Consider the following 115,343-nt stretch of genomic DNA (forward strand, 5'->3'; position numbering starts at 1 on the left):
GGGCGCCGAGCGCCTGGAGGTAGTTCGAGTAGTCCGCCTCCAGCTCGTAGATGATCATGTTGCGCATGCCGATCGCCCAGCCGCCCAGCGCCACCACGAACATGGACAGGAACGGCAGGAACCAGTGGCTGACCAGGTTCGTGAAGAAGCCCCACGTCCATGAGGGGGTGAGGGCGAAGCTGTAGCCGCCCGCCGTCGGGAAGAACCCGCCGACCACGCCCAGGGCCCAGGCCAGGAGCAGCGCGAGCCACATGTACGGGGTGGCGGTCAGGATGTAGCCGATCGGCAGGACGGTGTTGTCCAGGACCTTGCTGCGGGCGGCGAAGGCCCCCAGCCGATTGCCGATGATCCAGCTGAGGATGATGGCGGGCAGCAGCAGCCCGAGGGTGAAGGGGACGTGCCGCAGGATGATGTCGACGACGGGCTCGGGGTAGAGCCAGACGCTGACTCCCAGGTCACCGCGGAAGAGTCCGGCCCAGAAGGCGAAGTACTGCTGGTGCAGAGGGGTGTCGAGGCCGAAGACCTCGTTGTAGTAGGCGGTCATCCGTTCCAGGGCCTCCGGGTCGGAGACCGAGGCCCTGCTGAGCATGCTGCGGACGGGATCGCCGGGCATGAAGCGCGGGATCATCCAGTTGATGGTGACCGCCACGACGAAGGTGATGCCGTAGATCCCGAGTTTGCGGCCTATGTAGCGCCACACGTGTGTCCTCCGGGTGTGGGGGCGCGTGTGGGGCGCGTCCGTGGAGGGAGACGCCCCACGTGCGCGCTATTCGACCGGTTCGATCTCGGCGAGGGTGTAGATCGCACCCAGCTGGTACAGGTTGTTCCACATGGTGGCGTAGGAGTCGGGGGTGTCGGGGTCCTCGCTCGGCCAGTTGGTCCACACCCGGTTGCTGGACTGCGACCACAGGCCGTTGTACCAGAGCGGGATGACCGGCAGATCGGCCAGGAAGATCTCCTGGATCTGCGAGGTGATCTCGGCCGCGCCCTCGATGTCGTCGGTCGGGGTGGCCGCGAGCCTCTCGGTCAGCTCCCAGGCCTCCTCGTTCTCGTAACGGGCGTAGTTGGCGGTGATCTGCTCATCGCGGATCGGCAGCTGGAAAATGAAGTCGTAGTAGGTCCAGGGCGTGTTGCTCAGACCCCGGTCGTTGTTGATCATCAGGTCGAACTCGGCCCTGCGGAAGTTCTCGATCAGCAGGTCCTGCTCGGGGAAGGCGGGCGTGACGTCGATGCCCACCTCCTCGGCGTTGCCCGCGATGATGTTGGCCGCCTCCATCCAGTCGGTCCAACCGGAGGGGACCGCCAGTTCGAGGGAGAGGGGTTCGCCGTCGGGGGTCTCGACGTAGCCGTCGCCGTCCTCGTCGACGTAACCGGCGTCCTCCAGGATCCTCACGGCCTCGTCCGCGTCGTAGGAGAAGCCCTCCTCCGCCACCAGCTCGTGGTCGATGTAGTCGTCCCAGGGCTGGAGCAGGCCGGTGGGGTCGGCCGCCTCGACCAGGTTCGTGTAGGGGCCCGAGATGATCTGGTCGATGTCGATCGCGTGGGCCAGCGCCCTGCGGAACTCGGGATCGCCCAGCGCCTCGTGTTCGTGGTTGGGGATGAGCCAGGCGGTGTTGGCCGACCGCATGTAGGGCGGCTCTTCGTAGTAGCTCGTGATGGTCTCGTCGCGCTCGATGACCTGGTCGATCCCGGGGAGGAAGTTGTTCGACATGTCGACCTCGTGGTTGCCGAGCATGTTCATCGTGACCTCGTTGGAGGCGTTGACGATGTCCACGATGTAGGTGGCGCTCATCTCCAGCCCCAGCGCCTCGGTGCCCCACCAGTCGTCGTTGCGGCGCCAGACCATGCGGTCGTCGGCGTGGTTCTCGTAGACGTAGGGGCCGGTACCGACCGGATCGGCGTTGGGGTCGTCGTTGACCTGCGCCTGGTCCTTGTCGGCCCAGAGGTGCTCGGGGACGATCGCGCGGTTGGCGACCCAGTTCATCCACTCCTGGGGGCGAGGCTCGGAGAAGGTGACGGTGACCTCGCGTTCACCGGTGGCCTCGGCGCTCTCGACGAAGTCCCAGATGTTGCTGTAGTGGATGTCGAAGTGGCCCAGCTCCAGGGTGGTGACCACGTCCTCGGCGACCAGCGGTTCGCCGTCGGTCCACTCGATCCCCTCGCGGAGGGTGATGACGTGGGTGTTCTCGTCCGGCCATTCGTCGCTCTCGGCGAGCCAGGGCGTGTAGTCGTTCTCCTCCGGGTCGAACAGGAAGAGGGGCTCGTAGACCAGCCCCACCGTGCCGACCGCGTAGTTGCCCTCCATGATGGGGTTCCAGTTGGTCGGGGGTCCCCACGCGGTGCCCGTGGTGTACAGGGTCTCGTTCCGGGGGTAGCCGCCGGAACCGCCCGCTCCGCTCTCTCCCGTGCAGGCGGTGGCGACCAGCACCACCGCCGTCAGGACGGCGGGAAGCCTCAGAGATCTCATCTCGACTCCTTCTTCCACCCGGTCGGCCCTCTCGGGGGGAGGCCGAGTGCCGTGCAGAGGTCCGGGAGCGCTCCCACACAGGGGCGCGGAGGGCCGTTGCTGAACCGGGTAAGTGACGTCAACAACAACATGACCGACAGAAGCCCGTCAATCCCCCGGAACTTCCCTGTTACGCGCTTGTGACAGCCTCACCGGGCACGACGTCACCGAGAACCCGCCCGGCGCACGCGGGCCGACGGGGCGGTCGAGGCCGGTGGGGCGGCCGGGGTTCAGTGGGACAGCGGTCCGGTGCTCCCCCGTGGCCGCAGCTCTCCCGGCGGGGTCTCCACGTCATCGACCCGCTCCTCCGCCAGAAGACCGCCGAGCATCCGCGCCGCCTCGCGTCCGTTTCCGACCACGTCCCGGGCGATCGCGGTCAACGAGGGCCGCACCAGACGGCACAGCGCCGAGTCGTCCCAGGCCACGATCGACAACCGACCCGGAACGTCCACCCCCATCTCGGAGGCCACCCCCAGGGCCGCCACCGCCATGAGGTCGTTGTCGTAGACCAGGGCCGTGGGCGGATCGGCCGTGGCCAACAGGCGCCGCGTGACCCGGGCGCCCTCCTCGCCGGTGTAGTCGGCGTGCACCGTGCGCGCCTCCGCCACCCCGGCGAGGCGGGCCGCCTCGCGGAAGGCCTCGGTCCGGCTGCGCGTGTGCGCGAAGAACTCCGGGCCCGCCACCCGGACGATCCGCCGATGCCCCAGGGCGGCGAGGTAGTGCACCACCTCGCGCACGGAGACGGCGTCGTCGGTGTACAGGCACGGGACCCCGCCGGTGCCCTCCGGCCCGCCCAGGATCACCGCGGGCAGCGGCAGATCTCGGGCCAGGGCCGGGCGGGGGTCCTCGACCCGCAGGTCCACCATGATCACCCCGTCCACCCGGCGTTCGGTGGCCCAGCGGCGGTAGACCGCGAGTTCGGCCGCCACGTCCTCGGTGACCTGGAGCATCAGGTCGATCCCGGAGGAGGTCAGTTCGGTCTCGATCCCCGAGACCAGGCGCATGAAGAACGGTTCGATGCCGAGCGATCGGGCCGGACGGTCCACGACCATGCCGATCGCGCCGACCCGGCCGCCGGGGGCCAGGGCCCGCGCCGGGTTGCTGGGCGCCCAGCCGAGTTCGCGGGCGACCGCGAGGATCCTCGCGCGTGTGGCCTCGGAGACCCCGGGACGACCGTTGAGGGCGTAGGAGACCGCCCCTTTGGACACCCCCGCCGCCCTGGCGACGTCCATGATCGTGGGACGCCGCATCACAGAGCCCACACCGCCTCCCCACTCTGCTTCGCTGAACCGGTTAAGCCATCGGGAGGGGATTGTAACCCACGCCTCTCGGGCGGCCGAGGCCTTTTTCCGCGGCCCGGCGGCCCGAGAAGGGGACGATCCGAGAGGGTCAGGCCTGACAGCCGGGACACCAGTACAGGGTGCGACCGGCCAGTTCGGTGGCGGAGATCGGCGAGGAGCACACCCGGCAGGGCTCTCCCGTGCGGTAACAGACGTAGAGGGTGTCCGGCCGGGGCACCGGGTGGGCATCGGGGTCGGGCCGGTCCTCGGGGCGGGTCGTGATGATGTAGCCGTCACGGACCCCGTCCCGCAGGAGGGCCGACAGGTCCTCCCACAGGGCGTCCCAGCGTTCCCTGCCCAGCTCGCGGCCGGGGGTCATCGGGTCGATCCCGGCCCGGAACAGGGACTCGGCCCGGTAGATGTTGCCGATCCCGGCGATCACGTCCTGGCGCATCAGCAGCGCGGCGATGGTCGTCCGCGAGCGGTCGACGACGCGCCAGGCCCGCTCGGGGTCGGCGTCCGGGCGCAACGGATCCGGCCCCAGGCGGTCCTGGACGGCGCGCTTGTCCTCGACGGTGATGACCTCACAGGCGGAGGCGCCGCGCAGATCGGCCCAGCCGGTGGAGTTGACCAGCCGGACCCGGACGGCCCCGACCGGCTCGGGCGGGACCACGAACCCGTCGACGTCGCGCTCCAGTTCGATCCGCTCCGCTCCGGGGGTACGGGGGGCGCCCAGGTGGCGTTCCCCGTCGGCGTCGCCGAAGGTCCAGGCACCGTAGAGACCGAGGTGGACGCGGAGCCACTCGCCGGAGTCGAAACCCAGGAAGAGGTGCTTGCCGTGGGCCTCCCCCTCGGTGAGGACCCGGCCGTCGATACGGGCGGCCCCGTCGGCGAAGCGCCCCTGGGGACTGCCCGCGCGCACGGCGGTGCCCCCGAAGGTCTTGTCGAAGTGCGCCGCCAACCGGTGCAGTGTGTGGCCCTCCGGCACTCGTGCCTCCCCTTTCCCGGCCCCTCGCGGGGCGAACCGGCGCGTTCCGGACATGCCGCGCCACCTCAAGGTTAGGTCGTGTGCTCAGCAGGCGGAGAGGATCTCCTCGGCCAGGGTCCGGGGGTCGGCCAGACAACGCCAGGCCGGGACGATCACGACCAGGTCCTCGACCCCCCGGTCCAGCGCCTCGCCCCGGGCCAGCAGCCGGCGCAGGGCCGGACCGTCGGGTTCGCGGTCGAGCAGCACCACCACCCGACGCGCCCCGTAACGGACCACGAGGTCGGTCGCCCAGCCGCGGACGCGCGGCCGCACCACCACCTCGGTCCCGGCGGCCCGCAGGGCCTCGACCAGGGCGACGGTGGCCGGATCGTCCCGAGGTTCCTCCGCGAGCCCGAGCCCGCCCTCCCCGCCCCGGGCGAGCAGGGCGGTGAGCGGACCACGACCGGCGGCCCAATGGGCGCGATCCCCCACGACCACCAGTCGACGTCGGGTCCGGGTGAGCACCGAGGACCACAGGTGTCCCATCCCCATCACCCGGCGCTCGGCGATCGCGGGGGCGTCGGCCGTGAGCATCGGGGACAGCACGGTGACGTCGGTCGTACCGTCGACCGGCAGCTCCGGGCCGCCGACCCGGACCCGACGCCGCAGGACGCACTGACGCAACAGACGACGGAGCAGCGCCACCTGGGGCTGTAAGGGCGCGACCACCGTGAGGGTCCACTCCTCGGGAAGGGTCCGGTCGAGTTCGTCCACCACCACCGCGACCCGATAGGCCTCGTCACGGTTGACGTAGGAGGAACCCGGCGCCGCCTCGCAGTCACCGGCCACGTCACGCCAGTCGACGACCGGCTCGTCACCGGGGTGCGGCTCGGTCCTGACCGCGATCCGCCCTCCGTAGCAGTACTCGGAGGCCACCGAGGCCAAGGGCTCGGGCGCCCCGTCGTGCTCGTCCAGCCAGAGCGTGGCGCTCGCGCCCCGGGCGGCGGCCCGCAGCGCCGACCCCGTACCGTGGCGCAGCCCCCGCTCGTCCAGTTCCTCGGCGTCCAGCCCGGCGGTGGCCAGGGCGCGACGTTCCTCCTCCGGTTCCAGGGCGGTGGCCGGTCCGGGGTGCGCCGGGTCGCCGATCACCAGGGCGCGCACCGAACGGTAGAGCACGGGGAGCAGTTCACCGACCCTGGTCCGTTCGGCCCCCACCACGATCACCAGATCGAACGATCCGGGACCGGAGGGCAGGGCACGGGCCTGGTCGGTGCGGCAGATCCACGCGGGCAGGATGTCGAGCAGGTCCCCCATGGCCGGACGGCCTCCGCCGTCGTTCCAGTTGAGGCTCTCCAGACGGTTCACGACCGCGGCCCGCCCGCGCCGCAACCGTGGCCCGGTGACCGAGCTCAGCCGCAACGCCCCGGCCCGGCGGTGCTCCTCCATCGCCTCGTCGAGGATCGCGGTGAGCTCGTTCAGGGGCGCGCGGCGGGTCCGTCGTTCCACGGCCTCGCGCCACTCGCTCTCCATCCGGGCCACCGAGCACAGTCGCGCCAGACTCTCGGGATCGGTCGTCACACCGAGTTCACGGCGTACGGCCGAGCGGTGCGAGAGCCCGCCCAGGCCACCGGCGATGGCACGCTCGGCCCGATGCAGCCAGTACTCGGGGCCACCGCGCTCGGGCGTGAAGAGGCTCTCCGGGTTCCAGCCCCGGACGATGTCGCGGCCGCGTTCGGAGGCCAGGTCGGCCAGGACGTGCCCGCCGGAGGCCACGTCGTCCATGGCCTCCCACACCTCGCGGATCCGGTTCCAAGAGCCGACGAGGTCGTCCTCGCGCTCCACGGGCTCCCCCGGGTCGGTGATCCACGCCGGCGGCAGTCCCGTGTCGCGCACCAGGATCCGGGTGAGTCGACGCGCCTCGGCCACCCCGCCCGCCCGGACCACCGGATGTTCGGGCGAGGTATCCGCGCGGGCCAGGACCTCGTCGATGTCGCTCTCGCCATGGCAACAGATCAGGACCCGTTGCCCCTCGGCGACGGCGGTGCGCACCACCGTGTCGACCAGATCGTGCACGCCGCCGCCGGGCGGGGCGGCGGCCACGGTGAGCTGCTCGCCCATGGCCGCCCGCAGGACCTCGTACTGGGCCTGGCCCAGGGGCGAGGCGGCGATCGGCACGATCTCGGGGGCGGCCGGTTCGCTCACCGCCTCCTCCCGCGCCCTGCTTCGGGAACGGCGTCGTTCGCGCTGAGGGCGTTCCCGAGGTGCTCGGGCCTCGGGGCGGCTCCCGAGCAAGGGCTCCAGGGCGGTGCCGGGCACCGCGTCGGGGTCCAGCCCCTCCGGGTCGGTGGGATCGAGGTCGGCCAGGAGACCTTCGGGCAGGCCCGGCTCGAACGGCTCTCCCTCGGGGCGTCCGCCGGGGCCGGCCCGGTAGAGCACGGCGGTGTTGTGGGCGCCCCGGACCGGACGAAGGGGGCGGCCGCGGGTGCCCAGCGGATCGATGTCGTCCACGCGCTCGATCTCCAGCCGGGAGAGCAGGATCCGGGTCTTGGCCGCCAGTTCGGCGACGGCGGCGGGGCGGTGGATCGGGTCGGGGGCTCCGGAGCGCAGTCGGGTCCGCAGTTCGAAGAGGTCCTCGGGGTCGGTGACGCCGATCCGCGCGAGCAGGGCGACGTTGACGTCGGGTGTGCCGACGGCGCGGAGCGAGGGCGTTCCGGGGCGGTCGCGCTCTCCGGGCTCCTCCACCGGGCGCACGTCGACGACGAACAGCGGCAGCGCGATCCGATCGTCCCCCGTACCCTCCCCCAGGACGACGAGCGGGTATCCGTAGCGCAGCGCCTGGCCGTGGCGCCCGGCCAGCCGCGCGACGCGCGCGCCCTCCTCGTGGAGCGGCAGGGCCTCCCTGGCCCCGCTGAGGAGGAGTTCGGGGCCGGCGGGCATGCAGGCGTGGACGTCGGAGTCCAACCGTCCGACGGTCGCCTCGTGCCGGTGCACGGCCTCACGGTGCAGGCAGGAGCGGGTGTAGGCCAGGAACGAGTGCGTCCTGGACACGTCGACCGACCGTTTCCAGCGCAGCGAGGCCGCGCCGACCCCGGAACCCACCTCCGGCCCGTCTCCGATGGTCCCGCCCACCGGCGTGTACGAACCCGCGTGACCGATCTGCTCGTCGTCCTGGAGTGACCTCACTACGCCCCTCGACCATCCCGTGACCAGACGATTACCCTCCGCCATGAAGGCCCATTGTGGTGCATTCCGCGCGGGCTCGCCCGGGGAATGGGCGAACCCGTGGCCCTTCTCCCCTGATCGGCGAGGTGAAGGGGGTCGGGGAAGGTTCAGGAACGACCCTCGCGCAGCCGCAGGGCCACCCACAGCTCCGTCCGATGATCGGGGTCGTCGAGGTCGCCCGGGAGCAGCTCGCGAATGCGCCTCATCCGGTAACGCAGGGTGTGCCGATGCACCCCCAGCCGTTCGGCCGCCGCGTCCCAACGCCCGGAGGCCGCCAGGTAGGCGCGCAACGACGCCAACAGTTCGGCCGCGTTGCGCTGCCGATCGATCGGGGCGAGCAGGTCCTCCGCCAGGCGCAGCCCCGCCGGGCTGTCCAACAGCCCGAACAGTCCACCGGGCAGTTCGTCCGAGCGCAGCAGCGCGCGCCCCTCCTCCTCCGCCGCGGCCAGGGCCCGTTCGGCCTGGGAACGGGCGACCGCCAGGTCGGCGTACCCGACCGGCTCGCTCAACCCGACCGGTCCGTCGAAGAGTTCCCCGAGCGCCTCGGCCAGATGTCCCGACCCCGCCGCGGAGGAGAGCGCCAACGCGCCCCCGGTCCCGGCCACCGTGGTGACCAGGACCCCGTCCGGCGGCGGCCCGTCGGGCACGGGCCCTCGGGCCGCGGCCACCAGCACCGGCTCGGCGGGCAGCCCGGCCATCAACTCCTCCGCCCCCGGATGACGGGGGTCCAGAGCCCCGGCGAACAGCGCCGACAGCACGCCCGGACCGAGGCCGGGGCCCCGGGCCAGGGCCGGCCGTTCCAGTTCCAGGGAGAGCAGCGACACCGCCGCGTTGACCAGGGTGCGGTCGTCGGAACCGAACCCCTCCCTGGTGGCGACCGCGAGGAAGCCCCGTACCCGGCGGCCCGTGGCCAGGGGTTGCAGCGAGATCCGCGCGCCCCCCGAGACCAATGAGGCTCCGATCTTGGGGCCGGCGCCGCGCAGGCGGGGCAGCTCTCCGACCAGATCCGGGGCGAGGTCGACGGCCGAGGCGGGCGAGGCGTGCCGGACCACGCCGTCCGGTTCGAGGAGCAGGACTCGGGCGTCGAGTTCACGGGCCAGCCGGTCCACCACGGCGGCGGACCCGTCCAGCGCGGCCCGGGTGAGATCGCGCTGGGCGGCGAAGGCGCGGCTCAGCCCCTCGTACTCCTCCTGGGCCAGCAGTCGCGAGACCTCCTTGCCGATCGAGATGAAGGGGGTCTCCCGTGCCACCTCGATCAGGGCCAGGCCGAACTCCTCGGCGGCCTCGCGCAGTTCCTCGGGGGTCCGGTCGAAGTTGACCTCGACGCCGAAGCCGAGGCCCGCGACGTTCTTCTGTGCCAGTCTCCGCACGTAGGAGCGCAGGTCGGGAGGGTTGTCGGCCCAGCGCACCCCGGTGGTGAGCACCAGTTCGCCGCCGGCCAGGTAGGGGGTGGGGTCGGTGAGCTCACTGACCGCGACCCACTCCACCTCGCGTCGCAGCAGGTCGGATCCGGCGAGCAGCCGCAGTCGCAGTCGCGGCGTCCGCAGCAGGGAACCCAAAGTCGGCGGCATCGTCGCCCCTCTCCCCGCGTGCTCGTGGCGCGTTCGCGCCCCTCCCCCTCTGTGGCCGCACCGCACCTGACGCAATGGCGTACGGCCTCCCTTCGATTATCCACTGTGTCCATGTGTGCGGGGTTCCACACGGCCTAGTGTTCTGCTCGCACGCCCGGAATCGCCCCCGGGAGACAGCCCGCAAGACCACGCCCAGAAGGAGGCAGCCGCATGGCCACGACCGAGGTCGTCCAGTCCCGCCGGATCGTCACCGAGATCCCCGGCCCGAAGTCCCGCGCCATCCAGGAGCGCCGCAGCGCCGCCGTCGCCCAGGGCGTGGGCAGCACCCTGCCGGTCTACGTGGAGCGCGCCGGCGGCGGGATCGTCGAGGACGTCGACGGTAACGCCCTGATCGACTTCGGTTCGGGCATCGCCGTGACCAACGTCGGCAACGCCGACCCGCGCGTGGTCGAGCGCGCCGCCGAGCAGATGGGGCGCTTCACGCACACCTGTTTCATGGTGAACCCCTACGAGAGCTACGTGGAGGTGTGCGAGGCCCTCAACCGGATCACCCCCGGTGACCACGAGAAGCGCTCGATCCTCCTGAACTCCGGCGCCGAGGCGGTGGAGAACGCCGTCAAGATCGCGCGCAACGCCACCGGCCGCCAGGCGGTCGTGGTGTTCGACCACGCCTACCACGGTCGCACCAACCTCACCATGGCCCTGACCGCCAAGAACATGCCCTACAAGCAGGGCTTCGGGCCGTTCGCGGGCGAGGTGCACCGCATGCCCATGGCCTACGCCTACCGCTGGCCCACCGGACCGGAGAACTGCGGCCCCGAGGCCGCCGCCGCGGCGATCGAGCAGATCACCAAGCAGATCGGCGCCGAGAACGTGGCCGCGATGGTCATCGAGCCCATCCAGGGCGAGGGCGGCTTCATCGAGCCCGCCCCCGGCTTCCTGCCGGCCCTGGTCGAGTTCTGCCGTGCCAAGGGCATCGTGTTCGTCGCCGACGAGGTCCAGACCGGCTTCGCCCGCACCGGCGACATGTTCGCCTGTGAGCACGAGGGCGTGGTGCCCGACCTGATCACCACCGCCAAGGGCATCGCGGGCGGTCTGCCCCTGGCCGCCGTGACCGGCCGCGCCGAGCTGATGGACGCCGTCCACGGCGGCGGCCTCGGCGGCACCTACGGTGGCAACCCGGCCGCCTGCGCCGCCGCGCTGGCCTCGCTGGAGGCCATCGAATCCGACGACCTGGTCGGCCGCGCCCGCGAGATCGGCGCGCTCATGCTGGACCGGCTGCGTACCCTAGCCGACAAGTACGAGGTCATCGGCGACGTGCGCGGACGCGGCGCGATGGTCGCGATCGAGCTGGTCAAGGACGGCAAGGAGCCCGCGACCGAGGCCCTGGCCCAGGTCGTGGCGCACTGCCACTCCCGCGGCCTGATCCTGCTGAGCGCGGGCACCTACGGCAACGTGATCCGGATGCTGCCGCCGCTGGCCATCAGCGACGACCTCCTGCGCGAGGGCCTGGACATCCTGGAGGAGGGCCTGGCCGGCCTGTAGTCCGCCGTCTCGGGGCGGGGAGGTCCGTCCCCCGCCCCGCCGGCTCATTCCGGCTGGGGGACCCGGGCCGGGTCGCGTTCGTTCGAGCGCGGCCCGGCCCTCTCCGTGTCCGGAGGGGCGGGGCGTCGGCCGCGGGTACTGCCCCACAGCACCCCGCCCACGACCAGAGCGCCGCCGACCAGCTCCCCCGGGCTCGCTGTCTCGCCGAGGACCACCCACGCCGCGGTCATCCCCACGACCGGCACCAGCATCGAGAACGGCGCCACCACCCCCGCGGGGTGACGGGTCATCAGCCAGGTCCACACGCCGGAGCCGACCACGGTGCCGATCACCACCGTGTAGGCCAGACCGGCCACGGCCGCCGCCGCCCCGGGTTCGCCGAACGAGGTGAGGGAGTCCAGGATCCGGTCGGGGCCCTCGACCGCCAGCGACAGCGCCAGCATCGGCAGGGGCGGGACCACCGACATCCACAGCGTCAGCCGCAGCGGATCGGTCGGCCGGGCCAGCCGGTTGCAGGTGTTGCCGATCGCCCACCCGAACGCGCCCGCCAGGGTCAGCAGGAACGGGACGATGGCGGCGTTCTCCGCGCGCTGCCAGCCCACCAGGGCCATGCCGCACACGGCGATCAGGACGCCGACCAGCTGCCGGCCGCTCACCCGCTCCCGCAGGAACGTCGCCCCCAGGAGCACGGTGAAGGGCGCGGACGCCTGGAGGACCAGCGACGCCAGGCCCGTGGGCATGCCGGAGGCCATCCCCCAGTAGAGGAACAGGAACTGGAGGACACCGAAGCCGAACCCGTAGCCCACCAGCCAGCGCACCGGCACCCCCGGCCAGGGGACCAGCAGCATCGTCGGCAGGGCGATCAACGCGAAGCGCAGGGCCACGAGGAAGAACGGTGGGAAGTGGACGAGCGAGGCGTCGATGGCGATGAAGTTGAGGCCCCACATCAGAGCGACGGAGAGGGCCAGCAGGCGATGACGAAACGGCATGCGTCCAGGTCACCAGGTTTCTCTTTTAAGCACAATCAATAATTCGGACACTCACGATGTAGCCTTGCTACATGGAGATCCGACATCTGGCTCTGCTGCGCGAACTCGCCGAACGCGGCAGCGTCACCGCGGTCGCCGAGGCGACCCACCGAACCCCCTCCGCCGTGTCACAACAGCTCAAGGCGGCCCAACGGGAGTTCGGAACGCCCCTGGTGGAGCCGTCCGGCCGCGGCCTGCGCCTGAACGAGGCCGGGCTGCTGCTCGCGGAGGGCGGGGTGAGCGTCGCCGCCGCCCTCGAAAGGGTCCAGGCCCGCTGGGACTCCTTCCGCGGCGAGCCCTCCGGCACGGTCACCGTGGCCGCCCTCCCCAGCGCCGCGACGTTCCTGCTGAGCGACGCGATGCACGACCTGGCCGACACCTCCATCACCCTGCGTTGCAGCGACTACGACCTCGCCGAGGTGGAGTTCGCCGGGCTGACCGCCGACAACGACGTCGTCATCGCGCACAGCCTCACCAGCGTCCGGCCCGCCGGAGCCGAGGGGTTGACCGTCCGCCCCCTGGCCCGAGAGCCGCTGGACATCGCGATGGCCGCCGACCATCCCCTGGCCGACCGGACCGACGTCAGCCCCGACGACCTGGTCGACCTCGAATGGATCGGGGTCCCCGAGGGCTACCCCTTCGACACCGTTCCGAAGGCGATCGAGCAGGTGACCGGGAAGGAGCTGCGGGTGACCCAACGGCTCTGGGACAACCGGTTGATCGAGTCGCTGGTGGCCGGGAGCGAGCTGGTGGCGGTCCTGCCCCGCTTCACCACACCACCGGACTCGGGCGTGGTGCTGCGCCCTCTCACCGGGGTCCCCTCCGCCCGGCACGTCTCCGCCGTCCTGCGCCCCGACAAGGCCGAACGGCTGGCCGTCCAACGGGTACTGCGCGCCTTCGAGAAGGTCGGTGCCGAGGTGGAGCGACGTCACCGGCGCGATTGAGCGCGAACGCCCCACGACGGATCAGGGCTGTTCTCGGACCGAGTCCAGGGACAACAGGGCCACGTGCAGCGACAGGCAGTCCTCCACCGACTCCAGGTCGGCGTCCAGCACGTTGGCGATCCGCCGCAGCCGCTCGTAGAACGCGGGCCTGGACAGATGCGCCCTGCTCGCGGCCAGGGCCTTGTTGCGGCCCGCGCCCAGGTAGTGGCGGAGCATGTCGGTGAGATCGCCGTTGTGGCGCGCATCGTGGTCCAGCAACGGCCCCAGTTCGCGTTCCACGAAGGTCTGGAGGCGCTCGTCATCGCGGAACAGGTGCAGCAGACCGCGCAGATGCAGGTCGGGCAGCCGATAGAAGGGGCGGTGGTCGCTCTGCCGGACGGCCACGTCGCCGACCTGGCGGGCCTCCAGGAAGGAGCGGCGGACCTCGCGGATGTCGTCGGCGGTCGAGCCCACCGCCAGCACCGCCGCGTCGCCCACCGTGGCGCGCACCCGCTCGGCCAGCAGGTACAGGATGGGGTCCAGGCGCGGGCGTGAGGGCAGGGCCAGCAGGATGCCGACGCGCAGGTCGTCCAGGGAACCCACCAGCGCGGGCAGTCGCAGTTCCCGGCAGGCCTTGGCCGCGCCCTCGGCGGTGTCGGACAGACGCGCCTGGGCGGCCAGGCCGGTGCCGCTCTCGCGCAGACGCAGGACCAGACCGACCAGCTCGCGTCCGTTGAGCGGTACGCCGACCGCGCGGGCGCGGACCAGCGCCTCCTCCGGTTCGGAGTAGGCCCGGTCGATGATGCCGGTGATGATCGTCCGGTGGGTCTGACGTTCCAGACTCTCCTGGTGGCGTTCGAGCAACCGTCCCAGGGCCAGGGTCGTCGCGGCGCGTTCGATGAGCATGGTCTGGCGCGCGGTGGGGGTGGCGCCGGTGATGAGGATCAGGCGCCCCCAGTCCTGACCGCGGGCGCCGACGGTGGTGACCAACCAGCCGGTGGAGGGCACGTGCACGGTCCGGCTACCGGATCGGACCGCCCGCGATCGACTCTCCCAGGAGGTCAGCAGGGTGCCGGGATCCTCTCCGTTGAGGTCGCAGGCCAGCACCTGGTGGGTGAGGTTCTCCAGGACCACGGGGCAGCCGGAGAGCTGGGCGACCTCACGCAGGATCTGGGCGGCGTCGGCGCCCTCCACGGACAGTTGGGTGAAGACCGAGTGGAGCTTCTCCGACTCGCGCAGCTCCTCCAACTGTTCATTGACCACCCGGATGTGCACGGCCTCGGTGATCTCGACGAAGCGGGCCTCGCGGTCGAGCAGGACGACCGGGAGCCGGGCGTCGCGGGCGGCCTCCAGGAAGGGGGCGGGCAGTTCGGCGTGGTACTTACGGCCGAGTTCGACCGCGATACCGCTCACCCCCGCGTCGGCGATGTCCTCGATATAGCGGCGCAACGCCTCGGGGTCGTCGGGCATGGCGATGCCGGTGCTGAGCACCAGTTCGCCGCCGCGCAACAGGTGGGCCAGGTCCGTGACCTCGGCGATGTGCACCCAGCGCACCGCCACGTCGAGGTACTCGGAACCGGTGACCACCCGGGGGCGGGCGCGTTGGAGGGCCGGGAGCCTGAGAACTTCGGCGAGTGTGGGGAGCACGGTCTCACTCTAGTCGTTCTGTCACGGCGAAGGCGGTTTCTCTTTACAAAGTGCTCGCTTTTCCTCGTTCATGAGCACGAAGGGGAACGCCTTGAAGGAGGCTTTACATTCTGTAAAGGCCGCCAGCATGTTGTCAACATTGTGATCCTGGTCAAGTACGCCGAGCCGGGCGAGACTGGGGGCATGTCGGAACTCCTCTCGCGCCACCGCGCGGTCATGCCCTCCTGGTCGCCCCTCTACTACGAGTCCCCGCTGGAGATCGTCAGCGGCAAGGGAAGCCGCGTCACCGACGCCGAAGGCCGCACCTACCTGGACTTCTTCACCGGAATCGTGACCAACATGCTCGGCTACGACGTGGCCGAGGTCCGTGAGGCGGTCGAACGCCAGATCGCCAAGGGGGTCGTGCACACCTCCGCCCTGTACCTCATCCGCTCCCAGGTCGAACTGGCCGAGAAGATCGCCCGGCTGTCCGGGATCCCCGACGCCAAGGTCTTCTTCACCAACTCCGGCACCGAGGCCAACGAGACCGCCCTGCTGCTGGCCACCCACGCCCGAGGCAGCGACGAGGTGCTGGCCATGCGCGGCAGCTACCACGGACGCTCCTTCGGCACCGTGGCGGTCACCGGGAACCGGGCGTGGAAGAACTCCGCGCTCTCCCCGCTGAACGTGCACTACCTGCACGGCACCGACCACGCCTCGCCCCTGTTCCGCGACCTGTCGGAGCGCGAGTACATCGACCGGTGCGTGGCCGACCTGCGCGCCGTCCTGGACACCACCGCGCCGAACGTGGCCTGCCTGATCGCCGAGCCGATCCAGGGCGTGGGCGGGTTCGCGATGCCCCCCGAGGGTCTGTACGGCGCCTACAAGGAGGTCCTCGACGAACACGGCATCCTGTTCGTCTCCGACGAGGTGCAGACCGGTTGGGGCCGCACCGGCACGGACTTCTTCGGCATCGGCGCCCACGGCGTCACCCCGGACGCCATGACCTTCGCCAAGGGGCTCGGCAACGGCTTCGCCGTCGGCGGCGTCGTGGCCCGGGGCGACCTCATGGACGGCCTCGGGGCGCTCGGCGTGGCCACCTTCGGCGGCAACCCTGTGTCCATGGCCGCCGCCGGCGCCACCCTCGACTACGTCCTGGACCACGACCTCCAGGACAACGCGCTGCGCCAAGGGCGGACCATCCTGGAGGGCCTGCGCGCGCTCAGGGAACTGCCCTGCGTGCTCGACGTTCGGGGCAAAGGGCTGATGTTCGCCGTCGAGATGGTCGACTTCGAGAGCGGGGCCCCCTCCCCGGCCCTGGCCGCCGGGGTCCTGGAGGCCACCCGCGAACGCGGCCTGCTGGTCGGCAAGGGCGGCGTGCACGGCAACGTGCTGCGCATGGCCCCGCCGCTGACCCTGTCCACCGAGGAGGCCGCCGAGGGGCGCGACATCCTCCTGGACGCCGTCCATGCCGTGGCCGAGCAGGCCTGAGGAACACCCGAGACGAGGAGGAGAGCATGAGCGAACACGTCACCCACTGGATCGGCGGCTCCCGCCACGAGGGCCCCACCGAGCGGAGCGGGGACATCCACAACCCCGCCTCCGGTCAGATCACCGGGACGGTCGACCTCGCAGGGCCCGCCGAGGTCGACGCGGCGGTCGCCGCCGCGCGGGCGGCCTTCCCCGCCTGGCGGGACACCCCCCTGTCCAAGCGCGTCCGGACCCTGTTCCGCTTCCGCGAGCTCCTGGACTCCCGGAGCGACCGTCTGGCCGAGATCGTCAGCGCCGAACACGGCAAGGTCCTCTCCGACGCGAAGGGCGAGGTCGCCCGCGGCCTGGAGGTCGTCGACTTCGCCTGCGGCGTCCCCCAACTGCTCAAGGGCGATTTCTCCGAGAACGTGTCCACGGGCGTGGACTCGTACTCGATCCGCCAGCCGGTCGGCGTGGTCGCGGGCATCACCCCGTTCAACTTCCCGGCGATGGTCCCGATGTGGATGTTCCCCCTGGCGATCGCCTGCGGTAACACCTTCGTGCTCAAGCCCAGCGAGAAGGACCCCTCGGCCTCGCTCATGATCGCCGAACTGTGGGCCGAGGCCGGCCTGCCCGACGGCGTGTTCAACGTGGTGCAGGGCGACAAGGTCGCGGTGGACGCCCTCCTCGAACACCCGGACGTCGCCGCGGTCGGTTTCGTCGGGTCCACGCCCATCGCCCGGTACGTCTACCGGGTCGCCGCCGAGCACGGCAAGCGCGTCCAGGCTCTCGGCGGGGCCAAGAACCACATGGTGGTCCTGCCCGACGCCGACCTGGACCTGGCCGCGGACGCCGCGGTCTCCGCCGGGTTCGGCTCGGCCGGCGAACGCTGTATGGCCATCTCGGCGGTCGCGGTCGTGGACTCGGTCGCCGACGACCTGATGGAGCGGATCCGGGAGCGGGTGGCCCGGCTCCGGGTCGGCCCCGGAGACGACGACCGCAGCGAGATGGGACCGCTCGTCACCCGCGAGCACCGGGACAAGGTCGCCTCGTACCTGGAGTCGGGGGTCCGCGAGGGCGCGACCCTGGCGATCGACGGCAGGGTGCACCCCGTGCTGGGCGGTGGCGGCGACGGTTTCTGGCTCGGCCCCTCGGTCCTGGACCACGTCGAGCCGACGATGTCCTGCTACCGGGAGGAGATCTTCGGTCCGGTGCTGAGCGTGCTGAGGGTGCGCGACTACGACGAGGCGGTCGGGCTGATCAACGCCAACCCCTACGGCAACGGAACCGCGATCTTCACCAACGACGGGGGCGCCGCACGGCGCTTCCAGAACGAGATCGAGGTCGGCATGGTGGGTATCAACGTGCCCATCCCGGTCCCCATGGCCTACTACTCGTTCGGCGGTTGGAAGGAGTCGCTCTTCGGCGACTCCCACGTACACGGTACGGAGGGTGTTCACTTCTACACCCGCACCAAGACCGTGACCGCCCGTTGGAGCGACCCCGGACAGCGCCCCGAAGGCGGTGTCGACCTGGGCTTTCCCACCAACGGGTAGGCCCGATCCGACGAAATACCCGATGGATGTCTCTTACTGACCGTCGGTGACGGGCGACACGGAGTATCGTGTCCATCGACGCCGACCGGGACGTTCTCCGTCCTCACGGGCGTCACGACGACCATCCCGAGAAGACGCGCTCAATTCCCCTCCTCCCCACGGAAGCGGGCGCGTCGACGGAAGCGCTCCGGGTCCTAGACTCCCCCTGGACCCGGAGCGCGACCGTCTTCACGGAACCGCCGCGTCAGCGCGCGACGATCAGCGACCTACGCGCGGGCACCGGTCGGTACCCCATGAGCCCCGCGCACTCGTCGCATCCATAGACATGGGCCCCGTCCGGCAGTTCCCCCAGGATCCTGCGTGGCCTGGGCCACTTGGTGTGGCAGACGACGCAGGCATCCCCCATGCACTGCGCCGGACTCAGCCGACTCGGATCGTAGACACAGGTCCCGGATACGACGTCGGTCGGCATGTCTGGTTCGCACATCGTGCTCGTTCCGCGCAATGTCCTTGCTCCCCCCGTGGTTTAGGACAGTCTGGCGGGCCGATAGTTACCGGCTCTTAATTGAATCAGAAGCTCTCGGCGCCTGGAAGGGCCCGGACCGATCTAAATCACTCCGTGCAGGGGAATCATAACCCTAAGTGACGAACCCTGGGAAGACCCAGGTCACCGACTGATCATTCATACGCTCTGCCCGATATGTACACACGATCCTGGGCAAGGACCTCAGTCCTCTTGCAGCGGGGTCACACCGAAACGGCGCATGGCGAGGGCCGGATTCGTGACCCGAACCGCCTCCACACGCTCGGCCGAAACCCGGGCCGATGCGACATCGAAGGTCTGCTCCCCCAGGGAGGCCACCACCGTGCCCATCGGGTCGATCACCATACTGTTGCCCGCCCCCACCGGGGCCGACTGGCCGGAAGCGGCCACGTAGACCGTGTTCTCGATGGCGCGCGCACGGAGCAGCGTGCGCCAATGATCCTCCTTGAGCGGCCCCGGCACCCACTGGGCGGCCAACAGGACCACCTGGGCCCCGGCGTCGACGATCCTCCGGGTCACCTCGGGAAAACGCAGGTCGTAACAGGTCTGGAGGCCGAAGACCACACCGTCGACCTCGAAGGTGCGGGGCTCCTCGATCGGCCCCGGCGCCACCACGTCCGACTCCTTGACCCCGAAGGCGTCGTAGAGATGCGTCTTGCGGTAGAGCGCCACCGACTCCCCCTGCGGCGAGAGCGCCACCAGGGTGTTGGTGAAGTGCGCGGCGTCCTCTCCCCGGGACTCGTTGACCCCCAGGACCAGGTGCACGCCCTCTCTGCGGGCGGTGTCCGCCGCGTCGGACAGGAAGGGCCCGTCCAGCGGCTCGGCCGACTCCACGTAGCGGTGGTCGGTACGCGAGGCGGTGAACATCGTGTACTCGGGGAACAGGACGACCCGGGCGCCGTCCGCCGCGGCCCGGGCGGTCAACTCCGCCACCGAACGCAGGTTCTCCGCCTTGTCCCGCCCCGGGGAGAACTGCGCGACCGCGACCCGCACCATAGGACCCTCACCTCCGCGACCAGGGGGTCCGCCCCGTCGGCGGCCCCGAACGTGCCACGAGTGTACGCCCCGCCCCTCGAAGGGGTCAGGGCAGGTGGGACAGGGCCCAGGCCGGGGCCAGGACCAGGATGAGGAAGCGCGCGGCCCGGGTGGCGAAGGTGACCGCGCAGAAGAGGAGGAGGTTCATGCGCACGACCCCGGCGAGGACCGAGACCACCATGAACGGCGGGACGCTGGCGAAGGAGCTCAACGCCAACAGCCCCACACCCCAGATCGGGCGTTCCTCCGCCTTGGTCCGCCACTCCGCCATCCGCTTCGCCCACTTGCCCGGCGTCCGGGCGCGACGGCGCAGCCAGGGCGCGGAGAGCGTGCCCCGACCCACGTAGTAGTAGGGGATCTTGCCGAGGGTCTGTCCCAGGGCCGCGGCCAGGGCCACCGCGACGAGGGCGCCGTCGTCCATGAGGGCGACGACGCCCAACAGGTAGACCTCGACGTTGAGGATCGGGACCAGCCCGGCCGCGGCGGCGAACGCGAAGGCCAGGAGGGTCTCGACCACGTCGGTCCTACTTCTCGGCGGCGGCGAGCTGGCCGCAGGCGCCGTCGATCTCCTGGCCGCGGGTGTCACGGACGGTGACCGACACCCCGTGGGACTGGAGGCGCCGGACGAACTCGCGCTCGTCCTCGGGGCGCGAGGCCGTCCACTTGGAGCCCGGGGTCGGGTTGAGCGGGATGAGGTTGACGTGCACCAGGTGGCCCTTGAGGAGCTTGCCGAGCAGGTCGGCCCGCCAGGCCTGGTCGTTGATGTCCTTGATCAGCGCGTACTCGATGGAGACCCGACGTCCGGTGGTCCCGGCGTAGCGCCAGGCGGCGTCCAGGACCTCCTCGACCTTCCAGCGGGTGTTGATCGGCACCAGCTCGTCGCGCAGCTCGTCGTCGGGGGCGTGCAGGGAGATCGCCAGGCGGACCTGCATCCTCTCGTCGATGAGCTTGTTGATCGCGGGGACCAGACCCACCGTGGAGACGGTCACGCCGCGCTGGGAGATGCCCAGGCCGCCCGGGACCGGGTCGGTGATGCGACGGACGGTCTGGAGGACCCGCTTGTAGTTGGCCATGGGCTCGCCCATGCCCATGAACACGATGTTGCTGATCCGCCCGGGGCCGCCGGCGACCTCGCCGCGGGCCAGGTCGCGGGCGCTGGCGACCACCTGGTCGACGATCTCCCCGGTGGACAGGTTGCGGGTCAGCCCCGCCTGTCCGGTGGCGCAGAACGGGCAGTTCATGCCGCAGCCGGCCTGAGAGGAGATGCACAGGGTGACGCGGTCGGGGTAACGCATGAGCACCGACTCGAACATCACCCCGTCGAAGGCCTTCCACAGGGTCTTGCGGGTCATCCCGTTGTCACAGGTGATGTGCCGGACCGGGGTGAGCAGGGTCGGCAGCAGCGCCTCGCCGAGCCGCTCCCGGGAGGCCTCGGGAAGGTCGGTCATCTTCGAGGTGTCCGACTCCAGGGCACCGTAGTAGTGCTTGGCGATCTGCTTGGCGCGGAAGGGCTTCTCCCCCAGCTCCCGGACGACCTCCTGGCACTCCTCGGGGCTGAGATCGGCCAGGTGCCGGGGCGGCTTGGCGCGGCGGGGTGCGACGAAAGTGAGCTCGGCGGGCATAAGTATCCGTAACGAATGGAGTCGGTGGACTGCGCCCGGCGCGGAAGGTAAGGGGCGACGCGGGTCGTTATACGACCTATACGCGTCCGCGGTGCTGCTCCGCCTCTCAGGGCACTACCGTCGATTCTACGCGCAGTGTGGACGGCCCGGACGGGTCCCCGCCCCCGGCCACCACGACGACAAGACGACACCGAGACGGCGGCACGCGGGAGGGCCGGTGACCGAGATCGACGTCCTGCTCGACGAGATCAGCCCTTACCAGAGCCGTCGCGTCGTCGTCGAATGCGACTCCCACACGACCGCCGCCTACCTGTTGGACGCCAGAGAGCGCATCCGCGTCCCGGTGTGGCTGGCCAACCACGAGAGCGCGCCCGCCGAGAGCGACCCCGACGACCTCTATCGGGGTCGGGCCCCGCTCATGCCCGAGGCCTATACCAAGCATCCGCAGGGACGCCCCCGGTTCGATCCGGCCACCCTGCGCGCGGTGTGGTTCGAGGAGGGCGACGGGGTCGCCCTGCTGGACGAGGAGGGGCTGCTCGCCGTGATCCCCGGCTGGGCGGAGGCCGACAGCGGTCTGCCCGGTTACGCGCGCGAGGCCATCGGACGCAGCCCCTACGCCTGGGAGCTGGACTCGGTGAAACGCCGGCTGTGGCCGCGGGTCGTGCACGCGGAGGCCTATTGGGACTGGCGACGGGCCTCGGGCGCCTGGCGCGGTGTGCAGCGGACGGTCCTCGGTCATCTGAACCGCCGGGTGGGCGAGGCCGGGCATTACTGGGACGTCTCCGACGGGCACCCGCCGCTGTTGCGGGTCTCGGAGCGGCCGCCCACCGAGGAACGGCCCTACACGGTCCTGTCCACCGTGGGCATGTGCGGGCAGCGGATGCCCACCCTGGACCGCTACATGGCCGATACCTCGGGGCACGCCCGGGTGGAGCTGGCCCTGGCCACGACGCTGCCCGCGCACCACGCGGCGCGGATCTTCCGGTGGATCGGGGCCTTCCCCTGGCGCGCGGTCACCTGGTTCGGCACCGGCCACACGGTCAAGTGGTTGGACAACCCGGAGGATCGGGCGATGCGCCGTGACGCGGGCGCGGTCCTGTTGCTGGAGGATCCGAGCCCCCTGATCACCGACCCCGCCCTGGTCCCGCCGGACACCTCCGGGCTGACCTTCCAGGGCGACCCGGTGCGCTGGCTGTGGATCGTCCCGATCACCCGCCCCGAGCACCTGTTCGCCAAGGAGCACGACAGCGCCACCCTGGTGGAGAAGCTGGCGGCCGAAGGGCGCGGCTGGATCCTGGACTGACCCGGGAAAACCCGTTGCGTCGGCCGTCCGACGTCCACGAACATGCCCGATCGGGGGCCGGCCCCGTGAGGACGAGGAGGGGCATGGACGCGAGCGCCGACACGGGCGGGGGCATCCTCGCCCCGTTGCGTTACGGGAACTTCCGGGCCCTGGCGTCGGGCCGGGTCCTGATGATGTTCGGCAACGGCATGGCCACGGTCGCGCTCGCCTTCGCCGTCCTGGACGTGACGGGTTCCCTGACCCAGGTCGGCCTGGTGGTGGGTGCCCGATCCATCGCGAACGTGGCGCTCCTCCTGCTCGGCGGGGTGATCGCGGACCGGCTGCCGCGCTCGATGGTGCTCGTCGGCGGGTGCGCGCTCGCGGCGCTCTCCCAGGGGACCCTGGCGCTGACACTGCTCACCGGGACGGCCTCGCTGCCGCTCATGATCGCGCTGAGCGTGGTGAACGGGGCCGCGGCCGCCGCCAACCTGCCCGCCTCCGCGGCCCTGACCCCCCAGACCGTTCCGCGCGCTCTGCTGAGGCAGGCCAACGCCTCGGTGGGGATCGCCAAGCAGCTCGGGATGTTCGCCGGGATGTCGGCCGGCGGCGTGACCGTGGGGTTGTGGGGGCCGGGTTGGGCGATCGGCGTGGACGCCCTGATGTTCGCCGCGGCGGGGGTGGCCTTCTCCCTCCTGCGGGTCCCCTCGACCGGGGCGACCGACGGTGGCCGGAACGTCCTACGCGACCTGGTGGAGGGCTGGCGGGAGTTCGTCGCCCGCCCCTGGGTCTGGATCATCGTGTTGCAGTTCATGGTGGTCAACGCCGGCTGGTCCGCGGCCACCGGGGTGCTGGGGCCGGGGATCGCCGACGCGACGTTCGGGCGGACCACCTGGGGGCTGCTGATGGCGGCCAACAGCGTGGGTCTGCTGGTCGGCGGCGTCCTGGCGGCCCGCTGGCAACCGCGTCGCGCGCTGTTCTACGGCACGGCCCTGGTCCTGCTCCAGACGTTGCCGTTCTTCGTCCTGGCGGGCCCGTCGCCGATGGTGCCGTTGCTGTTCGCCGCGATGTTCGTGGGCGGAATGGCGGTGGAGCAGTTCAGTGTGGCCTGGGAGGTCTCGCTCCAGGAGAACGTCCCCACCGAACGGCTCTCACGGGTCTACTCCTATGACGCCCTGGGCTCGTTCGTGGCGATGCCGGTGGGGCAGATCGCGATCGGTCCGACGGCCGAGGCGATCGGGGTCGACCGGTCCCTGCTGCTGGTGGCCTCGCTGACGATCATCGCGACGCTGGCGGCCCTGTGCGCTCCGAGCGTGCGCTCACTGCGTCGTCGCTGAGTCCTGGGAGCGGTATCGCTCGCGCCGGTCGCCGACCTGGTGGAGGAGGTGGTGCAGTCGGGCCACGTCCTCGTCGCCGAAGCGCTCGACGAAGCAGCGCAGGGTGCTCCCGGGGTCGGGGCCGCTCTCCAGCACCTCGCCCATCACGCGGGCGGTGTACTCGGCGTGGGTCTCCCGGGCCCGGTAGGCCCAGGCCCTCCCGACCTTCTCCCGTTCCAGCAGCCCCTTCCGGTGCAGGATGCCGGTGACCGTCATGACCGTCGTGTAGGCGAGTTCCCGGTCGTAGACCATGGTCTCCAGGATCCCTCGGACCTGGAGCGGCCCGTCCGCGCGCCACAGCGCGGTCATGATGGCCGCCTCCAGTTCTCCCAGCCCCCTCATGGGTCTCCCCCGCCCGTGTGATCCGGCTGTTCGTAGGCGCATCGTAGGCGGGGCCGGAATCCGATGGGGAGGAACGGGGAAGACGGCACAGATCCGCACATCCTCGGCGTCGTTCACCGGCGTTTCACCGCCGCGCGGACCCGATTCGCCGTCGGTCGCCCTCCGTTCCGGGTACGGCCGGCTTCGGTCATCCGGGAAGGGACGCGAATCACTCACCGGGAAAGGTGTGACCCAGCGCACCGGAAGCCGTCACAGCCCCGCTCACGAAAAAACCCGACAAACAGGAGGAAATGAGCCTCCGTCACCACGCAACGCAAAGTGACCGGCACGTAGCGAGAAGACTCGTGTGAAAGATTGTTAGGTATCTCCCAGTTTCAACAACCCTCGCGTTCCCCCGAAGGATGCCGTTACAAGTAGCCTGGTACCCGACGAGTGCCGGCCAGGTCAGACACTCCCCCGACGGGGAGCGCTTTCATGCTTGTTCAGAGCCCGCCTTGCCGACAGCCACCCGTCTTTCCTTAACATTCACAAGCGAGCTGCGGAAGTGGGCGATCTCCGCCGTGTCGTCTGAGGCGTCTCAACCCCTGACAGATTTCGGCCCGAACGAGTGGCTGGTCGAGGAGCTTTACCAGAAGTACCTCACCGACCCGAATTCGGTTGACAAGGCTTGGTGGAACTTCTTCGCGGACTACAAGCCCGCGGATACGGCCGGCGGGAAGGGTGGAGGCACTGCGGCCGCTAAGGCGCAGACCGAGAAGGCCCCGACCCCCGCGCCCAAGAAGAAGGCCACCACGGCCCCAGCACCCAAGAGCACCGACGATGCACTCCAGGTCAAGGAGGAGCGGCTGCGTGGCGCACCCGCCCGTACCGCGACCAACATGGAGTCGAGCCTGACCATGCCCACCGCGACGAGCGTGCGCGCGGTGCCGGTCAAGCTGCTGTTCGACAACCGCATCGTCATCAACAACCATCTCCGGCGCAGCCGCGGTGGGAAGGTCTCCTTCACCCACCTCATCGGCTACGCCATGGTCAAGGCCCTCAAGGCCATGCCCGAGATGAACCACGCCTACGTGGAGGTCGACGGCAAGCCCGGCGTCGCCAAGCCCGAACACGTGAACTTCGGTCTGGCGATCGACCTCCCCAAGCCCGACGGCTCCCGTCAGCTGGTCGTGCCCTCCATCAAGAAGTCCGACGAGATGGACTTCAACGAGTTCTGGAGCGGCTACGAGGACCTGGTCCGCAAGGCCCGCAACAACAAGCTGGGCGTGACGGACTTCCAGGGCACCACGATCAGCCTGACCAACCCGGGCGGCATCGGCACCGTGCACTCCGTGCCGCGCCTGATGCCCGGCCAGGGCACCATCCTCGGCGTCGGGGCCATGGAGTACCCGGCCGAGTTCCAGGGCGCCTCTCAGGACACCCTGAGCGACCTGGGCATCAGCAAGGTCATGACCCTGACCTCGACCTACGACCACCGGATCATCCAGGGCGCCCAGTCGGGCGAGTTCCTGCGTCGGATCCACCAGCTCCTGCTGGGCGAGGACGGCTTCTACGACGAGATCTTCAACTCGTTGCGGATCCCCTACGAGCCGGTCCGCTGGGTCCAGGACATCAAGGTCAACAAGGCCACCCAGCTCGACAAGACCACCCGGGTCCAGGAGCTGATCCACGCCTACCGCGTGCGCGGCCACCTCATGGCCGACACCAACCCGCTCGACCACGAGCAGCGCAAGCACCCGGACCTGGACGTGCTGGAGCACGGCCTGACCCTCTGGGACCTGGACCGCGAGTTCCCGACCGGGGGCTTCGGCGGCAAGCAGGTCATGAAGCTGCGCGACATCCTGGGCGTGCTGCGCGACACCTACTGCCGCACGGTGGGTATCGAGTACATGCACATCCAGAGCCCGGAGGAGCGGGAGTGGATCCAGTCGCACGTCGAGCGTGAGCACGAGAAGCTCGACCGCGACGAGCAGCTCCACATCCTGCACCGGCTCAACAGCGCCGAGGCCTTCGAGACCTTCCTCCAGACCAAGTACGTCGGTCAGAAGCGCTTCTCGCTCGAAGGCGGCGAGTCCCTCATCCCGCTGCTGGACGGCGTGATCTCCAAGGCCGCCAAGGCCGAGCTGGACGAGGCCGTCATCGGTATGGCCCACCGCGGTCGCCTGAACGTGCTCGCCAACATCTGTGGCAAGTCGTACGGGCAGATCTTCGGTGAGTTCGAGGGCAACCTCGACCCGCGTAGCGCCCACGGCTCCGGCGACGTCAAGTACCACCTGGGCACCGAGGGCGTCTTCGAGACCCCGGACGGCGACAAGATCCAGATCTCGCTGGCCGCGAACCCCTCCCACCTGGAGACGGTCGACCCGGTCGCCGAGGGCATCGTCCGCGCCAAGCAGGACGTGCTGGACAAGGGCCCGCACGGCTTCACCGTGCTGCCCATCCTCATCCACGGTGACGCGGCGTTCGCCGGACAGGGCGTGGTCGCCGAGACCCTGAACCTGTCCCAGCTGCGCGGCTACCGGACCGGCGGCACGGTGCACGTCATCGTGAACAACCAGGTGGGCTTCACCACCTCGCCGACCGACAGCCGTTCCAGCGTGTACGCCACCGACGTCGCGCGGATGGTCCAGGCCCCGATCTTCCACGTCAACGGGGACGACCCCGAGGCCGTGGTCCGGGTCGCGCACCTGGCCTTCGCCTACCGTCAGGCGTTCAACAAGGACGTCGTGATCGACCTGGTCTGCTACCGGCGTCGTGGGCACAACGAGGGCGACAACCCCGCGTTCACCCAGCCGCTCATGTACGACGTCATCGACGCCAAGCGCTCCACCCGCAAGCTGTTCACCGAGGCCCTCATCGGCCGCGGCGACATCACGGTGGAGGAGGCCGAGCAGGCCCTGCGCGACTACCACAGCGAGCTCGAGCGTGCCTTCACCGAGACCCGCGAGGTCGAGAAGAGGCCGATCGAGCCGGGTTCCGTGGTCAAGCCCGAGGTGTTCACCGAGGCCCGCCTGGACCACTCCAAGGTCGAGACGGCGATCAGCACCGAGACCGTCAAGCGTGTCATCGACACCCAGGTCTCCCTGCCCGAGGGCTTCACCGCGCACCCGCGCCTGGCCCCGCAGCTGACCCGTCGCGCCACGATGGTCGAGAACGACGCGATCGACTGGGCCACCGGTGAACTGCTGGCCTTCGGCTCCCTGCTGATGGACGACCACCCGGTCCGTCTGATCGGTCAGGACAGCCGTCGCGGCACCTTCGGTCAGCGTCACGCCTCGCTCGTCGACCGCGACACCGGCGAGGTCCACACGCCGCTGAAGCAGTTCGACGAGGGCACCACGAAGTTCCACGTCCACGACTCGCTGCTCAGCGAGTACGCGGCGCTGGGCTTCGAGTACGGCTACTCGCTGACCCGTCCGGACGCCCTCGTCATGTGGGAGGCGCAGTTCGGCGACTTCGTCAACGGCGCCCAGACCGTCATCGACGAGTACATCAGCTCGGGCGAGCAGAAGTGGGGCCAGCGCTCCAGCGTCACCCTGCTGCTGCCGCACGGCTACGAGGGCCAGGGGCCGGACCACTCGTCCGCCCGCATCGAGCGGTTCCTCCAGGCGTGCGCGCAGGAGAACATGACCGTCGCGATGCCGAGCACCCCGGCGAGCTACTTCCACCTGCTGCGCTGGCAGGCGAAGTCGCCGTTCGAGCGTCCGCTCGTGGTGTTCACGCCCAAGTCGCTGCTGCGTCTGAAGGCCGCCACCTCGGCCGCCGACGACTTCACCTCGGGCCACTTCCGCCCGCTGATCGGGGACGACTCCATCGCCCCCGAGAAGGTGCGTCGCGTGGTGATCTGCTCCGGCAAGATCTACTACGACCTGGACGCCGCCCGTCGCAAGAGCGGCGACAAGCACACGGCGATCATCCGCGCGGAGCGGCTCTACCCGCTGCCGATCGAGGAAATCCGCGAGCAGCTCAAGGCCTACCCGAACGCGGGCGAGGTCCTGTGGGTCCAGGAGGAGCCGGCGAACATGGGTCCGTGGCCCTTCGTCGCCCTGGTCTTCTCCGAGCAGCTCGACCGTCCCTTCACCCGGATCTCGCGTCCGGCCTCCTCCGCCCCGGCCGCCGGTTCGGCCAAGAGGCACGAGGCCGAGCAGCGCGCTCTGGTGGACACGGTCTTCCCGCCCGCCGAGTAGCCACGCGGACCCGGGGCGTGTCAGGGTGCTGGACGTCCCGGGTCCGGTCCGAGCGGTGAGGGAAGGTATGTACTACACCGATCGCGGAATCGAGGAGTTGGAGAACCGCCGCGGCGAGGAGGAGGTCAGTTTCGCCTGGCTCGCCGAGCAGCTGCGGGTGTTCACCGACGTCCACCCCGAGTTCGAGACCCCCGTCGAGCGCCTGGCCACCTGGTTGGCCAGGTTGGACGACGAGGACGAAGAGTAGTGGTGCCGCGCCGCTCCGGCGGCGCACGGTCCGAGGGGCCCGGGTCATGACGACCCGGGCCCCTCGCGTGTGTCCGGGACACCCCTGACCCGACCCTGATATCCGCGACATATCTTGAGTTCGCCGGGGACGCGACATATCGTGAAGTCATCGAGAACGAGTGGAAAGGGTTCACGATGGCACGTTGGACCATCGACAGTCCGATGACCCACACCCTGGACGGCATCGTCGCCCTCAAGGTGCGGATCGTCGGAGGACAGGTCAACATCATCCCCACCGACGACCCCGTCACCTTCGAGATCGGCGACATCGTCGGAGAGCCCCTGGAGGTCACCCAGGAGGCCGGCATCCTCACCATCCATTACCAGGACCTCACCGGTCAGGGGCTGTTGGACCGGCTCAAGCCGCTCCAGCTCTCCGGTTACCGCAACGTCGGCACCCGACGGGCCACCGTGAACCTGCGGGTCCCGCGCGACTGCCCCGTCGAGGTCACCACGGCCACCGCCCCGGTGGTGGCGACCGGGCTGACCGCCCGCACCCGGATCAAGACGGCGACCGGCGAGATCACCCTGGACGACGTCTCCGGCGAGACCGAGCTCAACACCGCCGACGGCAACGCCTCCGTGCGCACCCCGACCGGCGTGCTGAACTTCGGCACCGCCACCGGACAGCTCGCCGTGGCCGGCGGACGCCTGTCCGAGCTGCGGGCCAAGACCGTCTCCGGGCAGGTGCTGGTCGACACCGACCTGGCGCCCTCGTCCCGGGTCCGGGTGAACACCGTCTCCGGCGAGGTGGCCCTGCGGGTGCCCGCCGAGAGCTCGGCCTCCGTCGAGCTGCGTTCGGTCACCGGCGCGCTGGACAGCGACTTCGGTCTGGAGCGCAACAGCGCCCCGGCCCGCAACTCCATGACCGGCAAGGTCGGCGTGGGCGTCGACCCCGCCTCCATCAGTGTCAACACCGTGTCCGGTCGGGCCGCGCTGCTGCGACGCGCCCCCGAGGCTCCGGCCGCGATCCCAGAGGGGGCCTGAATGAGCACCGTCTTCGGCCACGGCAGGCTCCGTCTGTACCTGCTCAAGATGCTCGACGAGAGCCCGCGCCACGGCTACGAGATCATCAGTCTGCTGCGCGACCGCTTCCTGGGCGTGTACTCGCCCTCGCCCGGCACCATCTACCCCCGGCTCGCGAGACTGGAGGAGGAGGGGCTGGTCACCCACACCGAGGAGGGCGGCCGCAAGGTCTACAGCCTCACCGACAAGGGGCGCGAGGAGCTGCGGGCCCGCGAGAGCGACCTGGACGACCTGGAGCGGGAGATCACCGACTCCGTGCGCGACATCGCCCGCGCGGTCAAGCAGGACGTGCGCGCCACCATCGGTTCCCTGCGCGACGAGCTGAAGTTCGCGAGCTCGGAGTCCCGCAGGGAGAGCTCCGAGGAGGAGCGGGGCTCCGGGGGGAGTTCCTCCTCCGACGCCGAGGGGGAACGCGAACGCGAGCCTCGCGGCGACGGGGGCATGTGGGCTCGCGAGTGGGAACGGTTCGCCCAGGGCTTCGGCGTCTTCGGGGCCGCCTGGGGCCGCCCCTCCTCCGAACGTGAGGACTCCGCCTCCTCGGGGGAGAAGGCCCGGGAGTCCGAGGAGCGGGGCGCCGGCGAGGAGGAGAAGGAGCGGGAGTGCCGGAACCCGGAGTTCGAGCACGCCCTGCGCGACTTCTCCACCCGGGTCCGCGACCTGGTCCGCGGCGCCGGTGAGGTCGGCGGTTCCGCCGCCCACGACCTGCGTCGCATCCTCGACGAGACCGTCGAGGTGATCCGCCGGGACATGCGGACCTGGGGGCCGGCCGACGAGAAGACCGAGCGGCCCTCCGAGGGCGAGGGTTCCACCACCGCCGAGGAGCGGCCGGAGGAGAAGAAGGAGGAGGAGCAGCGGCCCGAGGAGCCTTCTCGGGAGGAGCCCCGGAGCGCGCGCCCGATGCCCTCCGCCGAGCGGGACCCCTGGTCGACCGCCACCGGCGAGGACCGCGGGAACGACTGACCATCGATACCGGTAGGGCCCGGGAGACCACACGGGGGCGTGGTCTCCCGGGCCCTTCCACGCCCGCTCACAGGACCGCCAGGAGTCCCATCGATGCCAGGGCGAGCGCGCTCGCAGCCGCGACGCGGACCCCTCTGATCCACGGTCGACGACCGCGGGCCACCGGCAGGTCCGGCCACCTCAGGGCGCCGACGACGGCCGCGGCCAGGGCCGCGTACACGCCGAGCACCCACGCCCACGGCGAGACCAGGTGCCAGAAGCCCGCGAGGTGCGCGTACCAGAGCAGCGCGGCCGACCCGAGACCGTAGGAGACCAGGCCGAGACGGTCCGTGGGGCGGCGGAGCAGGCGTCCGGGCCGACGCCGCGCGGCGAAACCGAGCGCCATCGCGCCGGGCGTCAGTGCGAGGAGCAGCGTCGCGACGCCGTACACCCGCTCCCCCATGACGTTGTCGGGGCTGGGCTCGTCGACGCCGAGCAGCCGCAGCCCGATGTCCTCGCTGTAACGGTGGGTGTTCGACAGCACCACGGCGCCCCGGTCGCCCGAGTACCCGATCCAGGCCGTGTGCCCGTTGGTCGTGGCGTTGCCTCCGTGCGAGGTGATCGGCCGCTCCCTCAACGTCTCCACGTACCAGCCGAGCCCCTGCTCACGACGTTCGACGTCGCCCGGCCCCACCGGCTCGGCGGCGCCGGCTCCGGGCGCCGAACCGTCCATCATCGCGGCCAGGAGCCGCCCCAGGTCGGCCGCGGTCGTCGTCAGCCCGCCTTGAGGGGCCCGCGCCACGTCGTGGTCCAGCGGGAGCGGCCCACCCCGGTCCGCGTCGTGCACCACGGGCCGGGCCTCGTCGTCCTCGGACCACACTCGGCTGTCGTCCATGCCCAGGGGCTCCAGGATCCTCTCCCGTGCCAGTTCGGCGTAGTCGGTGCCGGCACGTACGGCCAGAGCGTGCCCGAGCAGGGAGAACCCGGTGTTGGAGTAGACGTTGACCCCTCGTGTCCCCGGGTCGACACGGGCGTCGAGGGCCACGGACTCCAGGAAGGCGTCCACCGAGTCGTAGGGGCGCGGATGGCGTTTGGCGGCGAACTGCCAGAGGGTCTCGGGCAGGGTGGTCTCCTCCCGGGAGAGCCCCGAGGTGTGGGTCGCCAGTTCCTCGACCGTGATCCGGGCGACCGCCGGGTCCGCGAAGTTCAGGTCCGGAAGCAGGGCACCGACGGTGGTGTCGAGGTCGACCTCGTCCCGGTCCACCATGTCGGCCAGGATCATCCCGGGGAGGACCTTGGCGACCGAGGCCGAGGCGAAGGGCGTGTCCTCGGTGACCGGCGTCCCGTCGTCGCCGACCTCGCCCAGACCGGCCGTGCGGACACGGAACCCGCCGTCCGGCCCGGGTTCGACGACCGCCACGGACAGCCCGTGGTAGCCGGTGGGGTCGTCGATACCCTCCCGGACCGACGCGGCCAGATCCGCGTCACCGGTCGTGGCCGTCCCGAGCTCGTAGGGGGCGGGGGCCACGACGACCGTGAGGATCGCGGCCACCCCGGCCAAGAGCGCCGTCGCGGCCACCGTCACGGTTCTCGCGAGGGGGCCTTCTCGGGTGGGGGGCGGTATGCCCATGAGGTCTGGTTCTCCCTGTCGCGGGGGGACGGCCCGGACGCCGTACCCGACAGGCAGAAAACTACGGTTCCGACCCGTTCCGGGGCACTACGTCCCGCACACCTCTTCGGGTCGCCCTTCCCCCACCCTCCTCACGTGCGCCACCCCCACCACGACGAGGGGCCCGGCCCGTGGACGTACCACGGGCCGGGCCCCGATCGTTCGGGAACGGACGTCAGATACGGGCGACGCCGTCCTTGCGCGCCTGCTCGGCGACGGCGGCCGAGACCGCCGGGACCACGCGCTCGTCGAAGGTGCTCGGGATGACGTAGTCGGCGCTCAGGTCGTCGCCGACCAGGTCGGCGATGGCCCGCGCGGCGGCCAGCTTCATGTTCTCGGTGATGTCCGAGGCGCGGACGTCGAAGGCGCCGCGGAACACGCCGGGGAAGGCGAGGACGTTGTTGATCTGGTTCGGGAAGTCGCTGCGCCCGGTGGCGACGACGCTCGCGTACTTGTGGGCGACGTCCGGGTGGACCTCGGGGTTGGGGTTGGCCATCGCGAAGATGATGGCGTCCTTGGCCATGGTCGCCACGACGGACTCGGGCACCTCGCCGGCGGACAGGCCGATGAACACGTCGGCGCCTTCGAGGGCGCTCTCGATGGAGCCCTGGAGACCGGCCTTGTTGCTGATGGCGGCCAGGTCGCGCTTGATCGGGGTCAGGCCGTCGCGGCCCTCGTAGATCATGCCCTTGGAGTCGGCGACCGCGATGTCGCCGATCCCGCCGTCGATGAGCATCTTGGTGACGGCGACGCCGGCGGCACCCGCGCCGGAGACGACCGCGCGCAGGTCGCCCAGGGTGCGACCGGTCAGGCGGGCGGCGTTGTGCAGGGCGGCCACCGTCACGATGGCGGTGCCGTGCTGGTCGTCGTGGAAGACCGGGATGTCCAGACGCTCACGCAGCTTCGCCTCGATCTCGAAGCAGCGCGGGGCGGAGATGTCCTCCAGGTTGATACCGCCGAAGGAGGGCGCCATCCGAGCGACGGTCTCGACGATCTCGTCGGCGTCGGTGCAGTTCAGAGCGATCGGCACGGAGTCGACGTCGGCGAACTGCTTGAACAGCAGCGCCTTGCCCTCCATGACGGGGAGGGAGGCCTCGGGGCCGATGTTGCCCAGCCCCAGGACGGCGGTACCGTCGGTGACGACGGCGACCAGGTTGCTCTTCCAGGTGTAGGTCTCGACCAGGTCGACGTTCTCGGCGATCGCGTCGCAGACACGGGCGACGCCGGGGGTGTAGGCCAGGGAGAGGCCCTCGTGGTCGCTGACGTCCACGGAACCGGTGACGTGCAGCTTGCCGCCACGGTGCATGGCGAAGGCCGGGTCGCGGTCCAGTTCGGACGTGTCCTCGTTGCGCGAAGTAGTGGTCACTGCTCAAACCCCTCGGTCTGCTATGCGTCCCGCGTCGGCCATGACGGGGACGATGGGCCGCGGGACGCGCGCGAAGACATGGGTGCTAGGGGAGCTCTCCACGGCGCCGGTCGGCCATGACCGGTGGTGTCGCCGGGAGAGTCGGTCTTCGCCGGACTCCTATACGAGTACTGCGCGTCCGCATCTCACGGGGATAACCCGTTACGCAATCCTCTCACAACGGTGACCGGAGGAAAATCGCGGGTCGGCACGATGGAGCGTCACCGATATGTGACACCATGCCCTCCGACCTCGCGGTCCCCCCGCCCCACAAGGGTCTCGGCCCCGCGAACCCCCTTCCCCATCAGGTCGTTCCCATGCCCCCAAGGAGATCCCCATGCCCCCGCGCAAGCCCCTCACCGTCGCCACCGCCCTCGCCGCGGCGGGGGTCCTGACCCTGGCCGGTTGTGGCGCCGAAGACGACGGGACCGTCACCATCGGTGTCGAGGCCACCTATCCTCCCGGCGAGTACCTCGACGAGGACGGTCAGACCGTCCTCGGCTTCAACGTCGACCTGGTGACCGCCGCCCTGGCCGAGATGGGCGTCGAGCCGGTCTGGGAGCCCACCACCTTCGACTCCATCATCATCGGCGTCGACACCGGCACCTACGACATGGGCGCCTCCTCCTTCACCGTCACCGAGGAGCGGATGGAGCAGGTCAACATGGTCAGCTACTTCTCCTCGGGCACCCAGTGGTTCGCCCCGGCGGGCAACCCCGACGACGTCGACCCGGACAACGCCTGTGGTCTGCGCATCGCGGTGCAGACCGGCACCACCCACGACACCGACATCGAGGCCCGCAGTCAGGAGTGCGTCGACGCCGGCGAGGACCCCATCACCATCGAGAAGTTCCAGAGCCAGCCCCAGGCCACCGAGACCGTGGTGTCCGGCCTCAACGACGCCTCCCTCGCGGACCTGCCGACCTCCCTGTACGCCATCCAGGAGACCGGCGACAAGCTGGAGTTCATCGGCGAGCAGTATGACGCCGCCCCCTACGGCGTGGTCCTCCACAAGGACGACACCGAGCTGAGCGAGGAGCTCGCGGCGGCGTTCAACACCATCATCGAGAACGGCACCTACGCCGAGATCCTGGAGGATTGGGGCATCGAGGTCGGCGCGCTGGAGGCCGCCGAGGTCAACCCCTCCGTCTCCGAGTAACCGCCACGGCCCCCCACGTCGTACAGGGCCGTCCCTCCCCCCATCGCCCTCCACCCTCTTCACGAAAGTCTGATCCGTGACCTCACCGAGCTCATCGGTGGACGGGCCGGGGTCCCGGGAACCCGCCCCGGACCGTTCGTCCGCTCCGATCACCGCCGTCCCCGTCAGGTATCCCGAACGCTGGGTCGCCGCCGGTGTCGTGCTGGTCCTGGCCGCGATGTTCGTGAACATGCTCCTCACGAACCCGGCCTTCGACTGGCCCTTCATGTTCGAGCACATGTTCTCGGACCCGGTGGTCCGCGGTGTCTGGGTGACCCTCAGCGCCACCGTGCTGGCCATGCTCATCGGTGTCCTGCTGGGCATCCTCCTCGCGGTGATGCGTCTCTCCGGTAACCCCGTCCTGGTGGGGGTCTCCTGGACCTACACCTGGTTCTTCCGAGGCGTGCCCCGACTGGTGCTCGCGGTGCTCTTCGGCAACATCGCCATCCTGTACTCGACGATCCACATCGGACTCCCGTTCGACAACTACTGGATGCCGCTGCTGGGTCTGGAGGGCGACGCCCGCTTCTTCGAGATCAACACGCGCACCCTCCTGACCGGTTACACGGCGGGCCTGCTCGCCCTGGCGCTGTCCGAGGGCGCCTACATGGCCGAGATCATCCGCGCGGGCCTGCAATCCGTGGACAAGGGGCAGACCGAGGCCGCCCAGGCGCTCGGTATGAGCCGGAGCAGGATCATGCGCCGGATCACCCTCCCGCAGGCCATGCGGGTCGTCATACCTCCCACCGGGAACGAGACCATCGCCATGCTCAAGGACACGGCGCTCCTGGCGTACGTGCCCGTGACCATCGAGCTCTTCTACCAGCTCCAGGCCATCGGAACCCGGACCTACCAGATCTTCCCGATGCTGGTGGCGGCCTGCCTCTGGTACCTGGCGATCACCAGTGTGCTGATGGTCGGCCAGTACTTCCTCGAGCGCAGGTTCGACCGCGGCGAGCGCGGAGTCCGTGACCGGATCGTGGGAGGGGCGCACTGATGGCCGAGGAGAACAGGGAGCACGAGGACGTGAACGCGAACGACGGGACGGACGGGGCTCTCGTCGTCGCCGAGAACGTGCACAAGAGCTTCGGCCGGCTGGAGGTCCTCAAGGGCATCGACCTGGAGGTCCGGCGCGGTGAGGTCATGTGCATCATCGGCCCCTCCGGTTCGGGCAAGTCGACGTTCCTGCGCTGCGTCAACCACCTGGAGAAGCTCTCCGCCGGCCGGTTGTGGGTCAACGGCGAGCTGATGGGATATCGGCAGAAGCGCGGGAAGCTGTACGAGCTGCGCGACTCGGAGATCTCGGCCCAGCGCAGCGACATCGGCATGGTCTTCCAGCGTTTCAACCTGTTCCCGCACCTGACCGTGCTGGGCAACGTCATCGAGGCCCCCACGCAGGTCAAGCGGGTGCCCAAGGCCGAGGCCACGGAGCTGGCGATGTCCCTCCTGGAGCGGGTCGGACTGCCGGACAAGGCGAACGCCTACCCCGAGCAGCTCTCGGGCGGCCAGCAGCAGCGGGTGGCCATCGCCCGCGCCCTGGCCATGGAGCCGTCCCTGATGTTGTTCGACGAGCCCACCAGCGCCCTGGACCCCGAACTGGTCGGCGAGGTCTTGGACGTCATGCGCGACCTGGCCCGGGCCGGTATGACCATGATGGTCGTCACCCACGAGATGGGCTTCGCCCGTGAGGTGGGCGATTCCCTGGTCTTCATGGACGACGGCGTCGTGGTCGAGTCCGGTGTGCCCTCCGAGGTGCTGTCCGATCCACGGCACGAGCGGACGCGGGCGTTCCTGTCCAAGGTGCTCTGACCCGATCCCCCCTCATCGAAGGCCCCCGTTCCTCGGAGCGCGGGGCCTTCGATGTGCCCCGGATCACATACCCGGGCCGAAACCCCATAGCCTCGGACGGCGTCGACCAGTGACGAGGAGACTCCGAAGCGTTCGGAGTCGCGTCACCATCCCCCAAGGAGAAGCGTGGGTCCGCTCTACGTCCTCTTGGGCGTCATCGCCCTCTGGTACGTCATCGTGCTCATCGAGCCCCGGGTCGTCTGGTACGTACAGTCCTGGAAGTACCGGGACCCGGAGCAGAACGAGCCCAGCGACACCTACTTCGCCATGCATCGCCTGGGCGCGGTCGTGATGCTCATCCTCATCCCGGTCGGATGCGGCATGCTCACCTAGGCGGCGTGCTCCGGCATCCCTTCGCGTCCGCCGCCGGCGGGCGCCCTCGTGCCCGTCCGCGGGGCCGGAGCCCGGATCCTCGGACAACACTCGAACCCGCCCCCGATGACCTTGACCCGGGGGCCCCACGCCCCCCAGAGTCATTGCTCGGGGGCACGTCTACCGGTCCCGGGGAGAGACATGGACGCGCGTACGGAAAAGGCACGGCGGATCTGGGAGCACCGGGCCGGCCGCTACGACCTCGGTCGCCACTGCGAGCACGTGGCGATCAGGAACACCAGGGAGATCCTGTGCGGCGGGGCCCGCGGACACACCCTGGAGGTCGCCGTGGGGACCGGGCGGAACCTGGACTTCTACCCGCCCCAGGTCAGACTGGTCGGACTCGACCTGAGCCCGGCCATGCTCGCCAGGGCTCGGAACCGGGCCGAACGGCTGGAACGCCCGATCGCCCTCGTCGAGGCCGACGCCCGACGGCTCCCCTTCGCCGACCGCTCCTTCGAGACCGTGGTGTGCACGCTCTCCCTGTGCACGATCCCCGACCAGGAGGGCTCCCTGAGGGAGATGCGCCGCGTCCTGGTCCCGGGGGGCCGTCTGCTTCTGGTGGACCACATCGAGTACACCCGGATGCCGTTGCTGCTGCGCGAACGCAGGAGCGAACACCCCCGCAGGCTGCCGCGCGAGGTCGCCGAGGAGGTCGGCTTCCAGGTGGGCCACCACGACCGGGTCTTCTTCGGCCTGGTGGAACGGGTGGTGGCGCACCGCCCGCACTGAGCCCGTGAGGGCGCGGCCCGTGGATCCCCATGCTCCACGGGCCCTCCGGGCGGCGCATACCCTGGAAAGGTCCACCCGACCCCGACCCGTCTCCGAGGTGGTCCGATGATCCGCCCCGCCCGTCCCGACGACGTTCCCGACATCCACCGGATGATCGGCGAGCTCGCCGAGTACGAGAAGGAACCCGACGCGGTCGTGGCCACGGAGGAGGATCTGCGCACCGCCCTGTTCGGTCCGGAGCCCGCGGTGTTCGCCCACGTGGCCGAGCACACCGGGGAGGACGGCGTCACGGTCACGGCCGGGTTCGCCCTGTGGTTCCTCACCTACTCCACCTGGACCGGCAGGCACGGGATCCACCTGGAGGACCTGTACGTGCGGCCCGAACTACGGGGCCACGGACACGGCGGGGACCTGCTCCGGAACCTGGCCCGCATCTGTGTGGAGCGCGGCCTCACCCGGCTGGAGTGGTCGGTGCTCGACTGGAACACACCCGCCATCCGCTTCTACGAGTCGTTGGGCTCCATCCCGATGGACGAGTGGACGGTCCGTCGCCTGGACGGCGACGCGCTGGTCTCCCTGGGCTCGGTTCGGGCCTGAGGCCGGCCATTCGTCTCGTGTTCGGGCGTTCTCGGACGGACACGATCTTCGTTCCCTGCGGCGGTGGCAGGGTGAAACGAGATACATTGCTCTCAAGCGGCAACCTCGCCCCCCGAAGGAGGGACGTGACCGAAGAAACCGCTGTGCCCATGGCCGACGCCACCGGAGTACGCGACGCCGTCACCGTCAACATGCCCGCCGACAGCGCCTACCTGTCGGTGTTGCGGACGGCGACGGCGGGTCTGGCCGCCCGGCTCGACTTCACCCTCGACGAGATCGAGGATCTGAGGATCGGTGTCGACGAGGCCTGCGCGATGCTCCTCTCCCAGGCTCTGCCCGGCACAGAACTGACCACGGAGTTCGAACTCACCCCCGACGGGATGCGCATCTCCGTCTCGGTGCTGACCGCCGACGGGCGTCTTCCGGCCCGCGACACCTTCGCCTGGACCGTCCTGTCGGCCCTGGCCGGGGACGTCGACTCGGGGGTCGCCTCGGACGATCGCGTCTACATCGTCCTGTACAAACGCCGCGGCACGCTGGAGCCGGCGTGAGCGAAAGGGGGCCCGCTCTGACAGCGAAGACCGAGCACGCGGTGCCCGATCGGGCACGCGCGAGAGAGTTGTTCGAGCGCCTTAACGAGCTCGACGCGGACTCGGCCGAACGCCGCAGGATCCGCGACGAGCTGGTGGAGCTCCATCTGCCCTTGGTGGAGTACCTGGCCCGACGGTTCCGCAACCGAGGCGAGTGGCTGGACGATCTCACCCAGGTGGCCACGATCGGACTGATCAAGTCCATCGACCGGTTCGACCTGGAGCGAGGGGTGGAGTTCTCCACCTACGCGACCCCGACGATCGTCGGCGAGATCAAACGCCACTTCCGTGACAAGGGATGGGCGGTACGGGTTCCCCGCCGCCTCCAAGAGCTGAAGCTGTCGCTGACCAAGGCCGTCAGCGATCTGTCTCAGCGGGAGGGGCGCTCCCCCACCGTCGCCGAGCTGGCCCAGCACCTTCAGATGACCGAGGAGGAGGTGCTGGAGGGCCTGGAGTCCGCCAACGCCTACTCGACGGTCTCGTTGGACGCTCCCGACAGCGGTGACGAGGACGCCCCCGCGGTGGCCGACTCGCTGGGGATCGTCGACGAGTCCTTGGAGGGGGTGGAGTACCGGGAGTCCCTCAAGCCCCTGCTGGAGCAGTTGCCGCCGAGGGAGAAGCGGATCCTGCTACTGCGCTTCTTCGGCAACATGACCCAGTCCCAGATCGCGCAGGAGCTCGGCATCTCCCAGATGCACGTCTCGCGCCTGCTGGCACGGACCCTGGCACAACTGCGACAGGCGCTGACCACCGACGACTAGGAAGTGTGCTCTCCGGGCCGCGCGGGGCCCGTGGGAGAACCCGCTAGGAGCTACGACCGCGGTGCTGCCGACGTCCGGACGACTCGTCGGGGAACAGCGCCGCGGTCGTGGACGGAGCGAGGACGGCGGCCGCGGCCACGATGGCCGTGCCGAGCATGACCGCTCCGATCACGTACTGATCGCTCGTGAACATGTAGTAGGACACCACGGCCATGAACAGCTGGGTGACCACGACCGGTGTCCTGGCCCATTCGCGCAATTGCAGCAGGCCGCGCGCGACGTGGATCAGCAGAACGCCCACGCCCACACCGATCACGGTCAGCGGAAGGGCCGAGGAGGCCACGTCCGAGGCCTGCCCGGTGAAGGCGGTGTACAGGCTGTAGAGTCCGGCGAGCGCCGCGACCAGCCCGATCAGGGCCTCCAGCGCGGCGGCGACGATGATGGTGATGGGACGCGAAGACACCTGACGAGCCTATACGCGCTCCGTCCCCTCCTCTCCCGGGCCCCGGCCCACCCCGCCCTCGATGCGCGAATGTGTCCCATATCACCCCGAAGCGCGAGGACGTTCCCACCTACCTCTAGACTGGCCGGGTGCGCGCCCTCTTCATCGTGAACCCCAAAGCGACCACGACCACCGACCGCACCCGCGAGGTGATCCTGGACGCGCTGGCGTCGGAGCTGGACGTCACCACCGTCGAGACCGCCTACCGCGACCATGCTCGCGAACTGGCGCGCGAGGCCTCGTCCCGCGGCTACGAGCTCGTCCTGAGCCTGGGCGGCGACGGCACCGTCAACGAGGTCGTCAACGGCCTCCTGAGCGCCCCGAAGGACCTGCCCCGCCCCCGCTACGCGGTCATCCCCGGGGGCAGCGCCAACGTGTTCATCCGCTCGTTGGGCGTCTCCGGAGACCCGGTCGAGGCCACCGGCCAGATCCTGGGAGCGATCCGCGCCGGCCGTGAACGCGAGGTCAATCTGGGCCGGATCACCGGCGACCAGGACGACCGCTACTTCACGTTCTGTGCCGGATTCGGCTGGGACGCCGACGTCGTGCAGCAGGTGGAGCATGAGCGGGAGAACGGCCGGAAGGCCACACCCGCCCTGTACGCGGAGGTCGCGGTAAAGCTGTTCTTCGGCGGGGATATCCGCGATCCGTCACTTACCGTGTCCACCGGCGGAAGGTCCCTGGACGAGGTCTATTTCGCTCTGGTCACCAACACCACGCCGTGGACCTACGCCGGGGCACTCCCTCTTCAGCCGACCCCGTCCTCCCGTTTCGAGCTGGGCCTGGACGCTTTCGCGCTGACCCGCTCCTCCTACTGGCTGACCGGCTGGGTCCTTTCCCAAATGTTCCTGCCCAAAGGGCTTCCCGCACGTGGCGACGGCTACGTGACCTGGCACGATCGTGACTCTCTGCGGGTCACCTCGAACCACCCGAGGGCCTTCCAAATCGATGGTGAATACCTGGGAGAGCGTGAAGAGGTCAACTTCCACTCGGTACCGAAGGCATTACGAATCTTCTGTTAATTACCGAGAAAAGAGCCATTCACGGCGACTGTGACACACCCGACACGTCGAACAGGACCTTCGGCCTCGGGAACTCTTGCGTGCCCTCCGTGATGCTGTCACGCTCAAGATATCGCCGCGAGTTACGGGCGAGTTAATTTGGGCGCTTCCCGCATGGCCGCGGGGTGAAACCTCGACCCCCGACGTGCGGACCCCTCCGGTGGGGCCCTTCCACCGGGTGCCCTTGCACAGCGATCGTGAAAAGCTTCACAACCTGTGAGGAGTGGACCGCATGGACTGGCGCCATGACGCAGCCTGCCGTGACGAAGACCCCGAACTCTTCTTCCCCATCGGCGCCCACGGACCCGCACTGATCCAGATCGAAGAGGCCAAGGCCGTCTGCGGGCGCTGTCCGGTCAGCTCCGCGTGTCTGCGCTGGGCCCTGGAGAGCGGTCAGGACGGTGGCGTCTGGGGCGGCACCTCCGAGGAGGAGCGGCGTCGCATGAAGCGTCGCGGCGGCCTCACCACGCGACCGATGGTCCGCACTTCCTAGAACCGTCCCACTCGGGACACACGAAGCCGACGTTCCCCCCGGCGCGAGGGGGAACGGCTCCACTCCCTCGGACGACCCCCTACCCGTAGGGGACCTCGCCCTCCTCGTGCTCCAGCGGCAGGCTGATCGCGACCTCCGTGCCGCCGCCCTCCTTCGGTTCGATCGCCAGGGTGCCGCCCAGCTCCCCCACGATCAGGGTCCGCACGATCTGCAACCCCAGACTCGTGGTCCCCTCCAGATCGAAGTCCTCCGGAAGCCCCCCGCCGTCATCGGAGACGGCCAGTTCCAAGGTGCTCGGCACCTCGGACCCCGGCTCGGAGTCGAAGCGCCGCACCCGCACCTCGATCTCCCCCGGCCCCTGGCCCAGACCGTGCTCGACCGCGTTCTGCACCAGCTCCGCCAGGACCATCGACAACGGCGTCGCCACCAGGGCGTTCAGCAGGCCGAAACCACCGTTCCGGCGCGGGATCGCCGCCTTCCCCGTGGAAGAGACCTCCGCGGCCATCTGCATGACCCGGTCCGCGATGTCGTCGAAGTCGACGACCTCGTCCGGTGTGTGCGAGAGCATCTCGTGCACGATCGCGATCGACCCCACACGGCCCACCGCCTCGTCCAGGGCGGCGCGCGCCTCCGGCACGTCCAGACGACGGGACTGAAGCCTCAGGAGCGCCGCCACGGTCTGGAGGTTGTTCTTCACCCGGTGGTGGATCTCCCGGATGGTGGCGTCCTTGGTCATCAGCTCGCGCTCACGCCGCCGTAGTTCGGTGACGTCCCGGACCATCACCAGGGCCCCGATCCGCACCCCGTCGATGACCAGGGGGATCGCTCGCAACTGGACCGTGACCCCGCGCGCCTCGACCTCGGCCTCCTGAGGGGCCCGGCCGCTGGCCGTGTAGGTCAGGTTCTCGTCACGGGCCTCGCCCGGCGCCGCGAGCTCCAGGGTGGTCCGGTCCAGGCGCGCCCCGACCAGATCGGCGGCCAGACCCAGACGTCGGTACGCCGACAGCGCGTTGGGGCTGGCGTAGACCACCTCGCCGTTCTGGTCCAGCCGCAGCAGACCGTCGCCCACCCTCGGGGAGCGCACCATGAGCGGTCCCTGGTCGCTGAAGGGGAAGGCGCCCTCCGCGATCATCTGCGCCAGGTCGCCCGCGCTCTGGAGATAGGTGAGTTCCAGGCGGCTGGGGGTGCGGGCCGAACTCAGGTTGGTGCTGCGCTGGATGACCGCGATGAGGTTGCCCTGGCGGCGGACCGGAATGGTCTCCTCCCGCACGGGTACCCCGCCCGACCAGTCCGGGTCTCCGTCCCGGCAGATCCGCCCCTCGCTCCAGGCCCGGTCGATCAGGGCGCGACGGCCGACCACCCTGGCCCCCGAGCGGGAGGTGACATCGGCCATGTCGTCCCGTAGGACGGTCTCGACCAGGTCGTCCTGAAAGGCGGTCGGACCGGTGGTGGGCCGCATCTGCGCGGTGGCGACCCAGCCGTCGTCGTCACGGAGACGCACCCACAACACCAGGTCGGCGAAGGAGAGGTCGGCCAGAAGCTGCCAATCGGAGACAAGGGAGTGGATCCACTCCAGGTCCGCCTGTTTGAGTGACGTATGACGGCGAATGAGGTCGCTGAGGTGAGGCACTCACAAATCATCCCACGAAGCGGTGCATACTCAAGGGATACGCACTCGACCAGTGGTCCACACCAATCGGGGGCCGAAGGGCCGACCGCCGGCCGCTGACGGGCCGGGTGTGTGAGAGCGTGACGCCGCGAAGGAGACTGATGACTGGTCAGCGCACAACACTGGACGGCAACCCTCGTGTGCCCAAGTACTACCAGGTCAAGAAGCAGCTGCTGGAGCTGATCGACGCCATGCCCGCGGGCAACCCGGTTCCGCCGGAGCGCGCCCTGGCCACCCAGTTCGGCACCTCGCGCACCACCGTGCGCCAGGCCCTGACCGAGATGGTCGTCGAGGGGCGCCTGCTGCGTATCCAGGGCAAGGGCACGTTCGTCGCCAAGCCGAAGGTCGCGCAGATCCTCCAGCTGACCAGCTACACGCAGGAGATGCGCGCCCACGGCCTGCACCCCGCCACCCGCATCCTGGACGTCAGCTACATCAACGCCGACGACCAGCTGGCCGAGCTGCTCGCGATCCGTTCGGGCGGCCGTGTGCTGCGGATCGAACGTCTCCGTCTGGCCAACGGCGAGCCGATGGCCGTGGAGACCGCCCACCTGGCCGCCCGACGCTTCCCGGGCCTACGGCGCCAGCTCGACCGCTACGCCTCGCTCTACGAGGCGTTGGCGAGCGCCTACGACGTCTCCCTCGCCGAGGCCGAGGCCTCCATCGAGACGGTCCTGGCGACGCCGAACGAGGCACGTCTGCTCGGTGTCGACGTGGGTCTGCCACTGGTGCTGCACTGCCAGCACAGCTTCGACGGCGACGGACATCCCGTGGAATGGGTCCGCTCGCTCTACCGGGGCGACCGGTACAAGTTCGTCACCCGCCTGCGTCCCCCCACGGACTGACCCCGTTCCCCGACCGCCCGGGCCCTTCCCCGGGCCGCGGGGCGGTCTCAGGAGCGGTTCAGGATGCCGGCCAGGGCCTCCACCACACGCGGGTCGTACTCGCTGTCGGTGTCCATGCGCAACCGTTCCAGGACGGCGGTGCGGCGCTCGGCGTCGCCGCTGTCCCCCACCAGGTCGTCGAAGGCGTTGGCGACCTTGATGATGCGACTGCCCAGGGGCGGCACCCCCTCGTCGCCGTCGCCGGCCAGCGGCTCGCACTGACGTCGGACCAGTTCGGCGACGTTGTCCAGCACCCCGGTCTCCCGAATGATCGCCGACCCCAGCTCGGCGATCCGACGCTGTTCGCGCGGGGAGGCCAGCACGGTCGCCCCGCCCGCGATGGGCTCGCGCAGGGAGAGCTGACCGATGTCGTGCATGAGCGTCGCGTACTCCAGCTCCAGCAGTTCGCGCTCGGACAGCCCCAGTTCACAGGCGATCCCGTGGGCGAGCCGGCTCACTCTCCGGGAATGGCCGTTCTCGACGTAGCCGCCGACCTCGGTGACCCGGGACAGCGCCCGCACCGTCTCCAGGTAGGTGCGGCGCACCTCGGCGTGCCGACGGAAGGCGACCTGGGACACCAGGAGCGGGGCGCTGAACACCAGCAGACCGACCAGGCCGGTGACGGTGCAGGCCAGAGCGATGAGCACGCCGCTGGAGGAGATCGCGACACCGGTGGCGAACTGTGCCCGGGCCTCGTCCCGGCCGGCCACCCACAGGCGGGTGCGCAGGCGTTCGGCCCGCAGCACCGCGGAGACGGCCACGTCCACCAGCCAGGCCAGCGCCACCAGCACCGTCATGAGCAGGGTGACGAGGATCGAGGGCTCGGTGAGGGACAGGTACTCGGCCAGAGGCCGGAAGGAGGCCGCGAGCAGCAGGGCGACGAGCACCCTCCGAGCGGCGTCCTCCACCCTGGGCGTGCGCCCCACGGCCACGTGCGGCAGTTCGCCCAGAGCCACTCCCAGGGCGACCACGGCCACGACCTGGCCTACGCCGTGCTCGACCGGATCGCCGCCCACGCTGAGCAGGAACGCGTAGGCGATCGCCCCGGCCAGGGCGATCGGGGCCGATTCGCGGTTGCCGGGCAGGGTGATCCTGACCAGCTCGCCGCAGGCGATGACCAGGCAGAAGGCCAGCGCGACCGAGGGGTCGACGACCCCGTCGGAGGCCGTGCCCACCAACCCCACCAGCCCGGCGAAGCCCACACCGGACACCAGCATCGCCCGCAGGGGGCGGGAGGTCTGCCAGAACGGAACGTTCCTCCGGTGGTTCAGGACCCCGCCCTCGGGGCCCTCGCTCTGCACGTCCGAAGGCGCGCGTTCGTCCGACCGCCGCGTCATCACCGGTCCTGACCGCCCGTTCCCGCTCCGGCCGAGGTGGACTCGGCGACCGTCACCGCTCCGCCGGAGCCCTTCGCGGGCACGGCGTCCGCGCCCTGTTCGGGAGAGCCGTAACAGCCGCCCGGCGGTTCGGCGATGTCCGGGGTCTGCCATCCCTCGCGGGAGACGGCCCGGACCAACGCCTCCACCATCCTCGGGTCGAACTGGGTCCCGGCGCAACGTCGGAGTTCGGCGATCGCCTCCTCCACCGACCAGGCCTTGCGGTAGGACCGCGTGGAGGTCAGACAGTCGAAGACGTCGGCGACGCTGATGATGCGGGCGGACTCGGGGATCTCCATCCCCACCAGCCCCATCGGGTATCCACGTCCGTCCAGACGCTCGTGGTGGTGGCGGATGCCGGCGAGGGCCTCGTCGAGGAAACGGATCTCGCGGACGATCTCGTAGCCACGGGTCGGGTGGAGCTTGATCGCCGCGTACTCGTCCTCGGTGAGCTTCCCGGTCTTCTGGATCACCTTGGTGGGCACACCGAGCTTGCCGATGTCGTGGAGCATGCCGGCGTAGCGGATCTTCTGCACGCGTTCGGCGGACATGCCCAGTTCCGCGGCGATCATGGCCGAACCCTCGGCCACGCGCATGCAGTGCCCGCGCGTGTAGTAGTCCTTGGTCTCCACCGCCTGGCACAGGGTGGCCAGGGTGGCCTCGTGCGCCCGCACCTCGGCGGTCTGTTGGCCGAAGGTCCAGCGTGCGATGAACAGCGGCAGCAGCACCAGGAGCGGCGCGACGACCCCGACCGCGCCCCAGACCGCGGCGATCGCCAGGCCCAGCATCTGGTAGCCGATGGAGGTGACCTCCAGCGCGATCAGCGGACGCCAGCGTCGCGGCCGTGAACCGGCCGTACGGGCCACTCCGAGGCACCACATGAGGATGCCGATGAGCACCGAGTTGAACAGCGTGTGCGCGAGGACCGCGGCGACGTAGGGCGTGACGATGCCGGGGAAGTCCGACTGTCCCGGTACGCCGACGGTGCCGCCGAGGGCGAGATAGACGTGTCCGGCCGCGTACGCCGCGAGCGCGAACTGGGCTCCGTTGAAGGCCCGTTTGACCAGGCCCTGCCTGCGCAGCACCAGACAGGAGGAGAACCCGACCACCGCCGCCCCGACCGGGCCGACCAGAACGATCGCGGCCAGCGAGACCGCCGAGCTCGGCGATATCCCGGCCTCCTCCACGTCGACGAGGACGTGTGTGCTTATCGACTCCGCGACGACGAAGAGAACCGCGATGAGCACCAGGGTCCCCAGGTCGATACCCGTGTAAGGCCCCACGAGCACGATGGTGACGGCACTGACAACGATGATTCCGACGTAGACACGCGCGCCCCCTGGAAGAGCCCGCACCCCCGTTCACCCCCCACCGACGACGACCGGACTGTCATGATTTCACCGGTTCTGTTCTACCACCAGGACCACCCGGCAAAAGTGGAAGTCGAAAAATCCCCGTACGACTTCGGCACGCTCCCGTCGAGGAACACGGCCGCCCCCTCCCCATGGCGACGCCCCGCTCATCCCCCGAGTACGCCGCGCAAATTACCCCATTCGTTGGATAAGGCGTCCAGTTTAACGGGCCACAACACCACCATGATTACTCACAACCCGAACCGGGCTCATGATCGCGCCCCACTGAGGTGTGCATTTCCGGACTACGGAATTACTAATTCAATTAACAAACCTAAGTAACTACCGAGAGTAACTGTGAACCTTTTTCACACTATAGGGGACACGCCTGCCCACCGGCGTTCTCAACCCCGACCGAAGCGGATCCGACCAGGCATGATCACACATCGTGATGACATGAAACAAGTCGAACGACCTTCAAGGAAATTCATTCCGACTAGGTCACGACACGAAAGAGAGGAGCACCATCGGGCGTGTCGAGCACCACAGGAAGGACCGCGAAGAGGCCGCGTGACCAAAACCCTGAAACCCAAGGGAAACACCATGACACGGAACCACACAAGCCCACAAAAGTGACACATGCCAGCAGAACCCCACAATTGGCTTCAGGGAACAAAAAAGGCGAAGGCTGGAATTCCAGCCTTCGCCCCGGCGTGGGACCCTAGACGGATGTTTCCGGGGTGTCCTCCCGGGCCTCACGGGCCAAGTGCTCCTCACGTGCCGCCGCCAGCCGACCGAGGATCCTGGTCCTCAGCTCCGGCGGGGCCGTGTCACAGCCACAGTGCTTGGCGACGAGCTTCTTCACGGCCTCCTCCAGGCCGTACTCGTCCAGGCACGGACCGCACCCGTCCAGGTGTCTGCGCACCTCATCGCAGTTGGACTCCTCGAGCTCACCATCGATATAGGTGTAGAGCTTGTCGAGCACCTCACTGCACGGGGTGTCCGATTCCGCTTTGTCGTGGCCGCCGCTCATCGCAGATCTCCTCGATCCGATCCGGTCGCCTGTCCCCGCCCAGCGGCGGAAGTTCCCGTGGCGACCGCCCCGGCGGCCTCGGCCGCACGCGTCGCCGGGAGGAAACCGCGGTCCACCGCGTACTCCTCCAAATGGGAACGGAGCTGCCGCCGTCCTCTGTGCAGACGCGACATGACCGTCCCGATGGGGGTCCCCATGATCTCGGCGACCTCCTTGTACGCGAACCCCTCGACGTCGGCGAGGTAGACCGCGATCCGGAAGTCCTCCGGCAACTCCTGTAGGGCGCGCTTGACGTCGCTGTCGGGGAGGTGTTCGAGCGCCTCGGCCTCGGCCGACTTCAGCCCGGCGGCCGTGTGCGACGCGGCCTGGGCGAGCTGCCAGTCCTCGACGTCCTCGGTACCCGCCTGCTTCGGTTCCCGCTGCTTCTTGCGGTAGGAGTTGATGAAGGTGTTGGTGAGGATGCGGTACAACCACGCCTTGAGGTTGGTCCCCGCCTTGAACTGGTGGAAGGAACCGAACGCCTTGGCGAAGGTCTCCTGAACGAGATCCTCCGCGTCCGCGGGGTTGCGGGTCATGCGCAGTGCCGCCGAGTAGAGCTGGTCGAGGTAGGGGAGCACATCCCTCTCGAACCGCTCGTCCCGTTCCTCGGCTGTCTCCTGGCTCTGTTCCAAGCCCTTCGGCCTCCTTGCGCTGGTCCCGGCTTGGGCTTCCATATCCCAACGATACGGTCCCACGACCTGGACCCGCGCGTCGACGCGGCCCCGCGTCGACACCGCTTCCTCACGCTCAAGGCACGCGCCGGCTGTCGGCATGATCTCGTGACCCTCCACTTCCGTCAGCGGACGCCTCCGGGTTCCGCTCCCCGGACGGTGTCGTTGTCAACAACGATCCCTCCGCGCTGATTCCGGATCCGGCGGGGACCAAGGGCCCGAAGTTCGTCGATCGGCCGATTGGCCTCGTCGTCGAAGGTGAGGCATGGCAGAGTGCGGGTAGGACCCTTTGAAGGATTGGGAGAGGAGTGCACGTGCGATCGTCCTCGACTCCGGCCTCCGATCACCCTCGATCACCCGCCGCCCAGTTCGCCACCACCGACCGTCTGTCGGATTACTGGCGCTTCTACTGGGCGGTGGCCGAGGCTCAGATCGGTCGTTGGCTGCCGACCACCCCGTCCCGGCTGCTCGACCTGTCCGGTCCGGACTTCCAGGGGACCCCACGCGCCGTTGCCGCCGGGCACGACGTGGTCACCCTGCTGCCCTCCGTGGACGCCGCCGTGCGACGCCCCCTCACCCTGGTGAACGGCCGGGCCGTGGTGCCCCCGCGCCCCTCCCGCCGAGGCCGCCTGCGTCACGTGGTCGGCGACTCGGCCCTCCTTCGTTCCTTCGCCGACGCCTCCTTCGACGGGGTGATCGCCGACAACCGGGTGCTCTCGCGCCACCTGGCCACGGAGGCCTCCATGGCCGAGGTCGCCCGTGTCCTGCGGCCGGGCGGTCGCGCCCTGTTCTGCGTCGACTCGGTGGTGCTGGGCATGGCCCTGCTGGCCGAACAGGACTACTGGCCCGAGCTCAGCCACGCCCCCAGCGCCGACGTACTCCTGGTCCCCTGGCCGGACGGCTCCATCACCCGCTGTTTCACCGCCGAGCAGCTCACCGAGATGGTCGCCGAGGCCGGACTGGAGCTGGAGTGGGTCAAGCCGCGGACGGTGCTGTCGGCCTCGACCGTGGAGATGATGCTGGACCGCGATCCGCGTTCGATGAGCCGGCTGGTCGAGATGGAACTGCACGCGGCCGAGTCCGACGACTACGTCGGCGTCCACCTGATCGCCAGCGTGGTCAAACGCGGCTGAGACGCTCGAGCATCCGCACGCGCACACGCCCTCTCGTCGAAGCCGTCGGGCCCGCCGCTCCTGCTGAGAACGGCGGGCCCGAGGGCGTGCTCTCCTAGTCGGCCAGCGGCAGGTAGACGCGGTTGCCCTGTTCGGCGAACTCCGCGGACTTGTCGGCCATGCCCTTCTCGATGGCCTCGACCGTGTCCAGACCGTTCTCCTCGGCGTACCTGCGCACGTCCTGGGAGATCTTCATCGAGCAGAACTTGGGACCGCACATGGAGCAGAAGTGCGCGGTCTTGGCGGGTTCGGCGGGCAGGGTCTCGTCATGGAAGGCCTGGGCCGTCTCGGGGTCCAGCGACAGGTGGAACTGGTCCTTCCAGCGGAACTCGAAGCGCGCCTTGGACAGCTCGTCGTCCCACTCCTGCGCCTTGGGGTGCCCCTTGGCGACGTCGGCGGCGTGGGCGGCCAGCTTGTAGGTGATCACACCGGTCTTGACGTCGTCGCGGTCGGGCAGACCGAGGTGCTCCTTGGGGGTGACGTAGCAGAGCATCGCGGTGCCGTGCCAACCGATCTGGGCGGCGCCGATCGCGGAGGTGATGTGGTCGTAGCCGGGGGCGACGTCGGTGGCCAGGGGGCCGAGCGTGTAGAACGGCGCCTCGCCGCACAGCTCCTCCTCCAGGCGCACGTTCTCCTCGATCTTGTCCATCGGCACGTGGCCGGGGCCCTCGATCATCACCTGCACGTCGTGGGCGCGGGCGATGTGGGTGAGCTCGCCGAGGGTCCGCAGCTCGGCGAACTGGGCCTCGTCGTTGGCGTCGGCGATGGATCCGGGGCGCAGACCGTCACCGAGCGAGAAGGTGATGTCGTACCGCCGGAAGATCTCGCAGAGCTCCTCGTAATGGGTGTAGAGGAAGCTCTCCTTGTGGTGGGCCAGGCACCAGGCGGCCATGATCGAGCCGCCGCGCGAGACGATGCCGGTGACGCGACGGGCGGCCAGCGGCACGTAGCGCAGCAGGACGCCGGCGTGGACGGTCATGTAGTCCACTCCCTGCTCGGCCTGTTCGATGACCGTGTCCCGGTAGATCTCCCAGCTCAGCCGGGTGGGGTCGCCGTCGACCTTCTCCAGCGCCTGGTAGATGGGGACGGTGCCGATCGGCACCGGGGAGTTGCGGATGATGCGTTCGCGGGTCTCGTGGATACGCTTTCCGGTGGACAGGTCCATCACGGTGTCGGCGCCCCAGCGGGTGGCCCAGACCATCTTCTCCACCTCCTCCGGCACCGAGGAGGTGACGGCGGAGTTGCCGATGTTGGCGTTGATCTTGACCAGGAACCGCTTGCCGATGATGGTCGGCTCGGACTCGGGGTGGTTGCGGTTGACCGGGATGACCGCCCGGCCGATCGCGATCTCCTCCCGGACGAACTCGGGGTCGACGCCCTCGCGGGCGGCCACGAAGCGCATCTCGGGGGTGATGATCCCGGCCTTGGCGTAGGCGGCCTGGGTGACCGCGCCGCCGACGGGTTCCAGGGCCCAGTCCTCACGGGTGCGGGGAAGGCCCCGGTGGACGTCGATGTCGGCGTTGTCGTCGGTGTACGGGCCTGAGGTGTCGTACAGGTCGAAGTGGCTGCCGTTGGTGAGTTCCACCCGCCGCGCGGGGACGCGGAGCGTGCGACCGGAGGGGTCTTCGAGCTCGCTGTACACCTTGTGAGATCCCATGATGGGACCAGTCGTTACCTGGTGCACGTCGGCGGTGGGGGTTACGCGGCCGTCGATAGCCGTCATGGCATGCCTTCCTACGTCGGAATTACCCGAACAGGTTCTGCGGTCGGCGACACCGTCGAGTCGCCCTCTCAGCCCGCCATGGCGCGAGCTCCCGCGTGTGCGTATTCAGATGTGCGCACGTCGAACGTGCGTGGGGACACCACGATCGGGGTGTCCGGGCCGGGAACTCCGTCCTCGGCCTCGCACACCATACACAGGCCATGCCCCGACCTGTCCAGGGTTCACCGGGTCAGAAAAGTGTCTCCGGTTCGTCACCCTCGGTGTCGGAGACGGGTTCCAACAGGTCGGGGCGGTTGTTCTTGATGCTGTTGACGTCGGTGGAGACCTCGTCGACGTCGAAGCGGTCCACCGGCGTCCGGTCCATCAGATGGGTCAGCTCGTCGAGACCGGTGGAGGGATCGAGCCAGGAGGCCCACCCGTCGGAGGGGACGATGATCGGCATGCGCTCGTGGATGTGGGCCAGCTCGGGCGCGGCCTCTGTGGTGATCACCGCGCACGACCAGACCCAGGCCCCGGGGTCGTTCTCGTCGACCTCGGGGTCGCGCCAGCGTTCGAAGATCCCGGCCAGGGCGAGCGGTTCCTCCTGGTGGTAGTGGATCGAGAAGGGTTTCTTGGCCGCCTTGGCCTTGCGCTTACGGTGCTGGGGATCGGTCGCGGGCGAGGTGCTCGCCTCGGCGGTGCCGTCCTTGTTGAGCAACTGCCACTCGTAGTAGGCGTCGGCCGGAAGCAGACAGCGGCGGTGCCGGAACGCGGAGCGGAAGGCCGGCTTCTCGGCGACGGTCTCGCTGCGGGCGTTGATCATCCGGTAGCCGATGTTGCGGTCCTTGGCCCAGGAGGGGATCAGTCCCCAGCGCAGGGTGTGCAGGGAGCGCGGGCCCGGCTCCGCCTCTCCCGACCCCTGCGGAGGCGGGCCGAAGACGGCCTGGACCGGGCGTCCCGGGGAGATGTTGTAGTCCGGGTCGAGCTCCTCCAGTGGTGGCCAGGCGCGCGGGTCGGCCTCCTCCCCCACCGCCTGTTCGGGCAGGCCGAAGGCGAGTTGGAGCTGGTGCACGTTCCTGGACTGGGCATAGCGACCGCACATGTGTCCGATTCTACGCCCCTGCCCCACACCGGTCCCGGGAGCACCACCGGCCCCGAGACGGTACCCGCCTCCCGCTCCGCGCGGGTTCAGCCGGCCTCGACCGGGGTCGGTACGGTCGCCTCCTCCTCGTCCCGTCCCGTTCCGGGGTCGTCCTCGCCCCGGGCCCGCCAGGCCTGGACCAGGCCGAGCAGGATCGCGAGGGCGCCGAGCGGACCGGCGGCCCAGGGAACCCACAGGTCCACCGCCCTGAGCAGCAGGGACCGGACCCGGGCCCCTTCGACCAGGGAGGCGACCTGCCCCTCGGCCAGGGAGAGCTCGGCCTCCAGCAGGGAGACCTTTCCGGAACCGTTCAGGGGACGCAGGGTCTCGGAGCGCTCCTCGGTCATGTTCACGACCGCCCCGGTGGTCGGTTCCACCCAGAAGGTCCGTTCCAGCTCCAGCCAACGGGTGGCCTCGACCGTGCCCCGGGCCCCGCCGTCGAACAGGAACGCGGGCACCTCCCGTGCCGATTCGGGGACCTGGGTGGGCGGCACCGTCTGCGTGTAGCGGCGGACCGCCAGCCCTCCGACCTCGTCCTCCTCGTCGAACCCGACGGAGGGGGCCGAGCGCATCTCGGCGTCGTAGAAGGAGTGGCCGTCCTCGGGGGCCCCGGCGGGCCAGTTCAGGACCAGACCGGCCTGACGGACCGCGCGGTCGCCGTCGACGTGTTCACCGCAGCAGTTGACCGCGCGTCCGGTCTCCCGGTCCACGATGACGCGCCGGCTCCAGTGGTCGATGATCCGGTCGGAGACCGAGGTGTCGACCGTCATCTCCCAGGCGGACCAGTCCGCCCCGTGGAGCGAGGCGTCCACCCGGGTGGCCCGTTCCACCTCGACGTTCTCGTGGTTCTGCCATGTGGCGGTGTCCAGGTAGGCGGCGTCCGAGGCGGTCATCCTCAGGGTCTGTGAGAACTCGCCGGGGATCAGCGCGACCCGGTCGTGCACGTACAGCGGCAGGAGGAGCGCCAGGGTCATCAGGAACGCCCCGGCGGCCACCAGGAGTGTCCCCTTGGGCGGTGACGCGGAGAGTCCTCCGGGCGCCCGCCCCATCTGGGAGAACGTGCTCACCCGCGAACCTCCTCGACCTCGTGCGCGCCCTCGGGCCCCGGTTCCCCACCGTCGTGGTCGGGCCCGATCCCGTCACGGCCGCCCTCGTCCGAGGGCGGCCCGTCACCGGGTCCACCGTCCTCGTCGACGTCGGGAAGGCGCGACGGTCCCTCGACCGTCGTCTCGTCCACCTCGGATCCGGATCCCGTCTCCTGTTCGATGCCGGGCTGCCCCAACGCCAGGACCAGCCGGGCCATCGCGGGCAGACAGAGCACCTGGGGCACCCAACCGCGCAGAGCCGTGCCGAGCGTCTCGGTGACGTCGTGGAAGGGCATGTTCAGGGCCAGGTGGGTACCCGCGGCCGTGGCCAGCCCGGCCAGGGTCAACGACACCGTCACGACCCAGGGGCCGGCCAGGTGCGGCAGCATCCGTCCGCCCAGGGAGGGACGGCCCGGTTTGGCGTGGCGCAGTCGCCCCGGAGCACGGCGCGACAACCACCAGATCGCCGCCAGGATGGTGCCGACCAGGGCGGCTCCGGCCCAGCCGGCCACCCACACCCCGTAGGCCAGGCCCAGGGGCAGGACCACCCGACGCGGCAGCCGGCCGGTGCCGGCGGTCGGCAGGCTCCGGGCACCGCGCGACGGCTCCTCCGCCGTGCGCCGACCGCCGGGCAGCAGGCGGCGCGGCCAGGCGACCAGGATCACCAGCAGGGCGGCGAGCCCGCCGCCCACGGCGAGGACGCGCTGGTAGAGGGTGTCCGGGGTGTAGGTGAGGGTGACGGTGCCCGCTGTGCCCCCGGGCAGCTCCCAGGCCTGTTTCCACCCCTCCAGACGGACCGGTTCCAAGGGGCCGTCGATTCCGTCGACCCGGGCCTCCCAGCCCTCGTTGAAGTTCTCGTTGACCACGAGCAGGCTGTCCTCGTCGACGTCCACGTCGAAGCGGCGCTCTCCCGGGCCCCACGAACGCAGGGTGTCGACCTCGGCCATCCGGACCTCGGGGCGTTCGGCCACGGAGTCCCCGACGGTCTCCACCAGGGCCGAGCGGACCTGGTACCGGTTGCCCGGGTCCACGACCACGCGGTTCTCCCCTTCGGAGAGGTCGAGTTCGGTGCAGGCCTCATAGCTCAGCGGACGCCCGTTGAGCTGGTCGGCGAGGGTGCCCTCGCTGATCCGGGTCTCCACCCTCTGGTCGTTGACCCGCAGGGTCGGGCCCAGCCCGCAGGCGGTGGAGACGTCGGCCTTCGGCGCCGGGTCGACCGGTTCCACCCCGGGCAGTTCGATGGTGCCGATCTCCAGGGCCTGCCCCTCGGGGCGTTCGAAGGTCAGACGCAGGGAGGAGGTGGTGAGCGGGGCGAATTCGACGCGCTCGCTCCCGTCCAGCCAACCCTCGCGGACGGTGTCGTCGCCCTCGATGGTGACCTTGATCGGACGCATCACGCTGTCCGCCCGGGGGAACTCCACGTCCAGACGGTCCAGGGTGGTGGCCTCGCCCAGCTCGATGTCCAGCCAGGGGTTCTTCTCCTCCGGGTCCGGATACCAGACCGTGGCGGGGTCGTCGTCGAGCGCCCCGCGCCCCATGGCGGCGGGGTGTCGGACCGCGGTGGAGGATCCGGTCACGTAGGGGGGTCCACTCGCCCGGTTTGCAGCGTTCTCCGCCTCGCGCGGGTCGGTCAGGACCACCTGTCCGGAGATCCGGTGCGGGACGGCGGCGGACTCGGCGGACAGTTCGAAGGTGCGGTCCAGGCGGCCGGAGTCCTCACCGCCGACCTCCAGGTCCTGGTTGCACACCCACACGTTCGAGCCCTCCATGCAGCCGGGGGCCGTGCCGGTGGAACCGGTGAAGAGCAGCGTTCCGGCGTCGGCGGGGCCGGGGACGTCGAGGGTGCGGGCGGCCTCCAGTCCCGGGATCTCGATGGTGGAGATCCCCACCCGGGTACCGAACCGGTACTCCGGTTCCCAGGCGAGTTCGTCGACCCTGATGCGCAGGCTGGACGTCATTCCGGGCGGGGCGTTGAGCCGTTGCGGCTCGTCGGTCTCGGCGACGGCCGCCTCGGTCCTGCCCTCGTCGGTGATGAGGGTGACGCGCGAGGGCGGCGGCTCTCCCGGAAGCTGTTCGAAGGCCACGTTCAGCCCGTCGAGGTCGCGGGGTTCGGTGAACTCGACCTCGATCCACTGGCCGAGGGCGCCCTCGAAGGCGCTGGAGCGCCAGGCCGTGCCCGGGTCGTCGTCGAGCGCGGCGTAGGGCGCGTGGCCCGGGTCCCGGTCGCCCGGCCGGACCTCGACCCCCGCCTCCGATGTGGAGGCGGTGACGCCGGCGATACCGATGTCGCGCGCGTGGGCGACGTACTCCTCCCAGGCCGGGTCGAGGACGTCCGGGGCGGGGACGTCGCGTTCGTACTCCTGCTCCTCGGTCATGGTGCCCGAGACGTTGCGGCGCACGTCGGAGTAGACCACCTCGCGTCGGCGCGCTGTGTCGGTGACGATCGTGTCCTCGGCCGCGACGGCGTCGGCTCCGGGGTCGTCTCCCAGCAGGATGGGGCGGTCGTCGTCGACCAGCCCCTGTTCGGCCAGGTGCAGGACGGACTCGGGGCCTCCGGTGACCCGGAGCGTCTCGTCGGCGGGCACGGTGCCGACCGTGGGAGCGGCGTCCTCCACCTCGTAGACGGTCAGGGACGGGTAGGCCTGGTCGAACCATTGGGAGGCGGAACGGTGGTCGAGGGAACCCACGACCGGCCCGAACTCGGCCGCCTCGGAGATGCCGGGCGAGTTCCGCAGGGTCTGGTGGACCCGGGAGGGCCAGCCGCCGTTGTTGCCCACACGCTGGAGGTCGTTGCGGACGACGAGGTGGGTGACGCCCAGGCGGGCCAGGGTGGCGGCCAACCCCTCGGATCCGCGCCCGGAGGAGACCCGTTGGTCGATCTCGTGGTTGATGCGGGAGATCCCGGAGGAGCCCCAGGGGATGATCTGGTGGTTGGTCCAGGCCCCGGAATAGAGGGGCTGGAGGGGCTCGTCGAGGGGGCGACCCCATTCGTACTCGCCCCGGGCCGAACCCGGCAGGGCCATGGTCATACCCGGGTCCCCGGCGTTCTCCTCCAGCCAGTCGACCGCCTCGTACCAGTACTCGGGGATCTCCTCGAAGCCTCCCCTGGGTGCGACGCCGACCGTGGCGAGGGGGGTGAGCGTGATCAGGAAGACCGCGGCCCCGGCACCGGCGACCACGCGGCGTACCCGACCGGAGACGGCCTCGCCCCGGCGGTCGGCCAGGTCGCGGGCCACCACGACGGGCAGGTGCGCCAGGCCCAGGACGATGGGCAGCCGGATGAGCGCGTCGAACTTGTGCACGTTGCGGAAGGGGGAGAGCGCCCCGTCGAACAGCTCCCGCATCCAGGGCGCGAAGGGCCCGGTGAGCGCTCCGGTGTAGCCCGCGACCACGATGGCGGTGCCCACGAGGACGCTGGTGATGAGGAAGAGGCGTTCGGGGGTGCGCCGGTTGATCAGCCCGGCCAGGCCGAGCCCGGCGACCAGCGCGGTGACCGCCACCAGCCACGGGGTCAGCGAGAGCTCCGCGCCCGCGGGCAGGGCGGTGTTGCCCATGTCGGGCAGGAAGCCCATCCAGTTGGAGGTGCCTCGCAGGGCGTTGAACAGCGAGGTGATGCCGGTGGTGACGGCCGCGTCCTCGGTGTAGGGCATGAACGAGTACACGTACCGCGCCATGATGAACAGCGGCGCGATGTACCAGAACGAGGCCAGGACCAGGGCCACCGACCACCAGGCGATGAGCCGTCGTTTGCGCGGGCCCCGGGCCCGGGTGATCAGGTACAGGCCGGGGACGACCAGCACGGCCAGTTCCGAGGCGGCGTTGGTGCCGCCGCACATGAGGAAGGCCAGGCCCGACAGCAGGGCCATGCGCGCCGGCGGGTATCCGTGCCGGGCGCCCAGGATCAACGGCAACAGGATCCACGGCATGAGCAGCATGGGCTGGAGCTCGGCCGAGTTGTAGGACAGCAGGGTGAGGACGCGCGGGGCCAGGGCGTAGGCGACCCCGGCCACGATGCGGGTGTTGACGGTCCCCAGGCCCAGCGCCTCGGCGACCTTGTAGACGCCGAGGAAGGCCGCGATGAGCAGGACCGCCATCCACAGCCGCTGGACGAGCCACTCGGGCATGCCCAGGGTCTCGAACAGCAGGTGGAAGGGGCCGTTCGGGAAGAAGTACCCGTAGGCCTGGTTCTGGAGCTGCCCGAAGTAGGAGGCGTCCCACAGGTGGAACGCGCGCTCCATGAACCCCAGCGGGTTGATCGTCAGGTCGAGCTTGGTGTCGCCGACGATCCGGCCGGGGTCGATGCTGGCCGCCAGCACTCCCAGAAGCAGACACACCGCGAGGACCTTGAGCCGCGACCGCAGCCCCTCGTCCGGTCCGCCGGGGGCGGACGGTGTTCTGGAATCCTCCGGTTCGCGCCTGGCGGTGGATTCCGCCGAAGTCACATCTTCGCTTTCTTGCCTGCTGCCGGGTCGGAGGTGTCCATGGTGGGGTCGATGCCGAGTTCCGTGGCGACGAGGCGGGTCATCCGAGCGCCGCCGGCCTCCCAGGTGAACCGGGACGCCCAGGCGCGGCAGGCGCGACGGACCTCCTCGGCCCGTCGGGGATCGGACAGTTCCCGCAGCGCCCTGGAGACGGTCTCGGCGAGGGTCTCGCCTTCGCGGACGAGCCAGCCGGTCTCACCGTCACGGACCGAATCGCGCAGTCCGTCCACATCGTAGGCCACGGTGGGCACGCCGAGCCGCGCGGCCTCGATGACCGTCAGCCCCCATCCCTCGAACTCGGAGGCGGTGACGTGGAGGTGGCAGGAGGACAGGACGGCGTTCTTGTCCTCCTCGGAGAGGAAGCCGTGGAGGTCGACGCGGTCGTGGAGTCCGTCCCGCTCGACCTGTTCGGCGAGGTGGGCGCCTTCGGGGCCGCGTCCGATGATGTGCACGCGCAGGCCCGGATGGGTCTCGGAGAGGGAGCGGGCCAGGTCGACCACGCGGGAGACGCGCTTCTGCACCACCAGCCGTCCCAGGCTGACGACGGTGGGGGCGGCGTCCGGCGCGGGCCCGGGCGGCAGGGGTTCCAGGGCGGGGCCGCCGTTGTGGACGATCTCGATGGGGGCGCGCCAACCGAGCTTGTCGCGCATGGCGGCGCGGGAGGACTCCGAGACGGTGACGGTGGTGCAGTTCCGGTAGACCCGGGAGGCCACGGTCGACTCCATGAACCGGCCGAACCAGGCCAGCGGCGGCGAGAAGTAGGCGTCGAACTGGAGGTCGTGGACGTGGTGCACGATGCTGACGACCCGGGTCTCCCGGCGCAGGACCAGACGGGAGAGGAAGGGGATGCCGTTCATGCAGTCGAAGGCCAGGTGGTACTCGCGTCTCCACAGGGCGAGCCAGGCCATGACCCGCGGGTAGACGGTGAACTTTCCGCCCATGCGACGGATGACGATGCCGTCCTTGGTCTCGACCCTGGCCTGGTGGGGTTCGCGTGCGGTGAGGAAGGTGACGATGGCCCCGCGTTCGGCGAGGTGCCGGCTGATCCGCCAGGCGTACTCCTCGGCCCCGCCCGCGGTCGACTGCCAGGGGTCGCGCCAGTTGATCATGACGATGCGGACACCGTCGAGACGCGGTCCGAGGTCGACGGGCGGCTCCTGTTCTCCGGTCTTTCCGGGGATCGCCGTCTCGTCGGCCTCCGCCGGGGCGGGGGCGGGGATGGCGGCCGGGGCCGTGGGGGCCGTGGCGTGTCCGGGCTCCGCCCGGTGGGGGACCTTCTGGAAGACCACACGCTCTCCTTCCGCGCGGTGTCCGGTTCCCGGGAGGGGATCGCCACGCTCCGCGTGCGGTCGATCTCGGTGAGCGAGCGCTTCGGGGAGGGGTCGAGCGCACGCCGAACGGGCCCGGGGGCCGGACGTCAGTGGGGTGGGCGGTCGTCCCGGGGAACGAACGCGAGGGGTGTCGGCGGGTTCGGGTTCCCTCCGTCGGGCCGGTGGACGAGGTCCGGACGCGTGGGGCGCCCCACCGGCGGCGGGGCGCCCGCCGGACCTCGGGAACCCGACGTCCAGGTCGCCCTTTCCGGTGGGTTCCGCGCCCGTCAGGGACCGGTCGAACCGGTACCGACGGTCACGGCCGGAGAGGGCTTCCTAGCGATCGCCGTAGTTGTAGAGGGTTTCGTTCACCGGTTCCGCGGTGGCGGTCGACTCGGTGGCGAGGTTGGTGACCATCACGGTGGTACCTCCCGCCAGAGCCGCACCGATCACGCAGGCGGCGATTACCTTGATCACTTGGGGATCTCCTTCCGCGCGCCCCGGTCCGTTCTGGGTTGGGGACGCTGGAAACCGAGACTAGAACCTGATCTAGCCATAGACCAGATGATTGCCCCAACTGTAACTAACCCCCCGGTAACTTCCAACCCCGAGATGCCCTCTTTATCCACGTTCATGTGCTGGTCTCGTACTTCCAGAAGGGTCATATCGTCCCCCTGGACCACCATCTCCAAGCCTGGGTAATCAGATGAGAACCGGTTATCGACAGGGGCCGAGACCGCCACATGGCTCACCCCGAGCGAGGACAGGATCTCCGCCCACTCCCCCGGATCGGCCGTGGGCATCCCCGTACGCGGATCGGGTTCGAGCAGGCGGGCCGCCTCCCGGGCGCGGGCGTCCTCCCCGGCCACCACCACGGTCCCGCCGTCGGGGGTACCGACCCGCAGATCGTCGTTCCAGACGGTGCGCCGGTCGAAGAGCCGGGTGGCCGGATCGAGCACCACCACCGGCCTTCCCGACCACTCCACCCCCCGGTAGGCGCTCCAGGGCAGGACCAGCACGGCCCCGGAACCCGGATCGGCGGCCACCGCCTCCTGTGCCCTCGTCCACTCCCGGGGATAGTCGACCGGGACCAACCCGCCGCCGGCACCCCACGCCAGCCCGGGCAGGACCACCACCGGCCCCAAGGCCACGAACACGGCGACCATCGTGCGCACGAGCCCGACCTCGGAGACGTTCCGGGACGGCCCGCTCCCCCGTCGCGCGTCCTCCGAGAACCCGCGCAGCAGCCACACCAGGACGGCGCCCGACCCGAGCGCCTGAAGCAGGGCGAGCGGGGCCACGTACAGTTGTCCGTCGCGCAGAAGACCGAACCCCGGCCACCAGCCGATCAGGGCGGTCAGCACCTCGTGCCCCGGGCCGGTCGCCCCGGCCAGGGCGATCGTCGTCCCCGCCACCGCGGCCACCGACAGCCCCGCGGCCATCGCCGGACGGTGGCGACGCGCCCACCACACCCAGCCGGCCAGGGACACCGCCACCAGCAGCGCCCGGGCCGCCGCGGCCACCGGCTCCCCGTACCCGGGCGGCACGGCGCCCGCGTTCCACACACCGCCCGACAGCAGCAACGAACCGAGCACGCCGAAGGGTGTGTCCGCCCGGGCCGCGAAGGCCTCCACCCCCGCCGGATCCGTCGTCGCCCCACTGGTCAACGAGGGCACCAGCCAGGGCAGGGACACCAGGACCAACGCCGCGACCAGCAGCCCCGCGGTCCGCCACCGGCGAGGACCGAGCAGCGCCTGCGGACCCGCGGTCAACGCGCTGAGCGCCACCGACGAGAAGCCGCCCACCGCGGCGGGGATCAGCGCGCGGATCATCCCTGCCAGACCCCGTGAGGCCGGCTCCGTCGACGCCCGGACGACCGCCGCCAGCACCCAGGGCAGCCCCGCGTATCCCAGGAGGACCGCCCACTGCCCCAACAGCAGCCGTTCGGCCACGAACGGGTTCCACACGTAGGACAGACCGGCGGCGGCACCCGCCGCCGCCCCGACCACGTCCGGCCCTCCCGCCGCGCGCACCGCCCCGGACAGGATCCGGAAGGCCCCCACGAAGCCCAGGACGAACACCGCCGCCAGGGCCAGGGACTGCACCACGTCGCCCGGCAGGACCAGGGACAGAGCGGCGACCACCGCGTCGCTGGGCATCGCCCGGGGGAAACCGTCCGCGCCCGCCAGCACGGTGGTGAGCGAGAGGTCGGGCACGAAGACCATGTCGTAACGCAGCACGTAGCCGGGGCCCAGGGCGGGCCCCAACGCCGCCACCGCCGCCAGGGCGCCCAGGAACCAGGGCAGAGCACGGAAGAGGAACCCCATCAGCGCTCCGCGAGGACGAGGACGTCGGAGAAGCCGCCCTCCACATGATCACGGTGGGAACGCACCACGATCTCCACCGGGCCCGGCACCGAGACCGGCCACCGGGTCGTGTCCCCCTGGGAACCGAGGGAACGCCAACCCTCTCCGTCCTCGGGTCCCCGGTCGTCCCGGGGGAAGCAGGAACGGCCGGGATCCGGATCGGGCCGCACGGGCGGGGCCGGAGGGGTGGGGGGCGGCTCGATCACGGGCGGAGGCGGATCCGGGCGAGGCGGTTCCGGAGTAGCGGAGGGCGACGGCACGGGCTCCTGCGGCACCTCCCCCTCGGGCCGTTCGTCGTCGAGCGTTCGGGGCCACCCGACGGGACGGCGGAAACGGTCCAGCGGGACGCACTCCAACCGACGGACCCACACCTCGTAGTGACCGGCCTCGTCCACCTCGTCCCAGACCGCCACGGTCCCGCTCTCCTCGACACGGAGCCCCGTCGGCCCCGGAGGCGGATCGTCGTCCCACGTCAGTCGGAGAGGCTCGGAGGCCGCGCCCTCGTCCCGTCCTCGGTAGGTACGGACCGTGAACTCGTAACGGGCGCCGCTGAACAGGGAATCGACGAGGATCGACCGTTCGTCGTCGTCCCGCTCCACCTCGATGGGCAGGACGAAGGGGTCGTCGGGTTCCGGTTCGAGCCGACGTTGCACCACCCGATAGTCGGTGGCGCCGGGAACCGCCTCCCAGCTCAGGAGCAGGCCGTCATCGGTCTCCTCCGACTCGGGCTCGGGGGCGGTCAACGGCCCCAACGGGAGGTCGGGCAACGGTCGCGGGAAGCCCTCCTCCCCCACGCTCAGCGGGCCGGCCAGGGCGTCGGCGAAGGCCGCCGCGATCTTCAGCTCGCCTCGGGCGTTGGGGTGGGTGGCGTCCCAGTTGTCGTAGGCGGGCGCGTAGTCCTCCGCGGTCCGGGCGACGATCATCGGCGATCCGCTCGAGGAGAGCTGTTCGGACAGGTCGACCAGGCCGGCGTTGAACCGGTCGATCTCGGCGTTGACCCGGTCGTCCTCGTCGGTGCCGTCCACCTTGGGCAGTTCGCCCACCACGAAGCGGGCCTCGTCGACCACGACGCGGACCGTGGAGACGATCTCGGCGATGCCCTCCAGGGCGTGGTCGGCCCCGCCGCCCTCCAGGATGTCCTCGGTCCCGGCCAGCACCAACAGGTACTGGGGGTCGTGTTCGGCGGCGGTCATGGCGATCCCCTCCGACAGCTCCCGCGCGGTCGCGCCCCACCGGGCGGCGTGGTCGGTGTCGAAGTCGGGGATCGCGTACCCCTGGTCGCCGAACTCTTCGTCGTCCAGGGAGTACACGTCGTCCCTGGGACCGACGAAGTCGAAGTCGACCCCTTGTTCCCGCAGGTGGGACCAGAGGTGATAGCGCCAGGTCCGATCGCCGGCGCTGCCCTGCGTGGCCGAGTCGCCCACCAGCATGATCCGCAGTTCCCCATCGGGCGGACCCGGGACGGCGACCGGTTCCTCCGGTCCGAGACCATCGCCGCCGACCGCCCCGGCACCGGACCGGATCACCAGGAGGGTGATCGCCATGGCGGCGAGCATCATGCCGAGCAGGCCGAGGGGTCCGGGCTCGAAGCGGGAGTCGCCGGGGGTCCACAGGCGTCGCAGGCGCGGGTGTACGCGAGAGTTCAGTTCCCTGAGCCGGTCGCGCAGCGCGTCGAGGTCGAGTGGCCGAGGACGCCTGGGAGAGGACTCGGAGCCCGTCACCTCGTCGGCGACGACCTCGTCCTCGGGAGTGGCGTCCGCCTCCGGATCCCGCACCGTACCCCATCTCTCGCCGCCACCGCCCGCGATGGCCACAAGTTCTTCTCAGGTGGCCGAGCACCATTCCCCCTGCTAGGAGCACCGGGGGGAGGACACTCGCCAGACAAGACTAGAACTGGTTATATGGAGGCCGTCAACCTTCGGGCCCGATCGGGCCACGGAAATACCCAGCCGAAAGGCCTCCTCCTCGTGGTCGGACTCCTGGTCGCGCTGTTCTCGGCGGTGGTCTACACGATCGGCCTGACCGTGGAACAGCGCGCGCTGCACGGATCCGAGTCGATCTCGATCAACCGACCCCTCCACCTCGTCAGGGTACTTCTGGGCAATCCGCGGTGGATCCTCGGCTGTGCCTTCGCGGCCCTGGGCAGTGTCGGTCTGATCGTCTCCCTCGGTCTGGCCCCGGTGTCGGTGGCCCAACCCGCCTTCGCCGCCGGTGTCGCGACGACGTTGTTGATCGTCACCCTGGTCCGCGGCGAACGGATCACGCGCGGCGAGTACGTGGCTCTCGGGGTGATGCCGGTGGCGCTGGGACTGCTCGGTCTGTCGACCGTGGACGGCGCCACCACCGGGACCACCGCGAACACACCCCTGCTGGTGACCGTCAGCGTGACCACCGTCGTGGCGTGCGTGACGGTGATGTACCTCGTCGGCGGAGGCGGCCGCTACGTGTCGGCCGCCGCCATGGGCGCCGCCGCCGGTCTCGCCCAGGGCAGCGCCGGACTCCAGGGCAAAGGTCTGGGCGGGCTGCTCGCCGACAACGGGCTCTGGGCGGCCGTCGTCCCCGCCCTGCTGTCGCCCTACCCGTACCTGTACCTCCTGGGCTGGGGTGTGGGGATCGTCCTCTTCCAGACCTCGTTGCAGCGCTCCCGGGCCTCCATCACCGCTCCGGTCGCCAACGTGGTCGGCAACGTCTTCACGGTGGTGGCCGGCACCCTGCTGTTCGGCGAGAGCCTGCCCGAGGACCCGCTCACCCTGGCCCTGCGCGTGGGCGGGTTCGCCCTGACCCTGGTCGTGGTGGTGCTGGTCCGAGGCAACGTGGCCCAGGCCGAGGCCGACACCAGCCGACTACGAGGAGAGCCCGTCCGCACCGAGTGACCGGAGCGAACGGGCCCGCGTGCGCTTCTAGGCGGCCACGGAGACGGCCTGGTGCAGCCCGGGCGCGGCCACGTCGGCCCAGGCCCGGATGACGCCCTCCGGTGCCTCGACCTCGTCGGCGGCCAGTACCAGACCGGGCTCGGCGACCCAGGCGCCCAGGTCGGCCAAGAGGACGCGCAGGTCCTCCTCGATGCCGTGGCTGTTGCGCAGGTCGTCGACGACGGCCAGCGGGACCGCGACGGTGTGGCCGAGACCCAGCTCCGGCAACCGGTCCAGGAAGACCTTGAGCAGACCGGTGTAGGTGCCGTGGACCTGGGGCGAGGCGATCAACAGGACGTCGGCGGCGTGGACCCGCTCCAGGGCCTCCGTGACCGAGGCGGCGGACTCGGTGAGCAGGTCGGGGCCGAGGTCGGCCAGATCGATGACGTCGGGCTCGGAGGTGATGCCCGCACGGGCGGCGACCTCGGCGGCCGCGGTCAAGGCGGCGGAACGGGTGAAGGAACGGGGACGGGGATCGGCGACGAGCACGGTGAAGCGGGTCATGCGGAGAACTCCTGGGGTTCGGTCTGAACGAGCCGGGATCGACCGGAGGGAACGCGGGGGGCGGTGGTCGGATTCGTCGACACCGGAGAAGAACCGTGTTCCACACGTTCCGAGGCGCGGCGCGGGACCTTTGCGTCCATCGTGGTGACGCGCGTCGACTCGTGCGAAGGTGCTCATTCGGACCGAGGGTCCGGTCCCGATACGGGGCTGCTGAGCGTCCGGTGTCTGTCAGGGCACAGGGGGCACGGGTGCATACCCGTGGCGCGGGGCTCTGGGCCCCGCGAAGGCGCTAGCTACGACAGAGCGCGCTCGCCTGCTGTCGCAGATCGACATGCAGGCGCTGGACAAGCAGCTCACCGGCGGACATGCCTCCATCATGGGGCGCCCCGGCCGCTATCGTCAATGCGTGCCGTCGTCCCTCCCGCGGGGCCGACGGGCTCCGCGCGTCCCGGTCCATCTCGCGGACAACCGTCCCAGGGAGCGGAATCACCACGTTCCCCTGGGAAGACGTGACCTCGGTGGGGTGCGCACGACCCCTTCCGAACCGCCCGGTCACACGGATGTAATTTTCGACACACGATGTCCGCCGCCGAAGCGGCGGTCCTTGGACCCGAGGAGAACCCCACCGATGGCCCAGACATCCCTGACCCTCACCGGCGCACGCGTCGTGACCGCCGACGGCGTCCACGAAGGGTGGATCCGGATCGACGACGGCCGTGTGGCCGAACTCGGCACCGGAGACCCCGGAGCGGGAGAGCGGCACGACGTCGGCGGCGCCCTGGTCGCCCCCGGCCTGGTCGACACCCACGTCCACGGCGGCAAGGGGCACTCCTTCCCCGGCTCCTCCCCCGAGGGGGTGCGGGAGATCGTGGAGTTCAACCGCGCGGCCGGGGTGACCTCCCTGGTGGGAGGGCTCGTCGCCGCCTCGCCCGAGGCGACCCTCCGCCAAGTGGAGACCCTCGCCGAACTCTGCGATGAGGGCGAGCTGGCCGGGATCTACCTGGAAGGCCCCTTCATCGCCCGCGCCCGCTGCGGGGCGCACGACCCCGACCTGCTGCGCGACCCCGACACCACCGAGTTCGACGCCTGGCTGGCCGCCGGTCGAGGCCACGTCCGCATGATCACGGTCGCCCCCGAGCTGCCCGGCGCCCTGGACCTGATCCGCGCGGCGACCTCCTCCGGCGTGGTGGCCGCCGTCGGGCACACCGAGGCGGACTACGAACAGACCCTGGCCGCCGTGGAGGCCGGGGCCACGGTCGCCACCCACCTCTACAACGCGATGAGCCCCCTCAAGCACCGGGAGCCGGGGCCGATCGCCGCGCTGCTGGGCGACGAGCGGGTGACGGTCGAGCTGATCCTGGACAACGTGCACGTCCACCCGGGCGCGGCACGACTCGTGTTCGACGCCGCCGGCGCCGACCGGGTCTCGCTGGTCACCGACGCGATGTCGGCGACCGGGTTGGGCGACGGCGAGTACACCCTGGGCGAGCTGCGGGTGCGGGTCCACGACGGCAAGGCCCACGTCGTGGAGACCGGGGCGATCGCCTCCAGCACCATCGTGCTCCCCCAGGCCGTGCGCAACGCGGTGGCCCTGGGGGTGCCTGCCGAGGACGCGATCCGATCGGCCTCCTCGGTGCCGGCCACCGCTCTGGGACTGCCCGGGATCGGTGTCGTCGAGACCGGAGCGCACGCCGATCTCATCGTTCTCAATCACGACCTTTCGGTCGCTGACGTGATGTACCGGGGCAGGTGGGTGGGGTAACGGCGTGTCGTGGGCACGGTACGGACTAGTAACTTTCCTCTGGGCGACAATCGAAGGCAGGGCATCGAGGAAAGCACCGTGCTCGTCACGAAAGGATCCGCCATGGCCCAGTCGAGACAGGCGAACGACCAGCAGCCGACTCCCGTGCCCTCCGAGGAGCATGGGCACCTCGGCAAGCTCGCAGGCGAACTGTCCCGCTACGCGGTCCGTGCCGAGGTGGTGGAGGAGCCCGGATTGTGCCTTCGTGTGAGCAATCCGGAGTCCGCCCACGCGGTCGAGGACGTGATCTGTGAACGTCGGGAACACGACTACGCGTTCCTCGCCTCGTTCGGGGTCCACCTGGGGAACAGCGGAAGCGTGTCACTCACGGCCCACAAGGTCGCGTGGCTCGTGGGAGCGACCAAGGAATAGCCGGGCCCGTGTACGACGGGGGCCGCGCCCACGGGCGCGCCCCCGTCGAGCGGGTGCGGGGCGTCCCCGTGGACTTGGTAACTTCGAAGGTCCCCGGACGAACAGGATGTCCCGTGAACGCCTTCCGTTACGAGCTCGCGCCCGTCGACGAGACCTTCTTCGACACCGCTCCGATGCGGCGGCGGATCGGGCTGGAACTGGCCGCCGACCCCGACGAGGTCTGGGCGGGCCTCACCTCGCCCCGGCCTCTGTCCTGGTGCCGCGCGCTCGGCGACGTCCACTACTCCTCGGAGCCCCCTTACGGCGTGGGTACCACCCGTGAGGCGAGCGTCCTGGGCGCCTACCGGATGCGCGAACGCTTCTTCCGGTGGGACGAGAAGGCGCGCCACAAGTCCTTCTACGCCACCGAGAGCACCCTGCCGCTGTTCGAGTCCTTCGCCGAGGACTACCACGTGCTGCCCTTCGACGGCGGCAGCAAGCTCGTGTGGTCCTTCGCGTTCTCACCGTGGCGACGGCTGGACAGCGCCCTCCAGCTGGGCCGCCCCCTGGCCGACAGTCTGCTCGCCTCCCTGGTCAAGGACACCCGGGCCCACTTCGGCCCGCTCACCGAGGTCCGCTGATCCGAGGCGTCGCCCTCCGAATGTCGTCGCGCCGAGGCAGGATCTCCACCATGCGGAACCCCTTCCCCGACACGGACCCCGAGAAGGTCCTCGAAGACGTGCTGACCACGCTGCGCGCCCAGGTGGCCCTGGGCGTCCTCTCCTTCGACGCGATCGTCGACCGCCACATCGGCGACCTCGTCCTGGACGGTCTGCACAGGTACGTCCCCGACCCGACGGCGCTGCCCACCGACGACCCGGAGGAACAGCGCGCCTGGCTGATCGCCGTCCTGGACGCGGAGTTCGCCGCCGCCCTGCGTGAGCAGGACGAAGGGGAGGATCTCCTCGACTCCGAGCGGCTGAGCGCGGCCTTCCGCGATCTGGACGCGAACGGGATCCTCGCCCGAGAGGACTACGCCTGCTGCAACACCTGTGCCGTCTCCGAGCTGGCCGGCGAGGCCGGGGCCGAACGCGAGGCGCGTGAACGCGACGGTCGTCCCCCGGTCCGCGGGTACGTCTTCTACCACGCGCAGGACGCCGAGAGCCTGTTCCCCTTCCTCGGCTTCGGCTCCTACGTCGATCGCTCCCCCGAGGGCGACACCGCCGTCGGGGAAGAGGTCGTCGAGGCCCTGCGCCGCCACGGTCTGTCCCCGAAGTGGAACGGCGACCCGAAGCGGAAGATCGAGGGCCCGTCCCTGCGCCGTCGACGCACGGGACACCTGGCCCGGCATCCGAGCGCCGCGTGAGAGCCGCCGACGACCTGGGCCACCCGGTGGCGGTGCCGACGCCGCCACGACGGGTGGTGTGCCTGGTGCCCTCGCTCACGGAGGCCATCGCGCACACCGCACCCGAGGCGCTGATCGGCGCGACCGAATGGTGCGCCCATCCGCCCGGGCTCGACGTGGAGCGGCTGCGCGGGACCAAGAACCCGCACGTGCGTCGGATCGTCGAGCTCGCCCCCGACCTGGTGGTCGCCAATCGGGAGGAGAACCGGGAACGGCACGTGCGGTTCCTGCGCGAGGCCGGCGTCCCGGTGTGGGTCACCGACATCCGCACCGTGGGCGGGGCCCTGGACTCGATGGGCCGTCTCCTGGCGCTCATCGCTCCGGGATCCGAGCCCGCCTGGCTGACGGAGGCCCGCGCCGTATGGGCCGCCCCGCCCCCGGCCGAGCGGCCCCGGGTGGCCGTACCGATCTGGCGCGACCCGTGGATGTTCGTCGGCGCCGACACCTTCGCCCACGACGTGCTGACCCGGCTGGGAGCGGTGAACGTGTTCGCCGACCTCCCGGGGCGCTATCCCGAGGCGGACCCCGACGAGGCGGCCGACGCCGACCTGGTGCTCCTGCCCGACGAGCCCTACGTGTTCACGCCGGACGACGGCCCCGAGGCCTTCGACGTGCCCTGGGCGCCGGTGTCCGGACGCGATCTGACCTGGTACGGGCCTTCACTGGTCGAGGCCCGACAGCGGCTGGCCCTGGCCCTGAGACGGACCTGAGGCCCGCGGTCAACGGTTGCGGAACCTGGCCACCAGCCGGAACACGGCCATGACCACGCCCAACCCGATCGCCGCTCCGACGACGGCGCCCAGCAGCGTGGCCACACGGTCGGATCCGTCACCCTCCCACAGGGTCGTCCCGAGGAAGAACAGGGAGATCAGCACGACGACCAGGGCGACCCCGACCGACACCAGCCCTCGGGCGCTCCAGAAGAAGCTCCGGGCGGTGGGTTCGGGCCGCTCGCCCAGTTCGGCCGCAGGCCCGACCGAGGCCGCGGTGGGACGCTTGAAGTAGGCGTAGGTGAAGAAGTAGCCGAAAAGCTCCCAGCCCTCCGGTTCGAGCCGTTCCGCCGCCCGCTCGCGTTCACGACGACCGGGCGCGATCACCTGGCGGTACTCCCACACCTGCGGGGTCTCCCCACGGTGGCCGACGAAACGGCCCATGCCGTCGAGCCGCTCCAGCTCCCACCCTTGGGCGCCCATCTCGTTCATCCGGGCGTGCGCCTCGAAGGCGTCGGCGCCCCAGACCAGGGTCTCCGGGGCGGCCTCGGACTCGGAACCGGTCTCCCCCAGCAGATCGTCGGCGAAGTCCGTCACCGGGCCGAACTCCTCCTCCGGGTCCAGCCCGCCCTCCATCAGGAAGGAGGACAGGTCGTCCACGGTGGCCCGGACCCGCTCCTCGGACACTCCGCGCTCGCGCAGCAGCGCCGTCAACTCGTCGAGGTAGCTCACGAGACCCCGCCCTTCCTCAATACCTCGCGTACCGATCCGTCGAATTCCATCCATGCGGTGCCCTGCTCCATCAGGACCTCACGGCCCTGGTCGGTCAGTCGGTAGTAGCGCCGTCCCGGACCCTTCTCCGCCGCGCGGAACTCCGCGACCACCAGGCCCGCCTCCTCCAACCGGTTCAGGACCGGGTAGAGGGTGCCGCCCTTGATCCGACCGAGGCCGGACTCGTCCAGCCGGGCCGCCAGGGCGTAGCCATAGCTCTCGCCCTCGGTCAACGCCGCCAGGACCAGGAGGTCGAGGACCCCCTTCAACCAACTCGATCGACGATCCATGTGTCCTCCTTCAGGCTTCGGGGGCGATGTTCTCGAAGACGTGCCCGACCCCTCGAAGGGCGAGTGCGGGCATGGAGAACTCGGGCGACATCGACGCCTCCCAGGTAGGTCATCTGAACTACCTAGACCGTAGACCAAGCTAGTTAGGATTACAACCTATATAGCCGTGCGGACCCCTCTTCTCCCTACGAACCGGCGCCCGAACACCGCCACCGAGACCGCTCCGCCCACCCCGGCCAGAGCCACCACCAGATGCGCGGGCAGGAACTCGGCCATCGCCCCGGCCAAAGCGAACCCCGCACCCTGACTGATCATCAGCCCCGCCGATCCCAGTGAGAACACCCGCCCCCGCGTCTCCTCCGGGGCCTCCGCCAACAACAGGGCGTCCAGCGCCAGCGTGTAACCCCAGCCCAGAGCGCCCAGGGCCAGGACCGCGACCGCGACGGCCGGCCCGGGCTCCAGCACGAACAGCGTCATCGGCAGGAAGGCGACGAAGGCCAACGGCAGCATCCAGCGTCGACGCCCCTCCGCGTCCAGCAACGCCCCCGCCGCGACCTCGCCCACCACCGTCCCCACCGGACCCGCCGTGAGCAGCAGGGCCACCAGCATCGGACCACCGCCCATCGACGACGCCAACGGCGCCGCCAGCGCCTCCGGCCACACGAACAGGGCCGCGGGCACCCAGCTCAACAGGAGCACCGCGCGCAGCCCCGGCGCCCTCAAGGCCCGGAACGTCCCGCTCAAGGAGGAGGCGACCAACCCCCCGGACACCTCGCGCCCCGGACGCCTCACCGTCCCCAAGCCCACCACCAGGGCCGAGAACACCATCAACGCCGCGGCGATCGACAACGCCACCGGCGGCGAGGCCGCCAACATCAACGCGCCTCCGAACGAGAACCCACCGATCTGCGCGGTCTGGGCCGCGATCCGCAGCAACGAACGCCCCAACGGGAAGCCTTCGGGGGTGAGCACGTCGGCCAGGGCGGTCGAACGCGCCCCCGAGTACACCGGGGCGACCGTTCCGCTGACCACCAGCAACATCAGCATCACCGGGACCGGCGTTCCCGGAATCGCCATGCACGCCATCACCGCGCCACTGACCAGTTGCGTCGCCACCATCACCGTCCGGGCCGGGAAACGGTCGGCGGCCGACGACAGCAGGGAGGCCCCCAGCAGGTGGGGCAGGAAACCCAGCGCGAAGGCCAGGGACGACAACAGCGGGGAACCGGTGCGGTCGAAGATGAGGACGGACAGGGTGATCTGGACCGCCACCAGGGACAGGATCGACAGGATCTCGGCGATGAACAGAACCCGGAACTCGGGGACCCTCGACACGCCGCGGAAGGAGGATTCGGACATGTGGCCCAGCCTGGGCCGAGTCCGAAGAGCGCTCAATGGATTCGGGTATGTTCGAATCCATGCCCGGACAAGTGGTCTTCGAAAGCACGGACCTGCTGCGATGCCGCTTCGCGACCTCTCCCCTCTGGGAGACCCTGGCGGCCCTGCACACCCTGTTCGAGCCCCACCGGCAGAACTTCCACCTGCCCTGGGTCCGCTCCGTCCGGCTCCCCGACGGGGTCGACCTGTCCACGGTGCTGCTGCTGTTCCCCCGCCCCGGCTACGTGCCGGACTTCCTCTCCCCACCGCCGGAGGGACCGCTCACCTCGATCGAGGACGAACTCGCCCGGGTCCGGGCCACGCCCGTGGAGCGGGTCGACGACGAACTCCGCTCCTGCCTGCTCGATCCGCGCCGGGCCCTTCCCACGAGCGTGACCGACCCCTTCCTGGACGACCCCGCGAGCACGCGCGACTTCCTCGCCGACCTCCTGGCGCTCTGCTGGGACCACCTCATCCGGCCGCACTGGCCTCGCGTTCGCGCCCTCTTGGACGCCGACATCTCGCTCAGGGCGCACACCCTGGCCGAGAAGGGCCTGGCCGCCCTGATGACCGATCTCGACGGCCGGCTCGCCTGGGACGGGACCACCCTGAACATCGCGGAGCCCTCCGCCATCGACCGGGTACGGCTGGGCGACCGTGGGCTGCTGCTCATGCCGAGCGCCTTCGTGTGGCCCGACCTGGTGATGATCAGCGACGATCCCTGGCAGCCCACGTTGATCTATCCGGTCCGGGGCGTGGGGGAACTGTGGACGGCCGGGGAAGCTCCCCCACGGACGCTGGTCCCGGTCCTGGGCCGCACCCGGGCCCGGCTCCTGGCCCATCTGGCGCTACCGGAGACCACCGGGAACGTGGCGGCGCGGCTCGGTCTCTCCCCCGCCACCGTCTCGGCCGCTCTGACCGCGCTCCGGGGCGCCGGGCTGGTCGAGGCCCGCCGTTCGGGCCGTGAGGTGCTCTACGTGCGTTCCCCGCTGGGAACGGCGCTCCTGGGAGGGGCGGAGCGCGAGGAGGCGTGAGGACGTCCGGAAACAGCGAAAGGCCGCCGTTCGGGGACGATGTCCCTCGAACGACGGCCTCTCACTCGTGGAGGTGGCGGGAATCGAACCCGCGTCCTTCAGCACCGAGCCAGGGCTTCTCCGGGTGCAGTCCGTGGTGCCGTTCTACTCGGCCCCGACGCTTGCACGAACACATCGTCGACAGGCCCAGCCACGAAAATGTCCCACTCGGGCCCCGTGGCCTGATCCGAGCGGTGAGTCATCTGGCTGATGCCGGACCCCGAGCCGATGACGAGCTCAGGCCGACAGAGTCACAATCGCTTAGGCAGCGAGAGCGAACTCAGTGCGCTTGGAATTGGCACTTGAATTTACGTGAATGCAGGATTAACGAGGTCACAGACACAACCCTCGACCCGCTTCCCCTGGAACGACTACCGAAGTCGAAACCGATCACCCCCTGTGAAGTTGTCAAGACCACCTGGACCCGAGGGCCGGGCGGCCGACATGCGAGTGCGAACACCCGCGTATCCGTCACTCTACCCGTAGAACAGCACGGGGACCAAGCCGATTCCCGGCACGGGGAGGGAATCGAGATCGATCCCGGAACAGGGAGAAACCCCCGTGAGGCGGACACAAGAGAGGTCGACGCGGCTCACGGGGGCGGCCGGCAGGGTCGGGCCGACCTTCAGACCGGCAGGATCTCCCCCGAGATGAGGTCCTGCCTCATCGAACTGGTCCGCTACCCCCTGTCGCGGGCCCAGTCACCCGGAAAGACGCTCGCGAGGCCGTGAAGGGTTGCCCCGGGTCTCACCTCTTTTCGAACCCGTCGTCGAGATGCCCGTTCACCCGCCCTGAGATCACCCCGGTCACCCTGACCGAGGCGCTTCCCCGGGCTCTGTGAGGCACGTGAAAGACCCCCCGGGGCCGGCGTGGGAGATCGAGTCCCTCCACACCGACCCCGGGGGCCGTCGATCGCGTCATCCCCTAGTGGTCCGGCCCGGCCTCCGTACCGGGGAGGGAGTCCGGGTTCACGGCCTCGCCGAGAGGAGGCTGCTGCTGTCCCTCGACCGTCTCCTCGGTCTCCGGAACACCGTGCGCCACACCGTTGAGGAAGCCCGTGGCCGCGGTCACCGCGTACTGCTGCCACATGGTCATCTCGGGGTCGACCTCGGCGAGCACCGCGAAGGCGATGTCGCCCTGGTAGCCGACGAACCAGTGCAGGGAGGTGTCGTCCTGCTCGGCCCTGGCGGCCTGCCCGTACACCGGCTCCTCCCCGACCCCGACCTCGGGGAAACGGTTGGTGACGGCCTCGCGCAGACCCTCGCGGATCACTTCGAGGTGCGCCTCGTCCAGCGAGCCCTCGGTGGCCGGAGAGGGGCCCTCCTCGCGGACGAGGGTGGGGCCGTTCCAGGAGCCGTCGGCGATCGCGGCGGCGGCGAGGGCCATCCCGAGCGGGCTCACCTCGACGCCGTCCTCACCGATCATGGCCGCGGCCGCGTCGGCGTCACCCGAACCGACCTCGACGGTGCCGGTGGAAGTGGGCAGCGGAAGCTGCCAGTCGGCGCCCAGCCCCAGGCGCGCGGCCGAGTCCTGGATCTGTTCGGCACCGACCTCGGAGGCGACGTCGACGAAGCCGACCGTGCACAGGAAGGCCAGGTTGCGGGCCAGGTCCGGGTCCCCGGCGAGGAAACCGCCACTGGGGTTGGTGAAGGTCCGGTCGCCGACCTCGGACTGATAGTCGCAGGGCATCGGGCTGTCCGAGGTGACCGCACCCGATTCCAGGGCGGCCAGGGCCGACACCATGGTGAAGGTACCGCCGGGGCTGTAGGACCCGGTGAAGGCGGCGTCGTCGGTGGCCTGTCCGGAGGCGTTGGCCGCGGCCAGGACCTCGCCCGAAGCGGTGTCGACCGCCACGAGGTAGCCGTCGCCCGGCATGCCCTCCAGGGCGCTCTCCGCCGCCCTCTGCACGTTCAGGTCCAGGGTGGTCTCGATGCCGCCGCTGCGGACGCCCTCCCAGGACTCCAGGACCGCGGTCTGCTCGCCGTCCTCGCCGAGGGTGACCACCTGGGTGGTCGCGTTACCGGCGAGCTCGTGCTGGAAGAGGTTCTGGAGGCCGCTCAGACCGACGGTGTCGCCGGCCTGGTAGGAACCGGCCACGCGGGAGGAGACCCGGTGCTCGGCCGTACCCGCGACCTCTCCCACCAGGAAGGGCGAGACCCTCGGAGAGAGGTTGATCTCGATCTCCTCGGTCTGCACCCCGGCGATCTTGCCCGCCTCGCTCAGCAGGGTGCCGTCCACGCTGGAGTCGCGCATGAGCACCAGTGGCTGGAACTGCTCGGGCGGGGCGGAGCGCACGCGGTTGAGCAGCGGGTCGGGGTCCTCGTCGAGGAGTTCCGCCAGCTCGGTGACGCCCTCCTCCTTGTCGTCCATCTCGGCGGGCAGGACACCGAAGGCGGTCACGCTGTCCGCGGCGACGAGGGGTTCGCCCGAACGGTCGAAGATCTGGCCGCGCTCCTCGAGCTCGTAGCTGACGGCCAGCCGCTCGCCATCGTCGAGATCGGGGTGGACGACCGAGGACGACCAGTCGATCAACCAGCCCTGCGGACCGTCGGTCAACGGCATGCGGCCGGTGTAGTTCCACACCGGGTCGCCGATACCGAGGTCCGCGGAGACCTCGAACTCCGCGAGGGCCTGGTCGCCGTCACGGGTGATGGTGCCCAGGTCGAAACGGACGGAGGCCAGGTCGAGCTGGTCGTGCACGTCGGCCAGCGCCGCCTCCACCTCGGCCTGGTCGCCGTTGGTGAACCCGGCGGCCCGGGCGTGGTCCCCGTCCTGCCAGGAGAGCAGGAAGGACCTGACGGCCACCTCCGGGCTGGGGTGGGTCGTACACGCCGCGAGGGACAGGGCGACGAACAGGCCACTGCCGGCGGCCGCGATCCTGCGGCCGAGGGGACGGGGGGACACCTTGTGTGTTCCTTTCAGGCGCCTCGACGTAAGAGGGCTATCGCCGACGGCGAAGCGCGCGTTCCATGTCACGCTTGGCCTCACGTTCGGCGATCGCATGGCGCTTGTCGTACTCACGCTTACCGCGGGCCAGAGCGATCTCGACCTTGGCCCGGCCGTCACTGAAGTACAGGGACAGCGGGACCAGCGTGCGCCCGGGTTCCCGGGTCTTGCCGATCAGTCGGGAGATCTGCTCGCGGTGCAGGAGTAGCTTACGTGATCTACGGGCCGAGTGGTTGGTCCACGTGCCCTGTGAGTATTCCGGGATGTGGACGCCTTCGAGCCACACCTCGTTGTCGTGGATGTGCGCGAAGCCGTCCACGAGGGAGGCACGTCCTTCTCGGAGGGACTTCACCTCGGTACCGGTCAGGACCAGGCCCGCTTCGTAGGTCTCGTCGATGTGGTAATCGTGCCGGGCCCGGCGGTTCTGGGCGATGAGCTTGTGCCCGGTTTCCTTCACCACGGTTGTATCCCTTCATGAGTCCGGGGGGCCAGTGGCCCCCCGGTACCCGGCGCCCACCCGAGGGCCGTCAGACCTTCAGGTAGCGACGCAGGGTGAGGAACGAGGTCACGGTGCACAGGAGCACACCGAGGATGACCGAGACGCCGATGACGTAGAGCAGGGCGCCCGTGCCCAGGGCGACGTCGAACTGGAACCAGTCCTCGATCCGGGTGAGCAGCGTGAACCTGGTGGCCACGATGAACCCGGACGCGATCACACCACCGATGAAACCGGCGATGGCGCCTTCGAGAAGGAAGGGGAGCTGGATGTAGAAGTTCGAGGCGCCGACCAGGCGCATGATGCCCGTCTCGCGGCGCCGGCTGTAGGCCGACAGCCGGATGGTGTTGCCGATGAGCAGCGCGGCCGCGGCCAGCTGCACGCCGGCGACGACCAGGGCCGCCCACTTGAGGCCGTCGAGCAACCCGAAGAACTGTTCGAGGACGCGTTGGTCGTTGGACACGGAGTCGACGCCGTCGGCCCCGTCCACGGCGTCGCGCACGGCGTCGTAGTTGTCCGGATCGGTGAGCTGCACCCGGTAGTTGTCCGGGATGTCACCCTCCTGGGCCGCCTCGGCCAGGGCCTCGTTCGAGGAGCCGATGCGGTCCTGGAAGTCCTGCCAGGCCTCGGCCGCGGTCAGGTAGCGGTAGCTATCGACCTCGGAGAGGGAGTCCAGCTGCTGCTCCAGGGCGGCGCGGTCCTCGTCGGTCGCGGCACCGTTCTCCTGGCAGGCCGCGGTCGGCGAGATCTCGTTGCACATGTAGATGGTCAACGTGATCCGCTGGTCCCAGTAGTTGCGCATCTCGGAGACCTGCTGGTTGACCAGCAGACCGGCACCGAACAAGGCGAGGGAGATGGCCACCGTGGTGATGACGGCGATGGTCATCGTCAGGTTGCGACGCAGGCCGATCCACGTCTCGGAGAGAACGAATTGTGCTCGCATGATCTGTTAAAGGTCCATCCTTCGGGGCTTCGCCGTGCCGGTGGTCTCGCGGTCGCCGACCGACGCCCGGCGACGAGTGCCAGGGGTCAGTACGCCTGGCCGTAGACGCCGCGCGTCTGGTCGCGCACTACCAAGCCCTCTTCAAGCTCGATCACGCGCTTGCGCATCGAGTCGACGATGGCGGCATCGTGGGTCGCCATGACGACGGTCGTTCCCGTGCGGTTGATTCGGTCCAGCACCTTCATGATGCCGATGGAGGTCGCCGGGTCGATGTTTCCGGTGGGCTCGTCGGCCAGCAGGATCTGCGGGCGGTTGACGAAGGCGCGGGCGATGGCCACACGCTGCTGCTCACCACCGGAGAGTTCACCGGGCATTCGTCCGGCCTTGCCTTCGAGGCCGACGAGTTCCACGACCTCGGGCACGACCTTCTTGATGAACCGCCTGGGCTTACCGATGACCTCCAGAGCGAAGGCGACGTTCTCGAAGACGTTCTTGTTCGGCAGCAGGCGGAAGTCCTGGAAGACGCAGCCGATGCGGCGACGCAGGTGCGGAACCTTCCAGTTGGACAGGCGCGCGAGGTCCTTGCCCGCGACGTGCACGCGCCCCTTGTCGGGCTTCTCCTCCTTCAGCACCAAGCGAAGGAAGGTCGACTTACCCGAGCCGGACGGGCCGACCAGGAAGACGAACTCGCCCTTGTCCACGTCGATGGAAACACCGTCGAGCGCGGGGCGCTTCTGGGTCAGGTACTGCTTGGTGACGTTATCGAAGTGGATCACAGGCGCATCACAAGGCTCTCGAAGGTAAGGGCACCCGGCGGAGGAGCTCCGCACGGGATCGTACCGGCCGCATGGCCAACCGACAGTTTAGAGGGGACGGTGGCCCGGATTGTCCAGGTCCCGTCACGCCCAAGAGATCTGTGGAGATCAGTGCACTATCGGACAACAGCCACGAGCATATCGGAGGTGTCAACCGATGATAACGTTCACATATAGCAGTTTCGGTAAAACCGCGGAGACGTGGGCGCCACCTCCGGACCACGATCCATCGTGGTCGCCGGGACTGTACACCGGCCACGTCCGAAGCGCGACCGGGCGTGTCCCCGCCCCGGGGGCGGGGACGTACCGGTGCGTTCCTACTCGTTGTTCTCGCGGCTGCGCATCCACCGGATCTCGGCGTCGATGAAGCCGTCGATGTCCCCGTCCAGCACGCCCGAGGTGTTCCCGGTCTCCATGCCGGTGCGCACGTCCTTGACGCTCTGGTACGGGTGCAGGACGTAGTTGCGCATCTGGGTGCCCCAGCTGCTCACCGAGTCCCCGCGCAGCTCGTCCAGGGCCGCCTGCTCCTCCTGGCGCTTGCGGGCCAACAGCTTGGCCTGGAGCATCGACATCGCGGTCGCCTTGTTCTGCAACTGCGAACGCTCGTTCTGGCAGGAGACCACGATGCCGGTCGGCATGTGGGTGATCCGCACCGCCGAGTCGGTGGTGTTGACGCCCTGACCGCCGGGCCCGCTGGAACGGTAGACGTCCACGCGCAGCTCGGTCTCGTCGATCTCGATGTGGTCGCTCTGCTCCACCATCGGCACGACGTCCACGCCCGCGAACGAGGTCTGACGACGGTTCTGGTTGTCGAAGGGCGAGATGCGCACCAGACGGTGGGTGCCGTGCTCGCCCCGCAGGGTCCCGTAGGCGAAGGCCGACTTCACCGCGAACGAGGTGGACTTGATGCCCGCCTCCTCCGCGTAGGAGGTCTCGTAGATCTCCGTGGGGTGGCCGTGCCGCTCCGCCCAGCGCAGGTACATGCGCTGCAACATCTGCGCCCAGTCGGCGGCGTCGACGCCACCGGCCTGGGAGTTGATGGTGACGATGGCCTCGCGCTCGTCGTGCGGGCCGTTGAGGAGGGTGCGCACCTCCAGCTCGCCGATCTCCTTACGGAGCTGTTCGAGCTCGCGGTCCGCCTCGGCCCTGGTGTCGGGGTCGTCCTCGGCCTCGGCGAGCTCGTAGAGCACACCGAGATCGTCGAGACGCCGCCCGATACCGCCGACCTTGTTGACCATGGACTCCAGGGTGGAGAGGCGACGCGTCACCTTCTGCGCGTTGTCCTGGTCTGCCCACAGTTCGGGGTCGGCGGACTGCTCACGCAGCTCGGCGATCTGGGTCTGCATCGCCTCCAGGTCCAACACGGCGGTCACACTCGCCAGGGTCGCCGCGAGTTCCTTGATCTTCTCTGCTGGGTCCAGTTCTGCCACGGACCCAGTGTAGGACCCCGGACGGGGCCCGGGCCCCGTCCAGAGGCCGAAGGGGCGCACGGATCACTCCGTACGCCCCTCACGTGAGGCCCCGGTTCCACCGGGGCGCGCGCCCTATCCCACCAGGGAGCGGATCGACCGCAGGGCCACCGAGAGGGTGGCCAGGTCGAAGCGCTCGTTCTCCTGGATCTCGGAGAGGGTGATGCCCGCCCTCTGGACGGCCGTCTCGTTCTGCTCGCTCCAGCCGGCGATCAGCTCGTCGTCGGAGACGTCCGTGCCCGACTCCAGGACCCGACCGGTCAGGTCCGCGTGCGCGGCGTACAGGTCGTCGCGCAGGGCCGAACGGGCCGTGGTGACCCAACGGTCGTCACGGGGCAGATCGATGATCCGCTCACGCCACCAGCTGATGTTGAAGCGGTCCGCCAGCTCGAAGTAGAGCGCGGCGACCCGACCGACCGGGCTGCCGGTACGGTGCGCGATCTCCACCAGGTCCAGGGTGGAGTAGGCGGGCACCATGACCGCGACCCGCTCGGCGAGCGCGGCCGGCACGCCCATCTCGGTGTAGCGGTCACGGCGCTCCTCGAACGCCTCCCGGTCACGTCCGCGCAGCAGGTCCACCAGCTGCGGGAGCACCTCGCCCACGCCCTGGGCGAAGAACCCGATCTCGGTGCCCAGGTCCAGCGGGAAGGTGCGGTTGCGCAGCAGCCAGCGGGCCGAGCGCTCGGCGAGCTTGCGGATCTCCAGCAGCAGGACGAGCTGGCTGTCGACGGAGATCCGGTGGTCCAGCGCCTCGATCTCGCCCCACAGGTCGCGCAGGCCCAGGACCTCCTGGACCACCAGGTAGGCGCGGGCGATGTCCGCGGCGCTGGAGCCCAGCTCCTCGTTGAGACGGAACGCGTAGGTGATCCCGGACCGGTTGACCAACTGGTTGGTCACCTGGTTGACGATGATCTCCTTGCGCAGCGGGTGCGAGGCCACCTCGGCCGCGAACTCCTCCGAACGCAGCGGCGTCGGGAAGTAGTCGGTCAGGGTCGACGCCAGGTAGGGGTCGTCGGCCAGGTCCGACAGGGCGATCTGCTCCTTGAGACTGATCTTGGTGTAGGAGAGCAGGGTCGCGAACTCGGGACCGGTCAGCCCCTTGCCCGCGGCGCGGCGCTCGGCGATCGTCTTGTCGGAGGGCAGGTCCTCCTGCTTGCGCTTGAGGACCTTGGTGCGCTCCAGGTGACGCATGTAGCGGCCGTGGACGTGCAGCATCTCCCGGGCCTGCTTGCGCGCGGCGGCCAGGACCGTGTTCTGCGCGTAGTTGTCCTCCAGGACCAGCGACGCGACCTCGTCGGTCATGTCGATGAACAGGCGGTCCCGGTCGGCCTTGTCGAGCTTGCCGGCGCGCACCTCGCGGTCCAGCATGATCTTGATGTTGACCTCGTGGTCCGAGGTGTCCACACCGGCCGAGTTGTCGATGAAGTCGCTGTTGACGCGGCCGCCCTCACGGGCGAACTCGATCCGGGCCGGCTGGGTCAGACCCAGGTTGCCGCCCTCGCCGACCACCTTGACGCGCAGCTCGGAGGCGTCCACCCGGACCTGGTCGTTGGCCTTGTCGCCCACCTCGGCGTGGCTCTGGGTGGAGGCCTTGACGTAGGTGCCGATGCCGCCGTTCCAGAGCAGGTCGACCGGTGAGGTCAGGACCCGACGGATGAGCTCGTCCGGGGTGAGCGCGGTGACGTCGGCCTCGATACCCAGGGCCTCGCGCATCTGCGGGCTGACCGGGATCGACTTGGCCGTCCTCGGGAACACGCCGCCGCCCTCGGAGATGAGGTCGGCGGAGTAGTCCTCCCAGGTGCTGCGCGGCAGACGGAACATCCGCTCACGCTCGACCCAGGAGGTGTGCGGGTCGGGGTCGGGGTCGACGAAGACGTGCCGGTGGTCGAAGGCGGCGATCAGCTTGATCTGCTTCGACAGCAGCATGCCGTTACCGAACACGTCACCGGACATGTCGCCGATGCCGACGGTGGTGAAGGGCTGCTCCTGGACGTTCACGCCCATCTCGCGGAAGTGGTACGTGACCGATTCCCAGGCGCCCCGGGCGGTGATGCCCATGCCCTTGTGGTCGTAGCCGACCGAGCCGCCGCTGGCGAAGGCGTCGCCCAGCCAGAAGCCGCGCTCGTTGGAGATGCCGTTGGCGATGTCGGAGAAGGTCGCGGTGCCCTTGTCGGCCGCCACCACCAGGTAGGAGTCGTCGGCGTCGTGGCGGACGGTGCGCTCGGGGTGCACGATCCGGCCGTCGACCAGGTTGTCGGTGACGTCCAGCAGGCCGCTGATGAACTGCTTGTAGCAGGAGACGACCTCGGCCATCACCTCTTCGCGACCGCCGTCGGGCAGACGCTTGCAGACGAAACCGCCCTTCGCGCCGCTGGGCACGATGACGGAGTTCTTCACCATCTGCGCCTTGACCAGGCCCAGGACCTCGGTGCGGAAGTCCTCGAACCGGTCGGACCAGCGCAGACCACCGCGGGCCACCGAACCGAAGCGCAGGTGGACGCCCTCGACGCGCGGCGAGTAGACGTACATCTCGTATCGGGGCCGCGGGTTGGGCAGGTCCGGGATCTCCTGCGGGTTGAGCTTGAGCACCAGGTACGGGCGCGCCTCGTCGCCGCCCTGGTAGTGGTTGGTGCGCAGGGTGGCGTTGATGACCGCCAGGAACGAACGCAGGATGCGGTCGTGGTCCAGGCTGGCCACGCCCTCCAGCTCGCCCTTGATCTTGCCGATGACGGCCTCGACCCGTTCGGTCCGCCCCTCGTCGGCGCGATCCGGGTCGAAGCGCTCCTCGAAGAGCTCCACCAGGAGGTTGGCGATCCCGACGTTGGCGACGAGCACGTCGGCCAGGTAGTCGGGGGTGAAGGTGGAGCCGGCCTGACGCAGGTACTTGGCGTAGGCGCGCAGCACGGTGAGCTGACGCCAGTCCAGCCCGGCGCGGACCACGAGGGCGTTGAAGCGGTCGGACTCGCCCAGGTCACGCCAGGAGGCGTCGAAGGCGTCCTCGAAGAGCGTGCGCAGGCGGCTCGGCGACAGGTCGGAGGAGGGGATCGGGCCCAGACCGAAGTCGTAGATCCAGATCCTGCCCACGCCCTCGGCGTCCAGGGAGTAGGGGCGCTCGTCGACCACCTCGACGCCGAGGTGCTCCAGGACCGGCAGGACCCGGGAGAGCGAGATGGGCTCGCCGATACGGGCCAGACGGAAACGCCAGGAGAAGTCGTCGCCCTCTTCCTCGGGAAGGTAGAGCGAGGCGGTGAACTCGCCCGCCCGCTCGTCCGGGGAGGTGCGCTGGATCAGGGCCTCGATCCCGGCGATGTCCCGGGCGGCGGTGGTGGGGCTGTTGTCGACCTTGTAGGCCTCGGTCAGCCCGGCGCCGTAACGCTCCTTTAGGGTGGTGGCCCGGGTGGGGCCGAACTCCTCGACGAGCGCGTCGTCGAAGTCGACGTCCCAGGAGCGGGCGGCCTGGCGGACCTTCTCCTCCAGGGCGACCTGGTCGATGTCGGCCAGGGTGTGCCCGTGCTGAGCGCGGGCCACCAGGTACAGGCGGGCCAGCGGGGCGGCGCCGATCATCACGTTGTGGTCCATCGTCGCGCCGCGGAAGGCGTCGGCGAGGACGTTCTGGATGTCGAGGCGGACCCGGGTGCTGTACTGGTCGCGCGGCATGTACACGAAGCAGGACATGTACCGGCCGCCGTACGGGTCGCGGCGCATGAACAGCTTGGTGCCGCGACGCTCGCGCAGACGCAGGACGCCGCGGACGATGTTGTACAGCTCGCCCACCGGGATCTGGAGGAGTTCCTCGCGCGGGAAGGTCTCCAGGAGCTCGATGAGGTCCTTGCCGTCGTAGCTGTCGGCCTCGAAGCCGGCCTGGGCCAGCACCTCGGCCTGCTTACGGCGCAGGATCGGGATGTGACCGATGCTGGTGGTGGCGGCCTGCGAGGTGAACAGGCCGAGGAAACGGCGCTCACCGACGATGTTGCCCTGCTCGTCGAACTTCTTGACGCCGACGTAGTCGAGGTACTTGGGGCGGTGGACGGTGGCGCGGGAGTTGGCCTTGGTGAGCACCAGCACGTAGGGCTCGCGGGCCTTGGCCCGGATCTCCGGGGGCAGGGCCGCGAAACCGCTGGAGGCGGGCGAGTCCATGCGCAGAATGCCCAGGCCGGTGCCGGGCTCGGGGCGCAGCGACTCGTCGCCGTTCTCGTCGGTGACCAGGGCGTACTCGCGGTACCCCATGAAGGTGAAGTTGCGGTCGGAGAGCCAGCGCAGGAACTCGACGCTCTCGCCGATCTCGCGGGGGTCGACCCCGCCGGAGACCAGACGGTCGGAGTAGGCGGAGACCTCGTCGGCGATCCGGATGATCCGGTCGCTCATCTTGGCGGCGTCCTCGTCCACCTGGCGGACGTCGCCGAGGACGGACTCCAGCCTCTCGGTGATCTCCTTGACGCGCTCGGGATCGCTCTGCCGGTCGATCTCGATGTGCATCCAGGACTCGTCGAGGGGCAGCAGGTCGTCGCCGCCGATCTCGGGGTCGACCTCGCGCAGTCGGCCGGTCACGTCACGGCCGACGGTCATCTGGGGGTGGATGACGACCCGAACGCCCGTGGCCATCTCGGCCAGGGTCATGGTCACGGAGGAGACCAGGAAGGGAGCGTTGTCGGTGACGATCTCGACGATGCTGGTCTGCTGCTCCCAACCGTCCCGTTCGAGGTCGGGGGTGTAGACCCGGACCTTGGCGCGCCCCTGGGCACGTTCGGTGCCGAAGGACAGGTGGGCGGCGGCGGTCCCGCAGATCTGCTCGGGGCCGCGACCGCTGATCTCCTCCGGGTCCGTGTGCCGGTAGTAGAGGGGGAGCAGGCGGCGGACCTCGTCGGCGGCCTCGGGACTCAACCGTGTCCCGGGGTTCCATCGAGAGGCCGCGTCACTGAGCAGCTTCTGGAGGATGACGTCGGATTGCCCGGACATAGGGATCTCTCACTCCTTTGTGAGCAACGTCGCACGAGCGCTGTGAAGAACACTCGAAGGGTGTGACGGGCCGGCCGATCCTCCGGTCGCCCCGCCGGGAGAGTGAACTTCTGTGCTGGGTTGTGACTTCTCGTGAACCCCTTGAGGCGCAAGGGATCCACGAACATGGTGGTCGGGTCGGTACCTGTGCGCACAGGCGATATGGAACGAGGCGACGGGACACCGTTGTCCCACCTCGGAGGCGCTTCCGCGAGCGGAAACGCCCGCCCCCACCGTAGCGGGGACCGCGACCAGGCTACTGCTTTTCGCGTCGGAGAACAGGATCGACACCGTTACATGGCGGTTACGTATGGTCTCCACCGGAAGGTGAAGCTCGGTGGCGACGCACACAGAAGCACACGCCCTCCATTGACGACACCTTCCGTCGTTATCGACACGTTACCCCACGATGGTTTAGAGATCACCTTCGGGCGTACCCGCAGGCTACTTGGGGGTCGCCTGGTGCACGGCGGTCATCACCGCTCGGGGGTCGCCCAACTCGGGCAGGACGATCTTGGCGCCCGCCTCACGCAACTGCCCCTCGGTCGCGGAGTCGTTGAGCACCGCGATGGGGGTGGCGCCTCCGAGCAGGGCCGCGCGCACGTCCGGAACGGAGCCGGTGATGAACACCGTCTCCTCCTCCCCGTAGACCCGTCCCCCCTCGCCCGCCGCGTGCAGGCGGATGGACTGGATCAGGCTGGACTTGGGGTAGTTCACCGAACCGAACCCGCCCATGGACAGGTCCAGGTAGCGGTCCAGGTCGAAGGCGACCAGCTTGGCGGTGGTGTTGGCGCGCGTACCGCCACTGACCACGGTCTGGACCGTGTCCGGCATGGAGGCCACCGCGGCCAGCGAGGCCGCCGCCCCGGGCATGACCCGCCCCTTGGCCGGGATCTGGTCGGCCCGCCTGCCGAAGGTCTCCTCCAGGGTCGCCAGGAAGTCGGACAGGATCTCCCCGTCCGGCTCGATGTCGACGTAGTTGCGGGCGCAGAACTCGAAGAACATCTCGGAATCGGTTCGACCGGCCGACGACGTCAGGTAGACCAGCGGCTCGCCGGTGACCTTCTCGAAGGCCTCGGCGTAGGCGGCCCGCATGACCTGCCCGACGTCGAGGAGGGTGAGGTCGACGTTCCATAGCACCAGGCGGCTGATGGCTGCTCCTCGGCGTTCGGGGATCGGGGACGACCCCATTTTGCCGTATGGGCGATTCAGGGAGGAAACGGTGTCCCGACCCGGCCGGCCGGCGACGCTTCGAGCATGCGTCCACCCCCGGCCGGCACGGACGCCGGTCGGGGGTGGAACGGAGCTCGGCTCAGACCTGGGAGGGGAGGGTGGAGACCAGACGGGCGAAGGCGGACCACTCCGAGGCACCTACCGCGAGGAAACCGTCCCCCGGGTTCTTGGAATCACGGATGGCGGCACCCGCCGGCAGATCCGCCACCTCGACACAGTTGTCTCCGCCGGACGAGTAGGAGGACTTACGGAAGGCGGGCGCCACCTGCGCGACCTCGACGCAGTTCTCCTGGGCAGACGAGTAGGAGGACTTACGGAACTCCAGCAGCATGATCAGGCTCGCTTGTCGTAATCGGCGGCGATGGACTCGATGAGGTCGAGGGACTTCTTCGGGTCCAGGGCCAGATTGTGAACGGCGTCGAAGATCAGCCTATGTCGATCGACGTAGGCCTCATCCTCCACGTACAGGGATTCCACCCCGGTGGAGATACTGACGATCCCTGGCTCCGGGCTGGGGAACTCCAACAGGGCGAAGGCACCGTCCATCGCCGTGTGCGCTCCGGCTTCAAAGGGCAGCACCAGGATGGTGACCTTGTAGTGGGCGGCCATACCGATGAGAAAGCGGAGCTGTTCGGTCATCACCTTTCGTGATCCCACCACTCGGCGGAGGGCCGCCTCATCGATCACACAGATGAACTGTGGACCACCAGGGGCGTCGAGCACGCCTCGACGCGCCATACGGGAGTCCACCTTGCGCTGGGTGTCCTCCGGCGGAACGACCTGACTGGATTCGAAGATCGCCGTGGCGTAGGCCGGGGTCTGCAACAGGCCGGGGATCAGCAATGACTCACATGAGCGGATACGGACCGCCTCGGCCTCCAGGTCGGGCAGGGCCCCTGGGAAAAGGTCGGCATATTGATGCCAATCGCTGCGCCCGCGAGACTCCTCGGTCAGACTGAGCAGATGCGCCCGGTCCTCCCCCTCCACTTCATAGAGGTCGAGCAGAGCCTCTACATCCGTGCGCTTCGGAAATTTCCACTCGTTGCGTTCCGATCGCGTCAGCTTGCCCGTGGACCACTCGAGCCTTTCGGCCACCGCAGCGGCGGACATGCCCTTCTCCTCACGGAGCTTCCTGAGAGCAGCGGACAACCTGCGCCGCCGCACACCGGGCGAATGCCCACCAGCCACGAAAACCCCTCCAGACAGCGCCTTGGTACCTCGATCGTAGTAGCCGACACCCCCAAGGCAATTTTTTAAGCCGACTACAAAAATTCATTGAAATACTGACTGACTAGGAACATACTGGAGTCAGTGGCACACCCATACCGGGTGTCGCCTCCTCTACGTAGGGAGTTGACTCCATGGCGTCGACGATCACGTCCGAATCCGATCTGTACACCGAGGTCATCCAGATCATCCGGGGCGGTGAGCCCGACGACGAGGGGATCCCGCTGGCCGGACGGATCTCCCCCTTGGCCCCGAGCCTCAACACGCGCACCTGCGCCTGTTCCTCCGTCCTCTTCGGTTTCGGCTTCTGGGAAGCGCTCGAACGCCTGAACCCCTACCGCAAGGACAGCGACATCTGGATGCGCGTCTTCGCCGAGGGCGATGACGAGGGCGACCTTCCCGAAGGCGCACAGCTCATCGAGACGAGGCGGGTGAGCTACCGCGTCCGATAGACACCCGTTCCGTGCCGTTGGGCGGTGCCACCCTCGTACCGTGGCGCCGCCCATCCGCACGGATGACCGCCCCCTCGATTGGAGTCTCCATGACGACGCTGTGCCCCACCCATGGCCCAGAGCAGGCCCCGCTGAGTGTTCCTAGCGCCGCCGACTGCGGAAACTGCGGCGGTTCCGGAAAGGTCTGGCTCGAAAGCGACGGTGGTGGCCCCTGGAAGGGTAAGCAGTTGGTCGACTGCCCGATCTGCAACGGAAGTGGTAAGGCGTGAACATGGACGACCTGCACGCCAGGCTCGTGGAGAGGCTGGACACCTCCGAGACGCTGCGTGCGGCCTTCGCCGACCATCCCCGGCACCGGTTCATCCCCGACCTGGTCTGGCCCGACATCCAGGGATTGCCGCTCATCCGCTCGGCCGACCCCGAACGGTGGGCCGCCTACGTCTACGACGACGACGCGGTGGTCACCCAGGCCAACGACGGGGGCAGTGGGGCCATCAATCACCCCTCCTCATCCTCGTCAGCTCCCCAAGTGATGGCCGACATGATCGCCGCCGCCAGGATCGAGCCCGGTATGCGGGTTCTGGAGATCGGCACCGGCACCGGCTGGAACGCGGCGATCCTCACCTCTCTCGTCGGACCCACCGGATCGGTGACCTCCCTCGAAATCGACCCCAAGGTGGCCCGGCACGCACGCGATCGACTGTCGGGGGCTGCGGTCCGGGTCGTCGAGGGGGCCACGCCTCCAGAGGGTGTCTACGACGCGGTCATCGCCACGTGCTCCGCACATCGGGTCCCCGACGATTGGACACGTCATCTGGATGAGGAGGGGCTACTCGTCCTCCCCTGGGCGCCCTACGAGGCGGGCGGTCCAACTCCCGTCGCAGCCCTGGCCGGTGGGCGGAGCGGGAGCTTCGTCCGGGACGGCTCGTTCATGCGCGACCGGGGCCAACGCGTACCGCGACAGAGATTCCCCGGCATGGACAGGGAGGTCGAACGGAAGGGCACGCTCCCCTATGGTTCCCAGGACCTACTCGACCAAGACCTGCTCACGCGTCTGGTACTGGCAGCACCCGAACTCATGGTCAGCGTGGGCGTGCGCCCTTGGACGGAGGGGACCGCTCCTATCGTCGCCCTGAGTGCCGAGGACTCCTGGGCCTACATCTGGCCGGACGGTTCCACCACAGGCGGTGGCCCACGCGACCTGCCTCGGGAGCTCGACCGGGCCTACAGCGAACTGGACGGGGCGGGCCGGCCCGAACTATCGGAGTTCACGCTGGAGGTCTCCCCCGACCACCGCACCCACACGGTTCGCTCCGGGCCCCTCGGCCCCTGGCAGCATCGGCTCCGATGAAGGTTCTCCCCGGGATCGATCAGGAGGGGCGGGCCTTCGAGGTGACCCGCTTCGTCATGAGGGCGGACCTGGGCGCCTTGGACTACGACCTGAGAGTGGAGGACTGAATGGCCGGGCGACCACGCATCCGTGAGCGGACCGACGAGGACCTGGACGAGCTGGGCACCATCTTGACCCGGGTCCACGCCGAGGACGGCTACCCCGTGGAAGGGGTGGCCTCTCCCCGGGCCTGGCTGACCGACCCGGGCTTCCTCCGCTCCTGGGTGGCCGAACGTGACGGGGTCTTGCTGGGACAGGTGAGCCTGGCCGACCCCGAGGGGGCGGAGACGATCGCCCTGTGGAGAGAACGAACCGAGCGCGACATCGACGAGGTGGCGGTCCTGGCCCGACTGTTCGTCTCCCCCGAGGCGCGCGGACTCGGGACGGGAGAGGCGCTGACCCGTGCGGTGATGGAGCACGCTCGTGAGCACGACACCGCGCTGGTGCTGGACGTGATGGCCAAGGACCGGGCCGCGATCCGTCTCTACGAACGGCTGGGCTGGGAGCGTCTGGGCGACATCGTCCACGCCTTCGACGGCTACCCCGGGGCACCCGCGCACTGCTACGCCTGGACCTCCTCGACGACGTGACCACCGTGGGTCGCGAACCCCTGGGGTTCGCGGCCCGCGGTCGCGTCCGGTTCGCCGACCGACTCGGTCTCACCTCCACCGTGTGGATCCTCTACGAGGGGCGATGACCTCGGCCGGGCTCAGGTGGCGGGGTGGGGGATCACCGGCAGTTCGGCGGCGCCGTTGACGATGATCGAGGGGATCCTCGGGGGTTCGGCCCCGGGGGCGGCCGGCTCCAGGTCGGGGAGCGTGGCGAACAGTTCCTCCAGGGCCACCCGTCCTTCCAGGCGGGCCAGGTGGGCTCCCACGCAGAAGTGCGCGCCGAAGCCGACCAGGATCGCCTCTCTGCGTTCGTCGGGGACACCGAGCAGCTCGCAGATCACCCACATGGTCAGTGGCCAGGAGAAGGAGGAGCGCAGGTCCACGACGTCTCCGGGGGCGCTCCGGGCCATCTCCGCGATGAGCACGCGCGCCCGGTCCCGTACGGTCTCCTCCAACGCGCGGACGCGTTTGGGGGTGAACGCCGGGGAGACCATCCTGCGCAGGCGCCGGTGCTCCTCTCCGTAGCGGTTGAGGAAGCCCTCCATGAAGGTGAGCGCGCCCAGGGTCCAGCCGTCGGGCACCCGATCGCGGTCGGGCCAGTGCGCTCGGAAGTCACGGGAGACCCGGGGGTCGGACACCAGTTCCTTGATCGACTCGTAGCGGGTGACGGACCAGGCCACCACCCCTCCGGGGAGCACGGCCCGGACCGCGGGTCCTACCTGTCTGAGTTCCGCGGCCTCCGCTTGGAGGTCGCCTCCCGCCGGGTCCATACGGAAGGGACAGGCGGGTTCGTTCCGGTGTTCGTTTGCGCTGGGGGGCATGGCGGCCTCCGAGGACCGAACGAGAGAGGGCACTGAGCACGGAAGCGGGGTTTCGGCTCCGCGTCGGCGGCTTGGCCCTCTTTCTACGCCCGATACTCCTCTCCGACAACGGTTCCGGAACACGTTCTCCGAAAAAGTTCCGCCCCGGATCCCCCCACGTCACAGGGGTTCTCCCCCGCCACACTCACGCGTGGGCGCGGCCCCCTTCTCCAGAGAGGAGGCCCCTCGCTCCCCGGAGAGGAACGACCTAAGCGGTCGCCTCGTCGACGAGGTGGCGTGCCTCCTGGACGGCGAACCACATGAGCTCGTGGTCCTCGGCGGCGTCGGAATCCGGGTCCGCGGCCGCCTCCGCGATGTCCTCGGCGACGTCCGGGTCGTCCACGTGGACGGACTTGAGCCGCTTGTAGGGGACGGCGCCCTGGAGCAGGACCCGGGCCACATCGGCACCGTGCCGGGCCTCGTGTTCGATCGCGCGGTCGGGCATCTCGGCGGCCAGGACGACCCGACGGCGCGGGGCCGCGGGGTCGGCCGCCAACATCCGCAACGAGGCCTCGGCCGCCGCGTACATGGCGGCGTACTCGGCTTCCTCGGAGTCGCCGTCGGGGCCCGCGTCGGCCGTGAAGGCGGTCAGCGGGGTCCCCTCCAGGCGTCCCTCGTCGAGGAGGGTCGCCAGGGCGGGGACGGTACTGGGCAGGAAAACGTACATCGAAGGCTCCAGGGCGCGGTCGGTTTCCTACGAGTTTCCCAAAGAACCGGGACCGACCGTGCGGATGGAGCCCGAAGGCGGTCAGGCCGGTTGGTGTTCGGTCTCGTCCTCGGAGGCGAGGAAGCGGGCCAGCGCCCGGCGGGTGCTCTCCACGTCGGTGTGCAGGATGCCGGTCATGCCCAGCGCCTCGGCGGTCTCGATGTTGTGTTCGAGGTCGTCGATGAACACGCAGTCCTCGGGCGCCAGTCCCATCCGTTCGCAGGTGTGCAGGTAGATGCGTTCCTCGGGTTTGCGCATGCCCACCTCACCGGAGATGACCACGGTGTCGAACGTGGTGGCGAAGTGTTCGCGCGGGTAGCCGTTGCCCCAGGAGTTGGAGAGGAGCGCCGTGCCGGCCCCGCTCCTGCGCGCGGCGCGCAGGGTCTCGTACATGTCGTGCACCGGTTCGAAGCGCGAGAACATGCGGTGGATGAGGCCCTCCGCCCGTACCGGGCCACCGTGGGTGGAGCGCAGCAGGGCGGCCAGGTCGCGTTCGAACTCGGCCGTGTCGATCTCGCCGCGTTCCAGGGCGTGTACGGGGTTGTCGGGCAGGGTGCCCTCGAAGTAGGGACGCATGACCTCGTAGTAGTGGTCGGCGTCGATCCGGTCGGCGTCGAGCCAGGCCCGGATGCCGTCGAGAAGAGGCGGTGTGAGAACACCGCCCCAGTCGGAGATGACCCCTCGTCGGGTGCCGTTCATCCGATCCCCTCCTTGGTGACCGTGGTCTGAACCACCGCCCGGCCAAGGGGTCGGGCGGGCAACGGTTCTTCCCGTTCCCCGCCCTTTTCAACCTCGTGGGTGTCCCGGCCCCCGACCGGGGTCAGTACCGGAATCCGGTACCGATGCCCATGTCGACCGCGGGGATGTCCACCGGGAGGGTCCCGGTGGGTTCGACCTGCCCGGAGATGACCCTGGCCGCCGCGACCCGTGAGACCTCCACCGCCGAGTAGAGGGCGAGGTAGCCCTCGACGTCGGGGAAGGCCTCCAGGTCGTAGGGGCCGTCCTGGGAGACCACCACGACGGGGGTGCCCTGGGCCTGTCCGGAGGCGACCAGGGAACGCTGCTCCTCGGAGCTCCGGGCGCCGCTGGTGCCCACGACGAGCACGGCCTCTCCGCTCTCCACCACGTTCATGCCGGCGTCGGCGAGAGCGGGGGCGATCCGGTCGGCCCCCGTCCCGGTGACCCTGACGTCGGTGCCCGCGGCGAGCGGCAGGAGGTCGTTCTCGTTGCGCAGGAGGGTGACCGAGGCGTCGGCCACCCGCTGGGCGGCCTCGGCGTGGTCGGGGTCCTCCATGGCGGAGGTGGCGGCGGCCGGGTCGACCGGCTCGGCCTCCAGGATGCCGCGCTTCTCCTTGAGGGTGAGGACGCGCAGGACGGAACGGTCGATGCGTTCCTCGTCGATCCGTCCGCTCTCCACGGCCTCGTGGATGGCGGCGACCGCCTCCTCGGGGTTCGGGGGCATGAGGAGCTGGTCGACACCGGCCTCGATGACCCGGACCGCGACCTCGCCGTCGGAGTGGCGCTGGCGCACGCCGTCCATGTTGAGGGCGTCGGTGGTGACCACGCCGTCATAGCCGAGCTCGTCGCGCAGGATGCCGTCGATGAGCGTCGGGGAGAGGGTGGCCGGGTCGGGGTCCTCGTCGCTCTCCAGCCCCGGCATGAGCACGTGGGCGGTCATGATCGAGTCGATGCCCGCCTCGACCGCCGCGCGGAAGGGCGGCAGGTGCTCGGCCTCCCACCGGTCCCGGGGGAGGTCGATGACGGGGAGGCCGCTGTGGCTGTCGACGTCGGTGTCGCCGTGGCCGGGGAAGTGCTTGGCGACCGGCACCACGCCGTTCTCGGCGTAGGCGTCGGCCTCGGCCAGCACCATCTCCGCCACCGCGTCCGGGTCGGAGCCGAAGGAGCGGATGCCGATCACCGGGTTGTTCGGGTCGGTGTTGACGTCGGCGTCGGGGGCGTAGTTGAGGTTGATCCCCACCGCGGTGAGCTCGTTCGCCGTGGTGGCCGCGCGCAGGGCGGCGAGTTCGGTGTCGCCGGTGGCGCCGACCGCCATCGCGTCGGGGAACAGGGTTCCCACCGGCATGCGCACGACGCGCCCCTGTTCCTGGTCGATGCCGAGGAACAGCGGGACCCCCTGTCCCTGTTCGGTGGCGATCTCCTGGACCCCCGCCGACATCCGGGCGATCTGCTCGGCGTCGTCGAGGTTGGCGTCGAAGTAGATGAGCCCGCCGGGGCGGTGGGTCTCGATCAGCGAGGCGTTCTCCTCGGCCGTGGTGCCCTGCGCGGACAGGACCAGGAGTTGGCCGATCTTGTCGTCCAGGTCCATCTCGGCGAGCAACCGCGGAGCCAGGACCGGCTCGAAGGGCTCGGCCGAGGCGCCCGGGTTCTGTTCGTTGTCCTCAGGCGAGGAACCCACCTCCTCGGGGGTCGTGGTACATGCACTGATCATCAGGGCCAGGCCTGCGCAGACCGGGACCAGGGCGCGCGGTTTCATTGGGGCTTCATCTCCGATGGAACGCTGGTTGCCGCCGGAGACTATCCGGTCCGCGCGAGTGGCGGGGGCCACCCTCGGGCCGTTCGGGCGCTCCGGCTCAGGTCCAGACGAAGAGGTCCTCCCCACTCGTCACCGCGCCGTCCACGTGTTCGCTCAGGGTGTCGGCGGAGGCGTCCAGGGCCACCACCGGCACCACGGAGGGTTTGCCGAGGGAGGCGACCGACCCCGGCGACCATTCGATCACCGGGGCGCCCGCGACGACCTCGGTGCCCTCCTCGGCCAGGAGCGTGAACCCCTCGCCGGCGAGCTGCACGGTATCGATGCCCAGGTGGACGAGGACACCGCGACGTGCGTCGGGCGCCATCACCACGAAGGCGTGCGGATGGAGTTTGACCAGGGTCCCGGTGATGGGCGCCACCGCCGTCTGACGGGACTCCTGGCCGCCTTCCTGTCCGGGCTCGGGGTGCACGGCGAGGCCGGGGCCGACCATGCTCTGGGAGAAGACCGGATCGGGCACCGTCTCCAGGGACATCGCCGTTCCGGTGACAGGGGAGAGTACGCGCAGCGCACCGTTCACGTCTGACATGGGGAAGGTCTTCCCTGAGGACGGGACTTCATCCGAGAACGTACCGACCAAAAAGGTCCGAGTCCTCTTGACCGCTCCCGTTCCGAGCCCTATGGACTATTCGAGAAGATCCTGGATCTCGTCGGTGAGGCTGTCGGCCTCGGGGCCGACGACGACCTGGACGACGTTCCCGGAGACCAGGACGCCGTGGGCCCCGGCGGCCTTGAGGTCGTTCTCGCGTACCAGCCCCGGGTCGGCGACCTCCGTGCGCAGCCGGGTGATGCAGGCCTCGATGTCCTCGATGTTGGCCGCACCGCCGAGTCCGGCGACGATCGCCTCCGCCTTGTCCGCCATGTGCCCTCCGTGCTTGAGATCGGGTGCCCCGCGGGACACGTCCGTGAGTCTGAGCCGAGCTTAGGGGTGGCGCATGCCACACGCCAGGGTCCTCCGCCGCGAGGTGTCCCGAAAGATCCTCGGGACACCTCGCGGCCACAGATCAGTCGGGGCGATCGGGACCCTGGTCCGACGATCGCCGGGGTGGCGCGTCCCCACCGCTCTCCGACCCGGCGGTCGAGGAGACGGGCGCCGCCGCGTTCTCCTCCGGATCGGCCTCGCGGCCGGGGGTGGGGAGGTTCAGCCTGGTGATGAGCAGGTAGAAGATCCCGAAGTAGACCAGGAAGTAGAGCACCCCGAACAGCAGCAGGATCCCCAACCCCTGGGTGTTGTCCTTCGTGGCGTTGAGCAACAGGTCGATCAGGCCTGCCGAGAAGCCGAAGCCCAGTTGCACGTCGAGCGCGTTCATCACGGCCATCGAGACGCCGGTGAGCACGATGTGCACCCCGTACAGCAGGGGGGCCACGAAGATGAAGGCGAACTCCACCGGCTCGGTGATGCCCGTGACGAACGCGGTCAGCGCGGCCGGGATCATGATCGACCCGATCTGAGCGCGGCGTGCCGGGGCGGCGGCCAGCCACATCGCCAGGGCGGCCCCGGGGACGGCGAACATCAGGACGGGGAAGAAGCCGGACAGCATGCCGCCCGCGTCGGGGTCCCCGGCGAAGTAACGGGTGATCTCCCCGTGCGTGGTGGTGCCGTCATCGGATGTGTAGGAGCCGGAGACGAACCAGATGAACGAGTTGACCACATGGTGCAGGCCCATGGGCAGCAGGATGCGGTTGATGACCCCGTAGATCCCCGCGCCCAGGGCTCCGGCGCCGATGATGCCCTCGCCCAGGTTCTGGATCCACATGCCCACGACGGGCCAGAGCACGCCGAGAGCCACACCCATGAACAGGCCGGCCAGGGCCGTGACGATGGGCACGAAGCGGCGTCCGCCGAAGAAACCCAGCCAGGTGGGCAGCTTGATCCGGTGGTAGCGCTGCCACAGCACCGCGGCGATCAGGCCGATCGCGATGCCGCCGAGCACGTCGGTGGGGTTCTTGACCGCGTGGTCGATGACCGGGGTCAGTTCGTTGAGGGTCTCCGGATCGGTGACGGGTTCACGGGTCACCGGGTCGACCGGGAGCGGATAGGAGGTGACCTGGTAGCCGAGGTCCCCCTGAGGACCGTCGAAGGTGGCCATCGTCCAGGTGGCGACCCGGTCGAAGACCAGGTAGCCGACGACGGCGGCCAGCGCGGTCGAACCATCGGCGCGTTTGGCGAAGCCGATGGCCACACCGATGGCGAAGAGCAGCGGCAGGGCCTGGAAGATCGCGTCGCCCGCCGTGCCCACGGCACCGGAGACGGGGTCCATCCAGCCCATGCCGGGCATACCGGCCAGTCCTTCGGCCCCGAGCAGGTCGGGTTGCCCCAGACGGAGCAGGATCGCGGCGGCGGGCAGGACCGCGATCGGCATCATGAGACTGCGACCGAGCCGTTGCAGCACGGCCAGCGCGGACGACCCGCGCTTTCGTCCCGGAGTGGGTTCCTTCGAGGGTTTCGCCGAACTGTCGGCGGCAGCGGGGTCCGACATGGTGGGGGGTCTTCCTCTCGACCGGGCGCCCCGGGCGGGCGCGGACGTCAGTCGCCGTGCCTGCGCGGGTCCAACCGTGAGTGCAGTTGGTAGCGGTCGGCACGGTAGGTGGACAGCGCCAGTTCCACGCACTGTCCCTTGGCGAAGCTGCGACGCTGCATGATCAGCACCGGGCTTCCCGCGGGCAGACCGAGGAGACGGGAGTCGGCCGAGTCGCAGATCCCGGCCTCGATGGTCTGTTCTCCGGAATCCAACAGGATGTCGAACTCGTTTTCCAGGACCTCATAGAGGGATCTCTCGGCGAGGTCGTAGTCCTCCAGGCCCGGGACCATCGCGGCGGGGATGTTGGAACGCTCCACCGCCATGGGCTCGTCGTCCGCGGTGCGCATGCGTTCGATGTGGTGGACCAGGGTTCCGGGAGCGATGTCCAGCATGCGCGCGGTGTGACCGCTGGCCGGGATGACCTGGCGGATCAGTTCGCGGGCGCCGGGTTCATAGCCCCGCGCGCGCATGTCCTCACTGAAGGAGGCCAGGACCAGGGACATCTCGATTTTGGGACGGGCGATGAAGGTGCCCTTGCCCGGTACCCGATAGAGCCGACCGTCGGCCACCAGCAGGTCGATGGTCTGACGCACGGTCATGCGGGACAGGCCATAGGTGGTGCTGAGTTCTCGCTCCGAGGGGACCATGTCGTCCACGCCCAGTCCGGTCGCGGCGATCCAGTCCAGGAGCAGATCACGGAGTTGGACGTACTTGGGCAGTGGGTTGTCCGGGTCGATCGCCATGGTCGGGAGGCCTTCTGGTTCGGCGGGCGGGGTCGGAGCGGGAAGTGCTCTCCTGATGTTCTCGCAGGCACGTCATGACCCGAAAAAACACGACCTAGACCCTAGCGCGCGACGGGTCCCGGCATCCGGTGTTCACCGGCTCTTCCGGGTTTCGACTGGTATAGTCCGGACTAGACCACAGCTTCGACCTTTGTGTCAATCCACCCGAACGCACCGGATCCGAAGCGATACGACGGCGGCCGGAACACCGGCCCCACGCCGTTCCCGATCCACCGGCGCGGCCCCCGGCGCCCATCCAGGAGCGCCCGTACACCACCTGGGAAGGTTCCCCATGACCACCAAGACGAGCGTGATGCGAGCGGAGATCGCCGAGCAGCCCGAGGCTCTGCGCCGCACCTTCTCCGAACTCCTACCCCTGCGCAAGGAGATCGAGGCCCTGGGACGCGAGACCGAACACGTCCTGTTCATCGCCCGGGGCTCCTCCGACAACGCCGCCGTCTACGGCGGCTACCTGCTTCAAGTGCACACCGGCCGCCTGGCCACCCTGGGCTCCCCCTCCGTCGCGACGGTCTACGGATCCAGACTCGACCTGTCCAAGGTGCTCGCGGTGGCCATCTCCCAGTCCGGGAAGACCGAGGAGATCGTCGACACCATGCGCTGGGCCGCCGACTGCGGCGCCCGAACCGTGGCCGTCACCAACGGCGCCGACTCCACGCTCGCCGAGGAGGCCGACGTCGCCCTGGTCACCCGGGCCGGGAAGGAACTGGCCGTTCCCGCGACCAAGACCTACAACACCCAGCTCGCCGCCTTGGCCGTGTTGGCCCTGGGTCTGGGCGCGAAGCTGGACCCGGGCGAGCTGGAGCTGGTCCCCCAGGGCATCGAGGAGACTCTCGCGGCCCCCACCGACGCTCTGGAGGAGATCGTCGAGCGGATGGTCGCCGTGCAGGGAGCGGTGATCTCCGGGCGCGGGCTGGCCTTCTCCACCGCCCTGGAGGCCGCCCTGAAGCTCAAGGAGGCCTGCTACACCCACGCCATGGGCATGTCCTACGCGGACCTCCTGCACGGCCCCATCGCCGTCGTGGACCCGCGGACGCCCACCCTGCTGATGGCCGCCCCCGACGGGCCGACCCTCCAGGGCACGGTGGCCCTGGCCGAGCGGGCCCGTTCGGCCGGTTCCCCGGTCTTCGGCTTCGGTGGAGGCGAGGCGCTGGCCGCCGCGAGCGACCTCTCGGTGCCCGTCCCCGACGTGCCCGAATGGGTCTCGCCCATGAACCTGATCGTCCCCGCCCAGCTGCTCACCGAGCGTCTGGCCCGCCGTCTGGGCTACGACCCCGACGTGCCCCGGGGCCTCAACAAGGTCACCCAGACCTCCTGAGACGACGTCGAAGGGCCCCGGAACATCGTTCCGGGGCCCTTCGGCATGCCGTGGATCAGAGGAGGCGGCCGATCAACAGGACCGCGCCGATGATCACCATCGCCGCCCCGGAGACACGGGTGACCATGCGGGCCGCCGCCGGGCGGGCGCCCAGGACCCGCCGAGCCAGCACCCCCACCCCCAGGTAGATCACACCGCAGCTGGCGGTGTGCACGAGGCCCAGGGTGCCGATCTGCGCGGCCAGGGGCCATCCCCCGTCGGGGTCGGTGAACTGTGGGAGCAGCGCGACGAACAACAGGAGCGCCTTGGGGTTGAGTCCGCTCACCCCGGTCCCGGTGACCATCCGCGCCACCCATGAGCCCGACGTCTCGTCCCCGGCGCCCACTCCCGGCACCGCGGGCCGGGCCAGGGTGGCCGCTCCCAGCCAGATCAGGTAGACCGACCCCAGGACGGTCAGGCCGGTGAGCAGGCCCGGAGTACCGGTGACGAGGGCGGCGACCCCGCCGGCCACCACCGCGGTGAGCGCCACATAGCCGATCACCAGGCCGCCGACCGCGGGCAGGACCGAGCGGTCCCTCAGCCCCGCCGAGATCGCGTACGCCCAGTCGGCGCCCGGCACCATGACCAACAGGACCGACACCGTCCAGAACGTCGCGACCGCTCCCGCGCCCACAGCAGGACCCCTCTTCCCCCCGAAAGACCAGTTCAGAGGGGAAGAGTAGTCTCAAAACGACCGAATATGGTTCCACTGTTTGCGCGGAACTCCGCCCTGAGTGGAAGAATATTCGCCATGGATATCGTTGACCGGAAGATTCTTGCGGAGCTCCAGGAGGACGGCCGCCTCAGTGTCACCGAACTGGCCCACCGGGTGGGCTTGAGCGTCTCCCCCTGCCACCGTCGCCTGCGCGAACTGGAACGTTCCGGGGTGATCAGCGGCTACCGTGCCCTCGTGGACGCCGAGGCCGTGGGGCTCGGCTTCCAGGCCCTGGTGTTCGTCACCATGCTCCAAGAGGACCGGGACACCGTCATCGCCTTGGAGGAGGCCGTGGCCGCCATACCCCAGGTGGTCCGCGCCGAGCGTCTGTTCGGCGACCCCGACTACCTGCTGCGTGTGGTCAGCGCCGACCTCGCCGCCTTCCGGACCCTCTACGACGAGGCGCTGGCCACCCTGCCCGGGGTCCAACGCCTGAGCTCGACCCTGGTCATGAAACACGTCGTCCAGGACCGCCCCCTACCGTCCTGAACCCCGCGAACGCACACGCGCGCGGGCGCGGTCCCTTCCGGGGCCGCGCCCGCGCGCGTGGATACGGAACCGCTACTTGGTGGCGGGGGCTCCGTGGCACTTCTTGTACTTCTTGCCCGAACCGCAGGGGCAGGGCTCGTTGCGCGAGGTGCCCGCGTACTCGTCGGCGGTCTCGCTGTGGCGCTCGACCGTCCCGTCCTCGCTCGGAGCCGAGTACTGGAGACGCTCGGGCTGTCCCTCGCCGAAACCGGGGACGACGACGTCCTCGGCGGGCTCCGCCTCGGTCTCGGGAGAAGCGGCCTCGGCGGCCTCGGTGTCCTCGTCCACGGCCGTGGCCACGGCGGTCGCGCCCGAGGCCCCTCCGACGGAGGTCGCGGTCTGCGCGGCCGCGGCGGCGGTGAGAGAGGGCTCCTGCTTCTTCTGGACCTGGACCTCGACGTTGAAGAGGTAGCCGACCGACTCCTCCTTGATGGCCTCCAGCATCTGCTGGAACATGTCGAAGCCCTCGCGCTGGAACTCGATCAGCGGGTTGCGCTGGGCCATCGCACGCAGGCCGATGCCCTCCTGGAGATAGTCCATCTCGTAGAGGTGCTCACGCCACTTGCGGTCCATCACCTGGAGGATGACGCGACGCTCGACCTCGCGCATCGCCTCCTCGCCCAGGTCGGCCTCACGCTTGTCGTAGGCGCTCTTGGCGTCCTCGACCACGCGCTCGGCGATGAGCTCGGCGGTCAGCGAGTGCAGGTCACCGTTCTCCTCGATGAACTCGTCGACGGTGAACCCGATCGGGTAGACCTGCTTGAAGGCCCGCCAGAGCTTGTCGAGGTCCCAGTCGTCGGCGTCGCCGCGCGAGGTCTCCTCGACGACGTAGCCGCGGAGCACCTCCTCCAGCATCTCGACGACCTGGTCGCGCAGGTCCTGTCCCTCCAGGACCTTGCGGCGCTCGGCGTAGATGACCTTGCGCTGCCGGTTGAGGACCTCGTCGTACTTGAGGACGTTCTTGCGGATCTCGAAGTTCTGCGTCTCGACCTGGCCCTGAGCGGAGGCGATCGCCTTGCTCACCATGCCGGACTCGATCGGCTGGTCGTCCGGGATGTTCAGCTGGTTCATGAACACCTCCAGACGGCTGGAGTTGAACAGACGCAGCAGGTCGTCCTGGAGCGACAGGTAGAAGCGGGACATGCCCGGGTCACCCTGACGACCGGAACGGCCTCGAAGCTGGTTGTCGATACGACGCGACTCGTGGCGCTCGGTGCCCAGCACGTACAGACCGCCGGCCTCGACGACCTTCTCGTGCTCGGTCTCGAACTCCTTCTTGGCCTTGGCCAGGGCCTCCGGCCAGGCCTTCTCGTACTCCTCCGGGGTCTCCAGCGGGCTCAGGCCCCGCTTCTGGAGCTCCTCGTCGGCGAGGAAGTCGGGGTTGCCGCCCAACATGATGTCGGTACCGCGACCGGCCATGTTGGTGGCCACCGTGACCGAACCCAGCTTGCCCGCGCGCGCGATGATCGCGGCCTCACGGGCGTGGTTCTTGGCGTTGAGGACCTCGTGCGGCACACCCTCGCGCTTGAGCATCCGAGAGAGCAACTCGGACTTCTCGACGCTGGTGGTACCGACCAGGACGGGCTGTCCGGCCTCGTGACGCTCGGCGATGTCCTCGGCCACGGCCTGGAACTTGGCGTCCTCGTGCTTGTAGACGACGTCCTTGACGTCCTCACGGATCATCGGCTTGTTGGTGGTGATGGGCACCACGCCGACGCTGTAGGTCTGGGAGAACTCGGCCGCCTCGGTCTGAGCGGTACCGGTCATGCCGGCGAGCTTCTCGTAGAGGCGGAAGTAGTTCTGGAGCGTGACCTTGGCGAGAGTCTGGTTCTCGTCCTTGATCTTGACGCGCTCCTTGGCCTCGATGGCCTGGTGCATACCCTCGTTGTAGCGGCGACCCGCCAGGACACGACCGGTGAACTCGTCGACGATGAGGACCTCACCGTCCTTGACGATGTACTCCTTGTCCTTGCGGTACAGCTCCTTGGCCTTGAGGGAGTTGTTGAGGAAGCTGATCAGCGGGGTGTTGACCGCCTCGTAGAGGTTGTCGATCCCCAGCCAGTCCTCGACCTTGGCAACACCGGACTCGGTGATGCCGACGGTGCGCTTCTTCTCGTCGACCTCGTAGTCCTCGTCCTTCTTCAGACGAGGAGCGATCTTGGCGAACTCGGAGTACCACCGCGAGTTCTGCTCGGAGGGCCCGCTGATAATCAGCGGGGTGCGCGCCTCGTCGATGAGGATGGAGTCGACCTCGTCGACCAGGGCGAAGTAGTGCTCGCGCTGGACCGTGTCCTTGAGCGAGAGCGCCATGTTGTCGCGCAGGTAGTCGAAACCGAACTCGTTGTTCGTTCCGTAGGTGATGTCGGCCTGGTAGGCCTTGCGGCGGGCGGTGGTGGTCATCTGGGGACCGACCACGTCGACTTCGAGGCCGAGGAACTGGTAGACGCGACCCATGTTCTGGGCGTCACGTCGGGCCAGGTAGTCGTTGGTGGTGATGACGTGGACGCCCTTGCCGGCCAGAGCGTTGAGGTACACCGCGAGGGTTCCGGTCAGGGTCTTGCCCTCACCGGTCTTCATCTCGGCGATGTTGCCCAGGTGCAGGGCGGCGCCGCCCATGATCTGCACATCGAAGTGGCGCTGGCCCAAGGTGCGCTTGGCCGCCTCGCGGACGGTCGCGAAGGCCTCCGGGAGGAGGTCGTCCAGGGACTCGCCGTCCTCGTAGCGGTCCTTGTACTCCTGGGTCAGACCGCGCAGCTCCTCGTCACTGAGGTCGACGAAGTCGTCCTCGAGGAGGTTCACCTGGTCCTTGTACTTCTTGAGCCGGCGCAGGATCTTACCTTCACCCGCGCGCAGGAGCTTGTCGAGTATGCCTGGCACTTCCTATGCGCTCCTCGCAGATCGCGGTCGGCTCCACCCGAGGCGGAGAGACGGGTCGGGCCCGCTGACCGTGCTTCCGTGGCCACGGAGGTCAGGGGGAATCCTGGGTCCTCGGGCCTACATCCTAGAGGACCGTGGCCCGATTCCCGCCCTCTTGCCGAACGAGTGGAACGGGGGCGGATGTTCCCGCCCTTTTCTCAATATTTGTGCAGAGTCGCGCATTTCACCGGGTAGTGCAATGGGTGAAGGAGCGTTCCATGCGGTGCTCCGTCCCGCGGTGACGCTCGACGACGCAAGCGCGACCGGGGGGACGACATGCGTGGGGGAAGAAGGCACGAGGAGCCCAAGAGCGCGGAGGCCGGGGACCGGGAGACGTCGTTCCCCCGCACTCCCGCCGAGGTGATCGAGACGGTGGTCGAGGGGACCCGCCGCACCCCGCCCCGGCCCAGCGAGGAGATCGACCCGGCGCTGGTCTGGGAGGGGCACCGACCGACCGACGACGAGCAGGATCGTCGGGGACACATCCGGGGCTTCCAGCGCCAGGGGGGTTCGCTGGCTCCGAGCAGCGGCCACCGGGGCCGCGCGGCCTCCTGGGTCGGGGTGGCCCTCGCCTTCATAGGGTTCGCCCTGGGCGGTCTGGGCATCGTCCTGGGCGGTTCGGTGGTGCTCCTGGTCATCGGAGCGGCCCTGATGGTGATCGCGCTGGTGGTGGCGGTGTCCTGCGACATCCTGAGCGACGTGGTCCTCGACCCGCCCCGGGACGAGCCGGAGGAGCCGCACCAGACGCCGTTGCACCGGATCAAGCGCTCCGCCGACACCTATCGCGCCTGACCTCGAAGGACGGGCCCGCGTGCCCGGGGGCGAGGCACGCGGGCCCGTCCGCGCCGATCGCGGCGGACCCTGTTCCGGTCCGCCGCGATCGGCCTTCGAGGTGGTCCCGTCCCGATCGGTCACCGGGACGGGATGGGATGGGGTCAGTCCGTCAGGCGCAGGACACCGTAGTCGAAGCCCTTACGGCGGTAGACGACGCTCGGGGTGTCCTTGACCTCGTCGTGGAAGAGGTAGAAGTCGTGCCCGATCAGTTCCATCTCCATCAGCGCCTGGTCGATGCTCATCGGCTTGGCCCGGTGGACCTTCTCCCGCACGATCACGGGAACGTCCCCTTGGGTGTCGAGTTCGACGAACTCGCCGGAGAAGCGACCGTCGACCTCGACGCCGTCGATCTCCTCCTCCCCCTCGCGCTGGGCCGGGGGTGCCGTCGTGGTGGTCGTCGGGGCGAATGAGGCCAGGTCCCCGGGGAGATCGGCGGTCGCGGCCGCCACGGAGACGGGAGTACGGCTGCCACGGTGGACCTTGCGGCGATCCGCGGCCTTGCGGAGACGGGCCTCGATCTTGTCGATGGCCAGGTCGAGGGCGCCATGACGATCGATGGAGGCGGCCTCGCTCCTGATCACGGGTCCGTCCGAGTGGATGGTCAGTTCAACCCGCTCGCGGACGTCGGCGAGCTTGGGGTTGCGCTCCTGGGACACCTCCACATCGACGCTCATGCCCTTGCGCTCCCACTTGGAGAGCCTGTCGAGCTTGTTCTCGACGTGCTGTCGGAACTTCTCACTCACACCGGTGCGTCGACCTTTGACGATGATGTCCATAGGACCCCCTTCATCGCGTGGCCGTCGTGAAGGCGACGGCCAGGCTGGCTCTGCTCCCCTCCCGTGGCGAGGAGGGGTATGACGCGTCGGCCCCCTTCCGTCGGTGCCCGGCCTCGGCCGGGGCTCGGCTCGCTTGGAAGTGCGTATACCCATCGGAGGCGGGGTCATCACCCGCCCCGCGTACATGTTTGCCCAGGTCCCGTGAGTTGCGAATAAGGACTTTCATCGCGTTTGAGATGGAAAGCCCCACAGAGGAACGGAAAACGGTCTCCGGCCCCCACCGGAGGCGGGAGGGCGTCGTCGCCCGGACCTCGCTGTGGAGCGCGTCACGGCCGGGGACGGCCCCGGAACAGGGGGGTCGGGGCGCGGCGAAAGACCGTGTGGGGGCCCGCACCCCCGGAGCCGTGGCTCCGGGAACGACGAACCCTCGCACGTCGGCATGCCACCCGTCCGGCCGACCTGGTCTTCGTCCCCACATCCGCCTGCTGAGAGTGTCGCCGCTCTTGAACGCGACTACTGCTCTTCTCCCTGTCATGAGGGACATCGGGACCCTCAGTGGGGCAGGACTTACCTCTAAGGCGCACCGTGATCGGTCGACGAAAAGTCGCCTTACGTGGGCCGTTTCGCCTGCGCCTGGCATCGGCTTGCCGGCGAAGTCCTCCGGTGTTCCCGGAGGCTTCGAATGTCCGGCGCAACCACGGACCCGGACGGGTGCCATACCTGGACCGTAACCTGTCCTGGCCCGTCTGTCAGGTAGTGAAGAGGGCCTCGGGCAACCGAAAATCATCGTCAAGCCTTACAAATAGGCACTTTTCGCCTGTTCAGGGGGCTTTGTAAAACCTTCTTTCCGGCCTCGGATCCGATCGGCCGGCCGATGTAGGACGCCGGCCCGAAGGCCGGGCCGACCGTTCCCGTTCGGCCAGGACCACCGCGCCGATCACCCGCGCGCCCTCCTCGCGCAGCGCGCGGGTCGCCTCCAGAAGCGTCGCCCCGGTGGTGAGCACGTCGTCCACGACCACGACCCTGCGCCCTCGTACGTCCACGACACCACCGGATCGGCTCCGCGGCCCCCGGGCGCGGCCCCGATCGGATGGAACGACCTCGAGGGTCCCCACCCGGTTGGCCAGACGTTCGGCCCGCCCCAGTCCGACCTGGCCGCGCGCCGTGTGGCGGTACCGCAGGACGGGGGCGACCCCGAGGGTGGCCCGAGGGCCCGAGTACAGGACGCACGCGCGCGCCAACCGGGGCACGGCTCTTCGAGGGGCACCGCCTCGACGGCCCGGGACCGGGACCAGGAGAACGTCCGGCCCCGTGCGGCGGGAGGCCAGCAGGGTACGGGCCAGCCGCTCCCCCAAGGGGCGCAGCAACCGGACGTCGCCGTGCTCCTTGTAGGCGAGCAGAACACGTCGCTCGCGACCGGCGTGGCCTCCGGCCGCCCACACCGGTGGGCACCCCGCGCGCGGCGCGCAAGGGCGCGGACCGCGTGCCAGCAGCGTCCGGCAGTCGGGGCAGAGAGGTCCCTCCGTCCCGCCACAGCCCGCGCAGAGGGAGGGCAGTAGGAGGTCGAGCAGGGCCGTGGCGAACGTGAGGAGGAGGTCACGGACCCGGAGCGCGTACCGTCCGGGCCACCGACGCGCGAACACGGGTTCGTGGTCCATGTTCCCAGGATCGGTGTTCGGCGTCCGTCCCGCCGGCCCCGTTCCGGGATCTGTGGACAACGTCCCCGCCCCGACCCCCGGGCGTCAGCCCGGGAAGGTCGGCGACCCGCCCTCGACCACGTTCTGCCAGTTCAGCGGATCGTTGGAGGCCCAGATGTTGCCGTCGTCGGAGCCGGCGAGCAGAGGTTGCCCCGGGGCTCCCGAGATGGTGACCATCCCCGCCGCCGGGGTACCGGCGCTGGCCGCCGGGCTCCCTCCGTCCAGGGACACCAGAAGGGCCTGCGGGGCACCGCCCTCGCGGCTGCCCAGTACGACGAGCTGATCGCTCGAACGCCAGGCCACGTCGATGAGGTCCTCCACGCCCCGGCCCAGGGCGATGAAGGCGTCCACCGTGACCTGGCCGTCCCCGTCCCGGGACACCCGTCCCACCTTCAGGGAGCGCTGCCCGTCCTGTTCGGTGATGACCGCGGCCCGGGTGCCGTCCCGGGAGATCTGGAAGCTGACCAGGGAATGGTCCCGCAACCCGTTGACCTGGACCCGGGCCACCTCGTCCCCGTCTCTCAACACCCACAGAGTGCTGTCGCCGGGTTCGGGCGGCTCCTCCGTCCCGCTCCCACTGAGGTTGGGGTCCCCCTCGGCGTCGGAGGCGTCCTCGGATTCCTCGTCGTCGTCCCCGTCCTCCTCGTCCCGGGTCTCCTCGACCACCCACAGGTCGCCGTTGATGTCCCAGGACAGATCGGTGAACAGGCCCTCGTCGAGCACCTCGTCGGTCCGCGCTCCGGGGCTCACGAAGCCGGTGACGACCTCACGGCCGCCCTGGGTGATGCCCGCGATGGTGCTCTCGTCGATGGAAACCGCGAACCTCTCCAGCCGCACGTCGCCCCGGCCGAGCGGACCGGGGACGGGCTCCACGTCGCCGAAGCTCTCCGCGCTCCAGTCGGAGGCGGACCAGAGCTGCCCCTCCTGCGTGTAGTAGGCGCGGATACCGCTGGAGATGGCCCCGGGGCTCACCCTCGACCACAGTTCGCTGCCCGGTCGTGGGCGATCGGCGCTGTCCCCGTCGGAGTTGGGGAAGGAGACGTCCTCGCCATCGATCTGGAGGGTGAACTCCTGGACCTCGGGAAGCTGGCGCAGGGTCCAGGCGATCTGGGCCCCCATCGCGTACTCGTCGGGGTCGGAGACGCCGCGGATGTCGATCACGGCGCGTTGGGAGTCGATCTCCAGATCCACCCGAGCGCCTTCGGGGAAGGCCGATTCGACGGACGGCGAGAGCCAGTCGGTGGGGCCGGAGATGAGCTTGCGGAGCAGGCGTTCGGCCAGTTTGTCCGTGCTCACGGGCAGGTAGACCGGGTCGGGGACCAGGGCCGTCCCCTCCGGGTTCAGGTAGTACAGGTTGAACGGCCTGTGCGTGCGTTCGACGTCGAGTTCGCTGAGGAGCAGTTCGTCGGGGAGGTCCTGGATCCGCCACTCGCCCTCGGGGTCCTCGTTCTCCCGGGCCAGGGTGAAGGTCTCGTCGAGGAGGGCCGCCCCGACCTGGGTCGGGACGTACTTGCCGCTCTCGTCGATGTCGGCCACCAGGTTGCTGCGCACCCGGACGGTCGCGGTGAGGCCGTCGGCGGAGATGTCGGCGTCGAAGTCGGCCGAGTCCAGGTCGTTGAAGACCCGGACCGCCCCGTTGGGCGACCAGTCCTCGGCCGTCGGCGGCAGCATGTAGCTGCGCGCGGCCTTGTGGTCGTCCTCGAAGCTGCCCATGTCCTTGAGGAAGCCGTCGACCAGCCCTTCCGGGGCCACACCGGGTTGGGGGCCCGCCGGAAGGAGACGCACATAGCCGTCATAGGGGTCGCCCGAGACGTCCCCGCCCTCTCCGGGGACCACCGGACCGGTCATGGGGATGGTCGCGCAGGCCGTCAGGGACACGCAGACGGACAGACAGACCGCGATGGTACGCGTGATCACGGTGGGTCTCGCCGACCCCGCCTTGTGCGTCACAGGGCCTCCTCGTCGTCGGTCCCTCCCCGCGCCTTGGCGGACTGGTCTCCCATGGAGGTGAAGTTACGGCCCAGGGCGATCTCCGGCGGCACCAGCGGCAGCGGCGATCCGCGCAGCTCGGCCCCCGAACGTCGGGGCAGGGACAGGCGGAACTGGGACCCCTGACCGGGCATGCCCCAGGCCTGGAGCCAACCGCCGTGCAGGGTGGCGTCCTCCTTGGCGATGGACAGCCCGAGCCCGGTACCCCCGGTGGTGCGCACACGGGAGTAGTCGGCCCGCCAGAAACGGTCGAAGCACAGGTGCTCCTCCCCCTCCTTCAGACCCACGCCGTAGTCGCGCACGGCGACGGCGATGGCGTCGCGGTCCCCCGCGGCGGCGACCACCACGTCCCGTCCCTCGCTGTGCTCGATCGCGTTGACCACGAGATTGCGCAGGATGCGGTTGATCCGTCGGGTGTCGAACTCCGCCAGGCAGGGCTCGGCCGGAAGCCGGAGGACGACCTTGATGCCGCGCCGTTCGGCGATCTGCTCGGCGTCGCCGACCGCCTTCATCACCGAGTCGCGGATGTCGGCGGACTCGATCCCCAGGGTGGCGGCCCCGGCGTCGTGGCGGCTGATCTCCAGCAGGTCGGAGAGGAGTTCCTCGAACCTCTCCACCTGGCTCTGGAGCAGTTCCACCGAGCGACGGTGGGAGGTGTCCAGTTCCTCCCGATCCTCGAAGAGCAGGTCCCCCGCCATCCGAATGGTCGTGAGGGGGGTGCGCAGTTCGTGCGAGACGTCGGAGACGAACTGGCGCTGGACCTTGGACAGCTCCTCCAGCTCCTGGATCTTCTCCTGGAGGTTGCCCGCCATGTCGTTGAAGGACATCGCGAGCCGGGCCAGGTCGTCCTCGCCGCGCACGGTCATGCGTTCGGTGAGGTCGCCCGAGGACAGACGTTCGGCGGACTGGGCCGCGGAGCGCACCGGCGTGACCACCTGACGGGTGATCATGAAGGCGATCAGTCCGAGCAGGATCACCAGCAGGACCGCGATCAGCGCGACCGTGTTCTGGAGCAGGTCGAGGATCTCCTGCTCGTGCTGGAGCGGGAAGACGTAGTAGAGCTCGTAGGCGTGGGTGAGCTGGGCGCCCACGACCAGCGCCGGCTCGATCGATCCGTCCTCGGTCTCGATCCGCGTGTACGTGTGGTACTGCTGATCCGGTGTCTCGGAGAGCCGGATCTGTTCGACCAGACGATCCGGGATGCTCTCGTCGACCGTCTCCTCGTCGACGGTCGCCCAACCGCGCTCGTCGCTCACCGACGGCAGGATCACCACGCCGTACAGTCCGGTCTCGCCGCTGCGGCTGGTCAGCTCCCGGGCGATGTCGTTCAGGAGCCGTTCGCGGTCGCTGCTCTCGTCCTCGCGGAGCTCGGCCAGCGCGTAGCCGAGCCCGGCCCGGTGGTCGTTGACCGCGGCGCTGGTCTTGGCCTCCAGCAGCCCTCCGCGCACCTCGGAGATGAGCACGTAGCCCAGACCCGCCATGACCACCAGGGACAGCACCAGGGTGGTGCTGATGACCCGGAGGTAGAGCGAGCGACGCCAGTTGGTGTGCACGACGCTCACCAGGGCGCGTGCGGCCCGCTGCGCGAGGAAGTAGGCCCGGGTCAACCCCGTGGTCTGTTCCCGGCGCCGTCCCCCGGCCTCGGACAGCCCTCCGGAGGACGGGACGGACCGCACCCCTTCGGGGTCGGCCGCCCGCCCCTCCTCGGGTTCGGACACGGTCATAGGGAACCCGGCCGGATCAGGCGGTACCGGCCTTGTAGCCGACGCCGCGAACGGTCACGACGACCTCGGGGTGCTCCGGGTCCTTCTCGATCTTGGCGCGCAGGCGCTGGACGTGGACGTTGACCAGGCGCGTGTCGGCGGCGTGGCGGTAGCCCCAGACCTGCTCCAAGAGCACCTCGCGGGTGAAGACCTGGCGCGGCTTGCGGGCCAGGGCGACGAGGAGGTCGAACTCCAGCGGGGTGAGGCTGATCTGCTCGCCGTCACGACGCACGGCGTGACCGGCGACGTCGATGGTGATGTCGCCGATCTGGAGCACCTCGGGAGCGGGCTCCTCGGTGCGGCGCAGTCGAACGCGCACGCGGGCCACGAGCTCCTTGGGCTTGAAGGGCTTGACGATGTAGTCGTCGGCCCCCGATTCCAGGCCCAGAACGACGTCCACGGTGTCGCTCTTGGCGGTGAGCATGACGATGGGCACGCCGGACTCGGCGCGGATCTGACGGCAGACGTCGATGCCGTCGGCCCCGGGGAGCATCAGGTCGAGGAGGACCAGGTCGGGCTTGGTCTCGCGGAAGGCCTCCAGGGCCTTGTCCCCGTCATGGACGAACGAGGGCTCGAACCCCTCACCCCGCAGCACGATCCCCAGCATTTCGGCGAGGGCGAGGTCATCGTCGACAACCAGTACACGTCCCTTCATCGGTGTGTCCGGCACCGGGTGTCCGTCACCGCCTCGTGGGCGGAGAGCCCGGCGCCTACTCCTCTCTCCTGGAACACTCAAGACTGCGTCAGTGATTCGGTGCCCCTGGTTCCCCGGTCCGGGGAGCCGGGGAACCGGGTTTCGTCCTCTCCAACCTTGCCGGCTTCCGGCCCGGTAGGAAGAGCGATCAACGGCGTTGGGCCCTTTTGGACCGTTTTCGGCCACCGGCCGTGTCGTTCCTGTCCAGGAGAACCTGGAAAGCTCTACGACTTGGCCACTTGGTAACAGAAAGCATACAAAAGGAATGAAGTGCGTCGGTTGTCCTGGGCCACACTCCACACCCGCTGAGGAGCGGTGGAGCCGGCCGGTAGGTTGGTTTCCGATAGTTCAGAATTCGCGCGAAAATGCTCGCGCCGAGTAACCGAGCCTCACGGAGGGCGGGACGGATGACCCAGGAGGACGACCACCGGGACACCTCCGGGCGGACCCCGGACGGGACCGAGCGACAGGGGTCGCCCGAATCCGGGGAGTCCGGGGCCTCGTCCGAGGGCTGGGCCGCTCCCGGAGGGACCACCCCGCCGCAGGACGCCCCCCGATCGCCCGCGACGCCGGACCCCACGCCTTCTCCCTGGCAGGACCGCCCCGAGGCCGCCGGTTACGGGCCGCCTCCCGGGCAGGCCCCCTACGACCCCTATCCCGGACAGCACCAGGCCCCCGGATACGGATACCCCCCGCGCGGAGAGGGCGCGTACGGACACGCCCCCGGCGGCCAGGGACACCCCCCGCACCACGCGGGCCCTTACGGCCCCCACCCCGGCCAGGGCCGTCCCATGGCGCCCAAGCCCGGTGTGGTCGCGCTCCGTCCCATGAGCCTCGGCGACGTCTTCAACGGGGCGTTCGGCTACATCCGCAACAACCCGAAGACCACCATGGGCCTGGCGATCATCGTCATGGGGCTCGCGAGCATCCTGAGCACCATCGGGTCCACGCTCTTCCTGGACGACTACACCGCGTTCCTGGACGAGCTCACGGCCGACCCGTACGCGGTCTCCCCCGATGACCCGATCTTCCCGTTCTCGCCCCTCTCCACGGCCCTGGTCTACCTCGGCTCTCTGATCACCTACCTGGGCGGGGCCGTCCTGCTCGGCCTGTTGGCCGCGGTCATCGGCATGTCCGTGCTCGGCCACAGGCTCACCCCCAAGCAGGCGTGGGAGGCCGCGCGCGGACGGATCGGGGCCGTTCTCGGTCTGTCCCTGATCAAGCTGGTCATGCAGCTGGTCCTCGGCGTCGTCTTCTTCCTCGGAATGTTCCTCGCCCTCTTCGTCGGCATCATGGCCGGCGTGGCGGCCGGAGGCGACGAGGGCGTCCTGATCGGCATCGTCGTGACCCTGGCCGTGGCCCTGTTGACCCTGGCCGTGGTGGTCGCCCCCGCCGTGTGGATCTGGGTCCGGCTCTACTACGCCATGCCCGTGGTCGTGCTGGAGCGGATCGGCCCCTTCAAGGCCATGGCGCGATCCTGGCGACTCTCCCGGGGAAGCTGGTGGCGCACCCTGGGCTACTGGCTCCTGGCCATGCTCATCGTCATGGTCGTGCAGATGGTCCTGAACACCCCGGCCGCCATCGTCAGCGGCGGGATCGCCTTCCTCGCCCCCGAGGCCGCCTGGGGCGTGATCGTGTCGGCCGCCGTCACCTACGTGGCCACCGTCCTCCTCTACGCGATCACCCAGCCGTTCGTGGCGGGTGTGAACACCCTGCTCTACATCGATCTGCGCATGCGCCGCGAGGGGTTGGACCTGCGGCTGCACCAGGCCGCCCAGCGGGGCGAGGGGGTCGGACCGGAGATCTACCTGCCGGAGCGGAGCGCATGACACTCCCGATGATCGTCCCCCTGGAGACGACCGGGGAGGAGGGCCGCCGGCGTGCGATCCAAGAGCTCTCCGACCCCCTGTACCGGGGGAGGGAACCCTCCTTCCTCGACCGCTTCATCGCCTGGCTGGACGAGATGCTGGGACGCCTGGTCATGGCCGGAGACGGCGTGATCCCCGGCTGGGTGTGGGCCCTGATCATCCTCGTGGTCCTCCTGGTCCTGATCGTCGCGCTCATCGTCTTCCTGCGCCCCTCCCGCTCCCGTCGGGCCGGCGCTCCCGTGCACGAGGGCACGGTCCTGTCCGCCGCCGACCACCGCGCCGCCTCCGACCGGCACGAGGCCGCCGGCGAGTTCGCGGAGGCCGTCACCGAACGGCTGCGCGCCATCAGCGTGGACCTGGAGGAGCGGACGATCGTCTCCCCCCGCCCCGGCCGCACCGCGACCGAACTCGCCGACGAGGCGTCCTCGACCCTCCCCGGCGAGGCCGAGGCGCTGCGCGAGGGGACCCGTATCTTCAACGACGTGGTCTACGGCGACCGCCCCGCCACCGCCGAGTCCGCGCGGACCCTGCGGGAACTGGACGTCCGTCTCGCCGCGGCCCGCCCCGCGAACGCCGGGGCCACGACCGTCGAGGAGGAGCGCCGATGACGATCTCCGCACCGCCGGAGGCGCCCCCCGCCCCCGTCCGTCCCGGCCCGGACACGACGGTCCGCCGCCTGTGGCGCGCGTTCCGCTTCCCGGTCATCCTGCTGACCGCCCTGTCCGTGGTGGCCGTCCTACTGTCGCTGGGCGCCGAGCGTTTCCCCGACGGACTCCTGGAACCGGACTCCCCCTCCCCCGACGGCACCCGTGCCTTCGCCCGGATCCTGGGTGAGAGGTCCGATGTCACCGTGGTCCGTGACTCCGGGGCCGCCGTGGACACGGTGGAGCGGGCCGGGGAGGACACCGTCCTCCTGGTCTTCCTCGACCACCGTCTGCTGCCCGAGGAGCTCGACACCCTCTCCGAACTGGGCACGGACACCGTCCTCGTCCAGCCGTCCCTGCGTTCGCTCGCGGCCTTCGCCCCCGGCACCGACGTGACCGGCCGAGGCGAGGCCTCGGAACCGGTGGCGCCCGAGTGCCCCCTGCCCGCGGCCGAGGCCGCCGGAGACGCCAGGATCGGCGGGACGCCCCGGTTCGACCGTGAGGCGTCCACGGAGCTGTACTCGGTCGCCGACGGGGTGGTCTCCCAGAGCTGTTACCCCGGCCGGAACGGCTCCGCCCTGGTGAGGGTCGACTCCCCGCACGGTGGCGCCACCACCGTGCTCGGCAGCGGCACCTTCCTCACCAACGACGCGCTGGACTCCGACGGCAACGCCGCTCTGGGGCTGAACCTGGCCTCGGCCGAGAACGTCGTGTGGCTGCGGCCCGACCCGCCCACCCAGGTCGGCGGGGCCACCATGTGGGAGCTGCTGTCGAGCGGACTGCGCTGGTCCCTCCTCCCCCTCGTGCTGACCCTGGCCCTGCTCGCCCTCTGGCGCGGTCGGCGTATGGGAGCGCTGGTCCCGGAGTCGCTGCCCGTCGTGGTGCGCGCCTCCGAGACCACCGAGGGCCGGGCCCGGCTGTACCGTTCCCGACGGGCCCGCGACCGGGCGGTGGCCGCTCTGCGCGCCGGCTTCCTGGAACGCGCGGTCCCCCGGATGGGGCTGAACTCCGACTCCGGACCCGACGCCGTGATCGCGTCGCTGGCCGCACGGACCGGCGAGGACCCCGGCACCCTGGGCCCGCTGCTGTACCCGGGCCCGACGGACCCGTACTCGGCGGACGACGAGGCGATGCTGCGGCTCGCCGACACGTTGGACGGGCTCGCCCGGAGGCTGCGGTGATCCGGGTCCGCGCGGGCCGTACCGCGCTCCCCCCACAGACCGGAATCGACAAGGGATCAGAGAGGTAGACGGCACGTGAGCGCCTTCACACCCGAGGCATCGCCCTCCGCCGAAGAGGCACGGGCGGCCCTGAACGCCCTGCGCCGCGAGGTGGCCAAGGCGGTCGTGGGCCAGGACGAGACGGTGACCGGGCTGGTCGTGGCACTGCTGTGCCGTGGCCACATCCTGCTGGAGGGTGTGCCCGGTGTCGCCAAGACCCTGCTCGTGCGCACGGTCTCCGCGGCCCTGTCCCTGGACCACAAGCGGGTCCAGTTCACCCCCGACCTCATGCCGGGCGACGTGACGGGTTCGCTCGTCTACGACCAGCACACGGCGAAGTTCGAGTTCATGAAGGGCCCGGTCTTCACCAACCTGCTGTTGGCCGACGAGATCAACCGGACCCCGCCCAAGACCCAGGCCTCCCTGCTGGAGGCCATGGAGGAGCGGCAGGTCACCGTCGAGGGCAGCCCGATGGCGCTCCCCGACCCGTTCATGGTGGCCGCTACCCAGAACCCGGTCGAGTACGAGGGCACCTATCCGCTGCCCGAGGCCCAGTTGGACCGTTTCCTGCTCAAGGTGACGATCCCGCTGCCCGAACGCGCCGCCGAGATCGACATGCTGGGGCGGCACGCCGCGGGCTTCGACCCCGGTGACCTGGCCGCGGCCGGGGTGACCGCCGTGGCCGGCGCCGCCGAGCTGCGCGCCGCCCGTGAGGCGGCCGCCCGGGTCCGTGTGGCCCCGGAGGTCCTCGGCTACATCGTGGACCTGTGCCGGGCCACCCGTTTCTCCCCGTCCCTACAGCTGGGCGCCTCGCCGCGTGGTGCCACCGCGCTGTTGCGGACCAGCCGCGCGTGGGCGTGGCTCTCGGGCCGCGACTACGTGACCCCCGACGACGTCAAGGCCCTGGCCAAGGGCACCCTGCGGCACCGGATCGGGCTGCGTCCCGAGGCCGAACTGGAGGGGGCCACCACGGACGGGATCCTGGACGGCGTGCTCGCCTCCGTCCCGGTGCCGCGCTGATGGTGGTCACCGGCCGGGCGGCCCTGCTCGCGCTCCTGGCGACGGTGGCGGTGGCGATCTCCGGCCAGATCGGCTCCACGGTCACCGCCATCGCCGTGTCCCTGGTGGTGCTGATCGTCGTGGTGGACGTGCTGGCGGCGACCTCCCCGGCGCGGCTGGTCCTGTCCCGGGAGGGCGACACCTCCGTGCGTTCGGGCGATTCCGCGTCGGTGTCGGTCCTGATCGCCAACCCGACGGGGCGCCGGCTGCGCGGTTCGGTACGCGACGCCTG

97 protein-coding genes and 1 other RNA gene (2 of these 98 only partly in view) are annotated in these 115,343 nt (G+C 69.8%); 40 read left to right on the plus strand and 58 right to left on the minus strand.

Going from position 1 to position 115,343, the window contains the following annotated elements; genetic code table 11:
* The 6 genes from TR33_RS10905 to TR33_RS10930 form a co-directional block, all read right to left on the minus strand.
* Positions 1-700: the 5' portion of an ABC transporter permease gene (locus TR33_RS10905; RefSeq protein ID WP_014908617.1), read on the minus strand. It extends 296 nt beyond the left edge of the window; the window shows 700 of its 996 coding nt (coding positions 1-700); it begins with the start codon at positions 698-700; the stop codon falls past the left edge of the window.
* A 66-nt stretch (positions 701-766) separates the two neighbouring features.
* The gene (locus TR33_RS10910) at positions 767-2,467 is read right to left on the minus strand and encodes an ABC transporter substrate-binding protein (RefSeq protein WP_026124829.1); all 1,701 of its coding nucleotides are present in this window, start codon (positions 2,465-2,467) and stop codon (positions 767-769) included.
* A gap of 269 nt (positions 2,468-2,736) precedes the next feature.
* The gene (locus TR33_RS10915; RefSeq protein WP_017533572.1) at positions 2,737-3,756 is read right to left on the minus strand and encodes a LacI family DNA-binding transcriptional regulator; all 1,020 of its coding nucleotides are present in this window, start codon (positions 3,754-3,756) and stop codon (positions 2,737-2,739) included.
* A gap of 139 nt (positions 3,757-3,895) precedes the next feature.
* Positions 3,896-4,774 (minus strand): Fpg/Nei family DNA glycosylase, encoded by an 879-nt coding sequence (locus TR33_RS10920; protein WP_042282995.1) that lies wholly within the window; start codon positions 4,772-4,774, stop codon positions 3,896-3,898.
* 84 nt (positions 4,775-4,858) lie between these two features.
* Entirely contained in the window at positions 4,859-7,936 is a 3,078-nt protein-coding gene (locus tag TR33_RS10925) for a DEAD/DEAH box helicase (protein ID WP_042282996.1), read from the minus strand.
* Positions 7,937-8,082: 146 nt separating this feature from the next.
* On the minus strand, positions 8,083-9,546 hold the full coding sequence (locus TR33_RS10930) for a PucR family transcriptional regulator (protein ID WP_042282998.1): 1,464 nt from the start codon (positions 9,544-9,546) through the stop codon (positions 8,083-8,085).
* A 210-nt stretch (positions 9,547-9,756) separates the two neighbouring features.
* Here TR33_RS10930 and gabT point away from each other — a divergent pair, with 210 nt between their 5' ends.
* Positions 9,757-11,091: a 4-aminobutyrate--2-oxoglutarate transaminase gene (gene gabT, locus TR33_RS10935; RefSeq protein WP_042283000.1), complete on the plus strand. Its 1,335-nt coding sequence runs from the start codon at positions 9,757-9,759 to the stop codon at positions 11,089-11,091.
* 44 nt (positions 11,092-11,135) lie between these two features.
* Here gabT and TR33_RS10940 read toward each other — a convergent pair whose 3' ends face one another.
* Positions 11,136-12,080: an EamA family transporter gene (locus TR33_RS10940; RefSeq protein WP_042283001.1), complete on the minus strand. Its 945-nt coding sequence runs from the start codon at positions 12,078-12,080 to the stop codon at positions 11,136-11,138.
* A 71-nt stretch (positions 12,081-12,151) separates the two neighbouring features.
* Here TR33_RS10940 and TR33_RS10945 point away from each other — a divergent pair, with 71 nt between their 5' ends.
* Complete coding sequence (locus TR33_RS10945) at positions 12,152-13,063, plus strand: LysR family transcriptional regulator (protein ID WP_014911735.1); 912 nt, start codon at positions 12,152-12,154, stop codon at positions 13,061-13,063.
* A gap of 21 nt (positions 13,064-13,084) precedes the next feature.
* Here the strand turns inward: TR33_RS10945 and TR33_RS10950 are convergent, their stop codons facing one another.
* Positions 13,085-14,689, minus strand: a complete 1,605-nt coding sequence (locus tag TR33_RS10950) for a PucR family transcriptional regulator (protein ID WP_042283003.1) — start codon at positions 14,687-14,689, stop codon at positions 13,085-13,087.
* A gap of 183 nt (positions 14,690-14,872) precedes the next feature.
* Here TR33_RS10950 and TR33_RS10955 point away from each other — a divergent pair, with 183 nt between their 5' ends.
* Positions 14,873-16,159: an aspartate aminotransferase family protein gene (locus TR33_RS10955; protein ID WP_026124828.1), complete on the plus strand. Its 1,287-nt coding sequence runs from the start codon at positions 14,873-14,875 to the stop codon at positions 16,157-16,159.
* Between the two features lie 26 nt (positions 16,160-16,185).
* Positions 16,186-17,694, plus strand: coding sequence for a CoA-acylating methylmalonate-semialdehyde dehydrogenase (locus tag TR33_RS10960; RefSeq protein ID WP_042283004.1), 1,509 nt, complete (start codon positions 16,186-16,188; stop codon positions 17,692-17,694).
* Positions 17,695-17,938: 244 nt separating this feature from the next.
* Here the strand turns inward: TR33_RS10960 and TR33_RS10965 are convergent, their stop codons facing one another.
* The 4 genes from TR33_RS10965 to rlmN all read right to left on the minus strand — a co-directional run bounded on the left by TR33_RS10965 (position 17,939) and on the right by rlmN (position 20,895).
* Entirely contained in the window at positions 17,939-18,181 is a 243-nt protein-coding gene (locus TR33_RS10965) for a hypothetical protein (protein WP_042283005.1), read from the minus strand.
* A gap of 240 nt (positions 18,182-18,421) precedes the next feature.
* Positions 18,422-19,234, minus strand: coding sequence for a carbon-nitrogen hydrolase family protein (locus TR33_RS10970; protein ID WP_017533563.1), 813 nt, complete (start codon positions 19,232-19,234; stop codon positions 18,422-18,424).
* Positions 19,235-19,319: 85 nt separating this feature from the next.
* On the minus strand, positions 19,320-19,790 hold the full coding sequence (locus TR33_RS10975) for a YqaA family protein (RefSeq protein ID WP_014909208.1): 471 nt from the start codon (positions 19,788-19,790) through the stop codon (positions 19,320-19,322).
* 7 nt (positions 19,791-19,797) lie between these two features.
* The gene (gene rlmN / locus TR33_RS10980; RefSeq protein ID WP_014908813.1) at positions 19,798-20,895 is read right to left on the minus strand and encodes a dual-specificity RNA methyltransferase RlmN; all 1,098 of its coding nucleotides are present in this window, start codon (positions 20,893-20,895) and stop codon (positions 19,798-19,800) included.
* 217 nt (positions 20,896-21,112) lie between these two features.
* Here rlmN and TR33_RS10985 point away from each other — a divergent pair, with 217 nt between their 5' ends.
* The gene (locus TR33_RS10985; RefSeq protein ID WP_014908702.1) at positions 21,113-22,198 is read left to right on the plus strand and encodes a suppressor of fused domain protein; all 1,086 of its coding nucleotides are present in this window, start codon (positions 21,113-21,115) and stop codon (positions 22,196-22,198) included.
* Between the two features lie 83 nt (positions 22,199-22,281).
* A complete protein-coding gene (locus TR33_RS10990) occupies positions 22,282-23,511 on the plus strand; it encodes an MFS transporter (RefSeq protein ID WP_199806128.1) in 1,230 nt (409 codons plus the stop codon).
* Here TR33_RS10990 and TR33_RS10995 read toward each other — a convergent pair.
* Positions 23,494-23,892 carry a BlaI/MecI/CopY family transcriptional regulator gene (locus tag TR33_RS10995; RefSeq protein ID WP_187294522.1) on the minus strand — a complete coding sequence of 133 codons (399 nt, stop codon included), beginning with the start codon at positions 23,890-23,892 and terminating at the stop codon, positions 23,494-23,496. The genes TR33_RS10990 and TR33_RS10995 overlap by 18 nt on opposite strands.
* 560 nt (positions 23,893-24,452) lie before the next feature.
* Here TR33_RS10995 and TR33_RS11000 point away from each other — a divergent pair.
* From TR33_RS11000 to TR33_RS11015, 4 genes are all read left to right on the plus strand, one after another.
* Positions 24,453-28,079 (plus strand): multifunctional oxoglutarate decarboxylase/oxoglutarate dehydrogenase thiamine pyrophosphate-binding subunit/dihydrolipoyllysine-residue succinyltransferase subunit, encoded by a 3,627-nt coding sequence (locus tag TR33_RS11000; protein WP_014911645.1) that lies wholly within the window; start codon positions 24,453-24,455, stop codon positions 28,077-28,079.
* Between the two features lie 67 nt (positions 28,080-28,146).
* Positions 28,147-28,326, plus strand: coding sequence for a DUF6104 family protein (locus TR33_RS11005; RefSeq protein ID WP_026124825.1), 180 nt, complete (start codon positions 28,147-28,149; stop codon positions 28,324-28,326).
* 176 nt (positions 28,327-28,502) lie between these two features.
* Positions 28,503-29,354 (plus strand): DUF4097 family beta strand repeat-containing protein, encoded by an 852-nt coding sequence (locus TR33_RS11010; protein ID WP_042283008.1) that lies wholly within the window; start codon positions 28,503-28,505, stop codon positions 29,352-29,354.
* A complete protein-coding gene (locus TR33_RS11015; protein WP_042283010.1) occupies positions 29,355-30,353 on the plus strand; it encodes a PadR family transcriptional regulator in 999 nt (332 codons plus the stop codon). It abuts the gene before it with no gap.
* Positions 30,354-30,420: 67 nt separating this feature from the next.
* Here the strand turns inward: TR33_RS11015 and TR33_RS11020 are convergent, their stop codons facing one another.
* Both TR33_RS11020 and TR33_RS11025 read right to left on the minus strand, forming a co-directional pair.
* On the minus strand, positions 30,421-31,911 hold the full coding sequence (locus TR33_RS11020) for a serine hydrolase domain-containing protein (RefSeq protein ID WP_234305822.1): 1,491 nt from the start codon (positions 31,909-31,911) through the stop codon (positions 30,421-30,423).
* Positions 31,912-32,176: 265 nt separating this feature from the next.
* Positions 32,177-33,307, minus strand: a complete 1,131-nt coding sequence (locus tag TR33_RS11025) for an NAD(P)-dependent malic enzyme (protein ID WP_202422495.1) — start codon at positions 33,305-33,307, stop codon at positions 32,177-32,179.
* A gap of 436 nt (positions 33,308-33,743) precedes the next feature.
* Between TR33_RS11025 and TR33_RS11030 the strand changes: the two genes are divergently transcribed.
* From TR33_RS11030 to TR33_RS11065, 8 genes are all read left to right on the plus strand, one after another.
* Entirely contained in the window at positions 33,744-34,565 is an 822-nt protein-coding gene (locus TR33_RS11030; protein ID WP_042283013.1) for an ABC transporter substrate-binding protein, read from the plus strand.
* 76 nt (positions 34,566-34,641) lie between these two features.
* A complete protein-coding gene (locus tag TR33_RS11035) occupies positions 34,642-35,601 on the plus strand; it encodes an amino acid ABC transporter permease (protein WP_017533557.1) in 960 nt (319 codons plus the stop codon).
* The gene (locus TR33_RS11040) at positions 35,601-36,413 is read left to right on the plus strand and encodes an amino acid ABC transporter ATP-binding protein (protein ID WP_014910999.1); all 813 of its coding nucleotides are present in this window, start codon (positions 35,601-35,603) and stop codon (positions 36,411-36,413) included. The genes TR33_RS11035 and TR33_RS11040 overlap by 1 nt, the downstream gene beginning before the upstream one ends.
* Positions 36,414-36,578: 165 nt before the next feature.
* Positions 36,579-36,785 carry a DUF6199 family natural product biosynthesis protein gene (locus TR33_RS11045; protein ID WP_042283015.1) on the plus strand — a complete coding sequence of 69 codons (207 nt, stop codon included), beginning with the start codon at positions 36,579-36,581 and terminating at the stop codon, positions 36,783-36,785.
* A gap of 180 nt (positions 36,786-36,965) precedes the next feature.
* Positions 36,966-37,556, plus strand: a complete 591-nt coding sequence (locus tag TR33_RS11050; protein WP_014909797.1) for a class I SAM-dependent methyltransferase — start codon at positions 36,966-36,968, stop codon at positions 37,554-37,556.
* A gap of 105 nt (positions 37,557-37,661) precedes the next feature.
* Positions 37,662-38,153 (plus strand): GNAT family N-acetyltransferase, encoded by a 492-nt coding sequence (locus tag TR33_RS11055; RefSeq protein ID WP_014908933.1) that lies wholly within the window; start codon positions 37,662-37,664, stop codon positions 38,151-38,153.
* A 125-nt stretch (positions 38,154-38,278) separates the two neighbouring features.
* Positions 38,279-38,704: an ATP-binding protein gene (locus TR33_RS11060; protein WP_026124824.1), complete on the plus strand. Its 426-nt coding sequence runs from the start codon at positions 38,279-38,281 to the stop codon at positions 38,702-38,704.
* A 41-nt stretch (positions 38,705-38,745) separates the two neighbouring features.
* Entirely contained in the window at positions 38,746-39,504 is a 759-nt protein-coding gene (locus tag TR33_RS11065; RefSeq protein WP_014909463.1) for an RNA polymerase sigma factor SigF, read from the plus strand.
* 43 nt (positions 39,505-39,547) lie between these two features.
* Here the strand turns inward: TR33_RS11065 and TR33_RS11070 are convergent, their stop codons facing one another.
* Positions 39,548-39,967 (minus strand): hypothetical protein, encoded by a 420-nt coding sequence (locus TR33_RS11070; protein ID WP_014910339.1) that lies wholly within the window; start codon positions 39,965-39,967, stop codon positions 39,548-39,550.
* 128 nt (positions 39,968-40,095) lie between these two features.
* Between TR33_RS11070 and TR33_RS11075 the strand changes: the two genes are divergently transcribed.
* Positions 40,096-41,028: a diacylglycerol/lipid kinase family protein gene (locus TR33_RS11075; protein WP_042283017.1), complete on the plus strand. Its 933-nt coding sequence runs from the start codon at positions 40,096-40,098 to the stop codon at positions 41,026-41,028.
* A 271-nt stretch (positions 41,029-41,299) separates the two neighbouring features.
* Positions 41,300-41,560: a WhiB family transcriptional regulator gene (locus tag TR33_RS11080; RefSeq protein ID WP_014913036.1), complete on the plus strand. Its 261-nt coding sequence runs from the start codon at positions 41,300-41,302 to the stop codon at positions 41,558-41,560.
* Between the two features lie 79 nt (positions 41,561-41,639).
* Here TR33_RS11080 and TR33_RS11085 read toward each other — a convergent pair whose 3' ends face one another.
* The gene (locus TR33_RS11085) at positions 41,640-43,190 is read right to left on the minus strand and encodes a sensor histidine kinase (RefSeq protein ID WP_014913377.1); all 1,551 of its coding nucleotides are present in this window, start codon (positions 43,188-43,190) and stop codon (positions 41,640-41,642) included.
* Positions 43,191-43,330: 140 nt separating this feature from the next.
* On the opposite strand from TR33_RS11085, the gene TR33_RS11090 reads away from it, so the two are divergent.
* Positions 43,331-44,074 carry a GntR family transcriptional regulator gene (locus tag TR33_RS11090; protein ID WP_026124822.1) on the plus strand — a complete coding sequence of 248 codons (744 nt, stop codon included), beginning with the start codon at positions 43,331-43,333 and terminating at the stop codon, positions 44,072-44,074.
* A gap of 47 nt (positions 44,075-44,121) precedes the next feature.
* Here the strand turns inward: TR33_RS11090 and TR33_RS11095 are convergent, their stop codons facing one another.
* The 4 genes from TR33_RS11095 to TR33_RS11110 form a co-directional block, all read right to left on the minus strand.
* The gene (locus TR33_RS11095; protein ID WP_017533552.1) at positions 44,122-45,453 is read right to left on the minus strand and encodes an HD-GYP domain-containing protein; all 1,332 of its coding nucleotides are present in this window, start codon (positions 45,451-45,453) and stop codon (positions 44,122-44,124) included.
* Positions 45,450-46,778 carry an HD-GYP domain-containing protein gene (locus TR33_RS11100; protein WP_026124821.1) on the minus strand — a complete coding sequence of 443 codons (1,329 nt, stop codon included), beginning with the start codon at positions 46,776-46,778 and terminating at the stop codon, positions 45,450-45,452. The genes TR33_RS11095 and TR33_RS11100 overlap by 4 nt, the downstream gene beginning before the upstream one ends.
* A gap of 784 nt (positions 46,779-47,562) precedes the next feature.
* On the minus strand, positions 47,563-47,874 hold the full coding sequence (rsrA, locus tag TR33_RS11105) for a mycothiol system anti-sigma-R factor (RefSeq protein WP_014910737.1): 312 nt from the start codon (positions 47,872-47,874) through the stop codon (positions 47,563-47,565).
* A complete protein-coding gene (locus TR33_RS11110; protein ID WP_014909874.1) occupies positions 47,871-48,545 on the minus strand; it encodes a sigma-70 family RNA polymerase sigma factor in 675 nt (224 codons plus the stop codon). Before TR33_RS11110 ends, rsrA begins: the two co-directional genes overlap by 4 nt.
* A gap of 347 nt (positions 48,546-48,892) precedes the next feature.
* Between TR33_RS11110 and TR33_RS11115 the strand changes: the two genes are divergently transcribed.
* Positions 48,893-49,717: a class I SAM-dependent methyltransferase gene (locus TR33_RS11115; protein WP_017533550.1), complete on the plus strand. Its 825-nt coding sequence runs from the start codon at positions 48,893-48,895 to the stop codon at positions 49,715-49,717.
* 94 nt (positions 49,718-49,811) lie between these two features.
* Here TR33_RS11115 and thiC read toward each other — a convergent pair whose 3' ends face one another.
* From thiC to TR33_RS11150, 8 genes are all read right to left on the minus strand, one after another.
* Positions 49,812-51,479, minus strand: coding sequence for a phosphomethylpyrimidine synthase ThiC (gene thiC, locus TR33_RS11120; RefSeq protein WP_042283019.1), 1,668 nt, complete (start codon positions 51,477-51,479; stop codon positions 49,812-49,814).
* A 229-nt stretch (positions 51,480-51,708) separates the two neighbouring features.
* Positions 51,709-52,560: an SOS response-associated peptidase gene (locus TR33_RS11125; protein WP_017533549.1), complete on the minus strand. Its 852-nt coding sequence runs from the start codon at positions 52,558-52,560 to the stop codon at positions 51,709-51,711.
* Positions 52,561-52,646: 86 nt separating this feature from the next.
* A complete protein-coding gene (locus TR33_RS11130; protein ID WP_042283021.1) occupies positions 52,647-53,666 on the minus strand; it encodes a cell envelope lipid trafficking protein PgfA in 1,020 nt (339 codons plus the stop codon).
* Positions 53,663-58,126 carry an alpha-(1->3)-arabinofuranosyltransferase gene (locus tag TR33_RS11135; RefSeq protein WP_042283022.1) on the minus strand — a complete coding sequence of 1,488 codons (4,464 nt, stop codon included), beginning with the start codon at positions 58,124-58,126 and terminating at the stop codon, positions 53,663-53,665. The genes TR33_RS11130 and TR33_RS11135 overlap by 4 nt, the downstream gene beginning before the upstream one ends.
* On the minus strand, positions 58,123-59,454 hold the full coding sequence (locus tag TR33_RS11140) for a glycosyltransferase family 4 protein (protein ID WP_042283024.1): 1,332 nt from the start codon (positions 59,452-59,454) through the stop codon (positions 58,123-58,125). Before TR33_RS11140 ends, TR33_RS11135 begins: the two co-directional genes overlap by 4 nt.
* Positions 59,455-59,811: 357 nt before the next feature.
* Positions 59,812-59,952 (minus strand): hypothetical protein, encoded by a 141-nt coding sequence (locus TR33_RS26870; protein ID WP_014910046.1) that lies wholly within the window; start codon positions 59,950-59,952, stop codon positions 59,812-59,814.
* The gene (locus TR33_RS11145; protein ID WP_042283027.1) at positions 59,949-61,802 is read right to left on the minus strand and encodes an MmpA family trehalose lipid delivery protein; all 1,854 of its coding nucleotides are present in this window, start codon (positions 61,800-61,802) and stop codon (positions 59,949-59,951) included. Before TR33_RS11145 ends, TR33_RS26870 begins: the two co-directional genes overlap by 4 nt.
* Positions 61,802-63,655 (minus strand): GDSL-type esterase/lipase family protein, encoded by a 1,854-nt coding sequence (locus tag TR33_RS11150; RefSeq protein WP_042283030.1) that lies wholly within the window; start codon positions 63,653-63,655, stop codon positions 61,802-61,804. The genes TR33_RS11145 and TR33_RS11150 overlap by 1 nt, the downstream gene beginning before the upstream one ends.
* Positions 63,656-63,808: 153 nt before the next feature.
* Here TR33_RS11150 and TR33_RS11155 point away from each other — a divergent pair, with 153 nt between their 5' ends.
* A complete protein-coding gene (locus TR33_RS11155; RefSeq protein WP_042283231.1) occupies positions 63,809-64,714 on the plus strand; it encodes a hypothetical protein in 906 nt (301 codons plus the stop codon).
* Between the two features lie 27 nt (positions 64,715-64,741).
* On the opposite strand, the gene TR33_RS11160 is transcribed toward TR33_RS11155, so the two are convergent.
* A complete protein-coding gene (locus TR33_RS11160) occupies positions 64,742-65,257 on the minus strand; it encodes an NADPH-dependent FMN reductase (protein WP_014909830.1) in 516 nt (171 codons plus the stop codon).
* A gap of 628 nt (positions 65,258-65,885) precedes the next feature.
* Here TR33_RS11160 and nagA point away from each other — a divergent pair.
* From nagA to TR33_RS11185, 5 genes are all read left to right on the plus strand, one after another.
* On the plus strand, positions 65,886-67,019 hold the full coding sequence (gene nagA, locus TR33_RS11165) for an N-acetylglucosamine-6-phosphate deacetylase (protein ID WP_017533543.1): 1,134 nt from the start codon (positions 65,886-65,888) through the stop codon (positions 67,017-67,019).
* 102 nt (positions 67,020-67,121) lie between these two features.
* Positions 67,122-67,430 carry a hypothetical protein gene (locus TR33_RS11170; protein WP_014908392.1) on the plus strand — a complete coding sequence of 103 codons (309 nt, stop codon included), beginning with the start codon at positions 67,122-67,124 and terminating at the stop codon, positions 67,428-67,430.
* A 113-nt stretch (positions 67,431-67,543) separates the two neighbouring features.
* On the plus strand, positions 67,544-68,050 hold the full coding sequence (locus tag TR33_RS11175) for an SRPBCC family protein (RefSeq protein ID WP_042283032.1): 507 nt from the start codon (positions 67,544-67,546) through the stop codon (positions 68,048-68,050).
* Positions 68,051-68,100: 50 nt separating this feature from the next.
* Positions 68,101-68,775: a DUF6891 domain-containing protein gene (locus TR33_RS11180; RefSeq protein WP_026124818.1), complete on the plus strand. Its 675-nt coding sequence runs from the start codon at positions 68,101-68,103 to the stop codon at positions 68,773-68,775.
* Positions 68,772-69,524, plus strand: a complete 753-nt coding sequence (locus TR33_RS11185) for a helical backbone metal receptor (RefSeq protein WP_017533539.1) — start codon at positions 68,772-68,774, stop codon at positions 69,522-69,524. Before TR33_RS11180 ends, TR33_RS11185 begins: the two co-directional genes overlap by 4 nt.
* 9 nt (positions 69,525-69,533) lie before the next feature.
* Here TR33_RS11185 and TR33_RS11190 read toward each other — a convergent pair whose 3' ends face one another.
* The 3 genes from TR33_RS11190 to TR33_RS11200 all read right to left on the minus strand — a co-directional run bounded on the left by TR33_RS11190 (position 69,534) and on the right by TR33_RS11200 (position 71,944).
* The gene (locus TR33_RS11190; RefSeq protein ID WP_042283034.1) at positions 69,534-70,256 is read right to left on the minus strand and encodes a DUF2812 domain-containing protein; all 723 of its coding nucleotides are present in this window, start codon (positions 70,254-70,256) and stop codon (positions 69,534-69,536) included.
* Positions 70,253-70,585 carry a PadR family transcriptional regulator gene (locus TR33_RS11195; RefSeq protein ID WP_017533537.1) on the minus strand — a complete coding sequence of 111 codons (333 nt, stop codon included), beginning with the start codon at positions 70,583-70,585 and terminating at the stop codon, positions 70,253-70,255. Before TR33_RS11195 ends, TR33_RS11190 begins: the two co-directional genes overlap by 4 nt.
* 156 nt (positions 70,586-70,741) lie before the next feature.
* Positions 70,742-71,944 (minus strand): MFS transporter, encoded by a 1,203-nt coding sequence (locus tag TR33_RS11200; protein ID WP_042283035.1) that lies wholly within the window; start codon positions 71,942-71,944, stop codon positions 70,742-70,744.
* A 59-nt stretch (positions 71,945-72,003) separates the two neighbouring features.
* Between TR33_RS11200 and TR33_RS11205 the strand changes: the two genes are divergently transcribed.
* Positions 72,004-72,996, plus strand: coding sequence for an ArsR/SmtB family transcription factor (locus TR33_RS11205; RefSeq protein WP_234305824.1), 993 nt, complete (start codon positions 72,004-72,006; stop codon positions 72,994-72,996).
* Between the two features lie 65 nt (positions 72,997-73,061).
* On the opposite strand, the gene ssrA is transcribed toward TR33_RS11205, so the two are convergent.
* The 10 genes from ssrA to TR33_RS11250 form a co-directional block, all read right to left on the minus strand.
* Positions 73,062-73,433, minus strand: a transfer-messenger RNA (tmRNA) gene (gene ssrA / locus TR33_RS26000).
* 526 nt (positions 73,434-73,959) lie between these two features.
* On the minus strand, positions 73,960-75,939 hold the full coding sequence (locus tag TR33_RS11210; protein WP_042283039.1) for a penicillin-binding transpeptidase domain-containing protein: 1,980 nt from the start codon (positions 75,937-75,939) through the stop codon (positions 73,960-73,962).
* Positions 75,940-75,976: 37 nt separating this feature from the next.
* Complete coding sequence (smpB, locus tag TR33_RS11215) at positions 75,977-76,441, minus strand: SsrA-binding protein SmpB (RefSeq protein WP_014911332.1); 465 nt, start codon at positions 76,439-76,441, stop codon at positions 75,977-75,979.
* Positions 76,442-76,508: 67 nt separating this feature from the next.
* A complete protein-coding gene (gene ftsX, locus TR33_RS11220; RefSeq protein ID WP_014912537.1) occupies positions 76,509-77,420 on the minus strand; it encodes a permease-like cell division protein FtsX in 912 nt (303 codons plus the stop codon).
* A gap of 86 nt (positions 77,421-77,506) precedes the next feature.
* On the minus strand, positions 77,507-78,196 hold the full coding sequence (ftsE, locus tag TR33_RS11225; RefSeq protein WP_014911876.1) for a cell division ATP-binding protein FtsE: 690 nt from the start codon (positions 78,194-78,196) through the stop codon (positions 77,507-77,509).
* A gap of 356 nt (positions 78,197-78,552) precedes the next feature.
* Positions 78,553-79,665, minus strand: a complete 1,113-nt coding sequence (prfB, locus tag TR33_RS11230; protein WP_014911712.1) for a peptide chain release factor 2 — start codon at positions 79,663-79,665, stop codon at positions 78,553-78,555.
* 114 nt (positions 79,666-79,779) lie between these two features.
* Complete coding sequence (locus TR33_RS11235; RefSeq protein WP_042283042.1) at positions 79,780-84,660, minus strand: NAD-glutamate dehydrogenase; 4,881 nt, start codon at positions 84,658-84,660, stop codon at positions 79,780-79,782.
* Positions 84,661-85,143: 483 nt separating this feature from the next.
* The gene (locus TR33_RS11240) at positions 85,144-85,890 is read right to left on the minus strand and encodes an HAD family hydrolase (RefSeq protein WP_014909538.1); all 747 of its coding nucleotides are present in this window, start codon (positions 85,888-85,890) and stop codon (positions 85,144-85,146) included.
* A gap of 121 nt (positions 85,891-86,011) precedes the next feature.
* Positions 86,012-86,263: a DUF397 domain-containing protein gene (locus TR33_RS11245; RefSeq protein WP_014912782.1), complete on the minus strand. Its 252-nt coding sequence runs from the start codon at positions 86,261-86,263 to the stop codon at positions 86,012-86,014.
* Between the two features lie 2 nt (positions 86,264-86,265).
* Positions 86,266-87,120 (minus strand): helix-turn-helix domain-containing protein, encoded by an 855-nt coding sequence (locus TR33_RS11250; protein WP_042283044.1) that lies wholly within the window; start codon positions 87,118-87,120, stop codon positions 86,266-86,268.
* A gap of 173 nt (positions 87,121-87,293) precedes the next feature.
* On the opposite strand from TR33_RS11250, the gene TR33_RS11255 reads away from it, so the two are divergent.
* From TR33_RS11255 to TR33_RS11265, 3 genes are all read left to right on the plus strand, one after another.
* A complete protein-coding gene (locus TR33_RS11255; RefSeq protein WP_014908268.1) occupies positions 87,294-87,611 on the plus strand; it encodes a hypothetical protein in 318 nt (105 codons plus the stop codon).
* 265 nt (positions 87,612-87,876) lie between these two features.
* Entirely contained in the window at positions 87,877-88,962 is a 1,086-nt protein-coding gene (locus tag TR33_RS11260) for a methyltransferase domain-containing protein (RefSeq protein WP_017533530.1), read from the plus strand.
* Between the two features lie 107 nt (positions 88,963-89,069).
* Positions 89,070-89,591 (plus strand): GNAT family N-acetyltransferase, encoded by a 522-nt coding sequence (locus TR33_RS11265; RefSeq protein WP_014910653.1) that lies wholly within the window; start codon positions 89,070-89,072, stop codon positions 89,589-89,591.
* A gap of 119 nt (positions 89,592-89,710) precedes the next feature.
* Here the strand turns inward: TR33_RS11265 and TR33_RS11270 are convergent, their stop codons facing one another.
* The 8 genes from TR33_RS11270 to TR33_RS11305 all read right to left on the minus strand — a co-directional run bounded on the left by TR33_RS11270 (position 89,711) and on the right by TR33_RS11305 (position 96,994).
* Positions 89,711-90,433: a cytochrome P450 family protein gene (locus TR33_RS11270; protein WP_042283046.1), complete on the minus strand. Its 723-nt coding sequence runs from the start codon at positions 90,431-90,433 to the stop codon at positions 89,711-89,713.
* 247 nt (positions 90,434-90,680) lie between these two features.
* Entirely contained in the window at positions 90,681-91,139 is a 459-nt protein-coding gene (locus TR33_RS11275) for a DUF6912 family protein (RefSeq protein WP_014909603.1), read from the minus strand.
* An 81-nt stretch (positions 91,140-91,220) separates the two neighbouring features.
* Positions 91,221-91,877 carry an HAD family hydrolase gene (locus TR33_RS11280; protein ID WP_017533525.1) on the minus strand — a complete coding sequence of 219 codons (657 nt, stop codon included), beginning with the start codon at positions 91,875-91,877 and terminating at the stop codon, positions 91,221-91,223.
* 121 nt (positions 91,878-91,998) lie between these two features.
* A complete protein-coding gene (locus TR33_RS11285; protein ID WP_042283048.1) occupies positions 91,999-93,672 on the minus strand; it encodes a glycoside hydrolase family 3 protein in 1,674 nt (557 codons plus the stop codon).
* A 97-nt stretch (positions 93,673-93,769) separates the two neighbouring features.
* On the minus strand, positions 93,770-94,258 hold the full coding sequence (locus TR33_RS11290) for a PTS sugar transporter subunit IIA (protein WP_014912279.1): 489 nt from the start codon (positions 94,256-94,258) through the stop codon (positions 93,770-93,772).
* 96 nt (positions 94,259-94,354) lie between these two features.
* The gene (locus tag TR33_RS11295) at positions 94,355-94,591 is read right to left on the minus strand and encodes a PTS sugar transporter subunit IIB (RefSeq protein WP_014911802.1); all 237 of its coding nucleotides are present in this window, start codon (positions 94,589-94,591) and stop codon (positions 94,355-94,357) included.
* Between the two features lie 142 nt (positions 94,592-94,733).
* A complete protein-coding gene (locus tag TR33_RS11300; protein ID WP_017533523.1) occupies positions 94,734-96,209 on the minus strand; it encodes a PTS transporter subunit EIIC in 1,476 nt (491 codons plus the stop codon).
* Between the two features lie 47 nt (positions 96,210-96,256).
* Positions 96,257-96,994: a GntR family transcriptional regulator gene (locus tag TR33_RS11305; protein ID WP_014912080.1), complete on the minus strand. Its 738-nt coding sequence runs from the start codon at positions 96,992-96,994 to the stop codon at positions 96,257-96,259.
* Positions 96,995-97,325: 331 nt separating this feature from the next.
* Here TR33_RS11305 and TR33_RS11310 point away from each other — a divergent pair, with 331 nt between their 5' ends.
* Positions 97,326-98,369 carry an SIS domain-containing protein gene (locus TR33_RS11310; RefSeq protein WP_014912977.1) on the plus strand — a complete coding sequence of 348 codons (1,044 nt, stop codon included), beginning with the start codon at positions 97,326-97,328 and terminating at the stop codon, positions 98,367-98,369.
* Between the two features lie 55 nt (positions 98,370-98,424).
* On the opposite strand, the gene TR33_RS11315 is transcribed toward TR33_RS11310, so the two are convergent.
* Positions 98,425-99,042, minus strand: coding sequence for a LysE family translocator (locus TR33_RS11315; protein WP_017533522.1), 618 nt, complete (start codon positions 99,040-99,042; stop codon positions 98,425-98,427).
* Between the two features lie 117 nt (positions 99,043-99,159).
* Between TR33_RS11315 and TR33_RS11320 the strand changes: the two genes are divergently transcribed.
* Positions 99,160-99,612, plus strand: a complete 453-nt coding sequence (locus tag TR33_RS11320; RefSeq protein WP_014910230.1) for an Lrp/AsnC family transcriptional regulator — start codon at positions 99,160-99,162, stop codon at positions 99,610-99,612.
* Between the two features lie 72 nt (positions 99,613-99,684).
* Here TR33_RS11320 and secA read toward each other — a convergent pair whose 3' ends face one another.
* Positions 99,685-102,528 carry a preprotein translocase subunit SecA gene (gene secA / locus TR33_RS11325; protein WP_042283051.1) on the minus strand — a complete coding sequence of 948 codons (2,844 nt, stop codon included), beginning with the start codon at positions 102,526-102,528 and terminating at the stop codon, positions 99,685-99,687.
* Positions 102,529-102,843: 315 nt separating this feature from the next.
* On the opposite strand from secA, the gene TR33_RS11330 reads away from it, so the two are divergent.
* Positions 102,844-103,359 (plus strand): HGxxPAAW family protein, encoded by a 516-nt coding sequence (locus tag TR33_RS11330; RefSeq protein ID WP_234305826.1) that lies wholly within the window; start codon positions 102,844-102,846, stop codon positions 103,357-103,359.
* Positions 103,360-103,502: 143 nt separating this feature from the next.
* On the opposite strand, the gene hpf is transcribed toward TR33_RS11330, so the two are convergent.
* The 5 genes from hpf to mtrA form a co-directional block, all read right to left on the minus strand.
* Positions 103,503-104,177 carry a ribosome hibernation-promoting factor, HPF/YfiA family gene (hpf, locus tag TR33_RS11335; RefSeq protein WP_014910965.1) on the minus strand — a complete coding sequence of 225 codons (675 nt, stop codon included), beginning with the start codon at positions 104,175-104,177 and terminating at the stop codon, positions 103,503-103,505.
* A gap of 821 nt (positions 104,178-104,998) precedes the next feature.
* Positions 104,999-105,835, minus strand: a complete 837-nt coding sequence (locus TR33_RS11340; RefSeq protein WP_017533519.1) for a ComF family protein — start codon at positions 105,833-105,835, stop codon at positions 104,999-105,001.
* Positions 105,836-105,919: 84 nt separating this feature from the next.
* Positions 105,920-107,824 (minus strand): LpqB family beta-propeller domain-containing protein, encoded by a 1,905-nt coding sequence (locus TR33_RS11345; protein ID WP_042283053.1) that lies wholly within the window; start codon positions 107,822-107,824, stop codon positions 105,920-105,922.
* Positions 107,821-109,587 carry an MtrAB system histidine kinase MtrB gene (gene mtrB, locus TR33_RS11350; protein ID WP_014911551.1) on the minus strand — a complete coding sequence of 589 codons (1,767 nt, stop codon included), beginning with the start codon at positions 109,585-109,587 and terminating at the stop codon, positions 107,821-107,823. The genes TR33_RS11345 and mtrB overlap by 4 nt, the downstream gene beginning before the upstream one ends.
* 16 nt (positions 109,588-109,603) lie before the next feature.
* Positions 109,604-110,281, minus strand: a complete 678-nt coding sequence (gene mtrA / locus TR33_RS11355) for an MtrAB system response regulator MtrA (protein ID WP_014908694.1) — start codon at positions 110,279-110,281, stop codon at positions 109,604-109,606.
* Between the two features lie 446 nt (positions 110,282-110,727).
* On the opposite strand from mtrA, the gene TR33_RS11360 reads away from it, so the two are divergent.
* The 5 genes from TR33_RS11360 to TR33_RS11380 form a co-directional block, all read left to right on the plus strand.
* Entirely contained in the window at positions 110,728-112,149 is a 1,422-nt protein-coding gene (locus tag TR33_RS11360; protein WP_042283055.1) for a DUF7847 domain-containing protein, read from the plus strand.
* On the plus strand, positions 112,146-112,796 hold the full coding sequence (locus tag TR33_RS11365; RefSeq protein WP_026124814.1) for a DUF4129 domain-containing protein: 651 nt from the start codon (positions 112,146-112,148) through the stop codon (positions 112,794-112,796). The genes TR33_RS11360 and TR33_RS11365 overlap by 4 nt, the downstream gene beginning before the upstream one ends.
* Positions 112,793-114,013: a DUF4350 domain-containing protein gene (locus TR33_RS11370; protein WP_042283056.1), complete on the plus strand. Its 1,221-nt coding sequence runs from the start codon at positions 112,793-112,795 to the stop codon at positions 114,011-114,013. The genes TR33_RS11365 and TR33_RS11370 overlap by 4 nt, the downstream gene beginning before the upstream one ends.
* Before the next feature lie 75 nt (positions 114,014-114,088).
* Positions 114,089-115,072 (plus strand): AAA family ATPase, encoded by a 984-nt coding sequence (locus TR33_RS11375; protein ID WP_014912556.1) that lies wholly within the window; start codon positions 114,089-114,091, stop codon positions 115,070-115,072.
* On the plus strand, positions 115,072-115,343 hold the start of the coding sequence (locus TR33_RS11380; protein WP_042283059.1) for a DUF58 domain-containing protein. It continues 1,027 nt past the right edge of the window; the window shows 272 of its 1,299 coding nt (coding positions 1-272); the start codon lies at positions 115,072-115,074; its stop codon lies beyond the right edge, outside the window. The genes TR33_RS11375 and TR33_RS11380 overlap by 1 nt, the downstream gene beginning before the upstream one ends.

It is taken from the genome of Nocardiopsis alba, from assembly GCF_000710955.1.
In the GTDB taxonomy this organism is placed as follows: domain Bacteria; phylum Actinomycetota; class Actinomycetes; order Streptosporangiales; family Streptosporangiaceae; genus Nocardiopsis; species Nocardiopsis alba.

Coding starts and splice junctions, on each gene's coding strand:
- TR33_RS10910 (WP_026124829.1), bottom strand. CDS start 2,467: ATGAGATCTCTGAGGCTTCCCGCCGTCCTGACGGCGGTGGTGCTGGTC.
- TR33_RS10915 (WP_017533572.1), bottom strand. CDS start 3,756: ATGCGGCGTCCCACGATCATGGACGTCGCCAGGGCGGCGGGGGTGTCC.
- TR33_RS10930 (WP_042282998.1), bottom strand. CDS start 9,546: ATGCCGCCGACTTTGGGTTCCCTGCTGCGGACGCCGCGACTGCGACTG.
- gabT (WP_042283000.1), top strand. CDS start 9,757: ATGGCCACGACCGAGGTCGTCCAGTCCCGCCGGATCGTCACCGAGATC.
- TR33_RS10940 (WP_042283001.1), bottom strand. CDS start 12,080: ATGCCGTTTCGTCATCGCCTGCTGGCCCTCTCCGTCGCTCTGATGTGG.
- TR33_RS10945 (WP_014911735.1), top strand. CDS start 12,152: ATGGAGATCCGACATCTGGCTCTGCTGCGCGAACTCGCCGAACGCGGC.
- TR33_RS10955 (WP_026124828.1), top strand. CDS start 14,873: ATGTCGGAACTCCTCTCGCGCCACCGCGCGGTCATGCCCTCCTGGTCG.
- TR33_RS10960 (WP_042283004.1), top strand. CDS start 16,186: ATGAGCGAACACGTCACCCACTGGATCGGCGGCTCCCGCCACGAGGGC.
- TR33_RS10965 (WP_042283005.1), bottom strand. CDS start 18,181: ATGTGCGAACCAGACATGCCGACCGACGTCGTATCCGGGACCTGTGTC.
- TR33_RS10970 (WP_017533563.1), bottom strand. CDS start 19,234: ATGGTGCGGGTCGCGGTCGCGCAGTTCTCCCCGGGGCGGGACAAGGCG.
- rlmN (WP_014908813.1), bottom strand. CDS start 20,895: ATGCCCGCCGAGCTCACTTTCGTCGCACCCCGCCGCGCCAAGCCGCCC.
- TR33_RS10990 (WP_199806128.1), top strand. CDS start 22,282: ATGGACGCGAGCGCCGACACGGGCGGGGGCATCCTCGCCCCGTTGCGT.
- TR33_RS10995 (WP_187294522.1), bottom strand. CDS start 23,892: ATGAGGGGGCTGGGAGAACTGGAGGCGGCCATCATGACCGCGCTGTGG.
- TR33_RS11005 (WP_026124825.1), top strand. CDS start 28,147: ATGTACTACACCGATCGCGGAATCGAGGAGTTGGAGAACCGCCGCGGC.
- TR33_RS11010 (WP_042283008.1), top strand. CDS start 28,503: ATGGCACGTTGGACCATCGACAGTCCGATGACCCACACCCTGGACGGC.
- TR33_RS11015 (WP_042283010.1), top strand. CDS start 29,355: ATGAGCACCGTCTTCGGCCACGGCAGGCTCCGTCTGTACCTGCTCAAG.
- TR33_RS11025 (WP_202422495.1), bottom strand. CDS start 33,307: ATGCACCGTGGCGGCAAGCTGCACGTCACCGGTTCCGTGGACGTCAGC.
- TR33_RS11030 (WP_042283013.1), top strand. CDS start 33,744: ATGCCCCCGCGCAAGCCCCTCACCGTCGCCACCGCCCTCGCCGCGGCG.
- TR33_RS11040 (WP_014910999.1), top strand. CDS start 35,601: ATGGCCGAGGAGAACAGGGAGCACGAGGACGTGAACGCGAACGACGGG.
- TR33_RS11050 (WP_014909797.1), top strand. CDS start 36,966: ATGGACGCGCGTACGGAAAAGGCACGGCGGATCTGGGAGCACCGGGCC.
- TR33_RS11055 (WP_014908933.1), top strand. CDS start 37,662: ATGATCCGCCCCGCCCGTCCCGACGACGTTCCCGACATCCACCGGATG.
- TR33_RS11080 (WP_014913036.1), top strand. CDS start 41,300: ATGGACTGGCGCCATGACGCAGCCTGCCGTGACGAAGACCCCGAACTC.
- TR33_RS11090 (WP_026124822.1), top strand. CDS start 43,331: ATGACTGGTCAGCGCACAACACTGGACGGCAACCCTCGTGTGCCCAAG.
- rsrA (WP_014910737.1), bottom strand. CDS start 47,874: ATGAGCGGCGGCCACGACAAAGCGGAATCGGACACCCCGTGCAGTGAG.
- thiC (WP_042283019.1), bottom strand. CDS start 51,479: ATGACGGCTATCGACGGCCGCGTAACCCCCACCGCCGACGTGCACCAG.
- TR33_RS11125 (WP_017533549.1), bottom strand. CDS start 52,560: ATGTGCGGTCGCTATGCCCAGTCCAGGAACGTGCACCAGCTCCAACTC.
- TR33_RS11145 (WP_042283027.1), bottom strand. CDS start 61,802: ATGGGGTTCCTCTTCCGTGCTCTGCCCTGGTTCCTGGGCGCCCTGGCG.
- TR33_RS11160 (WP_014909830.1), bottom strand. CDS start 65,257: ATGACCCGCTTCACCGTGCTCGTCGCCGATCCCCGTCCCCGTTCCTTC.
- nagA (WP_017533543.1), top strand. CDS start 65,886: ATGGCCCAGACATCCCTGACCCTCACCGGCGCACGCGTCGTGACCGCC.
- TR33_RS11170 (WP_014908392.1), top strand. CDS start 67,122: ATGGCCCAGTCGAGACAGGCGAACGACCAGCAGCCGACTCCCGTGCCC.
- TR33_RS11180 (WP_026124818.1), top strand. CDS start 68,101: ATGCGGAACCCCTTCCCCGACACGGACCCCGAGAAGGTCCTCGAAGAC.
- TR33_RS11195 (WP_017533537.1), bottom strand. CDS start 70,585: ATGGATCGTCGATCGAGTTGGTTGAAGGGGGTCCTCGACCTCCTGGTC.
- TR33_RS11200 (WP_042283035.1), bottom strand. CDS start 71,944: ATGTCCGAATCCTCCTTCCGCGGCGTGTCGAGGGTCCCCGAGTTCCGG.
- TR33_RS11205 (WP_234305824.1), top strand. CDS start 72,004: ATGCCCGGACAAGTGGTCTTCGAAAGCACGGACCTGCTGCGATGCCGC.
- ftsX (WP_014912537.1), bottom strand. CDS start 77,420: ATGCGAGCACAATTCGTTCTCTCCGAGACGTGGATCGGCCTGCGTCGC.
- TR33_RS11235 (WP_042283042.1), bottom strand. CDS start 84,660: ATGTCCGGGCAATCCGACGTCATCCTCCAGAAGCTGCTCAGTGACGCG.
- TR33_RS11240 (WP_014909538.1), bottom strand. CDS start 85,890: ATGGGGTCGTCCCCGATCCCCGAACGCCGAGGAGCAGCCATCAGCCGC.
- TR33_RS11245 (WP_014912782.1), bottom strand. CDS start 86,263: ATGCTGCTGGAGTTCCGTAAGTCCTCCTACTCGTCTGCCCAGGAGAAC.
- TR33_RS11255 (WP_014908268.1), top strand. CDS start 87,294: ATGGCGTCGACGATCACGTCCGAATCCGATCTGTACACCGAGGTCATC.
- TR33_RS11265 (WP_014910653.1), top strand. CDS start 89,070: ATGGCCGGGCGACCACGCATCCGTGAGCGGACCGACGAGGACCTGGAC.
- TR33_RS11270 (WP_042283046.1), bottom strand. CDS start 90,433: ATGCCCCCCAGCGCAAACGAACACCGGAACGAACCCGCCTGTCCCTTC.
- TR33_RS11275 (WP_014909603.1), bottom strand. CDS start 91,139: ATGTACGTTTTCCTGCCCAGTACCGTCCCCGCCCTGGCGACCCTCCTC.
- TR33_RS11280 (WP_017533525.1), bottom strand. CDS start 91,877: ATGAACGGCACCCGACGAGGGGTCATCTCCGACTGGGGCGGTGTTCTC.
- TR33_RS11285 (WP_042283048.1), bottom strand. CDS start 93,672: ATGAAACCGCGCGCCCTGGTCCCGGTCTGCGCAGGCCTGGCCCTGATG.
- TR33_RS11290 (WP_014912279.1), bottom strand. CDS start 94,258: ATGTCAGACGTGAACGGTGCGCTGCGCGTACTCTCCCCTGTCACCGGA.
- TR33_RS11295 (WP_014911802.1), bottom strand. CDS start 94,591: ATGGCGGACAAGGCGGAGGCGATCGTCGCCGGACTCGGCGGTGCGGCC.
- TR33_RS11300 (WP_017533523.1), bottom strand. CDS start 96,209: ATGTCGGACCCCGCTGCCGCCGACAGTTCGGCGAAACCCTCGAAGGAA.
- TR33_RS11305 (WP_014912080.1), bottom strand. CDS start 96,994: ATGGCGATCGACCCGGACAACCCACTGCCCAAGTACGTCCAACTCCGT.
- TR33_RS11310 (WP_014912977.1), top strand. CDS start 97,326: ATGACCACCAAGACGAGCGTGATGCGAGCGGAGATCGCCGAGCAGCCC.
- TR33_RS11320 (WP_014910230.1), top strand. CDS start 99,160: ATGGATATCGTTGACCGGAAGATTCTTGCGGAGCTCCAGGAGGACGGC.
- TR33_RS11330 (WP_234305826.1), top strand. CDS start 102,844: ATGCGTGGGGGAAGAAGGCACGAGGAGCCCAAGAGCGCGGAGGCCGGG.
- hpf (WP_014910965.1), bottom strand. CDS start 104,177: ATGGACATCATCGTCAAAGGTCGACGCACCGGTGTGAGTGAGAAGTTC.
- TR33_RS11340 (WP_017533519.1), bottom strand. CDS start 105,835: ATGGACCACGAACCCGTGTTCGCGCGTCGGTGGCCCGGACGGTACGCG.
- mtrB (WP_014911551.1), bottom strand. CDS start 109,587: ATGACCGTGTCCGAACCCGAGGAGGGGCGGGCGGCCGACCCCGAAGGG.
- mtrA (WP_014908694.1), bottom strand. CDS start 110,281: ATGAAGGGACGTGTACTGGTTGTCGACGATGACCTCGCCCTCGCCGAA.
- TR33_RS11360 (WP_042283055.1), top strand. CDS start 110,728: ATGACCCAGGAGGACGACCACCGGGACACCTCCGGGCGGACCCCGGAC.
- TR33_RS11365 (WP_026124814.1), top strand. CDS start 112,146: ATGACACTCCCGATGATCGTCCCCCTGGAGACGACCGGGGAGGAGGGC.
- TR33_RS11370 (WP_042283056.1), top strand. CDS start 112,793: ATGACGATCTCCGCACCGCCGGAGGCGCCCCCCGCCCCCGTCCGTCCC.